Source organism: Mycolicibacterium pulveris, from assembly GCF_010725725.1.
GTDB classification, from domain to species: Bacteria; Actinomycetota; Actinomycetes; order Mycobacteriales; family Mycobacteriaceae; genus Mycobacterium; species Mycobacterium pulveris.
In genome coordinates, this window is record NZ_AP022599.1 from 3742478 (window position 1) to 3857820 (window position 115343).

General features: G+C 67.3%; 98 protein-coding genes, 1 tRNA gene, 3 rRNA genes and 3 pseudogenes (1 of these 105 cut by a window edge). 68 read left to right on the top strand and 37 right to left on the bottom strand.

Annotated elements, in window-relative coordinates:
- Positions 1-743, top strand: the 3' portion of a protein-coding gene (locus G6N28_RS18160; RefSeq protein WP_179962109.1) for an NAD(P)-dependent malic enzyme. The gene continues 442 nt to the left of window position 1, outside the view; 743 of the gene's 1185 nt are visible here — the last part of the coding sequence; its start codon lies off the left edge, out of view; it ends in the stop codon at positions 741-743.
- A gap of 2 nt (positions 744-745) precedes the next feature.
- Positions 746-1591, top strand: coding sequence for a glycine betaine ABC transporter substrate-binding protein (locus G6N28_RS18165; RefSeq protein WP_179962110.1), 846 nt, complete (start codon positions 746-748; stop codon positions 1589-1591).
- Between the two features lie 73 nt (positions 1592-1664).
- On the opposite strand, the gene G6N28_RS18170 is transcribed toward G6N28_RS18165, so the two are convergent.
- Positions 1665-2495, bottom strand: coding sequence for an SDR family NAD(P)-dependent oxidoreductase (locus G6N28_RS18170; protein ID WP_163902662.1), 831 nt, complete (start codon positions 2493-2495; stop codon positions 1665-1667).
- Positions 2496-2663: 168 nt separating this feature from the next.
- Between G6N28_RS18170 and G6N28_RS18175 the strand changes: the two genes are divergently transcribed.
- Complete coding sequence (locus G6N28_RS18175; protein WP_235674621.1) at positions 2664-3662, top strand: type IV toxin-antitoxin system AbiEi family antitoxin domain-containing protein; 999 nt, start codon at positions 2664-2666, stop codon at positions 3660-3662.
- A gap of 38 nt (positions 3663-3700) precedes the next feature.
- Here the strand turns inward: G6N28_RS18175 and G6N28_RS18180 are convergent, their stop codons facing one another.
- Positions 3701-7411 (bottom strand): multifunctional oxoglutarate decarboxylase/oxoglutarate dehydrogenase thiamine pyrophosphate-binding subunit/dihydrolipoyllysine-residue succinyltransferase subunit, encoded by a 3711-nt coding sequence (locus G6N28_RS18180; RefSeq protein WP_235674778.1) that lies wholly within the window; start codon positions 7409-7411, stop codon positions 3701-3703.
- A gap of 215 nt (positions 7412-7626) precedes the next feature.
- Positions 7627-8376, bottom strand: a complete 750-nt coding sequence (locus tag G6N28_RS18185; RefSeq protein WP_163902666.1) for a hypothetical protein — start codon at positions 8374-8376, stop codon at positions 7627-7629.
- Positions 8377-8548: 172 nt separating this feature from the next.
- Between G6N28_RS18185 and G6N28_RS18190 the strand changes: the two genes are divergently transcribed.
- Both G6N28_RS18190 and G6N28_RS18195 read left to right on the top strand, forming a co-directional pair.
- Entirely contained in the window at positions 8549-9856 is a 1308-nt protein-coding gene (locus G6N28_RS18190; protein WP_163902668.1) for a multidrug effflux MFS transporter, read from the top strand.
- Between the two features lie 87 nt (positions 9857-9943).
- Positions 9944-12022, top strand: coding sequence for an MFS transporter (locus G6N28_RS18195; protein WP_179962111.1), 2079 nt, complete (start codon positions 9944-9946; stop codon positions 12020-12022).
- A 90-nt stretch (positions 12023-12112) separates the two neighbouring features.
- Here G6N28_RS18195 and G6N28_RS18200 read toward each other — a convergent pair whose 3' ends face one another.
- Together G6N28_RS18200 and G6N28_RS18205 are read right to left on the bottom strand one after the other, a co-directional pair.
- Positions 12113-13462, bottom strand: coding sequence for an FAD-binding oxidoreductase (locus G6N28_RS18200; RefSeq protein ID WP_163902670.1), 1350 nt, complete (start codon positions 13460-13462; stop codon positions 12113-12115).
- The gene (locus G6N28_RS18205; protein WP_163902672.1) at positions 13459-16881 is read right to left on the bottom strand and encodes a TM0106 family RecB-like putative nuclease; all 3423 of its coding nucleotides are present in this window, start codon (positions 16879-16881) and stop codon (positions 13459-13461) included. The genes G6N28_RS18200 and G6N28_RS18205 overlap by 4 nt, the downstream gene beginning before the upstream one ends.
- Positions 16882-17431: 550 nt before the next feature.
- Between G6N28_RS18205 and G6N28_RS18210 the strand changes: the two genes are divergently transcribed.
- Entirely contained in the window at positions 17432-18343 is a 912-nt protein-coding gene (locus G6N28_RS18210; RefSeq protein WP_163902674.1) for a hypothetical protein, read from the top strand.
- A gap of 90 nt (positions 18344-18433) precedes the next feature.
- On the opposite strand, the gene G6N28_RS18215 is transcribed toward G6N28_RS18210, so the two are convergent.
- On the bottom strand, positions 18434-18991 hold the full coding sequence (locus G6N28_RS18215; RefSeq protein WP_163902676.1) for an LppP/LprE family lipoprotein: 558 nt from the start codon (positions 18989-18991) through the stop codon (positions 18434-18436).
- A 114-nt stretch (positions 18992-19105) separates the two neighbouring features.
- Here G6N28_RS18215 and G6N28_RS18220 point away from each other — a divergent pair, with 114 nt between their 5' ends.
- From G6N28_RS18220 to G6N28_RS18230, 3 genes are read left to right on the top strand one after another with little or no spacing between them, the layout of a single operon-like run.
- Positions 19106-20809: a DEAD/DEAH box helicase gene (locus G6N28_RS18220; RefSeq protein ID WP_163902679.1), complete on the top strand. Its 1704-nt coding sequence runs from the start codon at positions 19106-19108 to the stop codon at positions 20807-20809.
- Entirely contained in the window at positions 20806-21948 is a 1143-nt protein-coding gene (locus G6N28_RS18225; protein ID WP_163902681.1) for an acyltransferase family protein, read from the top strand. Before G6N28_RS18220 ends, G6N28_RS18225 begins: the two co-directional genes overlap by 4 nt.
- 56 nt (positions 21949-22004) lie before the next feature.
- Positions 22005-22721, top strand: coding sequence for a siderophore-interacting protein (locus tag G6N28_RS18230; RefSeq protein ID WP_163902684.1), 717 nt, complete (start codon positions 22005-22007; stop codon positions 22719-22721).
- A 4-nt stretch (positions 22722-22725) separates the two neighbouring features.
- Here the strand turns inward: G6N28_RS18230 and G6N28_RS18235 are convergent, their stop codons facing one another.
- The 3 genes from G6N28_RS18235 to G6N28_RS18245 all read right to left on the bottom strand — a co-directional run bounded on the left by G6N28_RS18235 (position 22726) and on the right by G6N28_RS18245 (position 25934).
- A complete protein-coding gene (locus G6N28_RS18235; RefSeq protein ID WP_163902686.1) occupies positions 22726-23307 on the bottom strand; it encodes a TetR/AcrR family transcriptional regulator in 582 nt (193 codons plus the stop codon).
- On the bottom strand, positions 23307-24548 hold the full coding sequence (locus tag G6N28_RS18240; RefSeq protein ID WP_163902688.1) for a cytochrome P450: 1242 nt from the start codon (positions 24546-24548) through the stop codon (positions 23307-23309). Before G6N28_RS18240 ends, G6N28_RS18235 begins: the two co-directional genes overlap by 1 nt.
- Positions 24549-24614: 66 nt before the next feature.
- On the bottom strand, positions 24615-25934 hold the full coding sequence (locus tag G6N28_RS18245) for an FAD-binding oxidoreductase (protein WP_163906384.1): 1320 nt from the start codon (positions 25932-25934) through the stop codon (positions 24615-24617).
- 120 nt (positions 25935-26054) lie between these two features.
- Between G6N28_RS18245 and G6N28_RS18250 the strand changes: the two are divergent.
- A pseudogene (locus G6N28_RS18250) lies at positions 26055-27178 on the top strand (AAA family ATPase).
- On the opposite strand, the gene G6N28_RS18255 reads toward G6N28_RS18250, so the two are convergent.
- Positions 27172-28425 (bottom strand): multidrug efflux MFS transporter Tap, encoded by a 1254-nt coding sequence (locus tag G6N28_RS18255; protein WP_163902690.1) that lies wholly within the window; start codon positions 28423-28425, stop codon positions 27172-27174. The pseudogene G6N28_RS18250 and the gene G6N28_RS18255 sit on opposite strands and share 7 nt — an antisense overlap.
- A 63-nt stretch (positions 28426-28488) precedes the next feature.
- Here G6N28_RS18255 and G6N28_RS18260 point away from each other — a divergent pair, with 63 nt between their 5' ends.
- Complete coding sequence (locus tag G6N28_RS18260) at positions 28489-29313, top strand: uracil-DNA glycosylase (protein ID WP_163902692.1); 825 nt, start codon at positions 28489-28491, stop codon at positions 29311-29313.
- Between the two features lie 168 nt (positions 29314-29481).
- Positions 29482-30519, top strand: coding sequence for an LLM class flavin-dependent oxidoreductase (locus tag G6N28_RS18265; protein WP_163902694.1), 1038 nt, complete (start codon positions 29482-29484; stop codon positions 30517-30519).
- A gap of 76 nt (positions 30520-30595) precedes the next feature.
- Here the strand turns inward: G6N28_RS18265 and G6N28_RS18270 are convergent.
- Together G6N28_RS18270 and G6N28_RS18275 are read right to left on the bottom strand one after the other, a co-directional pair.
- A pseudogene (locus G6N28_RS18270) lies at positions 30596-31047 on the bottom strand (nitroreductase family deazaflavin-dependent oxidoreductase).
- Positions 31048-31051: 4 nt separating this feature from the next.
- The gene (locus G6N28_RS18275) at positions 31052-31489 is read right to left on the bottom strand and encodes an HIT family protein (RefSeq protein WP_163902696.1); all 438 of its coding nucleotides are present in this window, start codon (positions 31487-31489) and stop codon (positions 31052-31054) included.
- Between the two features lie 66 nt (positions 31490-31555).
- Between G6N28_RS18275 and G6N28_RS18280 the strand changes: the two genes are divergently transcribed.
- On the top strand, positions 31556-32932 hold the full coding sequence (locus tag G6N28_RS18280) for an amidase (protein ID WP_163902698.1): 1377 nt from the start codon (positions 31556-31558) through the stop codon (positions 32930-32932).
- Positions 32933-33008: 76 nt separating this feature from the next.
- On the opposite strand, the gene G6N28_RS18285 is transcribed toward G6N28_RS18280, so the two are convergent.
- A complete protein-coding gene (locus G6N28_RS18285; protein ID WP_163902700.1) occupies positions 33009-33503 on the bottom strand; it encodes a DNA-deoxyinosine glycosylase in 495 nt (164 codons plus the stop codon).
- A gap of 40 nt (positions 33504-33543) precedes the next feature.
- Between G6N28_RS18285 and G6N28_RS18290 the strand changes: the two genes are divergently transcribed.
- Positions 33544-34659 carry an adenylate/guanylate cyclase domain-containing protein gene (locus tag G6N28_RS18290; protein WP_235674622.1) on the top strand — a complete coding sequence of 372 codons (1116 nt, stop codon included), beginning with the start codon at positions 33544-33546 and terminating at the stop codon, positions 34657-34659.
- Positions 34660-34690: 31 nt separating this feature from the next.
- Positions 34691-35095: a hypothetical protein gene (locus G6N28_RS18295; RefSeq protein WP_163902704.1), complete on the top strand. Its 405-nt coding sequence runs from the start codon at positions 34691-34693 to the stop codon at positions 35093-35095.
- 4 nt (positions 35096-35099) lie between these two features.
- Here G6N28_RS18295 and G6N28_RS18300 read toward each other — a convergent pair whose 3' ends face one another.
- On the bottom strand, positions 35100-37310 hold the full coding sequence (locus tag G6N28_RS18300; RefSeq protein WP_163902706.1) for a heavy metal translocating P-type ATPase: 2211 nt from the start codon (positions 37308-37310) through the stop codon (positions 35100-35102).
- Position 37311: 1 nt separating this feature from the next.
- A complete protein-coding gene (locus G6N28_RS18305; RefSeq protein ID WP_163902708.1) occupies positions 37312-37518 on the bottom strand; it encodes a heavy-metal-associated domain-containing protein in 207 nt (68 codons plus the stop codon).
- An 86-nt stretch (positions 37519-37604) separates the two neighbouring features.
- Here G6N28_RS18305 and dtd point away from each other — a divergent pair, with 86 nt between their 5' ends.
- A complete protein-coding gene (gene dtd, locus G6N28_RS18310; RefSeq protein ID WP_163902710.1) occupies positions 37605-38039 on the top strand; it encodes a D-aminoacyl-tRNA deacylase in 435 nt (144 codons plus the stop codon).
- Here dtd and G6N28_RS18315 read toward each other — a convergent pair whose 3' ends face one another.
- Complete coding sequence (locus tag G6N28_RS18315) at positions 38040-38903, bottom strand: AIM24 family protein (RefSeq protein WP_163902712.1); 864 nt, start codon at positions 38901-38903, stop codon at positions 38040-38042. It abuts the gene before it with no gap.
- Between the two features lie 48 nt (positions 38904-38951).
- On the opposite strand from G6N28_RS18315, the gene G6N28_RS18320 reads away from it, so the two are divergent.
- The gene (locus tag G6N28_RS18320) at positions 38952-39155 is read left to right on the top strand and encodes a hypothetical protein (RefSeq protein WP_163902714.1); all 204 of its coding nucleotides are present in this window, start codon (positions 38952-38954) and stop codon (positions 39153-39155) included.
- A 126-nt stretch (positions 39156-39281) separates the two neighbouring features.
- On the top strand, positions 39282-39851 hold the full coding sequence (locus G6N28_RS18325; RefSeq protein WP_163902716.1) for an ATP-binding transcription factor AbmR: 570 nt from the start codon (positions 39282-39284) through the stop codon (positions 39849-39851).
- Here the strand turns inward: G6N28_RS18325 and G6N28_RS18330 are convergent.
- From G6N28_RS18330 to G6N28_RS18340, 3 genes are all read right to left on the bottom strand, one after another.
- Positions 39848-42010, bottom strand: a complete 2163-nt coding sequence (locus G6N28_RS18330) for a molybdopterin-containing oxidoreductase family protein (RefSeq protein WP_163902718.1) — start codon at positions 42008-42010, stop codon at positions 39848-39850. The genes G6N28_RS18325 and G6N28_RS18330 overlap by 4 nt on opposite strands.
- Positions 42011-42109: 99 nt before the next feature.
- Positions 42110-44056, bottom strand: coding sequence for an ABC transporter ATP-binding protein (locus tag G6N28_RS18335; protein WP_163902720.1), 1947 nt, complete (start codon positions 44054-44056; stop codon positions 42110-42112).
- Complete coding sequence (locus G6N28_RS18340) at positions 44053-45804, bottom strand: ABC transporter ATP-binding protein (RefSeq protein WP_163906386.1); 1752 nt, start codon at positions 45802-45804, stop codon at positions 44053-44055. The genes G6N28_RS18335 and G6N28_RS18340 overlap by 4 nt, the downstream gene beginning before the upstream one ends.
- Positions 45805-45919: 115 nt before the next feature.
- Between G6N28_RS18340 and G6N28_RS18345 the strand changes: the two genes are divergently transcribed.
- Positions 45920-46486 (top strand): DUF3558 domain-containing protein, encoded by a 567-nt coding sequence (locus tag G6N28_RS18345; protein WP_163902722.1) that lies wholly within the window; start codon positions 45920-45922, stop codon positions 46484-46486.
- Positions 46483-47040, top strand: a complete 558-nt coding sequence (locus G6N28_RS18350) for a DUF3558 domain-containing protein (protein WP_163902724.1) — start codon at positions 46483-46485, stop codon at positions 47038-47040. Before G6N28_RS18345 ends, G6N28_RS18350 begins: the two co-directional genes overlap by 4 nt.
- A gap of 53 nt (positions 47041-47093) precedes the next feature.
- On the opposite strand, the gene G6N28_RS18355 is transcribed toward G6N28_RS18350, so the two are convergent.
- The gene (locus tag G6N28_RS18355; protein WP_163902727.1) at positions 47094-47612 is read right to left on the bottom strand and encodes a SixA phosphatase family protein; all 519 of its coding nucleotides are present in this window, start codon (positions 47610-47612) and stop codon (positions 47094-47096) included.
- 112 nt (positions 47613-47724) lie between these two features.
- On the opposite strand from G6N28_RS18355, the gene G6N28_RS18360 reads away from it, so the two are divergent.
- From G6N28_RS18360 to G6N28_RS18370, 3 genes are read left to right on the top strand one after another with little or no spacing between them, the layout of a single operon-like run.
- Complete coding sequence (locus tag G6N28_RS18360) at positions 47725-48873, top strand: metallophosphoesterase family protein (RefSeq protein ID WP_163902729.1); 1149 nt, start codon at positions 47725-47727, stop codon at positions 48871-48873.
- Positions 48870-51509: an AAA family ATPase gene (locus tag G6N28_RS18365; protein WP_163902731.1), complete on the top strand. Its 2640-nt coding sequence runs from the start codon at positions 48870-48872 to the stop codon at positions 51507-51509. The genes G6N28_RS18360 and G6N28_RS18365 overlap by 4 nt, the downstream gene beginning before the upstream one ends.
- Positions 51510-51568: 59 nt before the next feature.
- Positions 51569-52822, top strand: coding sequence for an alpha/beta hydrolase (locus G6N28_RS18370; RefSeq protein WP_163902733.1), 1254 nt, complete (start codon positions 51569-51571; stop codon positions 52820-52822).
- Here G6N28_RS18370 and G6N28_RS18375 read toward each other — a convergent pair.
- Genes G6N28_RS18375 through G6N28_RS18390 form a run of 4 tightly spaced genes read right to left on the bottom strand, consistent with a single transcriptional unit; the run spans position 52812 to position 58220 of the window.
- Positions 52812-54479, bottom strand: coding sequence for an oligopeptide ABC transporter substrate-binding protein OppA (locus G6N28_RS18375; protein ID WP_163902735.1), 1668 nt, complete (start codon positions 54477-54479; stop codon positions 52812-52814). The genes G6N28_RS18370 and G6N28_RS18375 overlap by 11 nt on opposite strands.
- An 11-nt stretch (positions 54480-54490) precedes the next feature.
- Positions 54491-56326, bottom strand: a complete 1836-nt coding sequence (locus tag G6N28_RS18380; RefSeq protein WP_163902737.1) for an oligopeptide ABC transporter ATP-binding protein OppD — start codon at positions 56324-56326, stop codon at positions 54491-54493.
- Complete coding sequence (locus tag G6N28_RS18385; protein ID WP_163902739.1) at positions 56323-57246, bottom strand: oligopeptide ABC transporter permease OppC; 924 nt, start codon at positions 57244-57246, stop codon at positions 56323-56325. The genes G6N28_RS18380 and G6N28_RS18385 overlap by 4 nt, the downstream gene beginning before the upstream one ends.
- The gene (locus G6N28_RS18390; protein WP_163902741.1) at positions 57243-58220 is read right to left on the bottom strand and encodes an oligopeptide ABC transporter permease OppB; all 978 of its coding nucleotides are present in this window, start codon (positions 58218-58220) and stop codon (positions 57243-57245) included. Before G6N28_RS18390 ends, G6N28_RS18385 begins: the two co-directional genes overlap by 4 nt.
- A gap of 158 nt (positions 58221-58378) precedes the next feature.
- Here G6N28_RS18390 and G6N28_RS18395 point away from each other — a divergent pair, with 158 nt between their 5' ends.
- From G6N28_RS18395 to G6N28_RS18420, 6 genes are all read left to right on the top strand, one after another.
- A complete protein-coding gene (locus G6N28_RS18395) occupies positions 58379-58636 on the top strand; it encodes a hypothetical protein (RefSeq protein WP_163902743.1) in 258 nt (85 codons plus the stop codon).
- Positions 58637-58769: 133 nt separating this feature from the next.
- The gene (locus tag G6N28_RS18400; RefSeq protein ID WP_163906388.1) at positions 58770-59474 is read left to right on the top strand and encodes a response regulator transcription factor; all 705 of its coding nucleotides are present in this window, start codon (positions 58770-58772) and stop codon (positions 59472-59474) included.
- Positions 59452-61035 carry a sensor histidine kinase gene (locus tag G6N28_RS18405; RefSeq protein ID WP_163902745.1) on the top strand — a complete coding sequence of 528 codons (1584 nt, stop codon included), beginning with the start codon at positions 59452-59454 and terminating at the stop codon, positions 61033-61035. The genes G6N28_RS18400 and G6N28_RS18405 overlap by 23 nt, the downstream gene beginning before the upstream one ends.
- A 165-nt stretch (positions 61036-61200) precedes the next feature.
- A complete protein-coding gene (locus G6N28_RS18410; protein ID WP_163902747.1) occupies positions 61201-62454 on the top strand; it encodes a bifunctional glycosyltransferase family 2/GtrA family protein in 1254 nt (417 codons plus the stop codon).
- A 16-nt stretch (positions 62455-62470) separates the two neighbouring features.
- Positions 62471-64345: a glycosyltransferase family 39 protein gene (locus G6N28_RS18415; RefSeq protein ID WP_163902749.1), complete on the top strand. Its 1875-nt coding sequence runs from the start codon at positions 62471-62473 to the stop codon at positions 64343-64345.
- A gap of 63 nt (positions 64346-64408) precedes the next feature.
- Positions 64409-64900 carry a beta-class carbonic anhydrase gene (locus G6N28_RS18420; RefSeq protein WP_163902752.1) on the top strand — a complete coding sequence of 164 codons (492 nt, stop codon included), beginning with the start codon at positions 64409-64411 and terminating at the stop codon, positions 64898-64900.
- Here G6N28_RS18420 and G6N28_RS18425 read toward each other — a convergent pair.
- Entirely contained in the window at positions 64897-65286 is a 390-nt protein-coding gene (locus G6N28_RS18425; protein WP_179962215.1) for a PaaI family thioesterase, read from the bottom strand. The genes G6N28_RS18420 and G6N28_RS18425 overlap by 4 nt on opposite strands.
- A 182-nt stretch (positions 65287-65468) precedes the next feature.
- On the opposite strand from G6N28_RS18425, the gene cysD reads away from it, so the two are divergent.
- From cysD to G6N28_RS18445, 4 genes are all read left to right on the top strand, one after another.
- Positions 65469-66392 (top strand): sulfate adenylyltransferase subunit CysD, encoded by a 924-nt coding sequence (gene cysD, locus G6N28_RS18430; RefSeq protein WP_163902757.1) that lies wholly within the window; start codon positions 65469-65471, stop codon positions 66390-66392.
- Complete coding sequence (gene cysN / locus G6N28_RS18435) at positions 66392-68284, top strand: sulfate adenylyltransferase subunit CysN (RefSeq protein ID WP_163902759.1); 1893 nt, start codon at positions 66392-66394, stop codon at positions 68282-68284. The genes cysD and cysN overlap by 1 nt, the downstream gene beginning before the upstream one ends.
- Positions 68281-69009, top strand: coding sequence for a 3'(2'),5'-bisphosphate nucleotidase CysQ (locus tag G6N28_RS18440; protein ID WP_163902761.1), 729 nt, complete (start codon positions 68281-68283; stop codon positions 69007-69009). The genes cysN and G6N28_RS18440 overlap by 4 nt, the downstream gene beginning before the upstream one ends.
- A 116-nt stretch (positions 69010-69125) precedes the next feature.
- Complete coding sequence (locus G6N28_RS18445; RefSeq protein WP_163902763.1) at positions 69126-69602, top strand: Rrf2 family transcriptional regulator; 477 nt, start codon at positions 69126-69128, stop codon at positions 69600-69602.
- Here the strand turns inward: G6N28_RS18445 and G6N28_RS18450 are convergent.
- Positions 69599-70234 (bottom strand): TetR/AcrR family transcriptional regulator C-terminal domain-containing protein, encoded by a 636-nt coding sequence (locus G6N28_RS18450; protein ID WP_163902765.1) that lies wholly within the window; start codon positions 70232-70234, stop codon positions 69599-69601. The two genes, G6N28_RS18445 and G6N28_RS18450, sit on opposite strands and share 4 nt — an antisense overlap.
- A gap of 73 nt (positions 70235-70307) precedes the next feature.
- On the opposite strand from G6N28_RS18450, the gene G6N28_RS18455 reads away from it, so the two are divergent.
- Both G6N28_RS18455 and G6N28_RS18460 read left to right on the top strand, forming a co-directional pair.
- Complete coding sequence (locus G6N28_RS18455) at positions 70308-71219, top strand: alpha/beta hydrolase (protein ID WP_179962112.1); 912 nt, start codon at positions 70308-70310, stop codon at positions 71217-71219.
- Entirely contained in the window at positions 71206-71865 is a 660-nt protein-coding gene (locus G6N28_RS18460) for a maleylpyruvate isomerase family mycothiol-dependent enzyme (protein WP_163902767.1), read from the top strand. The genes G6N28_RS18455 and G6N28_RS18460 overlap by 14 nt, the downstream gene beginning before the upstream one ends.
- Here G6N28_RS18460 and G6N28_RS18465 read toward each other — a convergent pair.
- A complete protein-coding gene (locus tag G6N28_RS18465) occupies positions 71834-72226 on the bottom strand; it encodes a VOC family protein (protein ID WP_163902769.1) in 393 nt (130 codons plus the stop codon). The two genes, G6N28_RS18460 and G6N28_RS18465, sit on opposite strands and share 32 nt — an antisense overlap.
- 69 nt (positions 72227-72295) lie before the next feature.
- On the opposite strand from G6N28_RS18465, the gene G6N28_RS18470 reads away from it, so the two are divergent.
- Positions 72296-72826 carry a GNAT family N-acetyltransferase gene (locus G6N28_RS18470; RefSeq protein WP_163902771.1) on the top strand — a complete coding sequence of 177 codons (531 nt, stop codon included), beginning with the start codon at positions 72296-72298 and terminating at the stop codon, positions 72824-72826.
- Between the two features lie 10 nt (positions 72827-72836).
- On the opposite strand, the gene G6N28_RS18475 is transcribed toward G6N28_RS18470, so the two are convergent.
- From G6N28_RS18475 to G6N28_RS18490, 4 genes are all read right to left on the bottom strand, one after another.
- A complete protein-coding gene (locus G6N28_RS18475; RefSeq protein WP_163902773.1) occupies positions 72837-73736 on the bottom strand; it encodes a DUF4097 family beta strand repeat-containing protein in 900 nt (299 codons plus the stop codon).
- Positions 73737-73756: 20 nt separating this feature from the next.
- A complete protein-coding gene (locus tag G6N28_RS18480; protein WP_163902775.1) occupies positions 73757-74401 on the bottom strand; it encodes a response regulator transcription factor in 645 nt (214 codons plus the stop codon).
- The gene (locus G6N28_RS18485; RefSeq protein WP_163902777.1) at positions 74389-75699 is read right to left on the bottom strand and encodes a sensor histidine kinase; all 1311 of its coding nucleotides are present in this window, start codon (positions 75697-75699) and stop codon (positions 74389-74391) included. The genes G6N28_RS18480 and G6N28_RS18485 overlap by 13 nt, the downstream gene beginning before the upstream one ends.
- Positions 75700-75825: 126 nt before the next feature.
- On the bottom strand, positions 75826-76239 hold the full coding sequence (locus G6N28_RS18490) for a VOC family protein (protein ID WP_163902779.1): 414 nt from the start codon (positions 76237-76239) through the stop codon (positions 75826-75828).
- 89 nt (positions 76240-76328) lie between these two features.
- Between G6N28_RS18490 and G6N28_RS18495 the strand changes: the two genes are divergently transcribed.
- Entirely contained in the window at positions 76329-77210 is an 882-nt protein-coding gene (locus G6N28_RS18495; RefSeq protein ID WP_163906392.1) for an LLM class flavin-dependent oxidoreductase, read from the top strand.
- 15 nt (positions 77211-77225) lie between these two features.
- On the opposite strand, the gene G6N28_RS18500 is transcribed toward G6N28_RS18495, so the two are convergent.
- Both G6N28_RS18500 and G6N28_RS18505 read right to left on the bottom strand, forming a co-directional pair.
- Positions 77226-78032 carry a hypothetical protein gene (locus tag G6N28_RS18500; protein ID WP_163902781.1) on the bottom strand — a complete coding sequence of 269 codons (807 nt, stop codon included), beginning with the start codon at positions 78030-78032 and terminating at the stop codon, positions 77226-77228.
- On the bottom strand, positions 78029-78673 hold the full coding sequence (locus tag G6N28_RS18505; RefSeq protein WP_163902783.1) for a hypothetical protein: 645 nt from the start codon (positions 78671-78673) through the stop codon (positions 78029-78031). Before G6N28_RS18505 ends, G6N28_RS18500 begins: the two co-directional genes overlap by 4 nt.
- 764 nt (positions 78674-79437) lie before the next feature.
- On the opposite strand from G6N28_RS18505, the gene G6N28_RS18510 reads away from it, so the two are divergent.
- The 3 genes from G6N28_RS18510 (at position 79438) to G6N28_RS18520 (ending at position 81146) form a co-directional block, all read left to right on the top strand.
- Positions 79438-79707: a hypothetical protein gene (locus G6N28_RS18510; RefSeq protein ID WP_163902785.1), complete on the top strand. Its 270-nt coding sequence runs from the start codon at positions 79438-79440 to the stop codon at positions 79705-79707.
- Positions 79708-79770: 63 nt separating this feature from the next.
- A complete protein-coding gene (locus G6N28_RS18515; RefSeq protein ID WP_163902788.1) occupies positions 79771-80694 on the top strand; it encodes an SDR family NAD(P)-dependent oxidoreductase in 924 nt (307 codons plus the stop codon).
- An 89-nt stretch (positions 80695-80783) separates the two neighbouring features.
- On the top strand, positions 80784-81146 hold the full coding sequence (locus G6N28_RS18520) for a hypothetical protein (RefSeq protein ID WP_163902791.1): 363 nt from the start codon (positions 80784-80786) through the stop codon (positions 81144-81146).
- Between the two features lie 136 nt (positions 81147-81282).
- Here the strand turns inward: G6N28_RS18520 and G6N28_RS18525 are convergent, their stop codons facing one another.
- Positions 81283-81960 (bottom strand): TMEM175 family protein, encoded by a 678-nt coding sequence (locus G6N28_RS18525; RefSeq protein WP_163902793.1) that lies wholly within the window; start codon positions 81958-81960, stop codon positions 81283-81285.
- A 266-nt stretch (positions 81961-82226) separates the two neighbouring features.
- Positions 82227-82299, bottom strand: a tRNA-Arg gene (locus tag G6N28_RS18530).
- Positions 82300-82402: 103 nt separating this feature from the next.
- Here G6N28_RS18530 and argS point away from each other — a divergent pair.
- The 6 genes from argS to rho all read left to right on the top strand — a co-directional run bounded on the left by argS (position 82403) and on the right by rho (position 91007).
- On the top strand, positions 82403-84055 hold the full coding sequence (argS, locus tag G6N28_RS18535; RefSeq protein WP_163902795.1) for an arginine--tRNA ligase: 1653 nt from the start codon (positions 82403-82405) through the stop codon (positions 84053-84055).
- Complete coding sequence (lysA, locus tag G6N28_RS18540) at positions 84052-85470, top strand: diaminopimelate decarboxylase (protein ID WP_163902797.1); 1419 nt, start codon at positions 84052-84054, stop codon at positions 85468-85470. Before argS ends, lysA begins: the two co-directional genes overlap by 4 nt.
- A gap of 3 nt (positions 85471-85473) precedes the next feature.
- Positions 85474-86802 (top strand): homoserine dehydrogenase, encoded by a 1329-nt coding sequence (locus tag G6N28_RS18545; RefSeq protein ID WP_163902799.1) that lies wholly within the window; start codon positions 85474-85476, stop codon positions 86800-86802.
- Positions 86795-87880, top strand: a complete 1086-nt coding sequence (thrC, locus tag G6N28_RS18550; protein WP_163902801.1) for a threonine synthase — start codon at positions 86795-86797, stop codon at positions 87878-87880. Before G6N28_RS18545 ends, thrC begins: the two co-directional genes overlap by 8 nt.
- 14 nt (positions 87881-87894) lie before the next feature.
- Positions 87895-88839 (top strand): homoserine kinase, encoded by a 945-nt coding sequence (thrB, locus tag G6N28_RS18555; RefSeq protein ID WP_163902803.1) that lies wholly within the window; start codon positions 87895-87897, stop codon positions 88837-88839.
- A 275-nt stretch (positions 88840-89114) separates the two neighbouring features.
- Entirely contained in the window at positions 89115-91007 is a 1893-nt protein-coding gene (gene rho, locus G6N28_RS18560; RefSeq protein WP_163902805.1) for a transcription termination factor Rho, read from the top strand.
- A 52-nt stretch (positions 91008-91059) separates the two neighbouring features.
- On the opposite strand, the gene G6N28_RS18565 is transcribed toward rho, so the two are convergent.
- Entirely contained in the window at positions 91060-91713 is a 654-nt protein-coding gene (locus G6N28_RS18565; RefSeq protein ID WP_163902807.1) for a TetR/AcrR family transcriptional regulator, read from the bottom strand.
- Between the two features lie 50 nt (positions 91714-91763).
- Here G6N28_RS18565 and fadD1 point away from each other — a divergent pair, with 50 nt between their 5' ends.
- The 16 genes from fadD1 (at position 91764) to G6N28_RS18645 (ending at position 106319) form a co-directional block, all read left to right on the top strand.
- On the top strand, positions 91764-93356 hold the full coding sequence (gene fadD1 / locus G6N28_RS18570; protein ID WP_163902809.1) for a fatty-acid--CoA ligase FadD1: 1593 nt from the start codon (positions 91764-91766) through the stop codon (positions 93354-93356).
- 136 nt (positions 93357-93492) lie between these two features.
- Positions 93493-93759, top strand: coding sequence for a 50S ribosomal protein L31 (gene rpmE, locus G6N28_RS18575; RefSeq protein ID WP_163902811.1), 267 nt, complete (start codon positions 93493-93495; stop codon positions 93757-93759).
- Positions 93760-93837: 78 nt separating this feature from the next.
- Positions 93838-94914, top strand: coding sequence for a peptide chain release factor 1 (gene prfA, locus G6N28_RS18580; RefSeq protein ID WP_163902813.1), 1077 nt, complete (start codon positions 93838-93840; stop codon positions 94912-94914).
- The gene (prmC, locus tag G6N28_RS18585; protein WP_163902815.1) at positions 94911-95834 is read left to right on the top strand and encodes a peptide chain release factor N(5)-glutamine methyltransferase; all 924 of its coding nucleotides are present in this window, start codon (positions 94911-94913) and stop codon (positions 95832-95834) included. Before prfA ends, prmC begins: the two co-directional genes overlap by 4 nt.
- Positions 95818-96471 carry an L-threonylcarbamoyladenylate synthase gene (locus tag G6N28_RS18590; protein ID WP_163902817.1) on the top strand — a complete coding sequence of 218 codons (654 nt, stop codon included), beginning with the start codon at positions 95818-95820 and terminating at the stop codon, positions 96469-96471. Before prmC ends, G6N28_RS18590 begins: the two co-directional genes overlap by 17 nt.
- A 29-nt stretch (positions 96472-96500) precedes the next feature.
- Positions 96501-97691: a glycosyltransferase family 4 protein gene (locus G6N28_RS18595; protein WP_163902820.1), complete on the top strand. Its 1191-nt coding sequence runs from the start codon at positions 96501-96503 to the stop codon at positions 97689-97691.
- A gap of 244 nt (positions 97692-97935) precedes the next feature.
- A complete protein-coding gene (locus G6N28_RS18600; RefSeq protein WP_163902822.1) occupies positions 97936-98385 on the top strand; it encodes an ATP synthase subunit I in 450 nt (149 codons plus the stop codon).
- A complete protein-coding gene (gene atpB, locus G6N28_RS18605) occupies positions 98382-99137 on the top strand; it encodes a F0F1 ATP synthase subunit A (protein ID WP_163902824.1) in 756 nt (251 codons plus the stop codon). The genes G6N28_RS18600 and atpB overlap by 4 nt, the downstream gene beginning before the upstream one ends.
- Positions 99138-99196: 59 nt before the next feature.
- The gene (locus G6N28_RS18610; protein WP_046752794.1) at positions 99197-99442 is read left to right on the top strand and encodes a F0F1 ATP synthase subunit C; all 246 of its coding nucleotides are present in this window, start codon (positions 99197-99199) and stop codon (positions 99440-99442) included.
- Positions 99443-99450: 8 nt separating this feature from the next.
- Positions 99451-99966, top strand: coding sequence for a F0F1 ATP synthase subunit B (locus G6N28_RS18615; protein WP_163902826.1), 516 nt, complete (start codon positions 99451-99453; stop codon positions 99964-99966).
- 4 nt (positions 99967-99970) lie between these two features.
- Positions 99971-101302, top strand: a complete 1332-nt coding sequence (locus tag G6N28_RS18620) for a F0F1 ATP synthase subunit B/delta (protein ID WP_163902828.1) — start codon at positions 99971-99973, stop codon at positions 101300-101302.
- Positions 101303-101346: 44 nt separating this feature from the next.
- On the top strand, positions 101347-102996 hold the full coding sequence (atpA, locus tag G6N28_RS18625) for a F0F1 ATP synthase subunit alpha (RefSeq protein WP_163902830.1): 1650 nt from the start codon (positions 101347-101349) through the stop codon (positions 102994-102996).
- Positions 102997-103018: 22 nt separating this feature from the next.
- Positions 103019-103942 (top strand): F0F1 ATP synthase subunit gamma, encoded by a 924-nt coding sequence (locus tag G6N28_RS18630; protein WP_163902832.1) that lies wholly within the window; start codon positions 103019-103021, stop codon positions 103940-103942.
- A 24-nt stretch (positions 103943-103966) separates the two neighbouring features.
- Positions 103967-105493, top strand: coding sequence for a F0F1 ATP synthase subunit beta (gene atpD, locus G6N28_RS18635; RefSeq protein WP_163902834.1), 1527 nt, complete (start codon positions 103967-103969; stop codon positions 105491-105493).
- A gap of 2 nt (positions 105494-105495) precedes the next feature.
- Positions 105496-105861, top strand: coding sequence for a F0F1 ATP synthase subunit epsilon (locus tag G6N28_RS18640; RefSeq protein ID WP_163902836.1), 366 nt, complete (start codon positions 105496-105498; stop codon positions 105859-105861).
- A gap of 11 nt (positions 105862-105872) precedes the next feature.
- Positions 105873-106319 carry a DUF2550 domain-containing protein gene (locus G6N28_RS18645; protein ID WP_163902839.1) on the top strand — a complete coding sequence of 149 codons (447 nt, stop codon included), beginning with the start codon at positions 105873-105875 and terminating at the stop codon, positions 106317-106319.
- On the opposite strand, the gene G6N28_RS18650 is transcribed toward G6N28_RS18645, so the two are convergent.
- Positions 106316-106894: a cob(I)yrinic acid a,c-diamide adenosyltransferase gene (locus G6N28_RS18650; protein ID WP_163902841.1), complete on the bottom strand. Its 579-nt coding sequence runs from the start codon at positions 106892-106894 to the stop codon at positions 106316-106318. The genes G6N28_RS18645 and G6N28_RS18650 overlap by 4 nt on opposite strands.
- 70 nt (positions 106895-106964) lie before the next feature.
- Between G6N28_RS18650 and murA the strand changes: the two genes are divergently transcribed.
- From murA to G6N28_RS27180, 6 genes and pseudogenes are all read left to right on the top strand, one after another.
- Positions 106965-108218, top strand: a complete 1254-nt coding sequence (gene murA / locus G6N28_RS18655; protein WP_163902843.1) for a UDP-N-acetylglucosamine 1-carboxyvinyltransferase — start codon at positions 106965-106967, stop codon at positions 108216-108218.
- Positions 108219-108512: 294 nt separating this feature from the next.
- Positions 108513-110038 (top strand): 16S ribosomal RNA (locus tag G6N28_RS18660).
- 398 nt (positions 110039-110436) lie between these two features.
- A 23S ribosomal RNA gene (locus G6N28_RS18665) occupies positions 110437-113558 on the top strand.
- A 100-nt stretch (positions 113559-113658) separates the two neighbouring features.
- Positions 113659-113773, top strand: a 5S ribosomal RNA gene (gene rrf, locus G6N28_RS18670).
- The 16S, 23S and 5S rRNA genes sit together here, the layout of an rRNA operon.
- Before the next feature lie 167 nt (positions 113774-113940).
- Positions 113941-114555: pseudogene (locus G6N28_RS27455) on the top strand (carboxylesterase family protein); the annotation flags it as partial.
- 208 nt (positions 114556-114763) lie between these two features.
- On the top strand, positions 114764-115291 hold the full coding sequence (locus G6N28_RS27180) for an alpha/beta hydrolase family protein (protein WP_235674626.1): 528 nt from the start codon (positions 114764-114766) through the stop codon (positions 115289-115291).
- Positions 115292-115343 lie beyond the last annotated feature (52 nt).

The window sequence follows — 115343 nt, forward strand, 5'->3', positions numbered from 1 at the left end:
TCTCCGCACCCCGCTGCTTTGAGATCGAGCGCCGGCTCGTCGAGGCGCTGGACTGCCCGGTCATGCACGACGATCAGCACGGCACCGCGATCGTGGTGCTGGCGGCGCTGATCGGCGCGGCGGCCGTCGTCGGGCGCGACCCGGCCTCGCTGCGCGTCGTCGTCTCCGGTGCGGGCGCGGCGGGTGTGGCGTGCGCAAAGATCCTGCTGGCCAAGGGGATCAGCGATATCACGGTGCTGGACTCGCAGGGCATCGTGCACAAGGACCGGCAGAACCTCAACGCCTACAAGACCGAGATGGCCGAGCAGACCAACCCCCGCGGGCTGACCGGCGGGATAGCCGAGGCGCTGAACGGTGCCGACGTGTTCCTCGGGCTGTCCGCCGGCGTGGTGCCACCCGAACTGGTGGAGACCATGGCCTCGGACTCCATCGTGTTCGCGCTGTCCAATCCCGACCCGGAGATCCACCCCGAGGACGCGAGGAAGCACGCCGCCGTGGTGGCCACCGGGCGCAGCGACTACCCGAACCAGATCAACAACGTGCTGGCATTCCCCGGAGTCTTCCGTGGGGCGCTGGACGCCGGCGCGCGGCGCATCACCGAAGAGATGAAGGTGGCGGCCGCCGACGCGATCTTCTCGGTGGTCGCCGACGACCTGTCGCCCGACTGCATCGTGCCGAGCGTGCTGGACCCGCGCGTCGGTCCCGCTGTGGCACAAGCGGTTGCCGCGGCCGCCGGCACCTGACGATGGCCATCCGGTGGCTGGCGTCGGCGCTCGTCGCGCTGCTCGTCGCGGCCACCGCCGGATGCGGCGACGACGCGGGTCCCCCGTCCATCGCCGTCGGCTCCACACCGGATCCCGACACGACGGCGATCGCGCACCTGTACGCGGCGGCGCTGAGGTACTACGGCAGCCCGGCGCACGTGAAACTCGACGCCGACCCGCTGGCCAAGCTGGATTCCGGCGAGGTCCGCGTCGTCCCGGGTTTCACCGGACGGCTGCTGCACCGGTTCATGCCCGACGCGACGGCGCGGTCGGCGGCACAGGTGTACCGGGACCTGCTGTCCGCCTTGCCCGAAGGCCTCGCCGCCGGTGACTACACGACCTCGGCCGAGGACAAACCCGCGCTCCTGGTCACCGAGGAGACAGCCGAAAAATGGGGTGGCCGTGACGTCACGGCGGCGGTGCACAACTGCGAGGAGCTGCGGACCGGTCACGTCGCCGACGAACCCGGGCCGGAAGCGCTGGGCGTGTGCGAGCTGGGCCGGTCACGTGAATTTCCCGACAGCGCAACGATGTTCGCAGCGGTGCTGGCGGGCGAGATCGACGCGGCGTGGACGACGACGGCGGCGACCGGGATCCCGCCGGAGTTGTTGACGTTGTCGGACAAGACGTCGCTGATCCGCGCGGAGAACGTGGTGCCGCTGTATCGCCGCAACGAGCTAAACGAACGACAGGTGCTCGCGCTCAACGAGGTCGCCGGCGTGCTGGACACCGCGACGCTGGCGCAGATGCGCGCCGACGTCGCCGACGGACAAGATCCGACCCACGTCGCCGACGCGTTCCTGGCCGAACACCCCCTCGGCGACTGACCCCCTTTACGGCGAGCGTGCGTGTCTGCGGGCGACACGCCGCCAAAATGCGCGAGTTCACGCACGCTCGCGGTCAGTGGGCGTTGGGGATCAGCCGCGTCACCACGGTGTTGAAGAGCCGCTGATAGCCCGCGCCGGTGAGCCGCACGATCGCGTCGAGCACCTTGGCGTCCGGGCCCACCAGGACGCGCGGCTTGTTCTTGCGCACGGCGGCGAGGATTTCGCGCGCCGCCTTCTCGGGGGTCGTGATCGTCAGCTTCTTGTCGAAAGTCTGCGTCAGGCCTTCCTTGTCGACGCCTTCCGCGGCGGTCGAGTTGCGCATGATCGCGGTCTTGATGCCGCCGGGATGCACGGTGGTCACCTTCACGGGATGTCCGTTGGCGATCATCTCCTGGCGCAGCGCCTCGGTGAATCCGCGCACGGCGAACTTCGCGGAGTTGTACGCGGCCTGTCCCGGCACCGAGAAGATGCCGAACAGGCTGGAGACGTTGACGATATGCCCGTCGCCGGAGGCGATCAGATGGGGCAGAAACGCCTTGGTGCCGTTGACCACACCCCAGAAGTCGACATCCATGACGCGCTCGAGGTCCTTGTACGGCGTCACCTCGACATCGCCGACGTAGGCGATCCCGGCGTTGTTGTAGATCTGGTTGACCGTGCCGAAGTGCGCCACCACCGAGTCGGCGTACAACTCGAAGGCCTCGCGTTCGGTGACGTCCAGGCGGTCGGCCTTCACCGGCGCGCCGATCGCCTTGATTCGCTGCTCGGTGGCTGCCAAACCGTCGGTGTCGACGTCGCTGATCGCGAGCTTGGCGCCCGACCGGGCCAGTTCGACCGCCAGCGCCTGCCCGATGCCTGATCCGGCGCCGGTCACCACCGCGATCTTTCCGGCGAAGCCCTCCATAACCGCACTCCCTCGTATCGATTGCTGCGGTCGAGGTTAGTCGGTACTCGCGGTAGCGGATACTGGACCCCCTGTGCGGGGCGCGATCAACTACCGGGTTGATACCACCCACCAGGTGCACGCGAGCAACCCGTTAAGCAGTTATCCACAGCGTCGGGTCGCGGCAGGTTGGCCGTCGGCTTCTTCCCGGTCACGCTTACCGGTGTGACGCGTTGGCGCCTCGGACATGTCGATCGCCTGATGTCGGCGCAGGACGGAATCATTTCGCGTCGCCAAGTTCTGGACGCCGGCGGGACCGATTCCGACATCGCCAGGATGCTGCGCCGTCGCGATTTGACCGATGTCCATCGTGGCGTCTACGTCAGCCACAGCGGCGGACTCACCCTGGCGCAGCGACAATGGGCCGCGGTGCTGGCCTTCTGGCCGGCCGCGTTGGCTCATGCCTCGGCCCTGCCCGATCCGTCGCCGACGGTGGTCCATGTCGCCGTGGCCGCGGGGCGCAATCTGCGGCCGCTGCCCCGCATCGTGCTGCACAGGACGCCCGAGTTCGAGCGACGCGCCGAACTTGACCGCAGCCCGCCGACAATCCGGCTGGAGCACGCGCTGATTGACGTGGTCGGCGGCGAACTTCACAACAACGACATGGCGGCTGCGTTCGCCGTACTGGCTCGGTTGTGTGCCAGCCGGCGCACCACGCCGCAGCAAATACTGCGGGTACTGGCGACCCGCCAGCGTGTGTGCGGTCGGCGCACGTTGGAGGCAATGCTCGCCGATCTTCGTGACGGCGCATGTTCGGTGCTGGAGCGCGGCTACCTTCATCGGGTCGAGCGTGCGCACGGGCTGCCCAGGGGCGAGCGTCAAGCTCGGAGTACCGCGACTGGTCGGCTCACCTATCAGGATGTGCATTACCGGGGGCAAAGGGTTGTGGTCGAACTCGACGGCCGCGCGTTTCACGATGCGCCGCGAGACCGCGATCGCGATGCCCTGCGTGATCTCGCGGAGTTGAGCCGGTCAGACCTGGTCACCACGCGGGTGACCTATGGGCTTGTCTTTGGCGATGCATGCCGCACCGCTGTCCTGCTCGGCGACCTACTCCGCCGCCGGGGCTGGACCGGTCGGATGAGACTCTGCCCCACGTGCGATCCCGCGTATGCGCTAACGGGTTGATCCCACGCACCAGATGCACGCAATCAACCCGTTAACCCCTAGGGTTCGAAGGCTTCGTCGATGATTTCCTGCTGTTCGACCGCGTGCACCTTCGACGAGCCCGACGACGGCGCCGACATCGCCCGCCGCGAGATGCGCTTGATGCCGCCGAGCTTGTCCGGCAACACCTCGGGCAACGTCAGCCCGAACGTCGGCCACGCCCCCTGGTTCGCCGGCTCCTCCTGCACCCAGAAGTATTCCTCGACATTCGGGTACCGGTCGAGGGTCTCGGCGAGCCGCCTGCGCGGCAGCGGAGCGAGCTGCTCGATCCGCACCAGCGCGACATCGTCGCGCTCGTCCTTCTTCTTGCGGGCGGCCAGCTCGTAGTAGAGCTTGCCGCAGCACAACAACATCCGGCGCACCTTGCCGCGGTCTCCGTCGCCCTCGGCGAACGTGGGCTCCTCGATCACCGAACGGAACTTGGCCTCGGTGAACTCCTTGAGATCGCTGACGGCGGCCTTGTTGCGCAGCATCGACTTCGGCGTGAACACGATCAGCGGGCGGTGGATGCCGTCCAGGCCGTGCCTGCGCAGCAGATGGAAGTAGTTCGCCGGGGTCGACGGCACCGAGATCGTCATCGAGCCCTCGGCCCACAGCTGCAGGAACCGCTCGATGCGGCCCGACGTGTGGTCGGGTCCCTGACCCTCGTGCCCGTGCGGCAGCAGCAGCACCACGTCGGAGCGCTGCCCCCACTTGGCCTCACCGGAGCTGATGAACTCGTCGATGATCGACTGCGCGCCGTTGACGAAGTCGCCGAACTGGGCCTCCCACAACACCAGCGCGTCCGGATTGCCCACCGAGTACCCGTATTCGAAGCCCACCGCCGCGAACTCCGACAGCGCCGAGTCATACACCATGAACCGGCCGCCGGTCGGGTTGCCGTCGGCGTCGACGGTCAGCAGTTGCAGCGGGGTGAACTCCTCACCGGTCTTGCGGTCGATGATCACCGAGTGCCGCTGGCTGAACGTGCCGCGGCGGGTGTCCTGCCCGGACAACCGGATCAGCTTGCCTTCGGCCAGGAACGAACCGAACGCCAACAGTTCGGCGAACGCCCAGTCGACCTTGCCCTCGTAGGCCATCTCGCGCCGCTTCTCGAGCACCGGCTTGACGCGCGGATGCACCGTGAAGCCTTCCGGCAGCGCGAGGTGCGCGTCGCCGATGCGGGCCAACAGCGATTTGTCCACGCCGGTGTGCGTCCCGGCGGGCACCATCTGGTCGGCCTCCACCGAGGCGCTGGGCGCGATCGGATGTTTCTCGAGCTCGCGCACCTCGTTGAACACGCGCTCCAGCTGGCCCTGGTAGTCGCGCAGCGCGTCCTCGGCTTCTTTCAGCGAGATGTCGCCGCGGCCAATCAGCGCTTCGGTGTAGGTCTTGCGCACCCCGCGCTTACGGTCGATCGCGTCGTACATCGCCGGCTGCGTCATCGACGGGTCGTCGCCCTCGTTGTGGCCGCGCCTGCGGTAGCAGATCATGTCGATGACGACGTCCTTCTTGAACTTCTGCCGGAAGTCCACCGCCAGGCGCGCCACCCACACCGCGGCCTCGGGGTCGTCACCGTTGACATGGAAGATCGGTGCGCCGATCATCTTCGCGACGTCGGTGCAGTACTCCGACGACTTGGCGTCGGAAGGCGATGTGGTGAAACCGATCTGGTTGTTGACGATGATGTGGATCGTGCCGCCGGTGCGGTAGCCGCGCAGCAGCGCGAGGTTCAGCGTCTCGGCGACCACGCCCTGGCCCGCGAACGCGGCGTCGCCGTGCAGCATCAGCGGGACGACGGTGAAGCCGTCCTCGCCGTCACCCTTGTCGATCAGGTCCTGTTTGGCCCGCACCAGACCCTCCAGCACCGGGTCGACGGCTTCCAGGTGCGACGGGTTGGCGACCAGCGACACCTCGATGTCGTTGTCCCCGAACATCTGAATGAAGGTGCCACTGGCGCCCAGGTGGTACTTGACGTCACCGGAACCGTGCGCCTGCGACGGGTTCAGGTTGCCCTCGAACTCGCTGAAGATCTGCGAGTACGGCTTGCCGACGATGTTGGCCAGCACGTTGAGCCGGCCGCGGTGCGGCATGCCGATGACGACCTCGTCGAGCCCGTGCTCGGCGCACTGGTCGATGACGGCATCCATGGTCGGGATGACGGTCTCCGCGCCTTCCAGGGAAAACCGCTTCTGCCCAACGTATTTCGTCTGCAAGAACGTTTCGAACGCCTCGGCCGCGTTGAGCCGGCTCAGGATGTACTTCTGCTGCGCGACTGTCGGCTTGTCGTGCCTGCCCTCGATGCGCTCCTGCAGCCACTGCTGCTGTTCGGGTTCGAGGATGTGGGTGTACTCCACGCCGATGTGGCGGCAGTACGCGTCGCGAAGCACCGCGAGCACGTCGCGCAGCTTCTTGTGTTCCGCGCCGGCGAAGCCGTTGACCTTGAACTCGCGGTCGAGGTCCCACAGCGTCAGGCCGTGGGTCAGCACGTCGAGGTCGGGGTGGCTGCGGAAGCGGTTCTTGTCCAGCCGCAGCGGGTCGATGTCGGCCATCAGGTGGCCGCGGTTGCGGTAGGCCGCGATCAGCTCGATGACGCGGGCGTTCTTGTCCTCGATCGAGTCGGGGTTGTCGGTGCGCCAGCGCACCGGCTCGTAGGGGATGCCCAGCTCGCGGAAGATCTCGTCGAAGAAGTCGTCGGACAGCAGCAGCTCGTGCATGGTGCGCAGGAAGTCGCCGGACTCCGCGCCCTGGATGATGCGATGGTCATAGGTCGAGCTGAGCGTGACCAGTTTGCCGACGCCCAACTCGGCGATGCGTTCCTCGCTGGCGCCCTGGAACTCCGCGGGATACTCCATCGCGCCGACGCCGATGATCGCGCCCTGCCCGCGCATCAGCCGCGGCACCGAGTGCACGGTGCCGATGGTGCCCGGGTTGGTCAACGAAATCGTCACGCCGGAAAAGTCTTCGGCGGTCAGCTTGCCGTCGCGGGCCCGACGCACGATGTCCTCGTACGCGGCGATGAACTGGCCGAACCGCATCGTCTCGGCCTTCTTGATCCCCGCCACCACCAACTGCCGGTTACCGTCCCTGCCCTGCAGGTCGATCGCCAGCCCCAGGTTCGTGTGCGCGGGCGTGACCGCATTGGGTTTCCCGTCGACCTCGGCGAAGTGTCGGTTCATGTTCGGGAACTTGTTGACCGCCTGCACCAGTGCGTAACCGATCAGGTGGGTGAACGAGATCTTGCCGCCGCGAGTGCGCTTGAGGTGGTTGTTGATGACGATGCGGTTGTCGATCATCAGCTTGGCGGGAATGGCCCGCACACTGGTGGCCGTCGGCACCTCCAACGAGGCCGCCATGTTCTTGACCACCGCCGCGGCTGCGCCCCGCAGCACCTGGGTCTCTTGCTCGTCGGACGGCGCTGCGGCGGCCTTCGCCTTGGGTTCGGCCTTGGGCTTGGTCGACGCGGGCTCGCCGTCCTTGGCCTCAGATGCTTTGGGCGCAGACTTTTTCGCCGCGGGCGCCGTGGGCTCAGAGGGCTCGGACGGTTGCGCCGCCGGGGACTTTGGGGCGGGTGCGGGAGCGGGTTCAGGGGGCGAAACGGGTGCGGTGGCGCGCTGGCCGTTGGCCTCGGAAACCTGGCTGTCGGTGGTTGGCTCGGGGGAGTAGTCGACCAGGAATTCGTGCCAACTGGGATCTACCGACGAGGGATCCTCGCGGAATTTGCGATACATCTCCTCGACCAACCACTCGTTCTGTCCGAATGGTGAAGGTGAGCTCACGGTAGCTACTCGCCTCGATTCTCGCGTCACGCAAGCGCGCTGACACGCTCGCCAGGTTCTCTGCGGTTACCCGCCTTTCCGCCGCCCTAAAGGCTAGCGCCGAAGCAACAGCCAAGCCACGACAACGGCGTTATGACCATCGTGCTCCACGCAACTCGTTCCCACCGCTAGTTTCGCGGCGCCGGCAGCACATGCAGCGTGGACGGCCAGCGCGATGGGGGAGCGCCGAACGCTTTTTGCGCGTTGGCGACGATGCGCTTGCCCATCATCCGGTTGCCGACACCGCCGACGACGGCGCCGATGCCCACCGGCAGCACCTTGCCGAAGGCCATCGCGCCGCGCTTGAGCGTGTAGCGCTTCACGAAGTAGCGCACCAACCGGGAGTTCAACTGGGAGACCGCGGGCAACGGCAGCGTCGCCGCGCCGTCGGCGACCCACGCGCCGCTGGTGCGGCCCGTCCCGATCAGATCGGCGAGCGCCGCCTTGCCGTCGTCGCCGACCAGGACGCCGAGCACCATGGCCCGGCGGCGTTCGCGGTGCTCGGCCGGAATGCCGTGCACCTCCGCGACGGCAAGCACGTAGAGCGCCGTCGCCTCCAGGAACACGACGGTCTCACCGGCGACCGCCGACAGCGCGGTCAACGTGCCGATGCCGGGCACCGCGGCCGCGGAGCCGACGGCCGCACCGCTGGCCACCACCGCGGCCAGATACTGCGTCTCAAGCTTTTTGATGATCTCGGCCGGCGTCGCATCCAGGTTGCGGTCGCGGACACGGTCGACGTAGGCCTTGACCGCAGGCGCCTGCACGCGCGAACCACGTTCGATGATCCCGGACAGCACCTTGGCGGCGGCGCCGGGTTCCTCGGGGCTGCCGTTGGCATCGGGCAGCTGTTTCTTGGCCCTTGACCGGGCACTCATGGGCGGCCTCCCTGTCCGAACGGCTCATTTCAGGCTATCCGTTTGTTCCGTTTGTCCCAACGAACCCCAACGAACCCAAACGAACAAAGCCGCGTCCGGGTGCCCGCCGTGATTGCACTCACTGTGTGCCCGATCGGGAAGAAAATAATGAGAAGCGACGCTAACCATTTTCATGGCAACATCTCCGGCTGTGGACCTGACGCGAGCGGACTCCCGGACTGCGGGCGTCGAGCTGCCGAGTCGCCTCCGGATGATCCTCGTGCTGGGCGTCATGGTGGCGCTCGGCCCGCTCACCATCGACATGTACCTGCCGGCGCTGCCCGACATCGGCGAGCAGCTCGGGGTGTCGTCGTCGGTCGCGCAGCTCACCCTTACCGGAACGCTGGCCGGGCTGGCGCTGGGCCAGCTGGTCGTGGGTCCGCTGTCGGACTCGCTGGGCCGGCGCCGCCCGCTGATGGCCGGCATCGCGTTGCACATGGTGGCGTCGCTGCTGTGCCTGCTCGCCCCCAACATCACGGTCTTGGGGCTGGCCCGCGGGCTGCAGGGGATGGGCGCCGCGGCGGCCGCGGTGGTGGCCGTGGCGGTGGTCGGGGACCTGTTCACCGAGTCGGCGGCGGCCACCGTGATGTCGCGGTTGATCCTGGTGCTCGGTGTCGCTCCCGTGCTGGCTCCGTCGTTGGGCGCCGCGGTGCTGTTGAAGGCCTCGTGGCACTGGGTGTTCGCCGCGCTGGTGGTGATGGCGGGCGCACTGCTTGTGGTCGCGGCGTTCGCGCTGCCCGAGACGTTGCCCGTCGCGCATCGTCGGCCGCTGAACGTGCACGGCATCGCCGTCACCTACCGCCAGTTGCTGCGTGACATGCGCTTCATGGGCCTGGTGTTGGTCGCCGCGATGAGCATGTCGGGCCTGTTCGCCTATATCGCGGGCGCGTCGTTCGTGCTGCAGGGTCGCTACGGCCTCGATCAGCAGGTGTTCGCGCTGGTGTTCGCCGCGGGCGCCATCGCGCTGGTCGGCGCGACGCAGTTCAACGTCGTGCTGCTGCGCCGGTTCGCTCCACGCACCATCATGCTGTGGGCGCTGGTGGCCGCCGCGGCGGCCGGTGTGGTGTTCATCGGGTTGGCGGTCGCCGACGCCGGCGGGTTGTTCGGGTTCCTGGTTCCGGTGTGGGCGATCCTGGCCGCCATGGGGCTGGTGCTGCCGAATGCGCCCGCGGTCGCGTTGTCGCGGCATCCGGAAGCCTCAGGCACCGCGGCGGCGCTGCTGGGCGCGGCGCAGTTCGGGACTGGTGCGGCGGTCGCGCCGTTGGTCGGCATCCTCGGCAACAACGAGATCGCCCTGTCGGTCGTCATGACGGTGGGTATGGTGGTCGCGTTGTTCGCGCTGGCTCCGGCGCTGCGCGGCGGATCTCACCACGCAGCCGAAGGGTCGGCGATCGAACGTGCGGACGGCGTCATCGGCGACGCCGTGCCGGAACTCGCCTGACCCTGTTGAGCGTGGACCCCGACTTGTCGGGGCCACCCAAGCTCCGTAGCGTCGGCTGAACCGTCATCAGACCCAAGTCGACTTGAGATGTCCTCACATTTGACCCCTCGCCCGACCGGGCGCGCCTCGCGGCTCGGACTCAGCGCCCCGCTGGAACCCGCCGACTCCGGAAACGCCTGGAGTGCGCTGGCGGCGATGATGGTCGGCTTCTTCATGATCTTGGTCGACGCGACCATCGTGGCGGTCGCCAATCCGTCCCTGATGGATCAGCTGGGGGCCAGCTACGACGCCGTCATCTGGGTGACCAGCGCCTACCTGCTGGCGTACGCGGTGCCGCTGTTGGTGGCCGGGCGGCTCGGCGACCGGTTCGGCCCGAAGAACACCTATCTGATCGGGTTGACGGTGTTCACCGCCGCATCGCTGTGGTGCGGCCTGTCCGACACCATCGGCATGCTCATCGGCGCCCGGGTGCTGCAGGGGGTGGGCGCATCGTTGTTGACGCCGCAGACGCTGTCGACGATCACGCGCATCTTCCCGGCGGATCGTCGCGGCGTCGCGATGGGTGTGTGGGGCGCGACCGCGGGCGTCGCGACGTTGGTCGGCCCGCTGGCCGGTGGCTTCCTGGTGGACGGCCTTGGCTGGCAATGGATTTTCTTCGTCAACGTGCCCGTCGGTGTGCTCGGCGTGGCGCTGGCCGCCCGGCTGGTACCCGAAATGCCCACGCGGAAGCAACCCTTCGACCTGCCCGGCGTGCTGCTGTCCGGCATCGGCATGTTCATGATCGTTTATGCGCTGCAGGAAGGGCAGTCGAGCGGGTGGGCGCCGTGGGTGTGGGGGACCATCGCCGGCGGCATCGGCTTGATGGCCGCGTTCTTGATCTGGCAGTCGGTCAACCCCAACGAACCGCTGATCCCGCTGGAGATCTTCCGCGACCGCGACTTCTACCTGTCCAACCTCGGCGTCGCCACGATCGGGTTTGTGGTGACCGGCATGATGGTGCCGATCATGTTCTACGCCCAAGCGGTGTGCGGGCTTTCGCCGACCCGCTCGGGGCTGCTGATGGCGCCGATGGCGATCGTCAGCGGTGTGCTGGCGCCGTTTGTCGGCAAGATCGTCGACCGTTCGCATCCGCGGCCGGTGGTGGGATTCGGCTTTTCGGTGCTGGCCAGTTCGATGACGTGGCTGTCGATCGAGATGACACCGACGACGCCGATCTGGCGGATCGCGGTGCCGTTGACGGTGACCGGCGTCGGGATGGCGTTCATCTGGTCACCGCTGGCCGCGACCGCCACCCGCAACCTGGCGATCGACCGCGCCGGTGCGGGCTCAGGTGTCTACAACGCCACGCGCCAGGTCGGGTCGGTGTTGGGCAGCGCCGGGATAGCGGCGTTCATGACGTGGCGGATCGGTGCGGTGATGCCGCCGGCGGCCGACGAGGCCACCCGGACGTCGGGCGGTGTCATGCAACTGCCGGGCTTCCTTCATGCGCCGTTCGCCGCGGCGATGTCGCAGGCCATGTTGTTGCCCGCGTTCGTCGCGTTGATCGGGGTGGTGTTGGCGCTGTTCCTGGTCGGCTTCGAACGCGACCCGCGCGAGCCCGACGATCCCGATCGCAACGCCGCTCTGGCCGTCGACTACGGCGGGGACGAGACGTTCGTCGACGACGACGATGACTATCTCGAGTACACGGTGTCGTGGGACGAGCCCGACCCGGGCCCGGCGCCGCCCGGCGACACCGACCCACCGACCGATCCCATCCCGACGCGAGGCACGTCGTCGCATTGGCAGCACGAACAGCCGGGTGAAACCGAGGAGGACGAGCCCTGGCGCACCATCCTCGACCAGCTGCTCGAAGACGCCCCTGCGATACCGTCGACATCGGATAAGCCGGAGCCGATCGGCTTCGCGCACAATGGGTTTCACGTCGATGGCGAGCAGCGGTTCCGGCCGACGGGGCGCAGGCCGCTCGCCGAGCCGCGGTCACCCTTCGCCGAGGCCTACGACCTGCCGACCGAGCATCATTACCGGCCGGCCCGCCATCACCGCTCGGACGAGGCGCACGAGTCGCGGCAGTTCTGGTTTCAGGCGCACGGTCGACACGCCCGCGACGACGACCCCGACGACCGGCCGCGCCACGGCAGGCACTCGCTGCCGTGGAGCGACTGAGCTTGGCGATACGCACCGATCGTGCGGTGTCATACGCGACACGCCGCGACGGGCGGATGAACCTGCACAGTCGCGGTGGACCCCGACGCGTTACCCGCCGAACAGCACCGCGGGGTTGAGGAATCCGGTCGGGTCGAACGCGGACTTGACCGTCCGCATGGCCGCGATGTCGGCGTCGGTGCGCGACATGGCAAGGTAATCGCGCTTGCGGGTGCCCACCCCGTGCTCGGAGCTGACGTTGCCGCCCAGCCGCGCGATCAACTCCATCATCGGCGCGTACAGCCCGCGCTCGGCGTCGGGCCCGCACCGCAACACGTTCAGGTGCAGGTTGCCTTCGCCGATATGGCCGAACAACACGGGAATGGCCTCTGGCGCGTGCTCGGCAACCAGCCGCGTCGCGTCCCGGGCGAACTTCGAGATACCCGAAAGCGGCAGGGAAACATCGAACTTGAGCGGAGGACCATACACGCCGAGCACCTCGGCGACCGCTTCGCGCACCTGCCACAACCGCTGCTGTGCGGACATGTCGACGCCGACCGCCGGTTCGCCGGACAGCCGGGCGCCGTCAAGCGCGTCGGCCAGCCGCTCGGTCTGGTCGGTGTCGCCGGCCAGTTCGATCAGCAGCTGCCACGCGCCGTCGACGGGTGCGGGCACACCGACGTGCTCGGCGGTCAGCGCGCTCGCGCGCGCGTCGATCAACTCCAGCGCCGCGATGCCGTCCAGATCGCGGAAGAAGCGGCCGGTTTCGATGAGCGCGTCCAGCTCGGCGAACCCGCAGATCGCGGTCACCCGATGCGGCGGCGCGGGATGCAGCCGCAGATCCAGCCCGGTGATCACGCCAAGCGTGCCCTCGGCGCCGACGAACAGCGACGCGAGGTCGTATCCGGTGTTGTCCATGCGCACCCGGCTGTGCCGGTGCAGCACCGTGCCGTCGGGCAGCGCCACGTCCAACCCGATGACCTGTTCACCCATGTTGCCGTAGCGCACGGTGCGCAGCCCGCCGGCGTTCGTCGACGCCATGCCGCCGACGGTCGCGGTGTCCCTGGCGGCCAGGTCGACGCCGAACACCAGGCCCGCCGCGGCCGCTGCGCGCTGCACCTCGGCGAGCGTCACCCCGGCCCCGACGGTGATCCGCCGCTCGACGACGTCGACTTCGCCGATGTCACGCAGCCGTTCGGTCGACAGCAGCACGTCGTCGTTCTCGGGCACCGTGCCGGCCACCAGCGACGTCCGGCCGCCCTGCACCGTGACACAGACGCCTGCGTCGCGGCAGGTTCGTAGCACCGCGGCGACTTCGTCGGCGCTGCCCGGCCGCACCAGCGCGACCGCGTCGCCCCGGTAGCGCCCGGTGTGGTCGACGCTGCGCCCGGCCAACACGTCGGGGTCGGTGCTGACGTGGGCGGTCCCGACGATCCCGGAGAGCTGCTCGGACAAACTCACCGATCGGGTGTATCACACGGCGCCAGCGACAGGAACGCGCCCAACTCCACCAGCCGGTCCGGCGTCGTCGGCAGGTAGTCGGTCAGCAGCGGCGAGCGCACGATCACACAAAGGTACTGGGCCCGGCTCACCGCGACGTTGAGGCGATTTCGGTTGAGCAGAAACGCGATTCCCCGCGGCGCGTCGTCGGCCGAGGACGCGGCCATCGATACGAACACCATCGGAGCCTGGCGTCCCTGGAACTTGTCGACGGTGCCGACCTCGATATCGGGGTAACCCGCGGCGTCGAGTCGGCGGCGCAGCGTCACCACCTGCGCGTTGTACGGCGTGACGACGAGCACGTGGCGCTGGGCCAGCGGTTCCGGGGGGCGGTCCCTGTCGGTCCACGGAGTGCCCAGCAAGCGGCCGATCTCGGCGACGATCGCGTCGGCCTCTTCGGGGCTCTCGGTCGAGTTGCCGTCGTGGTCGACGGTGAGCACCCGCAGCCCTGGGGCGTGCCCGTCGAGCACACGCGCCGTGGTGACCTCGTCGAACGACTGCAACCTGTTGTCATAGGACAACCGCGACACCGCCGAGCACACCGCCGGGTGCATCCGGAAGGAGCGGTCCAAGAAGTAGCCGAGTTCGCTTGGCAGCGTGTGCCTTCCGTCGACCAGCCAGCCCAGCGCGGACCGGTCGACGGGTTCGGGGTGGGTACCCTGGCTGACCTGCGGGAGCTGCTGCGGATCACCGAGCAGCATCAGGTTGCTCGCCGCCGGTGCGACGGCGATGGTGTTGGCCAGGCTGTACTGGCCGGCCTCCTCGATCACGAGCAGGTGCAGCGACCGACGCGGAATCTTGGTGGCGTTCGCGAAGTCCCAGCCGGTGCCGCCGACGACGCAGCCGACGCCGCGGGTGGTGTGCTCGTCGATGAACGTGGCGAACTCGGGGTTGGTCAGCTCGGTCCAGCCGCAGTTGACGGTGTTGAGCTTCTTGGCGACGTGTGCGCCGTCGACACCCGCCTCCAGCACGTCGGCGAAAAGGTTCTCCACCACCGCGTGTGACTGGGCCACCACGCCGATGCGCCAGCCGTGGGCATTGACGAGTCGTTCGATCACCCGCGCCGACGTGTACGTCTTGCCGGTGCCGGGCGGCCCGTGCACGGCGAGGTAGGAGGCGTCCAGGTCGAGCAGCGCCGCGGTGATGTCGTCTGCGATCGCGCCGCCGTGCGGCAGCGGGTTGCCGCTGCGGGTGCGTGGGGTGCGCCGCAGCAGGATGTCGGTGAGGGCGTCGCGCGGCAGCATCGGCAGCCCGGCGGCCACCGCGGCCGCGGTTTCCTCGATCGACTCCTCCAGCGGTTTGGTGTTGATCGGCGGACCCGGAGTCAGCGCGAACGGCAGCCGATCGAACACATCGCCGTTCTTCGGCTGCTTCTCGACGACGACGACTTCGGTCGGCACCTCCGGGTCGTTGCATCCGGTAATCGTGACGGCGCCGAACCCACGGCGGTCCGGATCGTCGGTGAGCCCCTCGGGGGCGGGCGGGTCGTAGAGCGCGTACATGTCGCGAGCCAGTTCGCCGTTGGCGAGCTCGCCGTAAAGCCGTAGATGCCGCTGTGGTTTGCGCGCTTTCGGCGGCCGATGCCAGTCGTGTTCGATCTCCACCCGGTCGGCGATGAACACGTCGCCGTCGTCGGCCCACTCGTCGACGGGATTGTTGACCCGGTCGAAGTGGCTCCACCAGAACGGCTTGTGCTCGCGGCGGTGATATCCGCGGGCGGCGGCGAACATCGCGACCGCGGCCTGCTCCGGCGTGCGCCCTTCGACACCGTCGCCGGCGAACTTGAGCAGTCGGCGTTCGAGGTCGTCGCCGATCTCGATGGCCGTTTCGTCGTCGCGCACCGGCTGCGGTCCGCGCACGGGCACCCCGGTCTCGATGGCGCGGGCCATCAGCCACTCGCGCAACCGGCGCGTCGAGCGGCAGTCGTAGAGGTTGTAATCCTCGATCTGCTTGAGCACGGCGGCGGCTTCGGCGGTGTGTCCCTCGTCGCGCAGCGCGCAGTAGCGCGCGTACTGGGTGATGGAGTCCGCGGCCGTGGTCACCTCGCCGCTGCGTAGCTCCTTGCCCATGTACAGCGGCTCCAGCGACTTGATGCTGTAGTTTTCCGTTCCGACGCGAATGCTCTTGCGCACCAACGGATACAGGTCGACAAGCACACCGTTGCGCAGCAGTTCGTCGACATCGTTCTCGCCCACGCCGTAGCGCCCGGCCAGACGCAGCAGGGTGCTCTTCTCGTAGGCCGCGTAGTGGTAGATGTGCATGCCGGGGTAGCGCCGCAGCCGCTTGCGCACCATGGCAAGGAAGTCGATCAGCGCCTGGCGCTCGCTGGTCCGGTCGTGCGCCCAGAACGGGGTGAATTCGCCCCCGACGGTCAACACACCCCACAGGTACTCCAGGCCCCACTCGCGGCCGTCGGCGGTCCACAGCGGGTCGCCTTCGAAGTCGAAGAACAAATCGCCCTTGTTCTCGTCCGGCAGCACCATCAGCGGTTGCGGGTCCACCACCTCGTAGGCGGGTTTGCCGTCGACCATCGGCATCAGCTGCAGCCGGGCCTGGTCCCGCAGCGCGGTCAGCGCCCGCGACGACAGCTCGGGCACCGGCCCCTCGTGCCGCGCGAGCTCGGTGACGGTCGTGATGCCCGCGTCGAGGAGCCGGGCGCGCTGACTGATCCGCATACCCGCGACGAGCAGCAGGTCGTCGTGCGCCCGCACCTGAAGCTCGCACTCGGGGCAGCGGAAACACGCCCGCACGGTCTCGTCGTCCCAGGCGACGGGCTCGCCGCCGACGAGGTGCTCGTCGAGCAGGCGCTGCAGAGCGGCGCGCCTGCTTTCGTACACCGGAAGCAGTTCGTCGACGCGGTACTCGACAATGGCGCCGTCGCCGAGCATCAACTCAACGACCGGTGCCACCGGGACACCGGCGCGGGCCAACGTGTCGGCGTAGGCGGCGAGTTGCAATAGCGCCTCGACCTTGACCGAACGGGCCAGCTTGGTGTCGCGCAGCCGGTATGCGTCGCCCTCGAGGATGAGGAAGTCGGCGAACCCGGCGAACCGGCCGTCGAACATCGCGGCCTGGTAGATGACCGGTGCGCGGCGCTGCACGGCGCGCATGGTGGCCTCTGCGGCCGCGGTCAGTCCCGCCGCGGTGTAGCTGGGTCTGTCGATGATCGCGACGTCGGCGTGGCCCCGCAGCTCGTCGAGATGGCGTTGCTCGTGCTGGTCGCCGAGCTCGGCGGTGCGGGCCAATAGTTCGTCTTCGACCGCCACGGCAGGACCGCGGCCCAGCTTTTCGTCGAACGCGCGCAGCAGCGCGTACTCGCAGCGCGCGGCCGCCGCGAGGTCCGAGGCGCTGTAGATGACGCGGTCGTCGGTGACGAACACGCTGCCACTGTAAGCGAGCCGCCCGACACCACCTCCTGGCGCGAACGTGGGTTACCCGCACGCCTTGAGCGCGTTGGGCGTGTCGCGAGCCCACACTCGTCGATCCCCAACGCCGACAGCACCTCCTGGCGCGAACGTGGGTTACCCGCACGCCTTGAGCGCGTTGGGTGTGTCGCGAGCCCACACTCGTCGATCCCCAACGCCGCATCCACCTGCTGGCGCGAACGTGGGTTACCCGCACGCCTTGAGCGCGTTGGGTGTGTCGCGAGCCCACACTCGTCGATCCCCAACGCCGCATCCATCTCCTGGCGCGAACGTGGGTTACCCGCACGCCTTGAGCGCGTTGGGCGTGTCGCGAGCCCACATTCGTCGATCCCCAACGCCGCATCCATCTCCTGGCGCGAACGTGGGTTACCCGCACGCCTTGAGCGCCATGGGCGTGTCGCGAGCCCACACTCGTCGATCCCCAACGCCGCATCCATCCACAGCCGTGGCCGTCGTCGCCGGCGCACCGGCCGATCGTGTGAGACCCGCCGCCGACGGTGACCCCATGAACACGGAATCGATGCCGTTCATCGGCACGGAAGCGGTGGCGGCCGGAACTGCGACCAGGCGGACCTTGGTCAGCCGCCATCAGATGATCTATCGCAACGTCTACTTGCCGAAGGCGGTCGAGCTGACGCCCGAGCGGCGCGCGGTCGCCGCGTGGCTGTGGTCCAACCGCAACGCCACCCTCGCCGGGATGTCCGCTTCAGCGCTCTACGGATCGCGCTGGATCGACGAAAAGCTGCCGGCGGAGTTGATCCGTCGTGAGGCCTGCCCGGTCGAGGGGATTCTGATCCACCGCAACAAGTTGCGCGACGACGAGTTCGTCATCGTGGGACGAATGCCGGTGACGACACCGGCGCGGACGGCATTCGACCTCGGGCGCAGACCTGGACTCGAGAGCGCGACCATCCGAATCGACGCGCTGGCCAACGCCACCGGTCTCAAGGCCGTCGACGTCGAGCGCCTGGCCGATATCCGTCGTGGGGCCCGCGGCATCGTGCAGTTGCGGCGCGTGTTGGAGTTGATGGACAGCGGTTCTGAGTCACCGCAGGAAACGCGGACCCGCCTGCTGCTGACCGCTGCCGGGTTTCCGCGACCGCAGACGCAGATGGCCGTCATCGATGAGTCCGGTTCGTTCGTTGCCCGCGTCGACATGGGGTGGGAGGAATTTCAGGTCGGCGCCGAATACGACGGAGCCCAACACTGGGACGACCCCGAGCAACACGCGTACGACATCGATCGCCTGGCTAACCTTGCCGCCGAGGGCTGGCTCATCATCCGCGTGAGCCGAGATCTGCTGCGGTATCGACCGCATGTCTTTCTCGCCCGCGTGCGCGACGCGATGAAGGCGCGGGGCTGGCCGGATGCGGACCGGATCCGGCTCGACGCACGCATCTCCTGGCTAGACCGTTAGGCGGGCGAGTGTGGGCTCGCGACACGCCCAACGCGCTCAAGGCGTGCGGGTAACCCACGTTCGTCGATCTCGGCGGGTGAAGAAGCCCGATCAGCCCGGGGTGTTGCCGATCAGCTCCACGCCGTTGCCGTTCCACCGGAACTTCACCACGCTGTCCAAGCCGGGCACGCCGTTGGAGTAGCGCAGCGCGACGGTGTCACCGGTGCTGGCGGTCGCATCGATGCCGTTGAACCCGTAGGTGTCGGGCACCCCGTCGGGAATGAACTTGCCGTGGTGAAACATCACCGCGCGGGTGTTGGGGTTCTCGGCGTTGGTGTTGGCCTTCACGATCACCACCGACAGCGGCGCGCATTCGTTGTAGTTGCCCGCCAGCGGCTCGGGGCTCCACGCCTGGTTGCTGCGCGGATCGCGAGGCAGCTCCGAGACCGCCCTGGCGATCTCGGGCGCGGCGAGGTTGACCTCGCAGGGGTCCGCGGCCGCCGTCGTGCTCGGTGCCACCGGGGGCAGCGACGACGGCGCCGCCGCTGCCGAGGGAGGCGACGCCGTCGGGCCCGGCGTCTTGGAGACGGTGGAGTCGCCCGACCCACAGCCGGCAAGGACAGCTGCCGCTACCGCGAGGAGACTGCAGAACCGAACCGTGCACTTCACCTAACCCACCCTCGCAAATCGCGGCGGGCAGATCGCGGCGACACACCGCTGCCGGACGTGACCGCTGCGACGCGGACCGAGTGACCTGCGTACGGGCATTAGAATCGCTAGACGATGACGTCCTTCGAGTCGGACCCAGACCAGGCCCCTCCGACTTCCGATCCAACATTTTCTGACCTGCAGATTCACCCACTGGTGCTGCAGGCTGTCGCCGACGTCGGATACGAGACGCCGTCGGCCGTGCAGGCCGCCACCATCCCGGCGATGATGGCGGGCTCCGACGTGGTCGGGCTGGCCCAGACCGGCACCGGCAAGACGGCCGCGTTCGCGATCCCGATCCTGTCGAAGATCGACCCCGACAGCCGCGCCACCCAGGCGCTGGTGCTGGCTCCGACCCGCGAATTGGCGCTGCAGGTGGCCGAGGCGTTCGGCCGCTACGGCGCGCACCTACCCCAGGTCAACGTGCTGCCCATCTACGGTGGCTCCTCCTACGGTCCGCAGTTGGCCGGGCTCAAGCGCGGCGCGCAGATCGTCGTCGGCACCCCTGGCCGGGTGATCGATCACCTGGAGAAGGGTCGCCTCGACCTCTCGACGCTGGACTACCTGGTGCTCGACGAGGCCGACGAAATGCTGCAGATGGGCTTCGCCGAGGACGTCGAGCGCATCCTCGCCGACACCCCGGAGTACAAGCAGGTGGCGCTGTTCTCGGCGACGATGCCACCCGCGATCCGCAAGATCACCACGAAGTACCTGCACGACCCGGTCGAGGTCACGGTCAAGGCGAAAACAGCCACCGCGGAAAACATTTTGCAGCGCTACATCCAGGTCGCCGGGCACCGCAAGATGGATGCGCTCACGCGGGTGCTCGAGGTGGAACAGGGCGACGCGATGATCGTGTTCGTCCGCACCAAGCAGGCCACCGAGGAGGTGGCCGAAAGGCTCAGGGCGCGAGGATTTTCCGCGGCCGCCATCAACGGCGACATCCCGCAGGCGCAGCGTGAGCGAACGATCGCCGCGCTGAAGGACGGCAGCATCGACATCCTCGTCGCCACCGATGTGGCCGCGCGCGGGCTCGACGTCGACCGGATCTCACACGTCCTGAACTACGACATCCCGCACGACACCGAGTCATACGTGCACCGCATCGGGCGCACTGGGCGGGCGGGCCGGTCGGGCACAGCGCTGTTGTTCGTCACGCCCCGAGAACGCCACCTGCTCAAGGCCATCGAGAAGGCCACTCGCTCCAAGCTCGTCGAAATCGACCTCCCGACGGTCGAGGACGTCAACGCGCAGCGGGTCGCCAAGTTCCGCGATTCGATCACCGACGCGCTCAATGCCCCCGGAGTCGACCTGTTCCGCAGCATGATCGAGGACTACGAACGTGAGAACAACGTTCCGATGGTCGACATCGCCGCTGCCCTCGCGGCGCAGTCGCGCGACGGCGAGCAGTTCCTGATGTCGGAACCGCCGCCGGAGAAGCGCCGACGCGACGACCGTCCGGAACGCCCCGACCGCGGCCCGAAGCGCCCCCGCCGGTCCGGGCAGGACTTCGCGACGTATCGCATCGCGGTGGGTAAGCGGCACAAGGTGAGCCCGGGTGCGATCGTCGGCGCCATCGCCAACGAGGGCGGTCTGCACCGCAGCGATTTCGGGCACATCTCGATCCGGCTCGATCATTCGCTGGTGGAGCTGCCTGCCAAGCTGCCCCGGGAAACGGTGAAAGCCTTGGAGCGCACCCGCATTCAAGGCATACTGATCAACCTGCAACCCGACCGTCCGCCACGCAAGGGCGGCAAACCCAACCGCAAATCGAAATGACACTGTCCCGCGGTCTGGACGCGCAAGGCGGCCTGGAGTCCGTCAGCAGGCCGGAACGGGTCGCCTCGCTCACCGGCATCCGGGCCGTCGCTGCGCTGTTGGTGATGCTCACCCACGCTGCCTACACGACGGGCAAATATCCGCAGGGTTACGTCGGCCTGGTGTATTCGCGCATGGAGATCGGCGTGCCGATCTTCTTCGTGCTCAGCGGATTCCTGTTGTTCGGGCCGTGGGTGAAGGCCGCCGCGTCGGACCGGCCGGGGCCGTCGGTCCGACGCTACGCCTGGCGCCGGGTTCGCCGCATCATGCCCGCCTACATCGTCACGGTGCTGGCGGCCTACCTCGTCTATCACTTCCGCACCGCCGGGCCCAATCCCGGTCATACCTGGGAAGGGCTGTTTCGTAACCTGACGCTCACCCAGATCTACACCGACAATTATCTGTATTCGTTTCTGCACCAAGGTCTTACGCAGATGTGGAGCTTGGCCGTCGAGGTGGCGTTCTACGCTGTGCTTCCGCTGCTGGCCGTCCTGCTGCTGGCAGTGTTGTGCCGACGTCGATGGCGGCCCGGGCTGCTGTTGACCGGCCTGGGCGGGCTGGCGTTGATCTCGCCGGCATGGCTGGTGCTGGTGCACACCACCCACTTCCTGCCCGACGGAGCCAAGCTGTGGTTGCCGACGTATCTGGCGTGGTTCGTCGGCGGCATGGTCTTGGCGGCGTTGCAGCCGCTCGCTGTGCGGGCGTACGCGTTGGCGTGTATTCCGCTGGCCGTGATCTGCTACCTCATCGCGTCGACGCCGATCGCCGGGGAGCCCACCACCTCACCGACCGAGTTACGTGAGGCGCTGGCCAAGACGGCGTTCTATGCGGTGATCGCCACGCTGGTGGTGGCGCCGCTGGCGTTGGGGGACCGCGGACTGTATTCGAGGCTGCTTGCCAGCCGGCCGATGGTGTTCCTCGGCGAGATCTCCTACGAGATCTTCCTCATCCACCTGATCACCATGGAGCTGGTGATGGTGGAGATCGTGCGCTACCCGATCTACACCGGCTCCGTTTTCTGGCTGTTCGTGATCACGTTCGTGGTCACGGTGCCGCTGGCCTGGCTGTTGCATCGGTTCACTCGCGTACGAGACGGGTAGCCTAGTTCTTAGGTTAAGCTGCCCTAAGAAATCGATCCATTGAGGGGCTGTTGCATATGTCCGACAAGAAGCCGACGCGCGGGTTCCAGGGCGCGGTTCTCAAGCTGCTGCGTGCGGGCGATTACCAACTGACCGTCCTCGGCCGGCGCGAGGTCACCCAGCACTACCTGCGGCTGAGCTTCTCCGCCGGCGGCATGCTCGCCGACCGGCCGCTGCATCCGACGATGTGGATCCGGATGTGGTTCGCCGACGGCGAGAAGCAGCACCAGCGCGGTTTCACGCTGGTCAACCCCAATCCGGAAGCCGATACCGTCGACATCGAGTTCGCGCTGCACGACGGCATCGCCTCGCAGTGGGCGCAGAACGCGCAGCCCGGCGACACCATCGAGGTCACGGTCCTCGGCAGCAACTTCACGCTGCCCGAGCCCCAACCGGCGGGCTATGTCATCGTCGGGGACACGGCGTCGTTGCCGGCGATCAACTCGCTGCTCCAGGCGATCGGCGACACCCCGGCGCGGGTGTACCTCGAGGCCAGCCACGACGACGACAAGCAGTTGCCCGTGGCGCGCAGCGCCGATGTGGTGTGGGTGGACCGCAAGAACGCCGGCGAAGCGTTGGTGCAGGCCGTCAGCTCAGCGGCGTTCGACGCCTCCGATCACTTCGGTTGGGTGGCCTGCGACAACCGCACCACCCGCGCGGTCGCCAAGGTGTTCCGCGAGGACTACAAGATCCCCAAGAAGTCCATCAAGGCGCAGGCGTACTGGGTGGCCTGACGCGCTACTGGGTGGCCGAAGAGCTCGGCACCATGATCGGCATGACGAACTCTTCGAGCATCGAGCGCTCGTCGGCCTCGTCGTGACCCGGGAACACCAGCAGTGACGTCATCACCCGCACCAGCCAGCGCGCGCGGTGCGCCACCACGTCGGGCTCGTCGGGCGCCAGCGAGATGACGAACGCCTCGGTCAGCGCCCTGATGACCTCTGACTGCTCGGCCATGTCGGCGCCGATCGGCCGCTGTGTCTTGGCGAACCACGATGCCAGCGCGGGACTTTCACGCACATTGCGCAGTGACGCCATCATGCCTTCGATGAGGCGTTCGCGCGGGTCTGCCACCGAGGCGACCTGATCGGTCATCTCGCGGTAGAGCCGGTAGGCCTCCCGGTGTACATACGCGGTGTAGAGCGCGTCGCGGCTGTCGAAGTACCGATACAGCGTCGCGCGCGAACACCCTGCCGCCGAGGCGATTTCATGCATCCCCACGGCGGCGGCCTCTTTCTGCGCGAACAGCTCGCCCGCCGCGTCCAGGATCCGGTCCGCCGCGACCTCCGTGCGTCGCGCAGCCAGCCAATCACCCGCCATCAGCGGGTCACCTTGAACGGGACGGACAGCGGCCGTCGCACGTAACTTCCTCCGGCCCAAACGATTCCGTCTTCGTCGACCTCGAACTCGGGGATCCGGGCCAGCAGCTCGGTGAGCGCGACGCGCGACTGCATCCGGGCCGCGGCGGCGCCCAGGCAGTGGTGCGCGCCGTGGCTGAAGGTCAGGATGCTGCTCGGCCTGCGGGTGACGTCGAGCTCGGCGGCGTCGTCGCCGTACTGCCGTTCGTCGCGGTTGGCCGACGCGTACAAGAACATCACCCGCCGGCCTTCGGGAACTGTGGTGTCGCGGATCGTGACGTCGCGGGTGACTGTGCGGCCCAGCATCTGCACCGGGGAGGTCAGCCGCAGGAACTCGTCGATGGAAACCGGTATCAGTTCGGGGTTTTCGACCAGCAGCCGGCGTTGGTCGGGGCGCTGATGCAGCAGCTGGACCGAGCCGCCGAGCATGCCGGTGGTGGTGTCGTTGCCCCCGGTGACCATCGTGAACGTGAACGCCAGGATCGACAGCACGCCGGAGATGTCACCGTCGGCGCCGACTCCCGCGGAGACCAGGTGTGAGACGGTGTCGTCTTCGGGTTCGACGCGGCGGCGTTCGATCAGCGCGGTGAAGTACGCCATCATCTCGCCGAGCGCGTCCCCGGCGGTGCCCAACGCCCCCGCGACCCCGCCGCTGGCGGTGCTCGCGGCCACGATGGCGTCGGTCCAGCCGTCGAACTTGTTGCGGTCTGCCTCGGGCACCCCGAGGTAGTGCGCGACGACCATCGACGGCAGCGGTTTGAACAGCTCGGCGACGATGTCCCCGCCGCCGTTTCGCCGAATGCGTTCGATTCGTTCGACGACGAACTCGCGCACCTTGGGCTCGACCGCCTCGACTTGGCGCGGCGTGAATCCGCGCGCCACCAGCTTGCGGAACTCGGTGTGCTCGGGCGGGTCCTGCATCACCATCGGCGGATTGTCGGCCAGCCCGATGAGCTCGAGCTCGCCGTAGTTGACCGTCAGCCCCTGCGCGGACGAGAACGTCTCGTGGTCGCGCGCGGCCGCCCAGATGTCGGCGTGCCGGGACAGCACGTAGTAATCGTGATTGGGTCTGCCCTCGGGGACGACGTGGTGCACGGGATCGTGGTCCCGCAACGCCTTGTACTCCTCCCACGGAGACGCCCAGGTGTCGGCATCCCGAAGTTGAAAGCGGACCGGCGAATTGTGAGACAGAGTCGCTGTCATGTCTCATTCGTATGACATGACCCAGGACTGTGTCAATAGGCGCCCGCGATTTCGTCGGCGCCGCGATCAGATGGCCGCGCCGGGGTTGAGGATGTTGTCGGGGTCCAGCGCCGCCTTGATGCGACGGTTGAGTTCCATCGCCTCCGGTCCCAGCTGACCAGCCAGCCACGGTCGTTTGAGCCGCCCGACCCCGTGTTCGCCGGTGATCGTGCCACCCAGGCCCACGGCGAGGTCCATGATCTCGCCGAACGCGCGGTGGGCGCGCTCGGTCATCGCGGCGTCGGCGGGGTCGTACACGATCAACGGATGGGTGTTGCCGTCGCCGGCGTGCGCGATCACCGAGATCATCAAGTCGTGGTCGGCGGCGATCTTGGCCACCCCGCTCACCAGGTCGGCCAGCGCCGGCAGCGGCACGCCGACGTCCTCGAGCAGCAGCGATCCCTTGGCCTCCACCGCGGGGATGGCGAACCGGCGTGCGGCGACGAACGCCTCGCCTTCCTCGGGGTCCGACGTCGAAAACACTTCTCTGGCGCCGTGATCGGTGAAAGCCTGCGCCATGAACTCCGCGTCGGCGGCTCCCGACGGTCCGCGGTCGTCGCTGGCGGCCACCATCATCGCTGCGGCGCTGCGATCCAGGCCCATTCGGAGCTTGTCCTCGACGGCGTTGATGGCCGCCGAGTCCATGAACTCCAGCATCGACGGCCGGATCCTGCCCGTGATCGTGACGACAGCGTTGGCGGCGGCTTCCACCGAGTCGAAGGTCGCCACCACCGTGCACGCGCTGTGCTGCGCGGGCAACAGCTTGAGCGTGACCTCGGTGACGACGCCGAGCGTGCCCTCGCTGCCGACGAACAGTTTGGTCAGCGGCAGCCCGGCGACGTCCTTGAGCCGCGGCCCGCCCAGCCGCACCGCGGTTCCGTCGGCCAGCACCACCTGCAAGCCGAGCACGTAGTCGGTGGTGACGCCGTACTTCACGCAGCACAGTCCGCCGGCGTTGGTCGCGACGTTGCCGCCGATGCTGCAGATCTCGAACGACGACGGATCCGGCGGATACCACAACCCGTGCTCGGCGACCGCCTTCTTCACCTCGGCGTTGAGCAGGCCCGGCTGGACGACGGCGGTGCGGGTGACGGGGTCGACGGTGATATCGCGCATCTTCTCGGTGGTCAGCACGATCGCCCCGTCCAGGGCGGTGGCGCCGCCGGAGAGCCCGGTGCCCATGCCGCGCGGCACGACGGCGATCTTGTGCTTGGTGGCCCAGCGCAGGGTCGCCTGCACGTCTTCGGTGTTGCGCGGACGCACCACCGCCAGCGGCGTACCCGCGCTCGGATCAAACGCGCGGTCATGGCGATACGACGCCAGGATGTCGGGATCGGTGACGACCATGCCTTCCGAGCCCTCGGGGATTTGGGCGATCAACTCGTCCAGGGCTGACTCCACGCCACAATCCTACGAGAGCTGGTGAAATCCGAACGCCGCCAACTGACCAGCGGTTATAGTCGCGCCGTGATCAGCGGGACACCGCTGGCGGGGCGCGACGGCGAACTGACCGCGATTCGCCACGCGCTCGGCGGGGGTGGCAACACAGCCGGCGTCGTGATCGTCGGATCCGCAGGCGTGGGTAAGACCCGGTTGGCCCGCGAGGTGCTGGCCCGCGCAGAGCGCGCCGGTGAGCGCACCAACTGGATCGTCGGGACGGAGTCGGCCCGCGCGTTGCCGCTGGGCGCGTTCACCGCGTTGCTCGGTGACGCGATGGCCGATCCCATGGCCAACGTACGCCGGGTGATCAATTCCTTTGTCGCCCAACAACAGCGAGGTCGGGTGCTGATCGGTGTCGACGATGCTCACCTGCTCGACGGGCTGTCCGCGCACGTCGTGCACCAGCTCGCGCAGAGCCGCGGTGCCCGTCTTGTGGTGACCGTGCGTTCCGGCGCCGACGAACCGGACGCCGTCACCGCGTTGTGGAAGGACGGGCTGCTGGCCCGTCTGGACCTGGAACCGTTGTCGGCCGAAGCCATCGCGGCTGTCGGCGCCGCGGCGCGGCAGGCCCGCGAGCGCCGACAGCCCACCTATGAACTGGCCTGCCTGCAGGCAGCCGCCCAGTGGGGCGACACCTCATGGGTGGCACGGGCCCGCGAGTTGGCCGACGAGTTGGGGCTGCCGCTGGCCAACGCCGTTGCGCGGCACACGGAATCGTTGGCCGCCGACGACGGGGAAGGGCTGCTGGCCGCGTCCAACGAGTACCTTGCGGTCGGTGACCGCGCCACCGCCGCCGACGTGGCCGCCCAGGCCGCGGTCGCCTTCACACGGGTCAACAACGCAAGCGTGGACTCTATGCAGCGGCGGTGGCCAAGGAACTCAGCGATGCCTGCGGTGGTCTGTGCACCCCGGCGCTGCGGGCTCCCGCGGGCCAGCCGCTGACCGGGCGGCAGCGCGAGGTCGTCGAGTTGGTGGTGGCCGGCCTGTCCAATCGCGAGATCGCCGAGCGGCTGGTGATGTCGGTGCGCGGCGTCGAGGGTCACGTGTACCGCGCATGTCAGCGGGTAAGCGTCAGCACGCGCGAGGAACTGGCCGCGATCGCCAGAAAAGGCCCCGCCACCGGGCTCGAGAGCGCTCGCGCCGGCTATTGATCGACCTGCTCGGCGGCCACCACCTCCGGTGCTCGGTCCAACTCGCGCAGCGTCGGTAGGAAGATCGCGACGATGCCGAGCAGGATGATCGGCAGCGCCAACGCCAGAAACGTGGTCTGCAGGCCGGCGGCATCGGTCAGCGGGCCCGCGACGATCAACCCGAGCGGTCCCGCGGCGTAGGCGAGCGACCCCATCACCCCCACCACCCGGCCGCGCAGATGCTGCGGCGCCCGGGTCTGCATGACGTAGTTGTAGATCGGTTGGATTGGGCCGTAGACGAATCCGGCGATCGCCGACAGCAACAGGATCACCGGCAGCGGCGGCAGGAACGCGATGAACGTCATAGCGAGCCCGAGCGTCAGCACCGCGGTGAGCATGGTGACCCGCCGGCTCATGAACTTCGACGTCACCGCGTAGCAGAGCGCGCCCGCGAGGCCTCCGATGCTCAGTGCCATCAGCACCCATCCGAGTTGAGCCGGCTCATCGCGGTCGGTGAAGTACTTCGGAAACAGCACGCTTTCCATCGGCATGTACAGCCCGACCACCGCCAGATCGATCAGCGCCAGCGTCCGCAGCACCCGCAGGTCCCACACGAACCGCAACCCCTCCATGACCCCGTCCCAGACGCCGGTGGGTAGCGCGTCGCGGTCCGGCTTGCCCGCACCCTCCAGCCGAAGGGCCGCGATCGCGACGATCGACACCACAAACACTGCGGCGGTCACCCACATCGTGTTGACCCCGCCGAGGGTGGCGATCAGCAGCCCGCCGATCCCGGGCCCCACGATGTAGGCGAGGTTGAACACCGCTTCATAGGCGCTGTTGGCCCGGTCCAGTGTCCAGCCGGCGCGTGCGGCGGCTTCGGGCAGCATCGTCTCGCGGGCCGTCATGCCCGACGGGTCGAAAAACGCGCCCAGCGCCGCCAGACCGGCCAGCACCGCGACGTTGAGCACCTCGACGCCCAACGCCAACGCCAGCACGGGCACCGCCGCCACCGAAAGCGCCGAGAGCGCGTCGGAGATCATCGACACCCGGCGGCGACCCAGGTAGTCGACCGCGGCCCCGGCGATGATCGTCGCCACCAGCAGAGGAAGCGAGCCAGCGATGGCCACCACCGACGCGTCCACCGCGGAACCGTTGCGCTGCAGCACAAGCCAGGGGAACGCGACCAGCGAGATGCCGTTGCCCGCTCCGGCCGTCAACGCGGAGAACAGAATCAGAACGATCGGTCCGCGCTTGCTGTTCATCACGGGTATCTAACAACGGCCGGGGCCGGTCGGCACCCGATTTTGCCCGCCAGGCACAGTGGCGTTGTGAAGCTGGCCCATCCACGTACTGGAAAGCTGTTCGATTCTCCTGTGCCGCCGGGTTCCGGCTGGCCCGGTGAGCTGGCCACGCCGGACACCGCGGTGGCGACGACGGCCGCGCAGGTGGCCGCGATGGCCGCCGCCGCGCAGACCATCGACGAGTTGGACGCCGTGATCTCGATGTGCCGGGCCTGCCCGCGGCTGGTGCAGTGGCGCGAAGAGGTGGCCGTGGCGAAGCGGAAATCCTTCGCGGGCGAGCCGTATTGGGGCCGCCCCATACCGGGTTGGGGTGCGAAGCGACCGCGGGTGATGATCGTCGGGTTGGCACCCGCCGCCCACGGCGCCAACCGCACCGGCCGGGTGTTCACCGGTGACCGCTCCGGTGATTTCCTGTTCGCCGCCATGCACCGCACCGGACTGGCCAATCAAGCCGTCTGTGTGGATGCCGCTGACGGGTTGCGGCTCAACGGAACTCGGGTCGCCGCCGCTGTGCGTTGCGCGCCCCCGGGCAATGCGCCGACGCCTGCCGAGCGGGCCACCTGTGCGCCGTGGCTCGATGCGGAATGGCGGCTGACGTCGCCGACTGTGCGGGTGATCGTCGCGCTGGGTGGGTTCGCCTGGCGAGCGGCGTTGCAGATGGTGCGAAACGGCGGTGGCACCGTGGACAAGCCCGCACCCCAATTCGGTCACGGCGCGACGGCGAAGCTCGGCGACCTTACGCTGATCGGCTGCTACCACCCCAGCCAGCAGAACACCTTCACCGGCAAGCTCACCCCGCAGATGCTCGACGACGTGTTCCGGCGGGCCGGCGCGCTAGCATCCGTCGAATAGTCGCGAACTGCGCCTCGGCCAGCGCGCCCAACTCGGCCGGCGGGATCTCCTCGTAGTGGGCGACGGTCCACTCGTCGAACACCTGCAGCGCCTCGGGCAGGTCGTCGCGTGCTGCACGCTCGGTTGAGTCGGGGGAACGGTTTCGGGCGCGCCGGCGTTGTGCCTGTAATGCGGCTCTCTGTTCTTGACCTCGTACCGGTACGCACCGACCAGACGACCTCCGATGCGCTGGCGGCGTCGACCCAGCTCGCCCAGACCGCCGACCGGCTCGGCTACACCCGCTACTGGGTCGCCGAGCACCACAACATGCCGTCGGTCGCGGCGACCAGCCCGCCGGTGCTGATCGCGCATCTGGCCGCCCACACCACGCACATCCGGGTGGGCTCCGGCGGGGTGATGCTGCCCAACCACGCGCCGCTGGCAGTCGCCGAGCAGTTCGCGCTGCTGGAGGCCGCGCATCCCGGCCGCATCGACCTGGGCATCGGCCGCGCGCCCGGCTCGGACCCGGTGACCTCGTGGGCGCTGCGGAACGCCGCCGGCCGCGACGACCGCGACATCGAGGCGTTTCCCGACTACCTCGACGACGTCGTCGCGCTGATGGGGGAGCGCGGGGTGCGGGTGCCGATCCCCAACGAGCGCTACATCCTCAAGGCCACCCCGGCCGCGGTGTCGGTGCCCAAACTGTGGCTGTTGGGGTCGTCGATGTACTCGGCGCACCTGGCCGCGGCCAAGGGCCTGCCGTATGTGTTCGCCCACCACTTCTCCGGCAAGGGCACCGCCGAGGCGCTGGAGGCGTACCGGACGAAGTTCCGCCCGAGCGATCAGGCGTCAGAACCGTTGACGTTCTTGACCGTCAACGCGGTGGTGGCCGAAACTTCTGAGGAGGCAAAGGCGTTGGCGCTGCCGAACCTGCACATGATGGCCCGGCTGCGCACAGGTCAACCGCTTGGCCCGCTCGAACTGGTCGAGGAGGCGCAAGCGCAGACGTTGTCGCCGCATGCGCAGCGGATCTCCGAGGAGGCCCTGCGGCGCGCCGTGGTGGGCACCCCGACGGAGGCAGCCGATCAGATTCGTGCGCTGGCAGCCCAGTTCGACGTCGACGAGGTGATGGTCAACCCGGTCGCGTCGGCGCGCCGCGGCACCGATCCGGGCACCGCACCGGCGCGCGACACGACGTTGGAACTGCTGGCCAAAGAGCTGTTCTGACACCGCGAGCAGACGTGTGGACCCCCTGAAAGCACACCTTTTGGGGGTTTACGCGTCTGCTCGCGCCTGAGAATGCCTAATCGCGAGGCGTCAGAACGACGACGGGAATCGGCCGTGTCGTGCGCTTGTGATAGTTCTCGTAACGGTTGGCGTTGTTGTCGTTGACGATTCGCCACAGCCGCGGATAGTCGGGGTCGTCGGGCAGCACCGGCCGCGCGGTCACCGCGAACCGCTTGGGCCCCACGTTGATCTCGACGTTCGGGTTGGCCTTCAAGTTGTGGTACCACCCGGGGGCTTTCGGTCGCCGCCCTTGGACGCGACGATCAGATAGTTGTCGCCGTCTCTGGCATAGGTCAGCGAATTCGTGCGCTGTATTCCGGTCTTGGCGCCCACGGTGTGGAGCAACAGGTTGGGCGGGGTGCCGGGCAGGATGCGGTGCCCGACCCGGCCGTTGGTCCCCTGGTAGATCTTGTCGTGCAGCCGCAGCAGCGGCACTCCGAGGTAGCGCTCCCACAACGGCATGCTCATGTGCTCAGTCTTGCGCAGTGGAGTCCAGTTGCGCCAGCGCCTCCCGCAGCAGCCGCCCAGTCTCCTCGCGGTCGGAATCGTGGCGCAGCAGCATGCCCTTGGCGAAGGACAGCTTGTCACCGGAGCGTCGCGGCACCACATGTAGGTGAATGTGGAACACGGTCTGGAACGCGGCCTTTCCGTCATTGATCACGACGTTGTTGCCGTCGGCGTGCAGCCCGGAGTTTCGGGCTGCCAGCGCGATACGCTGCCCGATCTTCACCATCCCGGCGACGGTCTCCGGTGGGGTGTCGGTCAGATCGACCGTGTGCCGCTTCGGAATGACCAGCGTGTGACCGCGGGTGAACGGCCGAATATCCAGCAGGGCGAGGTAGTCGTCGTCCTCGTAGATCCGGATGGCCGGGGCCTCCCCGGCCATGATCGCGCAGAACACACAAGACATGCCGCCACGTTAGCCGGTTTCCCCGACGGCACCCGACACGGCTGCTGAGCGGCTACGCTGCCGCGGATGGAGACCCGTGAGCTTGCTTTTGCAGGTGCCGCCGAACAGGCCAGGCGACTGGCGGCGGGCACGATCACCGCTCCGGAGCTGCTGGAACTGTACCTGGACCGCATCGCGCGGATCGACCCCGAGCTGAGGGCGTACCGCATCGTGCTCACCGACTCGGCGCGCCAGGACGCCGGCCTCGCGCAGGACCGGCTGAACGCGGGGGAGCGCCGTCCGCTGCTCGGCGTACCGATCGCCATCAAGGACGACGTGGACGTCGCGGGGGCCACCACGACCTACGGCAGCGCGGCCCACGGCCCGGCGTGTACGCAGGACGCCGAGGTGGTGCGGAGGTTACGCGACGCGGGCGCGGTGATCATCGGCAAGACCGCGGTGCCCGAGATGACGATCTGGCCGTTCACCGAGACGGTCACCTACGGCGCGACCCGCAACCCGTGGAACACCGACCACACGCCGGGGGGAAGCAGCGGGGGCAGCGGCGCGGCGGTGGCCGCGGGCCTGACGGCGATGGCGCTGGGCTCCGACGGCATGGGGTCGATCCGCATTCCGGCGACGTGGTGCGGGTTGTTCGGCATCAAACCGCAGCGGGACCGGGTGCCGCTGGCGCCGCACGACGACGCGTGGAACGGGCTGACGGTCAACGGCCCGATCACCAGAACCGTCGAGGACGCGGCGCTGTTCCTGGACGTGACCGCGGGTGAGTCGGCATTTGTCACCGCCGCCGCCACAGCACCCGGGCGGCTACGAATCGCGTTGAGCACCAAGGTGCCACCGCCGTTGGTGGCACGGGTCGGCAAACCGCAGCGGGCCGCCGTCGACGAGGCCGGTGCGCTGTTGCGTGAGTTGGGCCACGACGTGATCGTGCGCGATCCGGACTATCCGCGCACCGCAATCGCGCACACATTGTCCCGCTACTTCCGGGGCGTGTACGACGAGGTGCAGACGCTACGTCACCCCGAGCGGCTCGAAGCGCGCACGCGCAGTTTCGCCAGGATCGGCGGCCTGATCTCCGAACAGCGGATGAAGCGCATTCGGGCCGCGGAAAGCGAACTCTCCGAACAGATTCAGACGATCTTCGACGACGTCGACGTGGTCATCACCCCCGGCACCGCGACCGGACCGTCCCGCATCGGCGCATATCACCGCAGGGGCGCGATTTCGACCTTGGCTCTGGTGGCGGCGCGGGTGCCGTTTCAGGCGATGTTCAACGTCACCGGGCAGCCCGCGGCCGTCGTACCGTGGGGAGCGGACACCAACGGGGTGCCGACCTCGATCCAGCTGGTCGGCCGGCCGTCCGACGAGGCCACGCTGCTGTCGCTGGCCGGGCAGATCGAGAAGGCCCGGGCGTGGGCGCACCGTCGCCCGCCGGTGTCCTGACCGCTTTCTCCGTGAGCGTGCGTGTCTGCAGCCGACACGCCGACAAAATTCGCGAGTTCGCGCACGCTCGCTGCCGCTACTGACGCATGCCCTCGCGCCAGGCCGCCAACTTGTCCGCGTAGCGCATCGTCTGCGCCGGGCTGGTCGACGGCAGCCGGCGGTACCGCACCGTCGACGCGGCACCGACGAGCCGGTGGTAGTTCTTCTCCGCCGCCGCGCCGTTGAACAACACCCGCCCGATGCCGGGCTGCTCGTCGAACAGTTGCTGAAAGCCGTTGGGCACCATGCTGTCCGGCTGTACCGCTGAATCGAGGCTGCCGACCCGCCGACAGGACCGCAGTACGTCCCACACCGCGAAGCCGTGCGCGGTCAGCGCGGCGACCCGGTCAGGGTAGGGGTCGTCGGCGCCGAAACCGAGGACCTCGCCGGTGATCCGCCAGAACGCGTTGCGCGGATTCCCGTAGTACTGCTGCGCCGCCAGCGACATCACGCTGGGCATGTTGCCGAGGATCAGCGTGTGGGCGCCCTCGCCGATGATCGGCGGCAGCCCGTGCAGAAGCGGCGTGGTCACCACGCGAATATGGCACGCCGTCGCGGTATACGTTGGGCCGGTGGCCGAAGATATCGACATCGAGGCGACCGGGCTGCTCGATGACCTCGAGGGGCCCGCCCGCGCCGAACGTGCGGAGTTGATCCAGTGGCTGCTCGACCAGGGTTTCACGGTCGACCAGATCCGCGGCGAGGTGTCGCCGATGCTGTTGCCCGCAGGGCGGCTCATCGGCAATGACGGTGTACATGTGTCCGCGCGCCAGATCTGCGAGGAAACCGGCATCGATCTGGACCTGCTCGACGCCCTGCAGTCCGCGCTCGGCCTGCCGAGGGCCGAGGATCCCGACGCCGCCGTCCATCTGCGCGCCGACAGCGAAGCCGCCGTGCGCGCGAAGGTCTTCCTCGACATGGGCTTGACGCGCGAGCAGGTGGTCACCGTGGCCCGAGTGCTCGGCCACGGCCTGGCGCAGACCGCCGAGGCCATGCGTGAAGTCGTGCTGGAGGCGGTGATCACGCCCGGCGCCACCGAACTACAACTGGCGCAGGCATATGAACGCCTGGTGCGAGAGGTCTCGCCGCTGCTCGGTCCGCTGTGCGAGGACATGCTGCACATCCAGCTGCGGCACACGCTGGAAACCGAGGCCGTCAGCACCGCTGAGCGTGCCGCGGGCACGCTGCCGGGGGCCCGCACCGTCGCGGTCATGTTCGCCGACCTCGTCGGCTTCACCCGGCTCGGCGAAGCGGTGCCGCCCGAGGAACTGGAGACCCTCGCCAGCCGGCTGGCCAACCTGACACGGGACGCCGTCACCCCGCCGGTCCGGTTCATCAAGACGATCGGCGACGCCGTCATGCTGGTCAGCACCGATCCGGTGGCGTTGCTCGACACGGCGCTGGAACTGCTTGCGGCAGCGGAGAAGTACGACGACTTTCCGCCGCTGCGCATCGGGCTGGCACACGGCTCCGCAGTGAGTAGGGCGGGGGACTGGTTCGGCAGCCCGGTCAACGTGGCCAGCCGGGTGACCAGCGTCGCGCGGCCGGATTCGGTACTGGTGGCCGAAACTGCCAGGCGGGCGGTGGGTTCAGCCGACGGATTCGCGTGGTCGTTCGCGGGTGCGCGCCGGCTCAAAGGGGTGAAGGGCGACGTCAAGCTGTTCCGGGCGCGACGATCGAGCGGCTGACACCGCAATCTGGCTGGTCTACGATCCAGGCATGCTCCGAGCGGTCATTGCTCTTTGGGTGTCGACCGTCGCGCTGGCCGGAATGGCGAGCGTGGCCACCGCGCATGCTCAGCCGCCACCGCAGCCGGGCCCGTGCTCGTTCACGCTGTCCCCGCCTCAGGTCGTGCAGGTGTCTGGGGTGGACATGGTCACCGCGACCGTGGTGCCCGCGGGTTGTCTGGGCATGTTCGAACCGAAGTTCGGTGTGGCGTGCCTGCACGTCGAAGGCGGGCCGGGGAAATGCGCGCAGTCCAGGGGCCACGAGACCGCGCAGGTGTTCGAGCCGTATCAGCCCGGCACCACATATGTCTCGTCGGGGCGGGGCTGCGGTGCGATGTTCGATTTCACCACCGACCCGAACTGCCAGCTGCTGGGGCCGGTCACCGCGAGCCTGTGACGCGCTACCGAGACGGGCTGAAGTGACGCAGCCGCAGGCTGTTGCTGACCACGAAGACTGAGCTGAAAGCCATTGCCGCGCCCGCGATCATCGGGTTGAGCAAGCCCGCCGCGGCCAGCGGCAGCGCCGCGACGTTGTAGGCGAACGCCCAGAACAGGTTGGTTTTGATCGTCGCCAACGTCTTGCGGGACAGCCGAATCGCGTCAGGAACGGCACGCAGGTCGTCGCGTACCAGCGTCAGATCGCTGGCTTCGATCGCGACGTCTGTGCCGCTGCCCATCGCCAGGCCCAGATCGGCCTGCGCCAGCGCCGCGGCGTCGTTGACGCCGTCGCCGACCATCGCCACGACCTTGCCCTCGGACTGCAGTCGCTTGACCGCCTCGACCTTCTCCTCCGGCAGCACCTCGGAGATGACGTCGTCGATGCCGACCTGCCGTGCCACCGTCCTGGCCGCCGCCCGGTTGTCACCGGTCACCATGATCGGGGTCAGTCCCAGCGCGCGCAGTTGCGCGACGGCGTCGGCCGACGTGGGCTTGATCGCGTCGGCCACCACCAGCACGCCGCGCGCGGTTCCGTCCCAGGCGACGACGACGGCGGTGCGGCCCTCGGCTTCTGCCTGCCGCATGGCCAGTGCAAGGGGTTCGGGTAGCGGGTCGGGCACCGTCATCAACCGCTGCCTGCCGACCACCACGGCGTGCCCGTCGACCGTTCCCTGAACGCCGAGACCGCGCAAATTGGTGAAGTTCTCGGCGTCGGGCAGCTCACCGACCTTGTCGCGGGCGGCGACGGTGATCGCCTTCGCGATCGGATGCTCGGAGCTGTTCTCCAGCGCGCCGGCCATCCGCAGCACTTGATCGGGCTCCTCACCGTCGGTGGTGATCACGTCGAGCAGCGTCATCGTCCCGGTGGTGACCGTGCCAGTCTTGTCCAAGACCACGGTGTCGACGCGACGTGTCGACTCCAACACCTCCGGGCCCCTGATCAGGATGCCCAGCTGCGCACCTCGACCGGTTCCGACCATCAGCGCCGTCGGCGTCGCCAGGCCTAGCGCACATGGACACGCGATGATCAGCACCGCCACCGCCGCGGTGAACGCGGTGGCCGTCGATTCGCCTGTGGTGAGCCAGAATCCGAGCGTCGCGAGGGCCAGGGCGATGACGATCGGCACGAACACACCCGAAATCCGGTCGGCCAGCCGCTGAGCCTGCGCCTTCTTGCTCTGCGCCTCCTCGACGAGTCGGGCGATCTGCGCCAGCGCGGTGTCGGAGCCGATCCGGTTGGCGCGCACCACGAGCCGGCCGTCGACGTTGATCGTGGCGCCGACCACCTGATCGCCGGGGGCGACGTCCACCGGCACGGACTCGCCGGTCAGCATCGACGCGTCCACCGCCGAGTGGCCGTCGACGACAACGCCGTCCGTGGCGATCTTCTCGCCAGGGCGAACCACGAACTGGTCGTCGACGGCCAATTGGTCGAGTGGAATACGTTGTTCGGCACCGTTTCTGAGCACGACGACGTCCTTGGCGCCCAACTCCAGCAGTGCACGCAGCGCGGCGCCTGCCCGACGTTTGGCGCGGGCTTCGAAGTAGCGTCCGGCCAGCACGAACGTCGTCACCCCCGCGGCCACCTCGAGATAGATGTTGCCGGAGCCGTCGGTGCGGCTGAGCGTCAGCTCGAACGGATGCGTCATCCCCGTGATACCCGCGGTGCCCCAGAACAGTGCGTAGAGCGACCACCCGAACGCCGCGAGCGTGCCCATCGAGATCAGGGTGTCCATCGTCGCCGTGCGGTGTCGGAGGTTGGCCCACGCGGCTTGATGGAACGGCCATCCCGCCCAGACCACTACCGGCGCGGCCAACGTCAACGACAACCATTGCCAGTTCGGAAACTGCAGGGCTGGCACCATCGCCATCGCGATCACCGGAACCGTGAGTGCCAGCGAGATCAGCAGTCGGCGCCGCAGCGACGCCGCGGGGTCGTCGTCCGCGGGTTCGGCAGTGGTGCCGCCGGCGGGCAGATGCGCCTGGTACCCCGCTTTTTCGACCGTGCCGACCAAGTCCTCCGGGGTAACGCCGTCGCCGAAGGTCACCCGCGCCTTCTCGGTCGCGAAGTTGACGGTCGCGGTCACGCCGTCAATCTTGTTGAGCTTTCTTTCGATCCGGTTCGCGCACGACGCACACGTCATGCCCTCGATCGACAGCTCGATGGTCGACATGTCAGCTGGCCAGCTGGTAGCCGGCTTCTTCCACCGCGGTCTGGATCACGGCGGGGTCCACCGGGTGCTCGCTGTCGATGGTCACCGCACCGCTGGAGACGTCGACCTGGACGGCCCGGACACCCGGGATCTCGCCGATCTCCTCACGTACCGACGCAGCGCAGTGGGCGCAGGTCATTCCCGTGACGGTGATTGTCGTCGTGGTCATGCCAACCAGCGTACTAATACCCCCATGGGGTATGCAAACCGGGTCGGAAGCCCGGCACTCCGGCGTCCGTGGCAGCATCTGCGGTCATGCGTGTCCTCGTGCAACGTGTGCTCTCGGCCGCGGTGAGGGTCGACGGCGAGGTGGTCGGGGCCGTCATGCGACCCGATGGCCAGAGCCTGCTCGCCCTCGTCGGGGTGACCCACGACGACGACGAGGCCAAGGCGCAGCGCCTCGCCGAAAAGCTTTGGCAACTACGCATTCTCGACGATGAGAAATCGGCGTCCGATGTCGGGGCGCCGATCCTGGTCGTCAGCCAGTTCACTCTCTACGCCAACACCGCCAAAGGGCGTCGGCCCGCGTGGAACGCCGCAGCACCCCGCCCCGTCGCCGAGCCGCTGGTGGATGCGTTCGCCGACGCCTTGCGGAAGCTGGGCGCCGAGGTGGCGACCGGGGTGTTCGGCGCGCACATGCACGTCGAACTCGTCAACGATGGTCCGGTCACCCTGCTGTTGGAGCTGTGATTACGGGGTTGAGGTGACCGCGGAGCCCTCGGAGGGCTGCACGATCACGAAACCCGGCCCGTAGAACGACACCTGAACGGCCTCACCGGAGCCGCGGCCGATCAGCGCCCCCGCCTTGAAGCTCATCTTCAGCTGCGTCTGCAGGTTTGCCGACCACGCCACCACCGCGTTGGTGTCGGCGAACGTGGGCGCCTCGGCGGCGTTGAGCACCACCGGCGGGCCGTCGGTCGTCAGCGCCACCCACCCGGTACCGCGCAGCGTGGTGTTGAACAGCCCGCCCGTGGCGATGCTGCCGCCTTTGACCCGTTCGATGTTCCAGTCCAGGCTCGACGAGAACGCCAGCACGTTCTTGCCGCTGATCGACAGGCCGGCGTTGGTGAGGTTGAGCAGGTGCACGTCGGCGGCCCGGTCGGCGAGGAAGACGTCGCCCTGGCCTCCGCAGCGCATCAGCGGCAGACCCTCGCCCGTCAGCGCCTTCTTGAGAAACTTCGATGCCCCGCCGCCTTCGAACGCGAACTCCACATTGCCCTGGTACGCGACCATGGAGCCCTGTCTGGCCAGGAACGGCTCGCCGAGGCGTACCCGCAGCATCTTGGTGTTCTGGTTCGCGATCGCCTTGGCCTCTTTCTCGCTGAACCGACCGTCGACCAGCTCGCCTGTGATGCCCTCGAACCCGTCGCCGACCGCAGCGGCGGCGGGCGCGGGTTGCGGCGGTGGTTGGCTCGGCGGCGCGCCGCCCAACGGCGCCCGGCCGACCTGACCCTGATGCGACACCTGGTCGGTCCAGCGCTGGCCGTCCCACCAGCGGTATTCGAAACGGCCTTCGGGATCGGGTCGCCAGCTTCCCGGGTTTGGTCCTGTCATGGCAACAAACTAGGGCAACCACCCGGCGCGCACTGGCATCCTGGGCACATGGCGAAGGAAATCGACCGGACACGCGCGCGGGGTGCCCTGGCGGTGATCAAGCAGCACCCGCTGATGGTGCTGTTCGCGGTGTCACCGGTGCTCATCGCGCTGGGCCTGGTGTGGTGGCTGGTCAGCCCGGGCCTGGCGATCCTGTTGTTGGTCGCGGCGGTGGTCGGGGGCGGCGCCGTCGTGCTGCGCAAACGCAACTAGGTCTGGGCGCCGAGCGTGAAGCGGGGGCGGTTCATCTGCCCGCCGAACGACCATCACTGCTACCTCGGCGTTAAGCCGACGGCTGAAGCCGTTCCATCAGCGGTGTAACGGTGTAATCATGTAATCATGAGGCACCATCTCCACGGCCGTCGACGCCCCGGCGGCTGGCAACAGACACAGCAGCCCGACGCGAGCGACGCCGCCGACTGGTTCGCCGGTCGCCTACCCGAGGCCTGGTTCGACGGCGACCCGACCGTCATCGTCGACCGTGAAGAAATCACCGTCATCGGTCGGCTGCCCGCACCGGAGGGCTCCGACACCCCGGAGAGCCAGGCCCACGCCTCCGGCCGGGTCGCGCGGTTCCGGGAGGAAACGCGAGCGGAGCGCATGCGCATCGCCGACGAGGCCGAGGCGCGCTACGGGCGCAAGGTGGCCTGGGGAGTCGACGTCGGCTCCGACGGCAACACCGAGCGGATCATGTTCACCCACCTCGCCGTGCCGGTGATGACCCGGCTGCGGCAGCCGGAACGCCAGGTGCTCGACACGCTGGTCGACGCGGGGGTGGCGCGGTCTCGATCGGATGCGCTGGCGTGGTCGGTCCGGCTCGTCGGCGAGCACACCGAGGAATGGTTGAGCAAGCTGCGCGAGGCCTTGCGCAACGTCGATGACCTACGCGCCGAAGGCCCGCAACTCTAAACCCGTTCGATTCCCACGTAGGACGAACTCAACGGCGCGGTCTGCGACAGCGGGTCGACCGAGCCGCCTTCGATGAGCAGGTTGCGGTTCACCCCGTAGGACACCGGTTCGGCACCGCCGCGCGGATCGAAAACGCGTGAGCCCCAACCATGGTCGACGATCACCACCCCTTGCCGCGGGGCGTCGTCCACCACCGCCTTGAGTTCGATCGCGCCGACCGGCGAGAACACCCGCACCAGATCACCCTCGCTGACGCCCAGATCCGCGGCGTCCTTGGGATGGATGACAACGTCGTTGCCCTTACCTCCCGGATGTAGGCCGGGCAGATCGTTGAGCCACGAGTTCATCGAATGCCTGCGCCGCCGGTTGGCCAGCTGGAACGGATAGCCCAGGGGGGCCGCCGGGTGCGGTTGGGTCAGCAATTCTCGGGCCCGCTCGACGAATTCCGGTGGTGCGGCATGGACCTTCTTGTCGTCGGTGCGCAGCGCATTCCTGAAGTGGCCGAACTCCCTTGGGCCCAACACCATCCCATGCGGATGCGAGATGACGTCGCGCCATTTGATCCTGCGGCCGTTGAACTTGCGTCCCGTCGCCACCACCAGCCGGTCGATCCAGTGCGGGCCGAACTCCAGCGTCGGCCTCCGGGTGATCCGGGCCAGCCTGCGGGTGGCCTTGATGAACCCGTTGAGTCCCTTGGCGCGAAACAGCGGTGTGTTCATGGCGATCGCGAGATCGGTGAAGATCCGCCACTCCTCGCGCGCCCCCGGCGGAGGTTCCACGGCCCTGGCGCCGTACTGCAGGTAAGGCTCGTCGTGCATGTTGCTGGTGAACGCCAACAGGTCGTCGCGCTCGAGCCAGTGCACGGCGGGCAGCAACCAGTGCGCATGCCGATGGCTCTCACGCTGAACGAAATCGATGGCCACCAACAAGTCCAGCTGCGCCAGCGCGTTGTCCAACCGTGTCCCGTCCGGCCCGGACACCACCGGGTTGCCGCAATTGATCACCAGCGCGCGAATCTGACCGCGACCGGGAGTCGTTATCTCGTCGGGCAATTCGGACAACGCGTGGGCACCGGCGACCATCTCGCGTCCGAGCAGCCGGCTGCGGTGCGGCTTGGCCTTCACCATGCCGGCCATCCGGATGGCGTCGACGTAGCCCGGCTCGTACCTGCGGCCGCCGGGCCGGTCCATCCGCCCGGTGATCACGTTGAGCACGTGGCCGAGCCACTCGGCGACGGTGCCGGTGAGGTGCATCGACACCCCGGTGCGGGTCACCACCATCGCCCGCTTGGCGGCGGCGAACTCCCGGGCCACCTGCTCGATCAGCTTCCGGGGGAGATCGCAGCGCGCGGCGAGGTCGCCGAGATCCGCGTCGGCGACCAGCGCACGCAAATCCTCTACCCCCGTGGCGAGTTCGGCGCAGTCCTGGTGATGCTCGAGCCCCTCGTCGAGGATGACCTTGACCATCGCCAGCAGCAGCGCCCAGTCCTGGCCGGGCCGCACCGCCAGATGCAGGTCGGCTTTCTCGGCGCTCTCGGTGCGCAACGGGTCGACGATCACGATCTTGGCGCCCTGCCGCTGCCGCGCCAACGCGCGCCGCCATCCGCCGGGCACGGTCTCCAGCCAGTTCCACGCACTCACCGCCGGGTTGGTGCCGACCAGCAGGAAGTAGTCGCAGTTGTCGATATCGGACACCGGTGCCATCAACAGCGACCCGTACATCGCCGAGGCCACCACGTGCATGGCGTTCTGGTCGATCGAGCCAACGAAGTAGCGGCTGTGCGTGCCGATCGCATCCAGCCAACCGTTCATGAAGATGACGTTGGACGACGAGAATCCCGCCGGGTTGCCGTAGTAGATGCCGACGGCGTCGGGGCCGCCGGCCTCGATGAGCGCGGTCATCCTGTCGGCGATGTCGCTGATCGCCTCGTCCCAGGTGGCCTCGACGTATCTGTCGCCGACGCGGCGCATCGGGTGCAGGATGCGCCGCGGATGTTCGACGAGTTCGTTCGCGGTGCGGCCCTTGGCACAGAAGTCCTGCCACGAATGCGGGTTCTGTTTGTCCGGGGCGATCTTGGTGACCCGGTTGCCGTCCACCGTCACTTCCAGGCCACACGCGGCCAGGCAGTAGCGGCAGAAGGTGTACACCGTTTCGCTCATGCTGATATCCTGCCGGACTTCTCCCGCGAGCAGACGTGAAAACCCCTAAAATCGGCTGTTTTTGGGGGTTTTCACGCCTGCTCGCGCACCTCCCGCGCGCTAGACCTGCGTCATCGCCCAATAAGCGCCACGCTTAGCCAGCAGCTCGGTATGGCTGCCGCGCTCGACGATCCGGCCCGCTTCCATCACCACGATCTGGTCGGCGTCACGGATCGTCGAGAGCCGGTGGGCGATAATGAAACTCGTTCGGTCACGACGCAACTCGGCCATCGCCTGCTGAATCAACAGCTCGGTGCGGGTGTCCACGGAACTGGTCGCCTCGTCGAGCACGAGCAGTCGCGGTTGCGCCAGCACCGCCCTGGCGATGGTGATGAGCTGCTTCTCGCCCGCGCTGAGGTTGCCGCCGTCGTCGCTGACCCGGGTCTGATACCCCGCGGGCAGCGTATGCACGAACCTGTCGACATAGGCGGCTTTGGCGGCCGCGATCACCTCGTCCTCGCCGGCGTCGGGCCGACCGTAGGCGATGTTTTCGTAGATGGTGCCGTTGAACAGCCAGGTGTCCTGCAGCACCATGCCGATCCGGGACCGCAGCGCGGCCCTGCTCACCGTCGCGATGTCCACTCCGTCGACGAGGATGCGCCCGGAATCGACCTCGTAGAACCGCATCAACAGGTTCACCAGCGTCGTCTTGCCGGCGCCGGTCGGCCCGACGATCGCCACCGTGCTGCCCGGTTCGGCCACCAGCGAGACGTCCTCGATCACCGGGACGCCGGGACGGTAGCTGAAGCTGACGTGTTCGAACTCCACCCGGCCCGTCACGCCGCGCGAACGTTCCTTACCGCTCGAGATTTCCGCGAAATCTCGAGCGGTAAGGAACGTTCGGCCCTCGCCGTCCGTGGGCTCCTCCTCGGCGTCCAACAGGTCAAAAACCCGCTCCGCGCTGGCGATACCGGACTGCAGCGTGTTGTACATCCCCGCCACCTGGGTCAACGGCTGATTGAACTGGCGCACGTACTGGATGAACGCCTGGATGCTGCCCAGCGTGATCTGGCCGGTCGCCACTTGCAGACCGCCCACCACCGCGACCGCGACATAGCTGAGGTTGCCGATGAACGTGGTCGCCGGAGAGACCAGCCCCGAGAAGAACTGTGCGCCGATGCTGGCGTGGTACACGTCGTCGTTGAGCTCACCGAACTGTTCGGTGGCCTTGGCGCGGTGGCCGAAGGTCTTGACGATGGTGAAGCCGCTGTAGGTCTCTTCGATGTGGGCGTTCAGCCGGCCGGTGTTGGCCCACTGCGCGACGAACATCCGCTGGGATCGCCGCGCGATCGCCTTGGTGGCCCACAGCGACAACGGCACCGTGACGACGGTGAGCAACGTCAACAGTGGGGAGATGGTCAGCATCATGGCCAGCACCGCCAGCACGGTCAGCACTGAGGTCATGAGTTGGCTGATGGTCATCGACAGCGAGGTCTGGATGTTGTCGACGTCGTTGGTGACCCGACTGAGCACTTCGCCGCGTTGACGGGAGTCAAAGTAGGACAACGGCATCCGGTGCAGCTTGTTCTCGACGTCGGAACGCAGCGTCACCATCGTCCGCTGTACGGCGACGTTGAGCAGCCGGAACTGCAACCAAACCAAGAAGGCGGCAAGCAGGTACAGGCCGAGAGCCAACAGCAGGGTGCGGCCCACGGCGCCGAAGTCGACGCCGCGGCCAGGCACCACGTCCATGCCCGACAGCAGGTCGGCGAACGTGTTGTCGCCGCGGGCGCGGGCGGCGTCGATGGCCTGCTGCTTGGTCAGGCCCGCGGGCAGTTGACGTCCGATCACCCCGTTGAACAACAAGTCGGTGGCGTGCCCGAGGATCCGCGGCCCGATCACGCTGATCGCGATGCCGCCCACGCCCAGCAGGATCACCGAAACAGCCAGTGCGCGTTGCGGGGTCAGCCGCTTGACCAACCGCACGGCCGAACCCGTGAAGTCGCGGGACCGCTCGGTCGGGGCCTGCACCACACCCCGGATCGGTCGCGCCATCGGCCCGCTCATCGCGAACCCCCGACGCCGGCGCCCAGCGATTGGGAGTCGGCGAACTCCGCGTATTCGGCGCACTGCGCCAACAGCGCCTCGTGGGTGCCCAGACCGACGACGCGGCCGTCGTCGACGACGACGATCTGATCCGCCTGTGCGATGGTCGAGATCCGCTGCGACACAAGGAGCACCGTCGCATCGACCGCCACCTCACGCAGCGCGCTCCGCACCCGCAGGTCGGTGTGCACGTCGAGTGCCGAGAACGCGTCGTCGAACAGGTAGATCGCGGGTCGACGGATGACCGCACGGGCGATGGCCAAGCGTTGCCGCTGACCACCGGAGAAGTTGATGCCACCCTGGGCGACCCGCATCGCCAACCCGTCGGGATGGGCACGCACGAAGTCGTCGGCGGCCGCCACCCGCAGCGCCTCCCACATCTCGTCCTCGGTGGCAGTATGCCCAGGGCGCGCGCCCAACTGCAGGTTGTCGGCCACCGTTCCGGAGAACAGGTAGCCACGTTGGGGCACAAGACCGATCGTCGACCACAGCTGCTCGGGGTCGTAGTCGCGGACGTCGACACCGTCGACACGCACCGAACCCGCCGTCACGTCGTACAGCCGGCAGATCAACGCCAGCAGCGTCGACTTGCCCGACCCCGTCGATCCGACCACGGCCGTCGTCGTTCCTGGTCGCGCCGTCAACGAAACATCCTGCAGCACCGGGCGTTCCGCCCCGGGATACTGGAAAGTCGCGGCCCGCAGCTCGATCTCCCCGTCGATCGTCGTCCGTCGCACCGGATGTGTCGGGCTGGTGATCTGCGGCTGGGTGGACAACACCTCGCCGATCCGCTCGGCGCACACCGAGGCGCGCGGAATGATGACGAGGATGAACGTCGCCAACAGCACCGCCATGAGGATCTGCATGAAGTAGGACAGGAACGCGATCAGAGCGCCGACCTGCATCTGCCCCGCGTCGATGCGCAGACCACCGAACCAGATCAACGCCACGCTGGAGACGTTGATCACCAGCGTCGTCACCGGCAGCATCAGCGCCTGCCAGCGGCCCGCGTCCAAGGCGGTGTCGGCCAGCGCGTGGTTGGCCTCGGCGAAGCGGTTGCGCTCGAAGCCTTCCCGCGCGAACGCGCGGATCACCCGGATACCGGCGAGCTGGTCACGCATCACCCGGTTGATGCCGTCGATCTGCCGCTGGATGCGCCGGAAGATCGGCAGCAGACGCGACACGATCCAGTAGTTGGCCAGGGCCAAGACCGGCACCGCGACCGCCAGCAGCCACGACAGCCCGACGTCCATGTGCATCGCCATGACGATGCCGCCGACCGACATGATCGGCGCGGTGATCAGCATCGTGCAGGTCAGTTGCACAAGCACCTGGATCTGCTGGACGTCGTTGGTGGTGCGGGTCAACAGCGACGCCGCGCCGAAGCGCGCGGTCTCCTCGGCCGAGAAGCCGGTCACGTGGTGAAACATCGCCGAGCGCAGGTCGCGGCCGAACCCCATGCCCGCCCGCGAGCCGAAGAACACCGCGCCCACCGCGCAGAGCACCTGCAGGGCGGTGACGGCCAGCATCACCCCGCCCAGTTCGACGATGGTGCCCAGATCGCCCTTGGCCACCCCGTCGTCGATGATGGCCGCGTTGACGGTGGGCAGGTACAGCGAGGCCAGCGTGCTGATCAGCTGGAGCAGCGCGACGACAGCCAGCAGCCCGCGGTAGGGCCGCGCATACTGCCGCAGCAGCGCCCACAACATCCCGCTACTCTCGCACACCGGCCACCGCCGGCGTCCGTTGCGAAACACCTGGAAACCCGATAACGGCGCAGGTCAATGGGGACGTCGGTGGTTGACCTCATGAGCTGCCGCTACAGTGCATGACGTGACCCCCACCACGCGCGCAACTTTCCTGCGGCTTGCGGTGGCGGCTGCGGTCCTCAGCCCGCTGGTTGCCGCATGCTCGGATTCGGAGCCGACCAACCCCGAGGTGCCACAGACCACGGCGCCGACGCAGAACGTCTCACACGGGCCCTTCTTCCCGCAGTGCGGCGGCGTCAGCGACGAGGAGATCACCGCGCAGACCCGCGTGCCCGGCCTGGTCAACACCGCCAAGACGTCGGTGGGCTGCCAGTGGTTGGCCGGCGGCAGCATCCTCGGGCCGCACTTCTCGTTCACCTGGTTTCGCGGCAGCCCGATCGGCCGCGAGCGCAAGACCGAGGAACTCACGCGAGCAAGCGTGGAGGACATCAACATCGAGGGTTACGACGGGTTCATCGCGGTGGGCGAGGACCCGATACTGGGCAACAACCTCTGCGAGATCGGCATCCAGTTCGATGACGACTTCATCGAGTGGTCGGTCAGCTACGTGCAGAAGCCGTTTCCCGATCCGTGCGATGTCGCCAAGGAACTGACCCGCCAATCGATTGTGAACTCCGAATGACACGCAGCCCATTCCGTCGCGCCGCGGCCGCCGCAATCGTGGCGCTGGCCGGGTTCTCGTTGCTGACCGGGTGCACACAGACTGTCGAGGGCACCGCCGCCAAGTCCGGTTCGGGCGACGTGCCCAGGAACGACGATTCCGAGCGGCAGTACCCCAACCTGCTCAAGGAGTGCGACGTGCTGACCGAGGACATCCTCGCGGAGACCGTCGGCGCCGATCCGCTCGACATCCAGAGCACCTTCGTCGGCGCGGTGTGCCGCTGGCAGGCCGCCAACCCGTCCGGGCTGGTCGACATCACCCGGTTCTGGTTCGAGCAGGGCAACCTGGACAACGAACGTCAGACGGCGCAACGGCTCGGCTACCAGATCGAGGACCGGCGGGTGGCCGGCATCCAGTCGATCGTGATGCGCCCGGATGATCCCAACGGCGCGTGCGGGGTGGCCAGCGACGCGGCGGGCGTGGTCGGGTGGTGGGTCAACCCGCAGTCACCGGGCATCAACGCCTGCGAGATGGCGCTGAAGCTGATGGAGCTGACGCTGGCGACCCGCGCCTGATCGGCGATCTGTGTGCGTTTGTTGCGGTGAGCGCGCCGAACGCACACAAGCCGCTAGCGCGGGACGTGGAAGGTCACCAGCGTCGCGCCACCGAGCGCCAAGTCGGGCCACGGCCGACGCGTGTTCAGCACCGCGATCGCCGACGTCGGGAACTTGATGGAGATCTGCTCGGCCGCATCGCTGTTGCCGCTGTCGTCGTCGGCCAAGCCCAGCGCGACAGAGGAGATCGCAGGCTCGTGCCCGACCACCAGCAGGGTGCGCACCTCTGAGGGGAAGCGCGACGACGTCCGGTTGATCTCGTCGAGCACGGTGCCGGGCGTCGCTTCGTAGAGCCGGTCGACGTACTCGACGGGCGCCTCGATGCCGGTGCGCTGCAGCGTCTGGCGGGTGCGGACGGCCGTCGAACACAGCACCGCGTCCACCGCGGGTGCGTGTGCGCGCAACCAGTCGCCGGCCAGCGCCGCCTCCCGCACTCCCCGCGGTGCCAGCGGCCGCTGGTGGTCGGCGACCCCCGGCGGGTAGTCCGACTTGCCGTGGCGAAGCAAGAGCAGCGTGCGGGAGGAGTCGCTCACGGTGTCACCGTAGGGCACCCGGCGTCATGGCGCGCCGCGCCTCACCGAACTTGTCGGCGCCCGGTCATACACTCGCGATGCCCGGGAAAGGAACGAGCAGAAGGGGGCCGGGATGCGTTTCCTGCACACCGCCGACTGGCAGCTCGGCATGACCCGCTACTTCCTCAACGGCGAGGCACAGCCCCGGTATTCGGCCGCCCGCCGTGACGCGGTGGCCGGTCTCAAACAGGTGGCTGCCGACAGCGACGCGGAATTCGTGGTGGTCGCCGGGGATGTGTTCGAGCACAACCAACTCGCGCCTCGGGATGTCAGCCAGTCGCTGGAAGCCATGCGCGCCATCGGTATTCCGGTGTACCTGCTGCCGGGCAACCACGACCCACTGGACGCGTCGTCGGTGTACACCAGCGCCCTGTTCACCGCCGAACGCCCGGACAATGTCACGGTTCTGGACCGCGCGGGTGTGCACGACATAAGGCCCGGCCTGCAGCTGGTGGCGGCGCCCTGGACCTCCAAAGCGCCGCTGGCCGATCCCGTCGCCGACGTGCTCGCAGACCTGCCCGCCGACGGGGCGACCAGAATCGTCGTCGGGCACGGTGGAGTGGACATCTTCGTGCCCGACAAGGACCGCCCGTCCCTGATCCGGCTGGCCGCGTTGGAGCAGGCCGTCAACCGTGGGGCCGTGCACTATGTGGCGTTGGGCGACAAGCACTCTCGCATGCAGGTCGGTTCCACCGGCCGGATCTGGTACTCGGGGTCACCGGAGGTCACCAACTACGACGACATCGAACCCGATCCCGGGCATGTGCTGGTGGTCGAGGTCGACGAGGACGACCCGGCGCGTCCGGTCCGCGTCGAACCGCACAAGGTGGGCCGCTGGCGGTTCGTGACGTTGCGCCGTTCGGTGGACAGCAACCGCGACGTCGCCGACCTCGACATCAACCTCGACCTGATGCCGGACAAGGACCGCACCGTGGTGCGGCTCGTGTTGACCGGATCGCTGACGGTCACCGACAAGGCCGCTCTCGACGCCTGCCTGGACAAGTACGCCCGGCTGTTCGCGGCGTTGCGGGTGGACGAAAAGCAGTCCGACATCGCGGTGGTGCCCGCCGACGGGGAGTTCGACGACCTCGGCATCGGCGGGTTCGCGGCGTCCGCGGTCGACGAGTTGGTCACCGCGGCGCGCGCCGACGGCGACGACGCCGATGACGCGCGCGCGGCGTTGGCGCTGCTGCTGCGTCTGGCCGACAGGGGGGTGGCATGAAACTGCACCGGCTGGTGCTGACGAACTACCGCGGGATCACCCACCGCGAGATCGAGTTTCCCGACCGCGGCGTCGTGGTGGTCAGCGGCGCCAACGAGATCGGCAAGTCCTCGATGATCGAGGCGTTGGACCTGCTGCTGGAGGCCAAGGACCGGTCGGGCAAGAAGGAGGTCAAGCAGGTCAAGCCGACGCACGCCGACGTCGGCGCCGAGATCACCGCCGAAATCTCCACCGGCCCATATCGTTTCGAGTACCGCAAACGGTTCCACAAACGCTGCGAGACCGCGCTGACGATTCTGGCTCCGCACCGCGAACAACTCACCGGCGATGAAGCGCACGAGAGGGTGCGGGCCATCTTGGAGGAGACCGTCGACACCGGGCTGTGGCAGGCGCACCGTGTGCTGCAGTCGACGTCGACGGCGGCCGTGGATCTCTCGGGCTGCGACGCGCTGTCGCGGGCGCTGGACGTGGCCGCCGGTGAGGCGCAATCCGACGCCGCGCAGGCCCAGACGGGCACCGATGCGCTGCTGATCGACCGGATCGAGGCGGAGTACCTGCGCTATTTCACCCGCACCGGCAGGCCCACCGGCGAGTGGGCGGCGGCGACCAGCCGGCTGCGCGCCGCCGAGGAGGCGCTGGCGCGGTCGGCGGCCGCGGTCGCGGAGGTCGACGACGCGGTGCGCCGCCATGCGGAGCTGACCGACAACCTCGGGCAGGTCGCGGCGACACGCGCCGAGGCCTCGAAGCGGCTCGCGGCGGCGCAGGAGGCCGCGGAAACCGTCGCGGAGCTCACGCGCCAACTCAAGGAAGCCGAGCTGGTCGCCGCGGCCGCCGAGGCCGGGCACCAGGCCGCGGTCGCCGCGGTCACGGAACGACGACGGCTGCGCGCCGACATCGACGAGCGGGCCGCCGCGATCGCCGAACTGCAGGCCTCGGTCACCGAGGCCGCCGACGAGCACGACACCGCAGCGGAGGTGGCGCAAGCCGCGCAGCGGGCTGCCGAAGAGGCCAGGACCGCGCTGGAGACCAGCCGGGAACGCGTCGAGGGCGCCAGGCAGATCGCGCAACGGCTGGCCGATCGCGACGAGGCGGATCGGCTCGCGGCCCGGTTGGCCAAGATCGACGCGGCCCACCGCGACCTCGGGCGGGTGTACACCGAACTCGCAGAGATCTCACTGACCGACGAGCACATGCGGGCGATCGAGGCCGCCGAGGGCGCGGTGGAACGGGCGGCGGCGCAGGCCGAGCTGATGTCGGCGCGGGTGGAGCTCACGGCGGTCGGCGATATCGAGGTGCGTGTCGACGGTGAAGCGGTCGGGTTGCGGGCCGGTGAGACGTGGTCGTCGTCGTTCGGTGCGCGGACTGACATCGAGCTGCCGGGGGTCATCACCGCGCGGGTGGTGCCCGGTGCGACAGCCGCCGAGACACGCGCGAAACTTGGTGCCGCCCAGCAAGTCCTGGCTGACGCGTTGGGTAAGGCCGGTGCCGCCGACGTCGCCGCGGCGCGGCTGCTGGATCAGCGGCGTCGAGAGCTGGCCGCCGAACGGGACCGGTTGCGCGCCACCGCGGAGGCGCTGACCGGTGAGGACACCGTCGACGAGTTGAGAGCGCGGCTCGCCGAACTCGGTGAGCCCTTCGACCTCGGCGCGAACGGTCCCCGCGACGCCGCGCAGGCCCGCGCCGAACTCGACGCCGCATCGGTCGCATATCAACAGGCCGTCGCGCAGTGCGAAACACACCGCAAGGTCGCCGAGGAAGCGGCCAAACGGCTGGGACAGCGGGCGCTGCGGGCCACGGCATTGCGTGAGAAGCTCACCACCGTCGAGGCCGAAATCACCTCGGCGCGAGCGCGATTGGCCGACCAGCGGGCGGCCGCCTCCGACGACGAGCTGACAATCAACGCCGAGACACACGGCGAAAAGGCGCGCAGGGCGGCCGCTCTGGTGACGGAGCTGGGCGAGGAGCTTGCACGCACCGCGCCCGACGTCGTCGCGGCGACCCTGCGCGACGCCGCACGGCAGGCCGACGAGTTGGCGACGCGCCACGACGAGATGGCCGACGCGCTGCGGGAGGTGTCCACCCAGCTGAAGGTGTACGGCACTCAGGGGCGCAAGGGACAACTCGACGAGGCCGAAACCGAACGCGAGCATGCCCAGGCGGAGTACGCGCGGGTGCGCCGCCGGGCGCGCGCCGCGGAACTGCTGCGTTCGGTGATCACCCGGCACCGCGACGCCACGCGGCTTCGCTACGTCGAACCGTTTCGCACCGAGGTGGAACGGTTGGGCCGCATCGTCTTCGGCGACACCTTCGAGGTCGAGATCGACAGCGCGCTGCGCATCTGCAGCCGCACACTGTCGGGCCGCACCGTGCCGTACGAGTCGTTGTCCGGCGGCGCAAAGGAGCAGTTGGGCATCGTCGCGCGGCTGGCCAGCGCGGCGTTGGTGGCCAAGGAGGACACCGTTCCGGTGGTGATCGACGACGCGTTGGGCTTCACCGACGCCGACCGGCTCGCCAAGATGGGCGCGGTGTTCAACGCGGTCGGCGGCGACGGCCAGGTGATCGTGCTGACGTGTGATGCGCAGCGGTATGCCGGCATCGCCGGCGCCGAGCACATCGAGTTGGCGGCTACGGCCTAGCGCGTCACATCGACGCCGGGCAACGACGCGGTGACTCGCGGCGGGGCACAATGAAGGCAATGGCCATGAACGCGAAGCGTCGCCGCGCCCACGACAAGCTCGCAGCGCTGCCCGGCGTGCGTGCCGTCCGCCGGCCGGTGACTTCCGGGGGCGACGACAGCTTCGACCTCTACTACGTGCGCGCCGGGCGCAAGTCGAGGCATCCGCTGCTGCTCATCCCCGGTGGTCCCGGCGCCGCCTCGGTGGCGCTGTACCGGGGGTTTCGGCGCCGCGCCGCGACGGCCGGGCTGGACGTGATCATGGTCGAGCACCGGGGCGTCGGGATGTCTCGGTACGACGACTCCGGTGTGGACCTTCCGCCCGAGGCGGTCACCATCGAGCAGGTCGTCGACGACATCGCGGCCGTGCTCGACGACGCCGGCGTCGACAAGGCCGTCGTCTACGGCACCTCCTATGGAAGCTACCTGGCCGGCGGCTTCGGTGTGCGCCATCCCGGCCGGGTGCACGGGATGGTGCTGGATTCGCCGGTGCTGTCCGCCGCCGACATCCACGCCGTGCGGGACGCGACCCGACGGCTGCTGTGGGACGGCGCCGACCCGGAGACCGCCGAGCTGGCGCCCAAGGTGCGACGGCTGGTCGACGACGGCGTCCTGACGCCGGCTGCCACGAACCTCGCCACCGCGGTCTACGGGTTCGCCGGTCCCGACCTGCTGAACCGTCAGCTGGACCTGCTGCTCGCCGGTCGGCACCTCCTGTGGTCTGCCATGGACCGGGTCAGCCGATTCGTGTTCGACCGCAAAGCGCCGTATCGCAACGAACCAGATCTGGTGGGCCGCATCGCTTACCGCGAGCTCAACTACGGCGCCGCCCCGGACGGACGGCCCCTGGATCCAGCGGTCGCCTACCGCGAAAGTTCCTCGAATGCAACTGACTTCGTCGCCGAACCCTACGATCTGGCCAACGGAATGCCGAACTTTCGCTGGCCCACCGTGGTGGTCTCCGGCGGGCGCGACCTGATCACCCCACCGGAGGTCGCCCGCCGGGTCGCCATGCTGATCCCGGATGCGGTACTGGTCACCTTGGCGACGGCCGGGCATAGCATCGTCGATCTTCGGGAGCGCGCGGCGCTCGACATCGTCGCCGCGCTCTATGCGGGCAAGGCCGGAGGACTGCCCGCCCGCTCGGCGGCGTTGGACTCCCGACCTGCCGGGCTGGGGATCCGCGCCCTGCGGTGGGGTGTCGCGGCGGCGACGACCCTGGAAGCGGCGCTGCCCCTCGGGGTCTCGCGAACCGCGCAGCACGTTACTTCATGAAGCCGATCATGGTGTAGTCGGCGTCAGCCAGACCGAATGCCCCGAAGTTCGCCAAACTGCTTCGCACAGCGATGTTTCCGGTCGACTGCGTCAACGGCAGGCTGAACACCTCTTCGAAGAGCATCTTGTCCAGCTCGTTGGCCAGCGTGCGCGCCTTGTCTGGATTCAGCTCCGAGACGGTCTCTTCGATCTTGGCGTCGATCTCGGGGCTGCTGATCCGGCCGAAGTTGCTTTCGGCATTCGTGCGGTAGATCTGGGTCAGGCTCGCCAACGGGAACGCGTCGCCGCTCCACGCGAACTGGGCGATGTCGAAGTTGCCGACCGTGACGAAGTCGGTGAAGAAGCCGGCGGCCGGCCTGACGTCGAGTTCCAGTTTCACCCCGATCTGGGCCAGGTTGTTCTGGGCGATCTGCCCGTACTGCCGGGTGCTGAGCGAATCGAAGAGCACATCGCGGATCACCAACTGGCGGCCGTCCTTCTCGCGGAACTGCCCGTTGAGCCGCCAACCCAGGGCATCGAGTTCCTGCCTGGCCTGGTCGGGGTTGAACGCGACCGCACCGCTGTTGTCCTGATATCCCTCCTGACCCGCGACGAAGATGTGGTTGTTCAGCGGCACCGGGTTGTCGGCCAACCCGCGCATGGTCACCGCGGCGATCGTGTTGCGGTCGATGCCTTTGGCGATGGCCCGGCGCAGCGCAGGGTCCTCCAGAATCTTGCCCGGGGCCCCGTTGAACGTGAAGTGGTACCAGGCCAGGCCGGGTGCGCGTCGAATGCTGACATCGGCTGTGCGCCGGGCGATCTCCATCTCGTCGAGCGTGGCCAGGCCGGTGGCGTCGATGGTGTTGTTCTGCAAGGCCGGAATGCGCGCGGCATCGTCGAGCACGAGGAAGGTGATGCGGTCCAGCGGCGGCGGCTCACCCCACCATTTCGGATTGCGTGTCAACGTGATTCGCTTCGCGCCGCGGTCGAGTTCGGAGATCATGAACGGTCCTGCCGACGGGCCCGGGCGCTCGAGCTGACCTTGGTTGAACGCTTCCGGGGTAGCCGTCGTACTCTTGGGCGACAGCACGGTGGACCCCGCGAACATGCCCTTCCAGTCGGCCCACGGCTCGGCGAAGGTGATCACCGCCTGTCGGTCGTCGACGCCGCGTTCCACCGAGGCGACGCGGTCACTGCCGTTGGTGGCGGCGATGGCGTACTGGTTGTTCTTGCCGCTGGTGGCCTCGATCTGGGCTTTGAGGTCTTCCCAGGTGATCGGTGTGCCGTCGCTCCACACCGCCTCGGGGTTGATCGTGTAGGTGACGACCTGGGGGTCGGTGCTCGTCAACTCGACGCTGGTGAAGTAGTCGGTGTTCACGCTCGCGGATCCGTCGGCGGCGATCTGAAACGCGCGCGGCATCGTCGGGCGCATCAGCGAGGCGACGTCGCCGGTGTTGCCGTCGATGTGCAACGGGTTGAAGTTCGGCGGGAAGTCGTTCAACGCCAGCCGCAGGTTGCCGCCTTCGCGCAGGTTCTCCCGCGGTTGCGGGTTGATGTCGTTGGTGGCGCCGACTTCTGCTGCCCCGCCGGCCGACGGGGCTTCGTCGTTGCCGCCGGAACAGCCAGACAGCACCAGCACGGTTGCCAGGGTCGCGGCAGCGAAGCGTCCGATCTTCATGCCGATCGACTCTAGCCGCGATTGACCTCCGGCTGCGGAACCGCGGCCAGCAACCTGCGGGTGTAGTCGTGGCGGGGGTTGTCGAAGACCTGATCGCCGTCGCCCTGCTCGACGATGCTGCCCTTGTACATCACCGCGACCCGGTGGGCGAGATGTCGGACCACCGACAGGTCGTGCGACACGAACAGGTACGACAGCCCGAAGCGGTCCTGCAGGTCCAGCAGCAGGTTGATGATGCCGGCCTGGATCGACACGTCCAGCGCCGACACGGGTTCGTCCAGCGCGAGGATCTTGGGCTGCAGGGCCAGCGCCCTAGCGATGCCGATGCGCTGCTTCTGCCCGCCGGAGAACTCCGCCGGATACCGGGCGGCGTCCTGGGCCCGCAACCCGACGATGTCGAGCAGTTCGCGGACCCGATCCTCGGTCCGTGCCTTGTCGAAGCCGTTGGCGCGCAGCGGCTCTGCCAGCACGTCGAACACCGGTAGCCGCGGATCCAGGGACGCGACCGGATCCTGGAACACCACCTGAAGATCGCCACGCAAGGCCCGGCGGGCCCGGCGGTCCAACGAGGCCACGTCGGCTCCCAGCACCTCGATCGAACCCGATGGCGGCGGAGCCAGTTCCAGGATTTCGTGCAGGGTGGTCGACTTGCCCGAGCCGGATTCGCCGACGATGCCCAGCGTGCGTCCGCGTTGCAGCTCGAAGCTGACGCCGTCGACCGCGCGCACCTCGCCGACCTGCCTGCGGAACACCACGCCCTTGGTCAGCTTGTAGGTCTTGACCAGGTTCTGCACCCGCAGCACCACGGGCAGGTCGTCGGCGGGCTGGGCGGGGGGCGGCTCGGTGGAAACGCCGTAGAGTTCGGCGGCACTGCGGCCGACGACGTGCTCGGTGCGGATGCACGCCGCCGAATGAGAGGGCCCCACCTCGGCCAGTTCCGGCTCGGCGGCACTGCACTCGGCGATGGCCAGCGGGCAACGCGGGGTGAACGGGCAGCCGGGCGGCAGCGCGACCAGCGACGGCGGCGCACCCGGTATCGGCACCAGCCGCGCCCCCTGTGCGGCGTCCAGGCGCGGCACCGAGCCCAGCAGACCGACGGTGTAGGGCATGCGACGGTCGTGGTACAGCCGTTCGACGGAGGCCACCTCGACGGCTCTGCCCGCATACATCACCAGCGCGCGGTCGGCGAACTCGGCCACCACCCCGAGGTCGTGGGTGATGATCAGCACGCCTGCGCCGGTGACGTCCCGCGCGGTCCTGAGCACCTCGAGGATCTGCTGCTGCACCGTGACGTCCAGCGCGGTGGTGGGTTCGTCGCAGATCAGCAGGTCGGGATCGTTGGCGATCGCGATCGCGATGACCACCCGCTGGCGCTCGCCGCCGGAGAGCTCATGGGGAAACGAACGCGACCGCTGTTCGGGCTGGGCGATCCCGACCAGCTCGAGCAACTCCACCGCGCGGGCGTGGGCGGCGCGGCGGGTGGTGCCGCGCTGGTGGACGGTGATCGCCTCGGCGATCTGGTCGCCGACGGTGTAGACCGGTGTCAGTGCCGACATCGGATCCTGAAACACCGTGCCGATGGTCTTGCCGCGGATCGCCGACATCCGCGCGTCGGAGAGGCCGATCAGCTCGTCGTCGTGAAGGCGGATCGAGCCGGACACCTCGGCGTACTCGGGCAGCAGTCCGACGACCGCCATCGCGGTGGCCGACTTGCCCGCACCCGACTCGCCGACTAGAGCCACGACTTCACCCGGGTCGACGTGAAAGTTCATGCCGCGTACCGCGTTCACCGACGCCGCATCGGTGGGAAACGCGACGGTGAGGTCGCGAACCTGCAGCAGGCTCATTTCCGTCTGCCCCTCCGCAGGGGCTGGGCACTGGGATCCAGCGCGTCGCGCAGCCCGTCGCCGACGATGTTGGCGCACAAGATGATCAGCACCAAAACACCTGCGGGAAACAGGAACAGCCACGGAAAGGTGGTCGCGGACTTGGTGCCGTCGGCGATCAGCGTGCCCAGCGACACGTCGGGCGGCTGAATGCCGAAACCCAGGAAGCTCAGCCCGGTTTCGGCCAGCACCGCCACTCCCACGTTCAACGCGGTGTCGATGATGATGATCGATGCGACGTTCGGCAGGATGTGGCGAAGGATGATGCGCCGGTTCCGCACACCCATATACCGCGCCGCAGCGACGAATTCGCGGTCACGCAGGCTCATCGTCAAACCCCGCACGATGCGCGAGCTGATCATCCAGCTGAACACCGCCAGCAGCACGATCATCCAGACGATGTCGCCCCTGGTGCGTTGTACGACGATCGTGATCAGCAGGAAGCTCGGCACCACCAGCATCAAGTCGACGAGCCACATCAGGCCGCGGTCACGCCAGCCGCCGAAGTAGCCGCTGATCGTGCCCACGGTCGCGGCGATCACCGTGGAGATGAACGCCACGCAGACACCGATGAGCATGGACTTCTGCATGCCGCGAAGCGTCTGCGCGAGCAGGTCTTGGCCCAGGGCGTTGGTGCCGAACCAGTGCTCGGTGCTCGGTGGCTGCCGCAGCGCGAAGTAGTCCAGGTCGTGGTAGGTGTACGGCAGCAGCGGCGGCAGCGCGTAACAGCCGACGAACAGCAGCACGAGCAGCACCAGCGACGCCACGGCGGCCTTGTTGCGCAGGAAGCGGCGCCAGACCAGCACCCGGCGCGACGCGAACCGGTGGGCACCCACGCCCGACTTGGCCGCGGTCGACGACTCGGCGACGGATTCTGTCATCTCACCCGCACCCTCGGATCGAGGGCGGCCAGGATGACGTCGGACAGCACCCCGGCCACCAGAACGATGATCCCGGCGAACACCGTGATCGCGACGGTGATGTTGGTGTCCTGGGTGTTGACGCCGTGCACGAACCATTCACCGATGCCGTGCCAGCCGAAGATCATCTCGACGAACACCGCCCCGGTGAACAGCCCGGCGACGCTGTAGGCGAACAGGGTGGCCATCGGGATCAGCGCGGTGCGCAGCCCGTGCTTGAACAGCGCGCGCTGCCGGGTCAGGCCCTTGGCGCGTGCGGTGCGGATGAAATCCTGACCCAGCACGTCGAGCATGGCGTTGCGTTGGTAGCGGCTGTAGCCGGCGATTGCGGTGAGCGCCAACGTGACCGAGGGCAGCACCAGATGCTGCAACCGGTCCAGAATCTGGTTCCAGGTGCCGACGACCGGGTTGGGCGACGTCTCGCCGATGTACTCGAACAGCTGAAATCCCAGCAGGCTGTTGATCCGCTCCGCCGAGAGCATCAACAGCGGCGCCAACACGAACGTCGGCGTGCTGATCAACAGAAACGACAGCAGCGTGATCACCCGGTCGCTCATCCGGTACTGTCTGATCGCGCTCCAGGCGCCCGCGACGACGCCGATCGCCGCACCGAAGACCGAACCGATGACCACCAGCCGCAGGCTGACTCCGATCCGCCGCCACAGTTCCTCCGTCACCGGTTGTCCGCCGATGGTGGTGCCGAAATCCCCCCGGATCGCCCCGGACGCCCAGTGCACATAACGCACGGGGATGGGCTTGTCCAGGTTCAGCTCCAGCCGCTTGTTCTCGATCACGGCCTGCGGCGGCCGTGGGTTGCGTTGCAGCAGGTTCTCCAGCGGGTTGAAGGCGACGGAGGCCAGGCCGAACGTCAGGAACGACGCCAGGACCAGCAGCACGGCGTAGTTGAGCAGCCGGCGGGCCAGATACCGCGTCATGCGGTCGGTCCGTCGGTCCGCGTCATGACGCACAGGTTAGGAGATGGGCGAGGCACTGGCGGCGCGACGCGACGTGTGATGGCGACAGTTGCCGAATCGTCGGGCGTTTGACCTGCACCGGCTGCGGTTACCCGTAGCGGGAAGAGCGGAGGTGGAAGGTGAATTTCAGACAGATCAAGACGGCATCCGCGGCCGTCGGAGCGGCAGCGTTGCTGAGCATGGCCGTGCTGGTGGTGGCCGACGAGCAGACCAGTGCCGCAGAGCCGTTACCACTTCAGCCGCCGACCACCACCCCGGAGATCACCACGGGCGAGACGAGCACGGAGACGCGGCCGCCGCAGGCGCCGGAGACCTCGGTTGCCACCCCGGAGATCACCACGCCGCCGTCCTCGATCGGGCAGGAGCCGGCGGAGTAACGGCGCGCCGCGCCCGAGATTCACAGCCGACGCACAGGAAACGCTCAGCAGTAGCCCATGCGCGCGGCGAAGAATGCCAGCCGTGCCCACTGTGGACAGCTCGGTCAACGCGCAGGAATCCGCGCGCGTGGTGATGCGCCGCGCCGACGGGAAGCCCATTCACGTGCTGGTGGTCGACGACGAGCCGGTGCTGGCCGAATTGATGTCGATGGCCCTGCGCTACGAGGGCTGGGAGATCGCGACCGCCGGTGACGGTGCCAGCGCGATCGCCTCCGCGCGTCAGACGCCGCCCGACGTGGTGGTCCTCGACGTGATGCTGCCCGACATGAGCGGTCTCGACGTCCTGCAGAAGCTGCGTGCACAAAACCCCCGGCTGCCGCTGCTGTTGCTGACCGCGAAGGACTCGGTCGAAGACCGCATCGCCGGACTGACCGCCGGCGGTGACGACTACGTGACCAAGCCGTTCAGCGTCGAAGAGGTGGTGCTGCGGCTGCGGGCGCTGCTGCGTCGCACCGGGGTGGCCAGTGAAACCGGCGGCGCCAAGCTCGTCGTCGGCGATCTGGTGCTCGACGAAGACAGCCATGAGGTGACCCGCGGCGGCGAACTGATCTCGTTGACCGCCACGGAGTTCGAGCTGCTGCGCTTTCTGATGCGCAACGCCAAACGGGTGCTGTCCAAAGCGCAGATCCTCGACCGTGTGTGGAGCTATGACTTCGGCGGACGGTCCAACATCGTCGAACTGTACATCTCGTATCTGCGCAAGAAGATCGACAGCGGGCGGGACCCGATGATCCACACCGTGCGCGGTGCCGGGTATGTCCTCAAACCCGCGCGGTGACCGGCGGTTGATGCGGCTTCGTTCGCCGCGGACGTGGTCGCTGAGGTCCCGGCTGCTGGCCGCCCAGATTACGCTGCTGGCATTGGTGTGTGCGGGTATCGGGGTGGGTACAGTCGTTGCGCTGCAGCACTTTCTGACCAACCAGCTCGACGACCGGCTGACGGAGACGGTCAACCGTTCGGTCGGGCTGTTCGATCTCGGCCCACCGCCGATGCCGCCGCGGGGTTACGAGCACCAACCCGGCGTCGGCCACCGCCCCATGCTGCCACCGGGATTCGAACCCCGCCCCCCGCGCCGCGTGATCATCCGCGATGACCCTGGCCCAGGGCCGGCGTTCCTCAATGCGCCGGGCCAGGCGGCCCGCACGGTGGGCGCGGTGGTGTCACACGGCGGCACGGTCGACGCGGGGGTGATCACCGCCGACGGCACCCGCGCCGAAGTCAGCACGGCCGCAACCGAGCAACTGTCGGGCGTCGAGCCGACCGGCACGCCTGTCACCGTCTATCTCGACGGACTCGACAAGTACCGGGTGATCGCGCTGCCCGCACTCCGGACACCGGGCGACGTGATCGTGGCCGGACTGCCCGCCTCCGACGTCGACGACACGCTGCTCACCGTCGCGGTCATCTTCGGTGTGGTGGGTGCGACGGCGCTGATTGCGGCGACGACAGCGGGGATCATCATCATCCGTCGTCAACTCGCTCCGCTGACAAGGGTTTCCGAGGCTGCCCGACAGGTCGCCGACCTCGAATTGGAGCGCGGCGAGGTGCGATTGCCGACCCCGATCGTCAAGGTCGACCCGGACAGCGCCCACACCGAGGTGGGACAGCTGGGCGAGGCTCTGAACCGGATGCTCGACCGGATCGCGTCCGCGTTATCTGCGCGGCATGCCAGCGAGACTCGGGTGCGCCAGTTCGTCGCCGACGCCAGTCACGAGCTTCGCACCCCACTGGCCGCCATCCGCGGCTACACCGAGCTGGCGCAACGTAAACGGGGTGACGTGCCCGACGACGTGGCGCACGCGATGAGCCGGGTGGAGTCCGAGGCGGACCGGATGACACATCTGGTCGAGGACATGCTGCTGCTGGCCCGGCTCGACACCGGCCGGCCGCTGGAGCGCGAGCAGGTGGACCTGTCACGGCTGATCCTCGACACCGTGAGCGACGCCCACATCGCCGGTCCTGACCACCACTGGTCGCTGGACCTGCCTGAGGAGCCGGTGATGGTCGTCGGCGACGAGGCACGGCTGCATCAGGTCCTCGGCAATCTGCTCGCCAACGCACGCATCCACACCCCACCGGGCACGAGGGTGACGACGTCGCTGACCGTTGGTGACGCGGTGGTGCTGACGGTCGCCGACGACGGCCCCGGCATCCCCGCGTGGTTGCAGCCGGAGATCTTCGAGCGGTTCGCCCGCGGGGATTCGTCGCGGTCGCGTCGCGGCGGCAGCACGGGCCTCGGTCTGGCGATCGTCGCCGCCGTCGTGCGCGCCCACGGCGGAACCATTGAGGTCGACGGTGTCCCCGGCGGCACCCGATTCATGGTCACCCTCCCGCGATGACCCTCACCATCATCGGCGAGCAGGCACAGACATGTCCAAAAACCGGTCGAACGTGGGCATTTCGCGTCTGCTCGCGATGGGGAAGTGGGCGGCCGCCGGCCGATTCATAGCTCGCACACAGGTTGGACCCATGGTGGACACAAGCGGCCCGTCGACGATGGGGACATGACCGAACTCGTCCTCGAACGGGAGAAATGCGGGCGGATGCACTTCCAATCCCGGCCCAACGCGGCGGTGGCGGCCCGCGCGGCCGGCGTACCCGTGCTCGACGTGGTGATCCCGGTGTACAACGAGCAGGCCGATCTGGCCGCCTCGGTGCGCCGGTTACATCGCCATTTGCAGGAGGATTTCCCGTTCCAGGCGCGCATCACGATCGCCGACAACGCCAGCGACGACGACTCCCCGCGGGTGTGCGCTGAGCTGGCGGCCGAGCTCAGCGCCGTGCGGGTGGTGCGGCTCGAGCAGAAGGGCCGCGGCCGCGCGCTTCACACGGTGTGGTCGACGTCGGACGCGCAGGTGCTCGCCTACATGGATGTCGACCTGTCGACCGATCTGAACGCGCTCGCGCCGTTGGTGGCGCCGCTGATTTCCGGCCACTCCGACCTCGCGATCGGCACCCGGCTGGGACGCGGCGCCCGGGTCGTGCGCGGCGCCAAGCGGGAGATCATCTCGCGCTGCTACAACCTGCTCCTGAAATCAACTCTGGCGGCCGGGTTCTCGGATGCGCAGTGCGGGTTCAAGGCGATCCGCGCCGATGTCGCGCGGCGACTGTTGCCGCACGTGACCGACACCGGCTGGTTCTTCGACACCGAACTGCTGGTGCTCGCCGAACGCAGTGGGCTACGTATCCACGAGGTGCCGGTCGACTGGGTGGACGATCCGGACAGTCGCGTCGACATCCTGGCCACTGCGGCCGCCGACCTCCGCGGGATCGGCCGGCTGCTGGGCGGGTTCGCCAATGGCTCGATCCCGGTGCATACCATCGCCGCCCAGCTCGGCGCGGTCGGCGAGCCTCCGCGCTCATTGTTCCGCCAGGTCGTGCGATTCGGGTCCGTCGGCGTCGTCTCCACCGCGGCCTACGTCGTACTGTTCCTGCTCCTGCAGGGCTGGTGCGGTGCCCAGCTGGCCAACCTGATCGCGCTGCTTGTCACCGCGATCGGCAACACCGCCGCCAACCGGCGGTTCACCTTCGGGATCGGCGGCCTGCGACGGATGACTCGCCACCAGGTCGAAGGCCTGATCGTGTTCGCAATCGCCCTCGCCATCAGCAGCTCCTCGCTCGCAGTTCTGCACGGTGTCGTCCCCGAACCGCATGATCTGATCGAGCTGGCCGTGCTCGTTTCAGCCAACCTGGTGGCGACGCTGGTCCGGTTCGTACTGTTGCGCGGCTGGGTGTTCCATCCGCACCGGACCCGTTGACGAAAAGGGACGTTCGATGACACTGACCGCCGGCGCGCGGGCCGCCGTCTGCGACACGCGAACTGAACCCGCCCGTTGGGTACGCCCGGCAGTGGCCGTCCTGCTCGCGGCGACCGCGGTGCTGTACCTGTGGGGTCTCGGCTTGTCCGGCTGGGCCAACGACTACTACGCCGCCGCTGCCCAGGCCGGTACCCAGGACTGGAAGGCCTGGCTGTTCGGCTCACTGGACGCTGGAAACGCGATCACCGTCGACAAACCGCCAGCTGCCCTGTGGCTGATGGCGTTGTCCGGCAGGCTGTTCGGGTTCAGCGCGTTCACGATGCTGCTGCCGCAGGCGCTGATGGGTGTCGGGTCCGTCGCGGTGCTGTACGGTGCGGTCCGCCGGGTCAGCGGTCCGGCCGCGGGCCTCATCGCCGGTACCGTGCTGGCCCTCACGCCCGTAGCGGCGCTGATGTTCCGCTTCAACAACCCCGACGCGCTGCTGACGCTGCTGATGGTGGTGGCGGCGTACTGCGTCGTGCGAGCTACGGAGACCGCGAGCACCCGCTGGATGGCGCTGGCGGGCTGCGCACTCGGGTTCGCGTTCCTGACGAAGATGCTGCAGGCGTTCCTGGTGGTGCCCGGCCTCGGGCTGGCGTTCCTGGTCGCCGCGCCTGTCGGGGTGTGGCAGCGCCTCGGCAAGCTGACGGTCGGCGCGGTCGCCATGGTTGTGTCGGCCGGGTGGTACGTCCTGCTGGTCGAGCTGTGGCCGGCCGGCTCCCGGCCGTACATCGGCGGCTCCACCGACAACAGCCTGCTACAACTTGCACTGGGCTACAACGGGATCGAACGCCTCGCCGGGGGCGGGGGACCGGGGCGCGGCGGGCCGCCGCCCGGTGGGCCCGGCGACAGGCACAACCTGTTCTTCGGCGGCGAGCCCGGCATCGGCCGGATGTTCGGCGAGTCCATGGGCACACAGGTGTCGTGGCTTCTGCCCGCCGCGCTGATCGGGTTGGCGGCCGGACTGTGGTTCACCCGCCGCGCCCCCCGCACATCGCTCGTGCGCGCCGCACTGCTGATGTGGGGCGGCTGGCTGGTCGTCACCGCCGCGGTGTTCAGCTTCATGGACGGCATCATCCACCCCTACTACACCGTTGCGCTGGTGCCGGCGATCGCCGCACTCGTCGGTATCTCGGTGCGCGAATTATGGCGGCGCAGAGAGGTTCTGGCGCCGCGTGCAGTCCTCGCCGCGATGTCGGCGGCGACGGGTATGTGGGCGGTGATCCTGCTGGCCCGCACCCCCGACTGGTGGCCTGCGTTGCGTTGGGTCGTCTTGGTGGGATCGATAGCGGTGGCGTCGATCCTGGTGTTCGGGGCATGTCGGCTCCGGCGTGTCGGTGTCGTCGTGATCTGTGCTGCAATGCTTTTCGGGCTGCTGGCAACGGCGGCGTACACAGTGGAGACGACGGCCGCAACCCACGGTGGCCCGCTGGCCGTCGCCGGCCCCCGCTCCGCGGACGGCTTCGGTGGCCCCCCACCGCAGGGCCCACCCGGCCCGCCCTCCGGTCAACGCGACAACCCCGCCCTGGAACGCCTTGTGGCGGACACCGACACCCGATGGGCGGCCGCAACGGTCGGCTCGATGGAGGCCAGCGGCCTCGAACTCAGCACCCGAGCCTCGGTGATGGCAATCGGCGGCTTCTCCGGGCAGGACAACTCGCCCACCTTGGAGCAGTTTCAGGCCTACGTCGCTGACGGCCAGGTGCGCTACTTCATCGCTGGTGGCCACGGCGGCCCACCGGGGCGGGGCTCGAGCACCGCCGAGGAGATCACGGCGTGGGTGCAGCAGAACTTCACCCCGATTGATGTCGGCGGGACCACTGTTTACGACCTCGCCCGACCACCTGCGTGAAAATCTGCTCGCCCTGATTCTGTTGCGATACAAACGGCGGCCCGGTTGGCTATGGTCAACACCATGTCCGTAACCGACGAGTATCTGAAGAACAACGAGAAGTACGCGAGCACATTTCGCGGCCCGTTGCCTATGCCGCCCAGCAAGCACGTGGCGATCGTTGCCTGTATGGATGCTCGCCTGGACATCTACGGGATGCTCGGTATCAGCGACGGGGAGGCCCACGTCATTCGCAATGCGGGCGGAGTGATCACCGCCGACGAGATCCGCTCCCTTGCGATCAGCCAGCGCCTGCTCGGTACCAAGGAGATCATGCTGATCCACCACACCGATTGCGGGATGCGGACGTTCAAAGACGAAGAGTTCCAGAAGGCGATCTACGAAGAGACCGGCATCAAGCCGGACTGGGTGCCTGAGGCGTTCTCCGACCCCGCAGAGGATGTCCGGCAGTCCATCCGCCGGATCGAGACCAGCCCGTTTGTCACCAAGCACGAGTCGCTGCGCGGCTTCGTGTTCGACAACGACACCGGCAAGCTCACCGAGGTCACCCGCTAGCCGATCTTGTACGTCGCGATCGCCTTCGCGACGGCGGCACCCTCGGGTCTGACGACGTCGACGTCGCAGTTGACCAACGTCCGGCCGCGGCGCAGCACACGTCCGATGGCGACCAGATCGGTGGCGCGTGCCGGTGCCAGAAAGTGCACCGACATCGATGTCGTCACCCCACGCAGTGAGTCGGGCATGTCGGCCTGCGCCCACGCGGCCGCCATCACCGCGACGTCGGCCAGCGCCGCGACCGCGCCGCCGTGCACCATGTCGCCGATCGTGACGTTGGCCGGGTCCCACGGTAGACGCAGTCGGACCTGCTCGGCGTCGAGCACCTCGACCGCGATGCCAAGTTTGGCGACGAACGGGGACTGGGGGAGGAACTGCGCCATCACGTCGGCGCCGGTGCGGGGCGGGGTAGCGGTGGACATGGTTCAAGTGTCCGCAGCGGATCAATTACGTCGCGGGTAAGCGGCGGGCCGGTCAACCGCGACATTGACATGGCAACCACCACGCTGGTTTCATAGTCGGGTATAGCAATTAATTTGGTCAAATCTACCAACTTAATGAGGAAAAGATGACTGTCGTCGAGCACGTCAGCACGAGCCGATACGAGCTCAGCCACCTGAGGGCCCTGGAAGCCGAGGCCATCCACATCTTCCGGGAGGTGGCCGCGGAGTTCGAACGGCCGGTGCTGCTGTTCTCCGGTGGCAAGGACTCAATCGTGATGCTGCACCTGGCGCTGAAGGCGTTCAGTCCCGGCCGGCTGCCGTTTCCGGTCATGCACGTGGACACCGGCCACAACTTCGACGAGGTGCTGCAGACCCGCGACGAACTCGTCGCCGAACACGGGGTGCGGCTGGTCGTCGCCAAGGTGCAGGACGACATCGACGCCGGCCGCGTGGCCGAGTCCTTCCCGTCGCGCAACCCCATCCAGACCGTCACGCTGCTGCGCGCGATCCGGGAGAACAAGTTCGACGCCGCGTTCGGCGGCGCCCGCCGCGACGAGGAGAAGGCGCGCGCCAAGGAGCGGGTGTTCAGCTTCCGCGACGAGTTCGGTCAGTGGGATCCCAAGGCGCAGCGGCCCGAACTGTGGAACCTCTACAACGGCCGTCACCACAAGGGCGAGCACATCCGGGTGTTCCCGCTGTCGAACTGGACCGAGTTCGACATCTGGTCCTACATCGGCGCGGAGAACATCAAGTTGCCGTCGATCTATTACGCGCACCGCCGCAAGGTGTTCAAGCGCGACGGGATGCTGCTGGCGGTGCACAGATACATGCAACCCCGGGACGGCGAGGAGGTCGTCGAGAAGACCGTGCGGTTCCGCACCGTCGGCGACGTCACCTGCACCGGTTGCGTGGAATCCGTTGCGGCGACGGTGTCGGAGGTGATCGCGGAGACGGCGGTGTCCCGGCTCACCGAGCGCGGCGCGACGCGCGCGGACGACCGCATCTCCGAAGCCGGCATGGAGGACCGCAAGCGAGAGGGCTACTTCTGATGACGAGCACCGACGCGCGGATCGCCGAGGCCACCGTTGCGCTACCGTCTGCCACCCTGCTGCGGATCGCCACGGCCGGATCCGTCGACGACGGCAAGTCCACGTTGATCGGGCGGCTGCTGTTCGACTCCAAGGCCGTCATGGAAGACCAATTGGCCTCCGTCGAACGGACTTCCAAGGAACGCGGACACGACTACACCGACCTCGCGCTGGTCACCGACGGCCTGCGCGCCGAGCGGGAGCAGGGCATCACGATCGACGTCGCGTACCGCTACTTCGCGACACCCAAGCGCAAGTTCATCATCGCCGACACCCCGGGCCACATCCAGTACACCCGCAACATGGTCACCGGGACGTCGACGGCGCAGCTGGCGATCGTGTTGGTCGACGCCCGCCACGGCCTGCTCGAGCAGTCCCGTCGCCACGCGTTCCTGGCGTCGCTGCTGGGTATCCGCCACATCGTGCTGGCGGTGAACAAGATGGACCTGATCGGTTGGGACAGAGAGAAATTCGACAAGATCCGGGAGGATTTTCACGAGTTCGCCGCCCGGTTGGACGTCCAGGACGTGACGACGATCCCGCTGTCGGCGTTGCACGGCGACAATGTCGTCACCAAGTCCGCGAACTCGCCGTGGTACGAGGGCCCGTCGCTGTTGACGCACCTGGAAGAGGTGTACATCGCCGGTGACCGCAACCTCGTCGACGTGCGCTTCCCGGTGCAGTATGTGATCCGTCCGCACACCCTCGAGCATCAGGACCACCGCAGCTACGCGGGCACCGTGGCCAGCGGGGTGATGAAGGTGGGCGACGAGGTGGTGGTGCTGCCGTCGGGTAAGTCGTCGCGCATCGCGGCGATCGAGGGTCCCGGCGGGCCGATCGAGGAAGCGTTTCCGCCGATGGCCGTTTCGGTCAGCCTCGCCGACGACCTCGACATCTCGCGCGGTGATCTGATTGCCCGGCCGAACAACCAGCCGAGGGTGGCACAGGAATTCGACGCCACCGTGTGCTGGATGGCCGACCAGTCGTCGCTGGAGCCGGGCCGCGACTACGTGATCAAGCACACCACCCGCACCACGCGGGTCAAGGTGACCGCGCTGGACTATCGCCTCGATGTCAACACGCTGCATCGGGACAAGTCCGCGACCGCGCTGAAACTCAATGAGCTGGGCCGCATCTCACTGCGCAGCCATGTGCCGCTGCTGCTCGACGAATACAGCCGCAATGCGACCACCGGATCGTTCATCCTGATCGACCCGGTCACCAACGGCACCGTCGCGGCGGGCATGGTGCTGCCGCACGTCGGAACGCGCAGCTCCAGCCCCAACACGGTGCGCCACGAATCGCTGTGCACCGCGTCCGACCGCCTCACCACGGGGCGCACCGTGTGGTTCACCGGGTTGTCGGGTTCGGGGAAGTCGTCGATCGCCATGCGTGTCGAGCAGAAGCTGCTCGAGAAGGGCATCCCGGCATACGTTCTCGACGGCGACAACCTGCGTCACGGCCTCAACGCCGATCTCGGGTTCTCGATGGCCGACCGCGCCGAGAACCAGCGCAGGCTGGCCCACGTCGCGGCGATCCTCGCCGAGTCCGGGCAGGTGGTGCTGGTGCCGGCGATCAGCCCGCTGGAGGAGCACCGTGCGCTGGCCCGGCGGGTGACCAACGAGGCGGGGCTGGAGTTCTTCGAGGTGTTCTGCGACACCCCGCTCGAGGACTGCGAGCGGCGCGACCCGAAGGGCCTGTACGCCAAGGCCCGCGCCGGAGAGATCACGCACTTCACCGGAATCGACAGCCCGTACCAGCGCCCGAAGAACCCCGACCTGCGGCTCACCCCCGACCAGAGCGTCGACGAGCACGCGGACATGGTGATCGAGCTCCTGGAAGGCAGGCGATGAGCGACCACGAGGTCGCCGCGCGGTTGGCGACCGAGGCGGGCAAGCTGCTGCTGGAGGTCCGCGTCGAGCTCGCCGAGGCCAGCCAGGCCGAACGTAAGGACGCCGGCGACAAGCGTTCCCACGACTTCCTGATGGCGGCGCTGGCCGCCGAACGGCCCGGCGACGCGGTGCTGTCCGAGGAGGGCGCCGACGACGCGGTCCGGTTGAGCGCGGAGCGGGTGTGGATTGTCGACCCCCTCGACGGCACCCGCGAGTTCTCCGAACCGGGCCGCGACGACTGGGCGGTACATGTGGCGCTGTGGCAAGCCGGCACGGTGGCCGCGGGTGCGGTTGCCCTTCCGGCACAAGGTATTACGCTCGCCACGCCGACCGTCAGCGCCCCGCCGGGCGCGCCGGCCACGCCGAGGATCGTGGTGTCGCGCACCCGGCCTCCGGCGATCGCGTTGGCCGTGCGTGACGCGCTCGACGGTGAACTGGTCGAGATGGGTTCGGCGGGGGCCAAAGTCGCCTCGGTGGTGCAGGGGCTCTCCGACGTGTATGTGCACGCCGGGGGGCAGTACGAGTGGGATTCGGCCGCGCCGGTCGCGGTGGCCCGGGCCGCGGGGCTGCACACGTCGCGCATCGACGGCTCGCCGCTTCTCTACAACCAGGCCGACCCGCGACTGCCCGATCTGGTGGTGTGCCGGCCCGAGCTGGCCGACGCGGTCCTCGCCGTCACCGCCTAGCTCCCTTCCGCCGAAATGTCGCTTTGGGCGGAAAAGTGCGAGTAAATCCGCCCAAAACGTCGATCTCGGCGGTCGGGGTGCCGAATTTCGGCGGCCTGCCCGACTAACCTGACCTGATGCGGATGTCGGCCAAGGCGGAGTACGCCGTGCGCGCGATGGTCCAGCTGGCGACCGCCGAGGACGGCGCGGTGGTCAAGACCGAGGACCTGGCGAAGGCGCAGGGCATCCCCGCGCAGTTTCTCGTCGACATCCTCTCCGCGCTGCGCACCGACCGGCTCGTGCGCAGCCACCGCGGCCGCGAAGGTGGATACGCGCTGGCCCGGCCGGCCGACGACATCAGCATCGCCGACGTGCTGCGGTGCATCGACGGGCCGCTGGCCAGCGTCCGCGACATCGGCCTCGGCGACCTGCCGTACTCCGGGCCGACCGCAAAGTTGACCGACGTGTGGCGCGCGCTGCGGGCCAGCATGCGATGGGTGCTCGAGGAGACCAGCCTCGCCGACGTCGCCGCGGGCAAGCTGCCCGATCACGTGAGCAGGCTCGCCGACGACTACCGCCGCCAGGAGGCCAGCCGCGGGCACTCGCTGGACTAACGCCGACGCTTGTGCCGTTTGGCGATTCCGTCGAGCAACATTCGCAGCCCCCGATCGAAGTCGTCGTCGATCGTCGTGCGCATCGCCACCTGCGACAGCTCCGCGATATGCGGATACTCCGCACCGGCGACCGCGCCGATGCGGGCCGCGGCCTCCGATGCGTCACCACCGCGCGTGAGCGGTCCGGTGAGTTCGGCTTGTACGGCGCCGACGACGAAGGCGAGCACCGCGTGAAACGCGGCCAGCCGGTCGGAGTCCTTGAGGCCGCCACGCTTCAGCGCGCCGATCAGTGCGTCGGCCACCGCGAAACCCGTGGCCGACAACGTACGTCGCGTCAGCACCAACGGAATCGCGGCCGGATGGGCGCGGATACCGCGCCACATCGCCTCAGCAAGCGCGTGCACATCCTCGAGCCAGTCGGCGGTGGGCTCGGGTACCGCCATCTCGGCGACGACGGCGGCGACGACGAGCTCCTCCAGCTCCGCCTTGTCGCGGACGTAGTTGTAGACCGTCATCGGACCGGTGCCGAGCACGGCGGCCAGTGCGCGCATGCTCAACGCGCTCACCCCGGCGTCGTCGACGATGCTCAGCGCCGCGGCCGCGATCTCGTCGGTCGTGAAACGTGCCCTCATCGCCACCCCTTGACAAGTACGACGTACGTAAAGCAGTGTAGCGATACGTACACCGTACTTAAAGGAGGCCGCTGTGCCGACGACGACGGGAACCATCAGGACCGAACGCGCTGACTTCCGTTCTCGCGGTGTTCGATGTGCCGCGTGGCTGACGCTGCCGGAGAGTGCCGGACCGCATCCCGGGGTGGTGCTGGTCCACGGACTCGGCGCCACCCACGACATGATGCTCGCGCAATACGAACAGCACTTCGCGAAGGCCGGTATCGCAACACTGGCCTTCGACTACCGCAATACCGGTGAATCTGAAGGTGAACCACGCCAACATATTTCGCTGAAGCATCAGCGACACGACGTCGCAGCGGCGCTGGTCCGGCTGAAACGGTGTCTGCATGTCGACGCCGCCCGGGTCGGGTTGTGGGGCACCAGCCTCGGCGGGATGAACGTGGTCCGGGTGGCTGCTGGCCGCGACGACGTGGCCGCCGCCGTGGTGCAGTGCCCGATAGTGCACGGACCGAGTGCCGCGCGCCGGCTCGGCCTAGCGGCCTCGCTACGGCTGACGCCGGCGATCATCGAGGACGTCTTGCGCGCAGTGACGCGGCGCGGACGACGCCATGTGCCGATCGTCGCCCCACCGGCAAGCCTGGCGATGGTCAGCGTTGCCGGAGCGCAGGCCGGGTGGAACTCCACGGTTCCTCCGGGGGGCCGGTTCGACAACCGGATCGTCGCGCTCGACGCCGTGGCGATGGTCGCGTCATCGGCGCTCCGGCACGCCCGCAACGTCAGCGCCCCGTTGTTGGTGTGCGTGTGTGATCGCGAAACCCTGATGGATCCGAGATATGCCGTGCTCGTCGCCCAGCGTGCTCCGCGTGGGCAGGCGCGCCACTTCGACTCCGACCACTTCGCGATCTACCATCCGCCGCTGGTGGGCCGCGTGCTGGCGGTACAAACCGCGTTCCTGCAGGAGCACCTCGATGTCCGCACGTGAACGGTTGCGCCGCAACGACGAACGGTTCGTTTCGGTGGCCGCGAGCCTCTCCGAAGCCGACTGGTCCCGGTCCAGCCTGTGCGACGCATGGTCCAACCACGACGTACTGGCCCATCTGGTGATCGGTTACCGCGCGGGGACGCGCATCGTGACGGTCGCGATGGTGCGCCACGGCGGTTCGTTCGACCGCGCCAATGCCCACCTGGCGAGGTCGCTGGCCGCGACCAGCAGCCCCGCCGCACTGCTCGACGAGTTCGCCCGACTGACGGTCCGCCCCCGTGGGCTGGGGCGGGTGTTTCCGCCGCGGCTCCTGCTGGGCGATCACGTCACCCACGAACTGGACATCCTGTTCGCGATCGGCCGCACGCCTGCGATTCCGCCCGACGTGCTGGTCGCGGTGCTCAACACCCAGGTGACCGTGCCGAATCCGTTTGTGCCTGCCTACCGCAACAGCAGGGGTTTGCGTCTACGCGCCGTCGACGTCGATTGGGCTCATGGCGGACAGGGGCCGACCGTGCGGGGCCGAGCCGCCGATCTGGTGTCGGTGCTCGGCAACCGCCCGCACATGCTGTCGTCGCTGCGCGGCGACGGCGTCGACGTGCTGGCGTCGCGGATCAGCCCGCGCCCGAACCGTACGGCCGGGTGAGGATCTCCAGGTAGTGGCCGGAGGGGTCGAGGAAGTACACACCGCGACCGCCGTCGTTGCGATTGATTTCCCCGGGCCGGGTTTGGCGAGGATCGGCCCAGTGCTCCATCCCGCGCTCCTGGATACGCCCGTAGATCTCGGTGAACTCGTCTTCGGAGACCAGAAACGCGTAGTGCTGGGGGCAAATCTCTTGTCCGTCGGGCATATCGGCGTAGTCGAGGCTGACGCCGTGGTTGAGCGTGACCGCCATGAAATGACCGAACGGTTGCGGATCGGGCAGGCCGAACAACTCGGTGAGAAAGGTCGCCGACTCCGTCTTGTCCTTGGCGGCGACGATGGTGTGGTTGAACGTGATAGCCATACGGATCCAGTCAACCACCGCGGCACGCGCCGCGCCACAGCGTGCGCGCCACGGTGCAAAATTGAGCGTATGGCGGATCCGGAGGTGTTGAGCGGACCGCGGGTCAGGCTGCGCCCGCCGACGATCGAGGACGCCGCACCGCTGTTCGAACGCATCGCCTCCGACCCGGAAGTGCCTCGCTACATGGCGTGGCGTCCGCACCGCGACGTCGCCGAGACCAAGCGGGTGATCACCGGGGTGTTCAACGCCGGCGGCGAAACCACGTGGCTCATCGACCTGCACGACGGCGGCGGCCCGATCGGTGCGTGCGGCTGGCACCGGCCGCAGCCGCACATCATCGAGTTCGGGTACTACCTGGGCCGTGCCTGGTGGGGACAGGGCTTCATGTCCGAGGCGGTGGCGCTGCTTATCGACGCGGCCCACCGCGACCCCGCCGCCTACCGCATGTCGGCGCACTGTCACGTCGACAACGTGGCGTCGGCACGGCTGCTGCACCGCAGCGGGCTCACCTTGGAAGGTCGGCTGGCTCGATATGCCCTGTTGCCCAACCTCAGCGACGAGCCCCAGGACTGCCTGTTGTTCGCCAAGGCGCTGCGGTGACGTCGGGTGGCTAACCTAAATCGTCGATGACGACGTCGCCGGTATCGGAGCGGGCGGTGATCACTGCGGTAGCCGCCGCACGCTCGGAGGTTCTCGGCACCCGTACCACGGGCCCTCCTCGGTCGCGCCCGGTGCTCGCGTCGACCAGGTACCGCCCATGCCCGGGCAACGCGACGAGGACGTCACCCTCTTGGCTGCTGACGTCGACGGTGCGCGGAGCGGCATCGGCGAAGTCGACCTTGATGTCGCCGGTAACCGTTGTGGCGGTGAATGATTCGGATACGCTGATCGGGTCGCGGGCCACCACCTCGCCGTCGACGGTGTGGATTTCGACACGCCGGGCGGCGCCGTTGAGGACGACGGCACCCCGTTCGGTGCGTGCGTTGAACTGATCGAGGTCGGCTTGGGCAAATACCACACCGGTCTCCTGCTGCGTGCTGATCGTGAGCCTGCGGGCCAATTCGGGCGGCAACACGACGGTGATCTCCCCGGCCCGGCTCCACTGCAGAAACTCCGACGGCTCACCGTTGATGGTGACCCGTGCCTGCGCGTCATCGGCGTCGACCGACAACGGGTTCGCACCGGCCGAGATCGAGTTGACCATGCGCAGGTTGGTACGCGGCTCACGGGCTTCGCGATCGGTGGTGATGCGAATGGCGATCGGCACCGACCCCGTGTCGATCTCCAGCGACCGCATCCCCGCAGGCAGCGGCTTGGAATCGGTGACGATCCGGAAATTGCTGATGCCCCAAGCCAACACGCCCAGCACCACGAGTGTTCCGGCCACCAGCAACACCGCGGCGATCACCACCGCGGCACGCACCGCGGTGCGGCCGCCCCCGGGCAGCGACGGCGGCGGATCGGCATGGGGAACCGGCGGCGCTGGTGGCGGGGGAGCAATGGTGGTCATATGAAAATCCTTCCAACGTCTCAGGATTCGAGATAACGCAGCACGGCCAGCACACGGCGGTTCTCGGTTTCGTCGGGAACCAGGTCCAACTTGGTGAAGATCGACGCGATGTGCTTTTCGGCCGACCCGATCGAGATGTGCAGCGCGGCGGCGATCGCCGAGTTCGTCTTGCCCTCCGCCATCAACTGCAGTACCTCATGCTCGCGAGGAGTGAGTTGGTCCAGCGCGCTGCGTCGATGTGAGCGCACCAGAATCTGCGACACCACCTCGGGGTCAAGGACGGTGCCGCCCGCACCGACCACTTCGACGGCATCGAGGAAGGCGGGCACATCCGCAACCCGGTCCTTGAGCAGGTAACCAAATCCCTTTGTGTCCGAAGCGATCAGGTCCGCCGCGTAGCGTTCTTCGACATAGTGCGAGAGCACCAGCACCGCCGACTCGGGGTTCTGGCTGCGCAGCAGCGCCGCGGCGCGGATCCCTTCATCGGTGAACGTGGGGGGCATGCGGACGTCGACGATGGCCAGATCCGGCCGCTGCTCGTTCACCAGCCGTAGCAGGTTGTTGGCGTCGGGCACCCCGGCGACGACCTCGTGACCGGAGTCGGTGAGGATGCGTTCGATCCCGGCCCTGAGCAGCGCGGAATCCTCCGCGATCACGATGCGCATGGCAACACCGCTGTCACGATCGTGGGTCCTCCGGCGGGGCTGGACACGGTGAACGTGCCGCGCGCCGCCCGCACGCGCTCCTCCAATCCGCGCAGCCCGGTCGCGTCGTCGTCGCCGGTGATCCGCGCACCGCCGCGGCCGTCGTCGAACACCGACACCGACAGCTGGTTCGACGACTCGTCGAACCGCACGGTGACGATGGCCTGGGTGGCGTGCGCGTGCTTGGCAACATTGGTGAGCGCTTCGGCGACAACGAAATACGCGCAGGCTTCGGCCTCCTCAGGCAACCGGCGCGGCAGGTCGACGTTGAGTGCGGTCGGCACCGGGGAGCGCTGCACCACCGAGGACAGCGCCGCGTCAAGCCCGCGGTCGGACAGGATCGTCGGCGCGATACCCCGCACCACGTTGCGCAGTTCCACCAACGCGTTCTTGGCGTCGTCATGCGCCTCGGCGATCAGCGTCTTGGCCGCGGGCAGGTCGGTGTCCAGCTTGGTCTGGGCCAGCCCGATCGTCATCGCCAGCGACACCAGCCGGGGTTGCACGCTGTCGTGCAGGTCGCGCTCGATGCGGTGACGTTCGGTCTGCGCCGACGACACCGCGCCCTGCCTGGCGTCGGCCAAGGCGCTGACCTGGTGTTGCAGCGTTGCCGTGGACGACGGGGACAGAAGCCACCGGTCGATCGAGGCGTCCAGCGCCGGTGCGAACACCAGGATCGCCGCCGCCGCTACCGCTGCGATCACGGCCAGCACCCACGCCAACGGCACCGACAGGAACGGTATCCCTGCGTCGTCGTCGCTCTGCCCGATGGCGATCGCGCCTGCCGGGCCCACGAACGCGAACAGCAGCAGCGCGAACGCAATGCCGGTCGCCAGCATGTCGTAGATCATCCGCAGGTAGTGGTGGGCGGCGGCTTTCCACAGCCGGGCGCCGCTGATGTCCAGCCACAGCTGGTGCAGCCAGCGCTGAATGCCCTCATGGGGCGACATCCGTCGCGGCGGCACCCCGATCCGCATGCCGAACACCGCCTCGCTGCGGATGCGTTCGACCCACTCGACGCCGCGCATCAAGTACACGAAAACCACGACGGCGATGGCGAATCCGATGCCGCTGGGGATGGACGTGATGCCGAGGATCAGAACCCCCAACGGGATCCAGAACCAGACCAGGGCAAGGGCGGCGCCGGTGATCATCGAGGCTGTCGGGACGGCGCCGATGTGGCGTGTGGGCGCGGCGGGCGCGCTCACGCGGGTGCCGAGGGGCGCGGTGGCCTCGGAGCTCGTGTCGGTGACTGCGACCATACACCCAACCTATGGAATGCGGACGGCAGGCAACACAGCGATTTCCGTAGAACCAGCTGGGGGATAACCCCACCCCTGCGATTTCGGTGCGCCAATGCGCCCTCAGGGTCGATGAGCGCGCCGAAGTCACTTCGGGGCGGTGAGCTCCAGCGCGATGTTGTCCGGATCGCGAAACTCCAGGATGTACATCGGCCCGATGTCCTTGATCGGTTCGCGGATCACACCCAGCGCGTCGAGATGGTCTGCCGCGGCGTCCAATTCGGCCTTGCTGTCCAGCCGGAACGCCAGGTGATCCAGACCGGTGCGGTTCTCGTCGAAGCGGTCCGACCCGACCGGGCGCAGCCCTACGAGCATGCCCCCGAGGTCGTAGATCACGCCGCCGAACAGGAAGCTGAGCGCCTCGCGGGTGGCTTCGTCGGCCTTCTCGGGAAGCTCGAACAGCACACCCCAGCCGAACACACTTTCGTAGAACTGCCGGGACCGCTCGATGTCGGTGACGGTGAGCCGAACGTGCGCGACGGACCGAGTGTTGATCGCCATAGCCGCCATGCTGCCAGCGGACACGATTTGTCGAGGTCAATCCCGGCCCTCGGGTCGTTCGTGCCAGAATCGCCGTCGTGCAGATCGGGATGACCATGCCGGTGATGGAAGCCGACCTCGACGCCGGCACGCTCAAGGCGTGGGCACGGGCCATCGACGACGGACCGTTCTCGTCGCTGTGTTGGGGTGAACGCATCGCGTTCGACAACCCCGAGAGCCTGACGTTGCTGGGTGCGCTGGCGGCGTGGACCGCGCGGGTGCGGCTGGTGACGACGGTGGTGGTGCCGCAGCTACACGACCCGGTCATGCTCGCCAAGCAGCTGGCGACCGGGGACCTGCTGTGCGACGGCCGGTTGACCGTCGGTATCGGCGTCGGCGGCCGCCACGAGGACTACCACGCCGTCGGGGCGGACCCGGCGACCCAAACCATGCGGGAAATGGCCGACCGTGTCGCAGTGATGAAACGTGTCTGGGCCGGCGAGAAGGTGACCGACTCCGTCGTCGCGGTCGGACCACCGCCGGTGCAGTCCGGGGGGCCGCGACTTCTGGTCGGCACCATCGGACCGAAGACCGTGCGCAGCGCCGCCCGGTGGGCCGATGGGATGGCCGGCACCACCCTGGACCTCGACGTGGGCAAGCAGAACGAACTGTTCGACGTCGCCCGCCAGGCATGGGCACAAGCCGGAAAGCCCGACCCGCACCTGGCCACGTCGTTCTGGTTCGCCATCGGCGACGGCGAGGGCCCGCGGGCCCAAGTGCACCGACACCTGCGCCGGTACATGAACTGGATCCCGGCCGAGTACGTCGATGCGATGGCGCCCAGCACCGGCTGGGCCGGCACCGACGACGAGCTCGCCGCGGTGCTGCGCAGGTTCCGCGACATCGGGACCGATGAAATCCACTTGATCCCAACGAGTTCCAATCTCGACCAGCTACGCCGGGTCGCTGACGTGGTCAAGGACTTCGCGTAGACCGACGGTCAAGCGCTAGTCAGTGCTCGCGCCACCGGAGCCGTCATCGGAGCCTTGGCCCGCATCGGTGCCCGCGTCCGCGTCGCTGTCGTCGTCGCTGACATCATTTTCGGGCTCGCCGGTGGACTCGTCCGTCCCTTCGGTGTCGGTGGCGTCGGTGAAGCCCTCGTCGCCGGCGAGGTCGACGGCGGCGTCGTCCTCGGCACCGGAGTCCAGGTCGCTCGAGGTGTCGTCGGCGCTGTCGTCGCCGGCGCCCGCAGCGTCGTCCTCGGCACCCCCGCCGAGGCCGTCACTGTCGCCTGCCCCGCCCGAATGCGCTTCGGCAGAAGCGTTGTCGATGCTCACTGCGAACGTCTGCGCTCCGAACTCGGGAAGGTCCTCCGGTCCGTGATCCGCCGTGCGGAACGCGGAATCGGCGGCGACCGTGGCAGCGGGGGTGATTCCGTCGATGATCGACACCACAGCGTCGGCGATGGCGGTGCTGAAGAAGACCCCGGCCTCGGCGGCGGCGGTGACGAGCCCGTCCAGCAACTCGGCGCCCGCCGCGGTGAGACCGGTGATCGCGTCCGCGCCGAAGGCCACGGCCGCTGCCGCTTGTGCCAACCCGAAGTTGCCGAGCCCCGCGGTCTGCGCGGTGGCGAACACCACCAACTCGGCCAGCGAGTCGACGACGAACGCGCCGAGTTCCACGCCCGCGGCGGTGAGGCCCGCAACGGTGGCCGCACCCGCAGCGAGGAGACCGACGAACGCGTCGACGCCGGACTCCAATCCGGCCGCCGCACCGGCGATACCGAAATCCACCAGGCCCTTCCCTTGGGTCACCAGGAACTCTCCAGGGGCGCCGCAAAGGGCGCGGGGAAAACCGAATTCAAGGCGAACACAACGAGTTCGGCGGCGTTGTTGTTGAAGAAGCTACCGGCATCGGCCGCCGCGGTGACCAAATCGATGAAGGCATCCGCGCCCGCGGCGACCAGTTCGACCAGTGCGGCGCCGGCTCCCGCGAGCGCGACCGCTGCCTGCGCGACGGCGAAGTTCACCAGGCCGGCGGCCTGGGTGACACCGAAGATGACGAGCTCGGCCAGCTGCGTGCTGAAGTAGGCGCCGGCGTCTGCGGCTGCTGCCACCAGCTCGGCGACGTTGGCCGGCCCGGCTGCGACGAGGGTCGCGAACTGTGCGGCACCGAAGGTGAAGCCCTCCGCGACGGAGATCAGACCGAAGTTGATCAACTCCGAGGTCTGTGTGATCAGGAACGTCAACGCCGATGCGGCACCGGCGGGATCAACCAGTGTCGGGACGGGGCCGATATCGGCGAGGGCAGCCAACAACGCGCTGTCGGCTGAAAGGGAAGGCACAGACGGGCTGGCGATGTCGGGCCCAGGGGCCGCGATCGGGCCGGCGATCAAGGCAGTGGCGCCGACGATGGCGACCCCGGTGGTTACAAGTGGGCGAGCTGCGAGTTCCATGGGATCTTCCTAGGTGGTGTGGGCCGATAGCGAATTTTGGTATGAGCTCAGTAGCCCGCACACAGCAAATCCAAACAAAAAATTGACGCGGAGTTTTGCGTGCAGGATTGAGGGTCCCGATCCTGAAGGTCCAAAACCCGCTTTCACGCATCAAGATTGGTTGTATCCAAACGATCTTTAACGGCCGGAAGAGATCGAGTGTGACGACGCTCGAGTAGATATCCGATGATCAATTGTTTGCCGGATTAAACGAAACAAATGAAAAAACCAGCCGATACTAACGAAGGCGTAAATCCTTGCTTTTGCGGGTACAGCTGGTGAATAAACAGTGCGTTCAGGGTGGATCGCGCTGCGGACCGTCCGGTGTCGACCGTGGGGCGACCGTCAGACGGCGGTGATTGGGCGGCAGGGACTGACGGTCAATAGTAAGGCTAAAGTCTGGATGGAGGTCACGGATCAAGATCGCACGGATTGTCTTTCGGCACGCTAATCTATCGACCGAACACCGGGGGAAAGAAGCCTCCACCTCGTGGCCCCGATACCTGTTTGGTCAACGGCCAGGCGAACTCTATTCCGGAACCCCTGAGCAATTAAAAGGGGGAAGCCGAAAACGGTGTCCGGGCGAACCGGGCGCAGCCGCTAGGCCCGCGCGGGCGGTCGATAACGGGGCGCGCCCGTGGAACGATAGACGTACTGGGGGCGTTATGTGGTCTTGCCGGGTTGAGCCCAAGGCCGGCAGGGTGACCAGCCGATTGGAGTTCCCGATGAGCAGGAAAAACCTGAAAACCCTCAAAACTGTTGCCGCCGGGGCCGCACTCGCGGGTGCGCTGGGTCTCGCATCCGTCGGCCTCGGCACCGGTCAAGCCCAAGCCCATGAGGACTGGTGGTGGCACCCGCATCCGCCGGGGCCCGGCCACGTCATTCCGCCGCCGGGGCACATCTCACACCTGCCGTTCGTGCCGCCACCCGGGCAGATCGCGAAATTGCCGTTCGTCCCGCCGCCGGGTCACTGGGACAAACCCTGGAAGTGGTGACGTAGTTTCCGACCCGATGGCCGCCTCGCATCAGCGGGGCGGCCAGCTGGATACGCTGCCAGCGTGTCTACCAAATGGTCGCCGACGCGGCTCGGCGATTTGAACGGCAAACGCATCATCGTCACCGGCGCCACCAACGGCGTGGGTCTCGCGACGGCGACGGCGCTCGCCCGCGCGGGAGCGCACGTGATCCTGGCGGTCCGAAATGTCGAGCTCGGTGCGCAGCGCGCGGCCGAGATGGGCGGAGACACGTCCGTCGTCAAACTCGACCTGGCCGATCAGTCCTCCGTGCGGGCTTTTCCTGACTTGTTCGACGGTGACGTCGACATCCTGATCAACAACGCCGGCATGGTCGCTCAGCGGCGAAGCGACACGGTGGACGGCTTCGAGATCACCTTGGGCACAAACTTTCTCGGTCCGTTCGCCCTGACCAATCTGATATTTGAACGAGTCCGGTCAAAGATCATCACCGTCGGCTCCGACGCGCACAAGGTGGCCAGTATCGCGATCGACGATCCGCACCTGCGCACCCGCAGGTGGTCTGCATTTCCGGCCTACGCGCGCTCGAAGCTTGCGGTGATGCTGTGGGGACTGGAACTCGACCGGCGGTTGCGTGAGGCAACTTCGCCGGTCTCCTGCTATCTGACGCACCCGGGCTGGGTGGCCTCGAACCTGTCCAACGTGTCGGACAAGCGGCTGATGGCGACGGCTCACACGGTGGTCAGGTCGGTGGCCCGGCTCCTCGCGAACGATCTCGACGCCGGCGCCGCACCGACGCTGTACTGCATCACCGAGCCGATCCCCCCTGGCAGCTATGTCGGTATCGACAGCAGACTCGGTTTGAAGGGTGGCCCGACGCTGAGCGGCCGGTCGGCAGCCGCCTGTGACTACGAAACCGCTCGGCGGCTATGGGAATTCGCCGAGAGCGAAACGGGCACCACCCTGCCCCAGTCCACCGCCGCGCTTCCCGGCGGACCAGACCTGTGAGGCGGCGCGTCGCTTGTTTCGCCCGGCAGCCAGTGGGCGGTCGGCGTCGTTTACCCTGGCGTCGATAGCAACGAGCAAAGGAGACGGGGATGGCGTGGTTTCTGGCGTTGCAGGGCTCGGCCCACCAGACTCATCAGTCGGCGGCGTATGAACTCCAAGACTCAGTGGATATCGACAAGCTCGCGGAGGAGCTGACCAGCGCGGCGACGCTCGACCGGGTCGTTCCCGTTGCGGCGATGCTGCCGCAGTCCAAGGGGCGCCGTCAGAAGGTGACGCTGTATGTCCGGCCGGCGGCCTGGGGGCTGTGGACCTTCTACCAGATGTCCGAGGAAGATCAGCGCCAGCTCATCAAGGAAAACCCCTTGCTGAACGCGCTTGCCCAGGGCGTCGCGCAACGAACGCACCAAAACCCCGGCCAGAATCCGCTTTTCGGTCAGCAGTTCGGCGGATAACACGAGCGCGTCGGGCGCCGACGTTGCAGCCGGGGGTCACGCCTTGTCCGGTCCGTCGAAGACGGCCAGTTCGTGATCCCCCAGGTTTCACCTGGCCGACTCCAGCGTCAGCTCGTAAATGCGTTCGCGACGCTGATCATCCTCGGTCGTGCCGGCGACGTACCAGACCCCATGAGCGGGATCTCCGGCGCCAAATCGCGTGCACCGGAAGGATGATGTACACCGCGATCGCGAGGTAGCCGAGCACGGCCACCAGGGGCACAAACAACCCGACCACCATCATCACGACGTAGCCGGTCAGGCTCGGCACGAACTGTCTGCTCAGTGTCGTCACTTCGGCATCGGTCGCATCGGCACGAATCAGGCGCTCGCGGACGGCGTAGCGCCACAAGGCACCCAGCAGAAAAGACGTCAGCAGCAAGTTCATCCCGTAGACGGTCGTTGCGACCCGCTCGGCGTTGTGGACGTTGATGTGCTCAGCTACAAGTCGAGTCGGAAAAGGCAAGAACGACACCACCATCAGCAACAGCAGATTCAGTCGGATCAGAATCGCCGTGGCACTGTCGAGGTACTCCGTTATGACCGTGTGTTTGATCCATACCGCCCCGATGGTCGAGAAGCTGATCAGGTATGCCACATACGACGGCCACTGGTGAGTCAACGCCGTGAGCAGATCGTCCTCAGCGCCTGCCTCGACGCCGATCTCGAGAACAAGCAGCGTGATGGCGATCGCGAACACCCCGTCGCTGAACGCCTCCATTCGGGCGGTCCGCAAGCTCGGTCGTCGGCCTGCCTCGGGCTCCTTGTCAGCCATGATCAAATCTGCCCTCCCCCAAGAACGACGCTGGGAGTTCGATCATTGGGACGCTTGGATGTGAGCGTAATTTGTCGCCGCGCATTCTTCGGGCGGAACGTCGTCCAGCCAGCTGTGCAATCGTCAACTGTGAACCCGGTCGAGCCATTCGTTCGCCGAGTGTTCGACCTCGTCGATGGTCCAACAACGCGGTTCCCAGGAATGGTCTGCGGCGGCCACCGCCGACGCGGATGGCTAAAGACCAGGTCAACGAGCGTTTCCGGTAGTGCCCCCGGCAGGATTCGAACCTGCGGCCTTCTGCTCCGGAGGCAGACGCTCTATCCCCTGAGCTACGGGGGCGCGTATGACATGCTGCGCCAAATGGGCCAGCACAGCGTAACGCATCGCGGGCACCGGGAACGGATTCGGGGGCTGACCACCCAAGACCATAGGATGGACCACCGTGACCCCCGCTGACCTCGCCGAGCTGCTCAAGACCACCACCGCCGCGGTGCTGGCCGAGCGTGGCCTGGACACCTCAGCCGTGCCGGCCACCGTCACCGTCGAGCGTCCGCGCAACCCCGAGCACGGCGACTACGCCACCAACCTCGCCCTGCAGCTCGGTAAGAAGGTCGGCGTCAACCCGCGTGAGCTGGCCGGATGGCTGGCCGGAGCGCTCGCCGCCCACGACGGCATCGCCGCCGCCGACGTCGCCGGGCCCGGGTTCGTCAACCTGCGCCTGGAAGCGTCCGCGCAGAACACCATCGTCAGCAACGTGCTGACCGCCGGCGCGCGCTACGGGCACTCCGACGCCCTCGCCGGCCAGCGGATCAACCTCGAGTTCGTCTCGGCCAACCCCACCGGACCGATCCACATCGGCGGGACCCGCTGGGCCGCCGTCGGTGACGCGCTGGGCCGGCTGCTGTCCACCCAGGGCGCCGATGTCACCCGGGAGTACTACTTCAACGACCACGGCGCCCAGATCGACCGGTTCACCAACTCGTTGATCGCCGCCGCCAAGGGGGAACCCACCCCCGACGACGGGTACGCCGGCGACTACATCAAGGACATCGCCGCGCAGGTGCTCGCCAAGGAGCCCGACGCGCTGCGCCTGCCCGACGACCAGATGCGCGAGACGTTCCGCGCCATCGGCGTCGACCTGATGTTCAACCACATCAAGCAGTCGCTGCACGAGTTCGGCACCGACTTCGACGTCTACACCCACGAAGACTCGATGCACACCTCCGGGCGGGTCGAGCAGGCCATTGCCCGCCTCCGCGAGGCCGGCAGCATCTACGAGAAGGACGGCGCGGTCTGGCTGCGCACCACCGACTACGGCGACGACAAGGACCGTGTCGTCATCAAGAGCGATGGCGCCCCGGCCTACATCGCCGCCGACATCGCCTACTACCTCGACAAGCGCGAACGCGGTTTTGACCTGTGCATCTACATGCTCGGCGCCGACCATCACGGCTACATCGCCCGGCTCAAGGCCGTCGCCGCGGCGCTCGGTGAGGACCCCGCCACCGTCGAGGTGCTCATCGGCCAGATGGTCAACCTGGTCCGCGACGGGCAGCCGGTGCGGATGAGTAAGCGGGCGGGCACGGTGATCACCCTCGATGACCTGGTCGAAGCCATCGGCGTCGACGCCGCCCGGTACTCGCTGATCCGGTCGTCGGTCGACAGCCCGATCGACATCGACCTCGAGCTGTGGTCCTCGGCGTCGAACGAAAACCCGGTCTACTACGTGCAATACGCCCACGCGCGGTTGTGCGCCCTGGCCCGCAACGCCGCCGAGCTCGGCGTGTCCGCCGACACCTCGCACCTGGAGCTGCTGACCCACGACAAGGAAGGCACACTGATCCGCAACATCGGTGAGTTCCCGCGCGTGCTGAAAACCGCTGCGACCCTGCGTGAACCGCACCGGGTGTCGCGTTATCTCGAGGACCTGGCAGGCGACTATCACCGGTTCTACGACTCCTGCCGGGTCCTGCCGCAAGGCGACGAAGCGCCGAACGAGCTGCACAGTGCCCGGCTGGCGCTGTGCCAGGCCACCCGGCAGGTCATCGCCAACGGCCTAGGCATCCTCGGCGTCACCGCACCGGAGCGCATGTGATCGCCCATCCCGCCGGACCCCGCCACGCCGAAGAGGTGCACCACGGCGGCGCTCCGCCGCGTCCGCAGTCCCCGGATGAAATGCTGATGCTCGCTCCGAATGTATGGCCGCGCAACGCTGTTCGCGGCGAGGACGGCGTGGTGTCCATCGCCGGGGTACCGGTCACCGACGTCGCCGCGGAGTTCGGGACGCCGGTCTTTGTGATCGACGAGGACGACTTCCGTTCCCGTTGCCGCGAGATCGCGGCGGCCTTCGGCGGGGGAGAGAACGTACGCTACGCCGCCAAGGCGTTCCTGTGCACCGAGATCGCCCGCTGGGTCGACGAGGAAGGACTCGCGCTCGACGTGGCCAGCGGCGGCGAGCTCGCCGTCGCCCTGCACGCCCGCTTCCCGGCCGAGCGAATCGCGTTGCACGGCAACAACAAATCCATCGACGAACTGACCGCCGCCGTGAAGGCCGGAGTGGGACACGTCGTCGTGGACTCGATGATCGAGATCGACCGCCTCGACGAGATCGCCGGCGCCGCGGGCGTCGTGCAGGACGTCCTGGTGCGTGTCACCGTCGGCGTCGAAGCCCACACTCACGAATTCATCTCCACCGCACACGAAGACCAGAAGTTCGGCCTGTCGCTGGCCACCGGCGCCGCGATGGACGCGGTGCGACGGGTCTTCGCCACCGACCATCTGCGGCTGGTCGGCCTGCACAGCCACATCGGTTCGCAGATCTTCGACGTCGCGGGCTTCGAATTGGCCGCGCACCGGGTCATCGGGCTGCTGCGCGACGTGGTCGCCGAGTTCGGCGTCGACAAGACGTCACAGATGTCGACCGTCGACCTCGGTGGGGGACTGGGCATCTCGTATCTGCCACAGGACGACCCGCCGCCGGTGGCCGAACTCGCCGCCAAGCTGAGCGCCATCGTCCGCGACGAGTCGGCGGCGGTCGGGCTGCCCACGCCGCGGCTGGTCGTCGAACCGGGTCGCGCCATCGCCGGTCCCGGCACCATCACGCTGTATCGGGTCGGGACGGTCAAAGACGTCGCGGTCTCCTCCGACAGATACCGTCGCTATGTCAGCGTCGACGGCGGGATGAGCGACAACATCCGCACGTCGCTCTACGGCGCGGAATACGACGCCCGGCTCGTGTCCCGGGCCAGCAACACCGCGGCGAGGCTCGGTCGGATTGTCGGAAAGCACTGCGAGAGCGGCGATATCGTGGTACGCGATACCTGGGTGCCCGACGACATCGAACCGGGCGACCTACTGGGGGTGGCGGCCACCGGCGCATATTGCTATTCGATGTCGAGCCGGTACAACCTGATCGGTCGCCCCGCCGTGGTGGCCGTGCGCGTCGGGCAAGCCCGCCTGATCCTGCGCCGGGAGACGGTCGACGACCTACTGAGTCTGGAAGTGAGGTAAGCGATGACCAGCCACGAAAGGCCCATCGGGGTAGCGGTCCTCGGACTCGGCAACGTCGGAAGCCAAGTCGTGCGCATCATTCAGGACAGCGCCGACGATCTCGCCGCCCGCATCGGTGCTCCGCTGGTGCTGCGAGGCGTCGGGGTCCGACGCGTGGCCGATGACCGCGGCGTGCCCGTCGACATGCTCACCGACAACATCGAAGAGCTCGTCTCCCGCGACGACGTCGACATCGTCGTCGAGCTGATGGGGCCGGTCGAACCCGCCCGCAAGGCCATCCTGTCGGCGCTGGAACAACGGAAGTCGGTGGTCACCGCCAACAAGGCACTGATGGCCGTGTCGACCGGTGAACTCGCCCAAGCCGCCGAACACGCCCATGTGGACCTGTATTTCGAAGCGTCGGTGGCCGGCGCGATCCCCGTCATCCGTCCGCTGACCCAATCGCTGGCCGGGGACACCGTGCTGCGGGTGGCAGGCATCGTCAACGGCACCACCAACTACATCCTGTCCGAGATGGACAGCACGGGCGCCGATTACGAGAGCGCCTTGGCCGATGCCAGTGCCCTGGGCTACGCCGAAGCCGATCCGACCGCCGACGTGGAGGGCTATGACGCCGCCGCCAAGGCCGCGATCCTGGCCTCGATCGCCTTTCACACCCGCGTCACCGCCGACGACGTCTACCGCGAAGGCATCACCAAAGTCACCCCCGCCGACTTCGCGTCGGCGCGTGCGCTCGGCTGCACCATCAAACTGCTCGCGATCTGTGAGCGGTTGACCTCAGATGAAGGCCAACAACGAATTTCGGCCCGGGTCTATCCCGCGCTGGTGCCGTTGGATCATCCGCTGGCCACCGTCAACGGCGCGTTCAACGCGGTGTTCGTGGAGGCGGAGGCCGCCGGCCAGCTGATGTTCTATGGGCAGGGCGCGGGCGGGGCTCCCACCGCGTCGGCGGTGATGGGCGATGTCGTGATGGCCGCGCGCAACCGCGTCCAGGGCGGCCGCGGCCCCCGTGAATCCAGATACGCCAAGCTGCCGATCTCGCCGATCGGGTTTATCCCGACGCGCTACTACGTCAACATGAACGTCACCGATCAGCCGGGTGTATTGTCCGCTGTCGCAGCTGAATTCGCCAAGCGGGAGGTCAGCATCGCCGTGGTCCGCCAGGAGGAGATGGTCGACGACGACGGTCAACGCTGCGGCGCCCGCATCGTCGTCGTCACCCACCAGGCCACCGATGCAGCACTGTCGGAGACCGTCGCCGCGCTCGCCGACCTCGACGTGGTGCAGAGGATCAACAGCGTGCTGCGCATGGAAGGGGCCACGAATGAGTAGCGCACCGCCCACGGCCGTGCACCGGCCCTGGCCCGGGTTGATCGCCGCCTACCGCGACCGTCTCCCGGTGCAGGACGACTGGACCCCGATCACGCTGCGGGAGGGCGGCACCCCGCTGCTGCCTGCCCCCCGGCTCTCCGAATACACCGGCTGCACTGTGCATCTGAAGGTCGAGGGGCTCAACCCGACCGGCTCGTTCAAGGACCGCGGCATGACCATGGCCGTCACCGAGGCGGTGGCCCGCGGACAGCAGGCCGTGCTGTGCGCCTCCACCGGCAACACGTCGGCGTCGGCCGCCGCCTATGCCGCGCGAGCCGGTATCACCTGCGCGGTCCTGGTTCCGCAGGGCAAGATCGCCATGGGCAAGCTGGCGCAGGCCGTCATACACGGCGCCAAGATCATCCAGGTCGACGGCAACTTCGACGACTGCCTGGAACTCGCGCGCAAGCTCACCGCGGACTTCCCGACCGTCTCGCTGGTCAACTCCGTGAACCCGTTCCGCATCGAGGGCCAGAAGACCGCGGCGTTCGAGATCGCCGACGCGCTGGGGACCGCGCCGGACGTGCACGCGCTGCCCGTCGGCAATGCCGGCAACATCACCGCGTACTGGAAGGGCTACACCGAATACCACCGCGACGGCTTGTCCGACCGGCTGCCCCGGATGCTGGGCACCCAGGCCGCGGGAGCCGCACCGCTGGTGCACGGTGCCCCGGTGAGCGACCCGGAGACCATCGCCACCGCGATCCGGATCGGCTCGCCGGCGTCGTGGGACACCGCCGTGGCGGCCCAACAACAGTCCGGGGGCCGCTTCCTGGCCGCCACCGACGAAGAGATCCTGGCCGCCTACCACCTGGTGGCGCGCACCGAGGGGGTCTTCGTCGAGCCGGCGTCCGCGGCCAGCATCGCCGGACTGCTCAAGTCCGTCGAAGACGGCTGGGTCGCCAAGGGTTCCACGGTGGTGTGCACCGTCACCGGTAACGGGCTCAAGGACCCCGACACCGCGTTGAAAGGAATGCCGACCGTCACGCCCGTTCCCGTCGATCCGATCGCCGTGGTCGAGAAGCTCGGCCTGGCTTAGCAGGTGACCCCCCAGTGACGACGACGCTGCCGGCCGGGCTGACGGCGACCGCCGTGGTCGCTGCGTCCAGCGCCAACCTCGGACCCGGTTTCGACAGCCTCGGTGTCGCGCTGGGCCTCTACGACGAGATCGTCGTGGAGACAGTGGCATCCGGGCTGAGCGTCAGCGTCGAGGGCGAAGGGTCTGGCCAGGTGCCCCTGGACGCATCGCATCTGGTGGTGCGCGCGGTCGAGCGCGGATTGCAGGCGGCCGGGGCCGCCGTCCCGGGCATGATTGTGCGGTGCCGCAACGACATTCCGCACTCCCGCGGGCTGGGCTCGTCTGCCGCTGCGGTGGTCGGTGGGCTGGCCGCGGTCAACGGCCTTGTCAGCCAAGCAGGTTCGACGCCGCTGACCGAAGACCAACTGATCCAGTTGTCCTCGGAGTTCGAGGGTCATCCCGACAACGCGTCGGCTGCCGTGCTCGGCGGCGGGGTGGTCTCCTGGACCGAGGCTGACCGGCCGCGGCCGCGATACGCTGCCGTTCCGCTGCGCTTGCACCGCGATATCCATCTGTTCACCGCGATTCCCCAGCAGCGTTCGTCGACCGCCGAAACCCGGGTGCTGCTTCCCGAGCAGGTCAACCACACCGACGCGCGGTTCAACGTCAGCCGCGCCGCGCTTCTGGTGGTCGCGCTCACCCAGCGGCCCGACCTGCTGATGACGGCCACCGAGGACGTCCTGCACCAACCGCAGCGCGCCGAGGCCATGCCGGGGTCCGCGGAATACCTACAGGTACTGCGGCGTTGTGGCATTGCAGCGGTGCTTTCCGGGGCCGGGCCATCGATTCTGGCGTTGTGTACACAACCAGAGTTGCCGGCAGAAGCCCTCGAATTCGGTGCCGCGTCCGGGTTCACCGTCAGTGAGATGGCTGTTGGTGACGGTGTCCGCTGGACGTCGGGCGTGGCCGTTCGGAGCTAGTTTGCAACACGGTTCGCACGCGTGTTTCTTGCTTCCGGCTTCGATGCGCGTTATTCTCGCTTTTGTCCAGCAATCGCAGCGTCTCTGCCTGCGCCGACACTAGGACACCACTCATTTTCCCCGTGACTTACCCATGGGCTGACGGTTCGTCGGATATCGGCGAATCCCGGCAATCACCGTTGCACACGCAATGGTGGGGCCCACGCGTTGAGCGGATCAGCTGAACGCAACGAATCCCCGCATGACTCGAACAGCGAGGGAGAGAAAGGACATCCGTGACTGATACGGACCTCATCACGGCTGATGGCAGCAGCGACGACTCCGCGCTGTCGAACACCGTGAAATCAGAAAACCCCGCGGCAGGAGATGCGCCCACCAGCGCGTCCGCCGGGGAGGCTGCGCCAGCCGCCGATGTTGCATCTGGCAACCGGAGCGGCTCGCTTTCCAGCATGGTGCTGCCGGAGTTGCGCGCGTTGGCCAAGGAGATCGGCATCGACGGCGCGTCGGGAATGCGCAAGAGCGAACTCGTCGCCGCGATACGTGATCGCCGTGGCCAGGCCAACGGCCGGGTCGGCGGCGATGCCGCGCCCGCCGGAGGCGACGCGCCGGCCACCGCCGAGGCGCCCGCGAGCCAGAAGACAGCCGAGAAGGCCGACTCGAGCGCCGACGACGGTGGCGACGACCAGTCGACGCGTCAGCGCCGTGACCGCCGCGGCGCCAGCCGCGGTGCGGGAGCGCCGGCCGGACCCGAGCAGAGCGGTCAGGACACCAAGTCCGACACCAAGCAGGACACCAAGTCCGACACCAAGCAGGACACCAAGTCCGACAACAAGTCCGATCAGGACAGCAAGTCCGACACCAAGTCCGATGGCGATCAGCAGGGCGGCCAGCAGAACCGCGGCGGCTCGAACGACGACGACGGCGAGAGCCGTGGCGGCCGACGGGGCCGCCGGTTCCGTGACCGTCGGCGCCGGGAGCGCGGCGGGGGCGACGGCGACACCGAGCTGCGCGAGGACGACGTCGTACAGCCCGTCGCGGGCATCCTCGATGTGCTCGACAACTACGCGTTCGTCCGGACCTCCGGCTACCTCGCCGGCCCCAACGACGTGTACGTCTCGATGAACATGGTGCGCAAGAACGGCCTGCGCCGCGGCGACGCGGTCACCGGTGCCGTTCGGGTACCCAAGGAAGGCGAAGGCGGCGGGCAGAATCCGCGGCAGAAGTTCAACCCGCTGGTGCGACTCGACACGGTCAACGGCAAGCCCGTCGAGGAGGCCAAGAAGCGACCCGAGTTCAACAAGCTCACACCCCTGTACCCGAACCAACGGCTGCGGTTGGAGACCACACCCGACCGGCTGACCACGCGCGTCATCGACCTGATCATGCCGATCGGCAAGGGGCAGCGCGCACTGATCGTGTCGCCGCCGAAGGCCGGTAAGACCACGATCCTGCAGGACATCGCCAACGCGATCACGACCAACAACCCGGAATGCCACCTGATGGTGGTGCTCGTCGACGAGCGTCCGGAAGAGGTCACCGACATGCAGCGCTCGGTCAAGGGTGAGGTCATCGCCTCGACCTTCGACCGCCCGCCGTCAGACCACACCCAGGCCGCCGAGCTGGCCATCGAGCGGGCCAAGCGCCTGGTCGAGCAGGGCAAGGACGTCGTCGTCCTGCTCGACTCGATCACCCGGCTGGGCCGCGCGTACAACAACGCGTCACCGGCATCCGGGCGCATCCTGTCCGGCGGTGTGGACTCGACCGCGCTGTATCCGCCGAAGCGGTTCCTCGGCGCCGCGCGGAACATCGAAGAGGGTGGCTCGCTGACGATCATCGCCACCGCGATGGTGGAGACCGGTTCCACCGGCGACACGGTGATCTTCGAGGAGTTCAAGGGCACCGGCAACGCCGAGCTCAAGCTCGACCGCAAGATCGCCGAACGCCGCGTGTTCCCGGCAGTCGATGTCAACCCGTCCGGCACCCGCAAGGACGAGCTGCTGCTCTCGCCGGATGAGTTCGCGATCGTGCACAAGCTGCGCCGCGTGCTGTCCGGTCTTGACCCGCATCAGGCCATCGACCTGCTGATGAGCCAGCTGCGCAAGACCAAGAACAACTACGAGTTCCTGGTCCAGGTCTCCAAGACCGCCCCCGGCGTCGACAACGAATAACGGGCGACTTCGGCGTCGTTCGTCACGGTCAGGGTGACGAACCGCGCCGAAGTCACACCGCGGCGGGGTCGGCCCGCAACCCGGGCATGACGTAGCGGCGCACGTGCGTCAACACCGCGTCGTCGTCACCGGGATCGAGTGTCTCGCCAGGCACGGTGGCAAGCGAAATCAGCACCCGCGCAACCCATTCCGATGCCTCAGCGACGTCGACGTCGGCGTGGATCTCGCCGTTGTCGCGCGCAGCGATCAAATAGCGCGACCAGAAGTCGGCCAGGTCGGGCACCAATCCCTGCACGCCGGCGCCGGCGCAGGCGGCGAACTCGTCGGGTTCGTCGATCCGCAGCTTCATCAACAGCGCCCCGGGGTCGTCGTAGGCGCTGCGGCCGTGCCGGATGCCCGCGACGATCTGGCGGTCCAGTCCCTCGACCCGCTCGAGCATGGCGTGCGCCTCGGACCAGAAGGCGTCGTTGAGCCGCACGATCGCGGCGCCCAACAGCGTGACTTTGTCGGGGAAGTGCCGGTATAACCAACCCCGTGATATCCCGGCGACCTCGGCCACCTCGGAGACGGTCGTCGCCCGAATACCCTTGGCGCGCAGACAGACTTCCGCGGCGTCGATCAACCGATCGCGGACGTTCTTGGTCGCGGTGCTGCTCGTCACCGGTCGCCCTTCTGTCGTTTCCGCCGTGCTGCGCATTGACGACATTCTGACATGGTAGACACAATTGGAAATCTGTTCACTGTCGAGAGGTGACCATGGCGGACACACTCCAGCAGCTCCTTCGTGAGCGCGCCGAGCAGGACACCGTCGCGGTGAAGCACGGCGACCGCACGTGGACATGGCGCGAGCACGTGGCCGACGCCGGCGCGCAGGCCGCCGCACTGATCGGCGCGGCGGATCCGAACCGTCCGCTGCACGTCGGTGTGCTGCTCGGCAACACCCCGGAGATGCTGACCGCACTGGCCGCCGCGGCGCTGGGCGGTTATGTGCTGTGCGGTATCAACACCACCCGTCGCGGTGAGGCGCTCGCCCGCGACATCGCCAAGGTCGAATGCCAGTTCCTCATCACCGATGCCGAGCACCGGCATCTGCTCGACGGCCTTGACCTGCCGGGCGTCACCGTGTTCGACACCACCGACCCCCGGTGGGCGCAACTGCAAACGGGCGCGCCGCCGCTGAGCCCCACGCGCGAGGCCGCCCCCGACGACACGTTCATGATGATCTTCACCTCCGGCACCAGCGGAAACCCCAAGGCCGTCCAGGTGGCCAACGCCATGGTGCTGTTCGCGGGCACCGCGCTGGTCGACAAGTTCGGCCTCACCTCCGAAGACACCTGTTACCTGTCGATGCCGCTGTTTCATTCGAACGCCGTCGTCGGCGGCTGGGCGCCCGCGCTGGTGGCCGGCGCCTCGATGGTGCCCGCGAAATTCTCGGCGTCGCGTTTCCTGTCCGACATCCGTCGGCACGGCGCCACCTACATGAACTACGTCGGCAAACCGCTGGCTTACGTGCTGGCGACCCCGGAGCGGCCCGACGACAGCGACAACCCGTTGCGCGTGGCGTTCGGAAACGAAGCCACCGACCGCGACATCGAGGAGTTCGGGCGCCGGTTCGGCGTCACCGTCGACGACGGATTCGGGTCCACCGAGAACGCCGTGATCATCACCCGAACCCCCGACACCCCGAAAGGCTCCGTCGGCAAAGGGTTTCCGGGTGTGGCGATCTACAACAGCGAAACCGTGACCGAGTGCCCCCCGGCGGTGTTCGACGCCAACGGGGCGTTGCTCAACGCCGAGGAAGCCATCGGCGAGTTGGTCAACACTTCGGGCACCGGGTTCTTCTCGGGTTACTACAACGATGAGGAGGCCAACGCCGAACGCATCCGCCACGGCATGTACTGGTCGGGGGATTTGGCCTACCGCGACGCCGACGGTTTCATCTACCTCGCTGGGCGTACCGCCGACTGGATGCGCGTGGACGGCGAGAACATGACGACCGCGCCGATCGAGCGCATCCTGCTGCGGCTGGCGCCGATCAACCGCGTCGCGGTCTATCCGGTGCCCGACGAACTGGTCGGCGATCAGGTGATGGCGGCCATCGTGCTGCAGGACGACGCCGACCTCACCCCACAGCAGTTCGAGGAGTTTCTGGCCGCCCAGAGCGACCTCTCGCCGAAGGCGTGGCCGCGTTACGTCTGGATCGCCGACGATCTGCCGAGCACGGCGACCAACAAGATCCTCAAGCGCGACTTGATCGCGCGCGGCACCGACCCCGACGGGCGGACGTTGTGGCGGCGCGACGGCGGCAGGTTCCATCTATACCCTGACCAGCGTCGGCAGCCGGAATAACGTCGGCCGGGCGGGCGTTTAGGCTGCAGGCGGCCAAACTGGCATAATGGACCGTCGACCCTCGGTTCCGGTTCACGCCTCACCTTCATCGAATTTCTTGAAGGGGCGACCCGGGCCCACGATCGAAGAGGAAGCCATGAAGACGGGTATTCACCCTGACTACGTCGAGACCACGGTGCATTGCGGCTGTGGCAACACATTCACCACGCGCAGCACCAAGAAGAGCGGGCAGATCCACGTCGAGGTCTGCTCGCAGTGTCATCCGTTCTACACCGGTAAGCAGAAGATCCTCGACAGCGGCGGCCGCGTCGCCCGCTTCGAGAAGCGCTACGGCAAGCGCAAGGCGGGCGAGAACAACGCCGGTGAGAACAAGGCCGGTGACAACAACTCAGCCGACAAATAGCTGCCTTTCCGGCGCCCGTTCTTGCCGCCCAGGCGGCCAGGCCGGGCGCCGGTTCGCGTGTGAGGGAAGGACGTCGACGTGACGGACAACGGGACGGCGATCGACGCCGTGCTGGCCGAGCACGCCGACCTCGAACGCCAGCTGTCCGACCCCAACCTGCACGCCGACGCGGCCCAGGCACGCAAGGTGGGCCGACGGTTCGCCCAGGTGTCACCGATCGTGGCGACCTACCGCAAGCTGGAGGCGGCGCGCGGTGATCTGGAGGCGGCCCGCGAACTCGCCGCCGACGATCCGTCGTTCGCCGCGGAAGTCGAGGAGCTCACCGCCACGGTGGCCGAGCTCGACACCCACCTCACCGACCTGTTGGCGCCCCGCGACCCGCACGACCCCGACGACATCGTCATGGAGGTCAAATCCGGGGAGGGCGGCGAGGAGTCCGCGCTCTTCGCCGCGGATCTGGCCCGAATGTACATCCGGTACGCCGAGCGGCGCGGTTGGACGGTGACCGTGCTCGACGAAACCTTCTCCGATCTCGGCGGCTACAAGGACGTCACGCTGTCCATCCGGAGCAAGGGCGACTCCGCCGACGGGGTCTGGTCGCGGCTGAAGTTCGAAGGTGGCGTGCACCGCGTGCAGCGTGTACCCGTGACCGAGTCGCAGGGCCGGGTACACACGTCGGCGGCCGGCGTGCTGGTGTACCCCGAACCCGAGGAGATCGAAGAGGTCCAGATCGACGAGTCCGACCTCCGCATCGACGTCTACCGATCGTCGGGAAAGGGTGGCCAGGGCGTCAACACCACCGACTCCGCGGTGCGCATCACCCACCTGCCCACCGGCATCGTCGTCACCTGCCAGAACGAACGCTCACAGTTGCAGAACAAGGCGCGCGCGCTGCAGGTGCTCGCCGCGCGGCTCAAGGCCATGGCCGAAGAGCAGGCCCAGGCCGACGCGTCGGCCGACCGCGCCAGCCAGATCCGCACCGTCGACCGCAGCGAGCGCATCCGCACCTACAACTTCCCCGAGAACCGGATCGCCGATCACCGCATCAACTACAAGGCGCACAACCTCGATCAGGTACTCGACGGTGACCTCGACCCGCTGTTCGACGCGCTGGCCGCCGCCGACAAGCAAGCCAGGCTGCAGGCGACGACATGATGCTCCGCGAGGTGATCGACGCCGCTGAGGCGGCGCTCGCCGACGCGGGGGTCGCATCGCCGCGCGCCGATGCGGAACTGCTCGCCGCCCACGCCGCGGGCACCGACCGCGGACGGCTCGCGCTCACCCGGCCCGATCCCGCGTTCGTCGATCGCTACCGCGGGCTCGTCGCCCGACGGGCCAAACGAGTGCCGTTGCAGCACATCACCGGCAGCGCGGCGTTCGGACCGGTCACCGTCAGCGTCGGGCCCGGCGTGTTCATTCCCAGGCCGGAGACCGAGTCGCTGCTGGAATGGGCTGTGGCACAACCGTTGTTGCGCGAACGTTCCGTACCGCTCGAATTTCCGGGAGAAATTCGAGCGGTAAGGAACGTTCGGCCCCCGGTGATCGTCGATCTGTGCACCGGCTCCGGTGCCTTGGCGCTGGCGCTCGCGAAGGCCGTGCCCGGCGCGCGCGTCATCGCCGTGGATGACTCCGACGACGCGCTCGACTATGCCCGCCGCAACCTGGCAGGCACCGGTGTCGAACTGATTCGCGCCGACGTGACCCAGCCCGGTCTGCTGCCCGAATTCGACGGGCAAGTCGATCTCGTGGTTGCCAACCCCCCGTACATTCCTGAGGGAGCCGAACTGGAAGCCGAAGTGGCCGAACATGATCCAGCGCATGCGCTGTTCGGCGGACCCGACGGGATGGTGGTCATCAACGCCGTCATAGACCTCGCTGGACGGTGGCTGAGCGACGGCGGTCGGTGCGCGGTGGAACACGACGACACCACGTCGGCGCGCACCGTCGACGCGTTCAGCCGGACCGGTCAGTTCGACTCGGTCACCGCCCGTCACGACCTGGCCGGACGGCCCCGGTTCGTCACCGCGACCCGCAACCGCAGGCAGGAAGGGACCGGTCATGGCCGAGCTGTTTGACTGCACCGACCCTGACCAGCGCGCGGCCGGAATCGCCTCGGCCATAAGTGCTTTGAAGGGCGGTCAGCTTGTCGTGCTGCCCACCGACACGGTGTACGGCATCGGCGCGGACGCCTTCGACAACGACGCCGTCGCTGCCTTGCTGGCCGCCAAGGGCCGTGGTCGCGACATGCCGGTACCGGTGCTCGTCGGGTCTTGGCACACGATCGAGGGGCTGGTGTACAACGTTCCGGCGGCCGCGCGTGAACTCATCCGCGCGTTCTGGCCAGGGGCGCTGAGCCTCGTGGTGCGTCAAGCCCCGTCGCTGCAATGGGATCTCGGTGACGCACACGGCACCGTCATGCTGCGCATGCCGCTGCACCCGGTGGCCATCGAGTTGCTGCGCGAGGTCGGACCGATGGCGGTGTCGAGCGCGAACACCTCGGGTCGGCCGCCCGCCGTCACGGTCGCGGAGGCGCGCGACCAACTCGGCGAGCGGGTGCAGGTCTACCTCGACGCCGGGCCCTCCGCGCAGCAGTCCGCCTCGACCATCGTCGACCTCACCGGGGCGAGCCCGCGGGTGCTGCGCCAGGGCCCGATCACGGTGGAGGCCGTCGCCAAGGTTCTCGACACGGACCCCTCGGCGCTGACGGAATGAGCTGAGCCGACGTGGCATACGGTGCATCGATGGGCTACGCGACCGACACCGTGCTCGCGCTCAACGAGCGCGGCGCGGGGGTCCCGCTTCGCGAACTGGCCCTCGTCGGGCTGACCGCGGCGATCATCACCTACTTCGCGACCGGCTGGGTCCGGGTGCTGGCCCGGCGGTTCGGCGCCGTGGCCTACCCGCGTGAGCGCGACGTGCATCTGCAGCCGACCCCGCGAATGGGTGGGTTGGCAATGTATGTCGGGGTGGTGGCGGCCGTGTTGCTGGCATCGCAGCTGCCCGCGTTGACGCGGGGCTTCGTCTACTCGTCGGGGATGCCCGCGGTGGTGGTGGCAGGCGGGTTGATCATGGCCATCGGGCTGATCGACGACCGTTGGGGACTCGACGCGCTGACGAAGTTCGCCGGCCAGATCACCGCCGCCAGCGTGTTGGTCACCATGGGGGTCGCCTGGAGCGTGCTGTACATCCCGTTCGGTGGCGTCGGCACCATCGTGCTCGACCAGGTGTCGTCGATCCTGCTCACGCTCGCGCTGACCGTGGCGGTCGTCAACGCCATGAACTTCGTCGACGGGCTCGACGGGCTGGCCGCCGGCCTCGGGCTGATCACCGCGTCGGCGATCTGCATCTTCTCGATCGGGCTGCTGCGCGATCACGGCGGCGACGTGCTGTTCTATCCGCCCGCCGTCATTTCGGTGGTGCTCGCCGGCGCCTGCCTGGGCTTCCTGCCTCACAATTTCCACCCCGCCAAGATCTTCATGGGCGACTCCGGTTCGATGCTGATCGGTTTGATGCTCGCGGCGGCGTCGACCACGGCGGCAGGGCCCATCTCGCAGACCGCATACGGTGCGCGCGACGTGTTCGCGCTGCTGTCGCCGTTCTTGTTGGTCGTGGCGGTGATGTTCGTGCCCGCGTTGGACATGCTGCTGGCGATCGTGCGCCGCACCCGCGCCGGCCGCAGCCCGTTCAGCCCGGACAAGATGCACCTGCATCACCGGCTGCTTCAGATCGGCCACTCGCATCGGCGGGTCGTCCTGCTCATCTACCTCTGGGTCGGCATCGTCGCCCTGGGTGCGGCCAGCACGATCTTCTTCGATCCGCGCTACAGCGGGGTGGTCATGCTGGCGGCGATTCTGGTCGCGATCGTCGTCACGGTGATCCCCCTCCTGCGGCGCCGAAACGGCCAGTGGGCCGAGGTATACGACGGTAAGTAGTAGGCCCCGTTTTAGGCCTTCGACCATGTGTTAGGGTGAAAAATCAGAACCCGAAAAACCTCGCGGGTTGCCGGCCCCGGACCCCTCGGTTCACGGCCGAGCGGACCGGTACAACGACCGACAAAGGGAGCTGCCGCTTGGGTGAATCCAGTGCGCCGGACACGCTCCGATACGCTCATGGCGCCAAGCACTGGAACGTTGGATCATTCGGCAACTTCTGGGACCGCGGGATCGAGGTGACTTTGTGACGACGCCAGCGCACGACGCGCCGTTGGTACTGCCGTCGGTTGCGTTCCGGCCGTTGCGCCTGGCGGCAATCTGCGCGGTGCTCGCCGGACTCGGCACATTGGCGGCGGCGCTTCTCGGCCACCTGATGGTCGGGGTGTTCTTCGGGATCGGCCTCGCGCTCGGTCTGGTGAACGCCCTCCTGGTGCGGCGGTCGGCCACCAACATCACGTCGCAGCCCCATCCGCTGAAAAGCAAGATGGCGCTGAATTCCGCGACGCGCCTGATGATCTTGACCATCATCGGGCTCGCCATCGCGTTCATCTTCCGGCCCGCTGGTCTCGGCGTCGTCTTCGGCATGGCCCTGTTCCAGATGCTGCTCGTCTTCACAACCACGCTGCCCGTGGCGAAGAAACTGCGGGCGGGCGGCGCCGCTGACGGATTCGAAGGGGAACCCACACAGCAATGACCCAGAACATCCTGGCCGCCGACTCCGGAATCCACGTCGGCACGCACACCACCGCCAACTGGTTCGGGCTGACGGTCAACACCGACACGATGTTGTCCGCCACCATCGCCGCGGTGATCGTGCTGGCGCTCGCGTTCTATCTCCGCGCCAAGGTCACCTCCACCGGCGTCCCCACCGGTGTTCAGTTGTTCTGGGAAGGCATTACGATCCAGGCGCGCAACCAGATCGAGTCGGCGATCGGGATGCGTATCGCGCCGTTCGTGCTGCCGCTCGCGGTGACGCTGTTCGCCTACATCCTCATCGCCAACTGGCTGTCGGTGTTCCCGTGGCAGTACTCGGACGAGACCGGCATCCATGAGCTGCTCAAGCCGGCCGCCGCCGACATCAACTTCGTGCTGGCGCTGGGCCTGTTCGTGTTCATCTGCTACCACGCGGCCGGCTTCTGGCGCCGCGGCCTCATCGGCCACCCGCTGCGGCTGCTCAAGGGGCACGTGGCCTTCCTGGCGCCGATCAACCTCGTCGAAGAGATCGCCAAGCCGATCTCACTGTCCTTGCGACTTTTCGGCAACGTGTTCGCCGGCGGCATCATGGTCACGATCATCGCGTTGTTCCCGGCCTACATCATGTGGGCGCCCAACGCGCTGTGGAAGTCTTTCGAACTGTTCATCGGTGCCATCCAGGCGTTCATCTTCGCGCTGCTGACGATCCTGTACTTCGGTCAGTCCATGGAGCTCGAAGACGAACACCACTAACCCGTAAACGCTCGACAACCTGGTAGGACCGCTACCAGTTATCAAGGAGGATAAAAGGAATGGATCCCACTATCGCTGCTGGCGCACTCATTGGCGGCGGTCTTCTCTTGGGTGGCGGCGCTGTAGGTGCTGCCATCGGTGACGGTGTCGTCGGCAGTGCTTTGGTCAACGGCGTAGCGCGGCAGCCGGAGGCCCAGGGCAGGCTCTTCGTGCCGTTCTTCATCACCGTTGGTCTGGTGGAGGCCATGTACTTCATCAACCTGGCCTTCATGGCGCTGTTCGTCTTCGCCACCCCGGTCGGCTAGTCGACGCCATGGTGGACCTCAGCACTACCGTCTTGGCGGCAGAGGAAGGTAGCGGCAACTTCCTGCTGCCCAACGGCACCTTCTTCTTCGTGCTGATCCTCTTCCTGATCGTGCTCGGCGTGATCAGCAAATGGGTTGTGCCGCCGATCAGCAAGGTGCTGCACGAGCGCGAGGCGATGATCGCCAAGACGGTCGAAGACAACCGGCGCGCAGCACAACTACGCGCTGCTGCCGAAGCCGATTACCTCAAGGTGATGGGTGAGGCTCGCCGGGAAGCGACCGACATTCGCGAAGAGGCCCGTGCCGAGGGTCGCCAGATCGTCGAGGACGCGCGCGCCCGCGCCAACGCCGAGGTCTCGACGTTGCTCCAGCAGGCCAACACCGAACTGACCGAGCAGTCCCGCGCTTTGACCGCTGAGCTGCAGACGTCGGTGGAGACGTTGGCGGCAAGCCTGGCCAGCCGGGTGCTCGGGGTCGACGTGACCACGCGCACGGTGCCGGCCACGACGGGTCAAGGACGGTAACCCAGTGTCGACCTTCATCGGACAGCTGATCGGCTTCGCGATCATCGTCTTCGGCATCACGAAGTGGGTGGTGCCGCTGGTGCGCCGGATGATGCAGCAGCAGCAGGAGAACGTGCGCACCCAGCTCGCCGAGCACGCCGAGGCGGAGAAGAAAGTCGCGGAGGCCGATTCCGAGCACGCCAAGGCGTTGGAGGAAGCCAAGGCCGAAGCGGCCAAGGTGGTCGAGGAGGCGCGCCACGACGCCGAGAAGATCGCCGAGCAGCTGCGGAATCAAGCCGATCTTGAGCTTGAGCGCATCAAAACCCAAGGTGCACAACAAATTCAGTTGCTACGCCAGCAGCTGATTCGGGAGCTGCGCCAAAGCCTGGGTGCCGAATCCGTGCACCGCGCCGGAGATCTGGTGCGCGAGTTCGTCTCCGACTCGTCCGAGCAGTCCGCAACGGTCGACCGTTTCCTTTCCGAACTCGACGAAATGGCGCCGTCCAGCACGGTGTTCACCGATGCCGCCACGGCGAAACTGCGCGCGGCCAGCCGGGAGTCGATCACCAAGGTCGTCGATCGGTTCGATGAGACGGTTGCGGGCAGCGAGGCCGACACGCTGACCGGCTTGGCCGACGACCTGGTTTCGATCGTGAAACTGCTGCGTGCCGAAGCCGTGCTGGCCAGGCACCTGGCCGACCCGTCCGCAGACGCCGGCCCCAAGACCGCGCTGGCCGAACGGCTGCTGTCCGGCAAAGTGTCGGACTCGGCGCTGGACATCGTCAAAACCGCTGTCTCACAACGCTGGTCGACGACCTCGGATCTGGCCCACGGCTTGCAGCACATCGCCAGGCTGGCGTTGTTGGTCCGTGCCGAGCGCGAAGGCCAGATCGAGGACGTCGAAGACCAGCTCTTCCGATTCAGCCGCGTGCTGGACGCTGAACCGCGGTTGATCAGCTTGCTGAGCGACTTCACGACGCCGGCGGAGGGGCGCGTCAAGCTGCTGAACGACGTGCTGCGAGGTCGGGCGAGCAAGAACACCGCCGACCTGCTGCGCCAGACGGTCGAACTTGTGCACGGTGAGCGAGCCGATGAGGTGGTCCGCGATCTGGCGAACCTCGCGGTGTCCCGTCGCGGTGAGGTCGTCGCGCACGTCCGTGCCGCCGCGGAACTCTCCGATGCCCAGCGCAACCGGCTCACCGAGCTGCTCACCCGCATCTACGCCCATCCGGTGTCGCTTCAGCTCGATGTGGACCCGGCGCTGATCGGCGGGCTGACCATCGCCGTCGGTGACGAGGTGATCGACGGATCGCTGGCGTCGAAACTGGCCGCGGCCGAAAGCCACTTGCCCGACTGACCCGATAACACCCAAAGACCCAGGAAAAAGGAAGACGAAAAGCCATGGCAGAGTTGACGATCTCAGCGAATGAGATCCAAGGTGCGATCGAGGAGTACGTAGCCGGGTTCGAAGCCGAAACCGAGCGCGAGGAAATCGGCACCGTCATCGACGCGGGCGACGGTATCGCCCACGTCGAGGGCCTCCCGTCGGTGATGACCCAGGAGTTGCTGGAGTTCCCGGGTGGCGTGCTCGGCGTCGCGCTCAACCTCGACGAGCACAGCATCGGCGCGGTGATCCTCGGTGACTTCGAGAACATCGAGGAGGGCCAGCAGGTCAAGCGGACGGGTGACGTGCTCTCGGTGCCCGTCGGTGACGGCTTCCTCGGTCGCGTGGTCAACCCGCTGGGGCAGCCGATCGACGGTCGCGGCGACATCGACACGTCCGAGCGCCGGGCGCTCGAGCTGCAGGCGCCGTCGGTGGTGCAGCGTCAGGGTGTGAGCGAGCCGCTGCAGACGGGTATCAAGGCCATCGACTCGATGACCCCGATCGGCCGCGGGCAGCGACAGCTGATCATCGGCGACCGCAAGACCGGCAAGACGGCCGTCTGTGTCGACACCATCCTCAACCAGCGCCAGAACTGGGAGACGGGCGACCCCAATCAGCAGGTCCGCTGCGTGTACGTGGCGATCGGCCAGAAGGGCACCACCATCGCCAGCGTCCGCCGCACTCTCGAAGAGGGTGGCGCGATGGACTACACCACCATCGTCGCTGCGCCGGCGTCGGACTCGGCCGGCTTCAAATGGCTTGCGCCCTATACGGGTTCGGCCATTGCCCAGCACTGGATGTACGACGGCAAGCACGTGCTCATCGTCTTCGACGACCTGACCAAGCAGGCCGAGGCGTACCGCGCGATCTCGCTGCTGCTCCGTCGCCCGCCCGGCCGCGAGGCCTATCCCGGCGACGTGTTCTACCTGCACTCCCGGTTGCTGGAGCGCTGCGCCAAGCTCTCCGACGAACTGGGCGGAGGCTCACTCACCGGGCTGCCGATCATCGAGACCAAGGCCAACGACATCTCGGCCTACATCCCGACCAACGTCATCTCGATCACCGACGGGCAGTGCTTCCTGGAGACCGACCTGTTCAACCAGGGCGTGCGGCCGGCCATCAACGTCGGCGTGTCGGTGTCGCGCGTCGGTGGTGCCGCGCAGATCAAGGCGATGAAAGAGGTGGCGGGCTCGCTGCGACTGGATCTGTCGCAGTACCGCGAACTCGAGTCGTTCGCGGCGTTCGCGTCGGACCTCGACGAAACCTCGAAGGCTCAGCTGGACCGCGGTGCGCGGCTGGTCGAGCTGCTCAAGCAACCGCAGAACAGTCCGATGCCGGTCGAGGAGCAGGTGGTCGCCATCTTCCTGGGCACCAAGGGCCACCTGGACTCGGTGCCGGTGGAGGACGTCCAGCGGTTCGAGCAGGAGTTCCTCGAGCACGTCAAGGCCTCACACGAGGCGATCCTCAAGGACATTCGGGACACCACCAAGCTCTCCGATGAGACCGCCGAGAAGCTCGCCGACGTGGTCAACGAGTTCAAGAAGGGCTTCGCGACCACCGATGGCAGCTCCGTGGTGCCAGACGAACACGTCGAGGCCATGGCCGAAGAGGACATCGAAAAGGAATCGGTGAAGGTACGCAAGCCGGCACCGAAGAAGAAGTCGTAGGGCTGAAGGGTCCAGTAATCCAATGGCAGCAACACTGCGCGAACTGCGCGGCAGGATCCGCTCCGCGGGCTCGATCAAGAAGATCACCAAAGCCCAGGAGCTGATCGCCACCTCGCGGATCGCCAAGGCGCAGGCGCGAGTCGAAGCGGCTCGACCATACGACCGCGAGATCACCAACATGCTCACCGAACTGGCCAGCGCCAGCGCGCTGGACCATCCGTTGCTCGTCGCACGCGAAAACCCACGACGGGCAGGTGTGCTGGTGGTGTCCTCCGACCGTGGGCTGTGCGGCGCTTACAACGCGAACCTGCTACGCCGGTCCGAGGAGCTGTTCTCCCTGCTGCGCGAGGAGGGCAAAGAGCCGGTCCTCTACGTCGTGGGCCGAAAAGCGCTCGGCTACTACAGCTTCCGTAACTGGGATGTGACCGAGGCGTGGACGGGCTTTTCGGAACGTCCCGAGTACGAGAACGCGCAGGAGATCGCGTCGACACTGGTCGATGCGTTCATGGCCGGCGTTGACGACGAAGGCGACGATCCGGGAGCCGACAACGTCCTGGGCGTCGACGAACTGCACATCGTGTTCACCGAGTTCCGGTCGATGTTGTCGCAGACGGCGATCGCGCGGCGGATCGCCCCGATGGAGGTCGAGTACAGCGAAGAGGACACCGGTCTGCACACCCTGTTCTCGTTCGAGCCCGACGCGGAAACGCTGTTCGCCGCGCTGCTGCCGCGGTACATCTCCACCCGCATCTTCGCCGCGCTGCTCGAGGCGGCGGCGTCGGAGTCGGCGTCACGCAGGCGGGCCATGAAGTCGGCTACCGACAATGCCGACGAGCTCATCACGGATCTGACGTTGCAGGCCAACCGTGAACGCCAGGCGCAGATCACCCAGGAAATCAGCGAGATCGTCGGCGGCGCCAACGCGCTGGCCGACGCCCAGAGTTAGCACGCAGAGGAAGCGAAACCAGATATGACTGCTACCGCCGAACGCGAGACGAAGAAGTCCGGCGCCGACACCAACGGACGTGTGGTGCGAGTCACCGGCCCGGTCGTCGACGTCGAGTTCCCACGCGGCGCCGTTCCAGAACTGTTCAACGCCTTGCACGCCGAGATCGGCTACAAGGACCTGGCGAAGACACTGACGCTGGAGGTCGCCCAGCACCTCGGCGACAACCTGGTGCGCTGCATCTCGATGCAGCCCACCGACGGCCTGGTGCGCGGCGTCGAGGTCATCGACACCGGCGGGTCGATCTCGGTTCCTGTCGGTGACGGCGTCAAGGGCCATGTGTTCAACGCGCTCGGTGACTGCCTCGACGACCCCGGCTACGGCAAGGACTTCGAGAAGTGGTCCATCCACCGCAAGCCACCGGCCTTCAACGAGCTGGAACCCAAGACCGAGATGCTGGAGACCGGCCTGAAGGTCGTCGACCTGCTCACCCCCTACGTGCGCGGCGGCAAGATCGCCCTGTTCGGCGGTGCAGGCGTGGGCAAGACGGTGCTCATCCAGGAGATGATCAACCGCATCGCCCGAAACTTCGGCGGCACTTCGGTGTTCGCCGGGGTGGGCGAGCGCACTCGTGAGGGCAACGACCTCTGGGTCGAGCTCGCCGAGGCCGACGTGCTCAAGGACACCGCACTCGTGTTCGGCCAGATGGACGAACCGCCAGGCACCCGTATGCGGGTGGCGTTGTCGGCGCTGACCATGGCGGAGTTCTTCCGTGACGAGCAGGGCCAGGACGTGCTTCTGTTCATCGACAACATCTTCCGGTTCACCCAGGCCGGCTCCGAGGTGTCGACCCTGCTGGGCCGCATGCCTTCTGCGGTGGGTTACCAGCCGACGCTGGCCGACGAGATGGGTGAGCTGCAGGAGCGCATCACGTCGACCCGTGGCCGGTCCATCACCTCGATGCAGGCCGTGTACGTGCCCGCTGACGACTACACCGACCCGGCGCCTGCGACCACGTTCGCGCACCTGGACGCCACCACGGAGCTGAGCCGTGCGGTGTTCTCGAAGGGCATCTTCCCGGCGGTGGACCCGTTGGCGTCGTCGTCGACGATCCTGGACCCCAGCGTGGTCGGCGACGAACACTACCGGGTGGCGCAGGAAGTCATCCGAATCCTGCAGCGCTACAAGGACCTTCAGGACATCATCGCCATTCTCGGTGTCGATGAGCTGTCCGAGGAGGATAAGCAGCTGGTCAACCGGGCACGGCGGATCGAGCGCTTCCTGAGCCAGAACATGATGGCGGCCGAGCAGTTCACCGGCCAGCCGGGTTCGACGGTTCCGCTGAAGGAAACCATCGAAGCGTTCGACAGGCTGACCAAGGGCGACTTCGACCACCTGCCCGAGCAGGCGTTCTTCCTCATCGGCGGGCTCGACGATCTCGCCAAGAAGGCCGAAAGCCTTGGCGCCAAGCTGGAAGACACGAGCGGCGACGGCGCGCCGGTCGCCAGCGACAGCAGCGACAAGGGCGACAACGGCGACAAGGCGCAGTAGCCATGGCGGAGCTAGACGTCGACATCGTCGCCGTCGAACGTGAAATCTGGTCGGGCAAGGCCACGTTCGTGTTCACCCGCACCACCGCCGGTGAGATCGGCATCCTGCCCCGCCACATCCCGTTGGTCGCCCAGCTCGTCGACGACGCGGTCGTGCGGGTCGAGCGCGAAGGCGAAGACGACCTGCGCATCGCGGTCGACGGCGGCTTCATGTCGGTCACCGACGAGGGCGTGATCATTCTCGCCGAGTCCGCCGAGCTCGAGTCCGAGATCGACTCCGACGCCGCGCGTCAGGACGCCGACTCCGATGATCCAGCAACAGCCGCCAGGGGACGGGCCAGACTCCGTGCCCTGGGTCAGATCGACTAGCGGTCCCGCAGATGAGCGCGTCCATGTGGATCATGGTCGCGCTGGTCGGTGTTCTCTTCGCGGTCGTCGTCGCGCTGAGCTACCGGTTGTGGAAGCTGCGTCAGGTGGGTGGCACCGCGGCGATTCTGCGTGATGTGCCCGCCGTCGGCGGCCACGGCTGGCGCCATGGCGTGATGCGGTACCGCGGTGGGGAGGCCGGCTTCTATCGGTTGTCCAGCCTGCGGTGGTGGCCGGACCGGCGGTTGAGTCGCCGGGGGTTGGAGATCGTGTCGCGCCGCGCACCGCGCGGCGACGAATTCGACATCATGACGCACGAAATCGTGGTGCTGGAGGTCCGAGACGTCAGCCCGGAACGCCGGCGCGGCTATGAGATCGCGTTGGACCGTGGCGCGTTGACGGCGTTCCTGTCCTGGGTGGAGTCGCGGCCGTCACCGCGGGCGCGCCGCCGGGCCCGCTAATCCGTTGCGCCACCGCCGGGTTGCCACAACACGTCGCCGTCGGGGTTTGCCACCCGCGACAGGATGAACAACAGATCCGACAGCCGGTTGAGGTACTTCGCGGGTAGCACGCTGACCCCGTCGCCGTGAATCTCCACGGCCTTCCACGCGGACCGCTCGGCCCGACGCACCACAGTGCGAGCCACATGCAGGAGCGCCGACAGCGCCGTACCGCCTGGCAACACAAAGGAATTCAGTGCCGACAGCGGTTCGTTGAACTCATCGCACCAGGCTTCCAACCGGTCGATGTAGCTCTGCGGAACCCGCAGCGGTGGATATTTGGGGTTCTCCACCACCGGAGTCGACAGATCCGCGCCGGCATCGAAGAGGTCGTTCTGAATCTGCCTGAGCACGTTGAGAATCTGCTCATCGGGGTGACCCAACGCAATCGCCACGCCGATGGCGGCATTGGCTTCGTCGCAGTCGGCGTACGCCTCGAGGCGGGCGTCATTCTTTGACACCCTGCTGAAGTCGCTCAAGCCGGTGGTTCCGTCATCGCCCGTGCGCGTGTAGATGCGGGTCAGATGAACGCCCATGCCGAAACCGTACCCGAAGGACTCGGCATGGCGACTGACACCGTCTTGAGCGCTGTTTACACTGGCCCGCGTGAGTGAGCGTTTCGTGGTCACCGGCGGAAGCCGGCTGTCGGGCGAAGTTGCCGTCGGGGGCGCCAAGAACAGCGTTCTGAAGCTGATGGCGGCCTCGCTGCTGGCGGAGGGCACCACCACGATCACAAACTGCCCGGACATCCTCGACGTGCCGCTGATGGCAGAGGTGCTGCGGGGGCTGGGCGCCACCGTCGAACTGGACTCCGACGTCGTGCGGATCACGTCACCCGACGAGCCCAAATACGACGCCGACTTTGCTGCCGTGCGGCAGTTCCGCGCCTCCGTATGTGTCCTCGGGCCGTTGGTCGGGCGCTGCAAGCGGGCCCGGGTGGCGTTGCCCGGCGGCGACGCGATCGGGTCGCGGCCCCTGGACATGCACCAGGCCGGCCTGCGGCAACTGGGGGCCCGGTGCAACATCGAGCACGGCTGCGTGGTCGCCGAGGCCGACCACCTGCGCGGCGCGGAGATCCAGCTGGAGTTTCCGTCGGTCGGGGCCACCGAAAACATCCTGATGGCCGCCGTCGTGGCTGAGGGCGTGACGACGATCCACAACGCCGCACGCGAGCCCGACGTCGTCGACCTGTGCACCATGCTCAACCAGATGGGCGCCCAGATCTCGGGGGCGGGCACCCCGACGATGACGATCACCGGGGTGGACCGGCTGCATCCGACCGAACACCGGGTGATCGGTGACCGCATCGTCGCCGCGACGTGGGGGATCGCCGCGGCGATGACCCGGGGCGACATCTCAGTGGTCGGCGTCGACCCGCAGCATCTGCAGCTGGTCCTGCACAAGCTCCATGACGTCGGGGCGACCGTCACGCAGGACGACAACGGCTTCCGCGTGGTCCAGTACGAGCGGCCCAAGGCCGTCAACGTCGCCACGCTGCCGTTTCCGGGGTTCCCGACCGACCTGCAGCCGATGGCCATCGCGCTGGCGTCGATCGCCGACGGCACCTCGATGATCACCGAGAACGTGTTCGAGGCGCGGTTCCGGTTCGTCGAGGAGATGGTCCGGCTCGGCGCCGACGCCCGCACCGACGGGCATCACGCCGTGGTCCGGGGCATCCCGCAGCTCTCCAGCGCGCCCGTGTGGTCGTCGGATATCCGCGCCGGTGCCGGCCTGGTCCTGGCGGGCCTGGTGGCTGACGGCGACACCGAGGTCCACGACGTGTTCCACATCGACCGGGGCTATCCGCTGTTCGTGGAGAACCTCAAGAGCCTGGGCGCCGAGATCGAGCGCGTCGCCTGAGCGGGGCCCTGAGCAGCTCGGCAGGGACCGGGGAGGCGGCGTTGGACGCGGCCGGAAGACGGGGTAGTCTTTATTGAGAAGCCAACGGCCCCAGCCAGATCGGCTGGCGGACGTGGTTTGACGTCTCTGTCCACGTGGAGTACAGTGGCAGGGTTGCCTGCACAGCGGGTGTGTTGTTTGAGAACTCAATAGTGTGTTTGGTGGTTTTTGTTTGTTGTTGTTTTTTGCTGCACTCCTTTTTCCCGTTTAGGGGTGTGGTTTTTGTTTTGCCAGATGTTTTCTCTGGACGGTTTTTGTTTGGAGAGTTTGATCCTGGCTCAGGACGAACGCTGGCGGCGTGCTTAACACATGCAAGTCGAACGGAAAGGCTCCTTCGGGGGTACTCGAGTGGCGAACGGGTGAGTAACACGTGGGTGATCTGCCCTGCACTTTGGGATAAGCCTGGGAAACTGGGTCTAATACCGAATACACCCTGCTGGTCGCATGGCCTGGTGGGGGAAAGCTTTTGCGGTGTGGGATGGGCCCGCGGCCTATCAGCTTGTTGGTGGGGTGATGGCCTACCAAGGCGACGACGGGTAGCCGGCCTGAGAGGGTGTCCGGCCACACTGGGACTGAGATACGGCCCAGACTCCTACGGGAGGCAGCAGTGGGGAATATTGCACAATGGGCGCAAGCCTGATGCAGCGACGCCGCGTGGGGGATGACGGCCTTCGGGTTGTAAACCCCTTTCAGTATCGACGAAGCCGTAAGGTGACGGTAGGTACAGAAGAAGCACCGGCCAACTACGTGCCAGCAGCCGCGGTAATACGTAGGGTGCGAGCGTTGTCCGGAATTACTGGGCGTAAAGAGCTCGTAGGTGGTTTGTCGCGTTGTTCGTGAAAACTCACAGCTTAACTGTGGGCGTGCGGGCGATACGGGCAGACTGGAGTACTGCAGGGGAGACTGGAATTCCTGGTGTAGCGGTGGAATGCGCAGATATCAGGAGGAACACCGGTGGCGAAGGCGGGTCTCTGGGCAGTAACTGACGCTGAGGAGCGAAAGCGTGGGGAGCGAACAGGATTAGATACCCTGGTAGTCCACGCCGTAAACGGTGGGTACTAGGTGTGGGTTTCCTTCCTTGGGATCCGTGCCGTAGCTAACGCATTAAGTACCCCGCCTGGGGAGTACGGCCGCAAGGCTAAAACTCAAAGGAATTGACGGGGGCCCGCACAAGCGGCGGAGCATGTGGATTAATTCGATGCAACGCGAAGAACCTTACCTGGGTTTGACATGCACAGGACGCCGGCAGAGATGTCGGTTCCCTTGTGGCCTGTGTGCAGGTGGTGCATGGCTGTCGTCAGCTCGTGTCGTGAGATGTTGGGTTAAGTCCCGCAACGAGCGCAACCCTTGTCTCATGTTGCCAGCACGTGATGGTGGGGACTCGTGAGAGACTGCCGGGGTCAACTCGGAGGAAGGTGGGGATGACGTCAAGTCATCATGCCCCTTATGTCCAGGGCTTCACACATGCTACAATGGCCGGTACAAAGGGCTGCGATGCCGTGAGGTGGAGCGAATCCTTTCAAAGCCGGTCTCAGTTCGGATCGGGGTCTGCAACTCGACCCCGTGAAGTCGGAGTCGCTAGTAATCGCAGATCAGCAACGCTGCGGTGAATACGTTCCCGGGCCTTGTACACACCGCCCGTCACGTCATGAAAGTCGGTAACACCCGAAGCCGGTGGCCTAACCCCTTGTGGGAGGGAGCCGTCGAAGGTGGGATCGGCGATTGGGACGAAGTCGTAACAAGGTAGCCGTACCGGAAGGTGCGGCTGGATCACCTCCTTTCTAAGGAGCACCTGACAACATTTTCCCCCGCCGTCCACACCTGTGGGCATCAGTGCGGTAGGGATCGTCGCCCGGCGCCTGTAGTGGGTGCGGGTGGGTGCACAACAAACGTGCCGGTGGCGGGGATAGCGCCGGCGAAAAACTTGACCAGACACACTATTGGGCTTTGAGACAACAAGCCCGCGGTTGTACTTCCTGTGTGGGGGTGTGGCCGGCCTTTGATCCTCGTTGTGGGGGTTGGGGGTTCTTGTTGTTGCCCTGCTTTGGTGGTGGGGTGTGGTGTTTGATTTGTGGATAGTGGTTGCGAGCATCTGAACAAGACGCGTGCTCCTTTGGGGGTGGGTGTGTTGTTCGGGTAATGCAATTTGTTTCTTCCGAGAAATAGTTTTTGTGTTTGTGTGTAAGTGTTTAAGGGCGCATGGTGGATGCCTTGGCACTGGGAGCCGATGAAGGACGTGGGAGGCTGCGATAAGCCTCGGGGAGCTGTCAACCGAGCGTGGATCCGAGGATGTCCGAATGGGGAAACCCGGCACGAGTGATGTCGTGTCACCAGGCGGTGAATGTATAGCCGTCTGGGGGGAACGCGGGGAAGTGAAACATCTCAGTACCCGTAGGAAGAGAAAACAACCGTGATTCCGTTAGTAGTGGCGAGCGAACGCGGAGGATGGCTAAACCGTGTGTATGTGATACCCGGCGGGGGTTGTGCATGCGGTGTTGTGGGGTCTGTGTGTCTGTTTGCCGCCGTGAACAGCAGCAGTGATCAAGCAGTGTGTTAGGTGAAGTGGCCTGGGATGGTCTGCCGTAGAGGGTGAGAGCCCCGTAGTTGAAAACATGCTGCCTGCTGACGCAGGTTTTCCCCAGTAGCAGCGGGCCCGTGGAATCTGCTGTGAATCTGCCGGGACCACCCGGTAAGCCTGAATACTTCCTAGTGACCGATAGCGGATTAGTACCGTGAGGGAATGGTGAAAAGTACCCGGGAGGAGTGAAAGAGTACCTGAAACCGTGTGCCTACAATCCGTCAAAGCCCCCTTTTGTGGTGGGGTGATGGCGTGCCTTTTGAAGAATGAGCCTGCGAGTCACCGACATGTCGCGAGGTTAACCCGGGTGGGGTAGCCGCAGCGAAAGCGAGTCTGAATAGGGCGTATCCAAACAACAGTGTTTGGTGTAGTGGTGTGTTGTGGACCCGAAGCGGAGTGATCTACCCATGGCCAGGGTGAAGCGCGGGTAAGACCGCGTGGAGGCCCGAACCCACTTAGGTTGAAGACTGAGGGGATGAGCTGTGGGTAGGGGTGAAAGGCCAATCAAACTCCGTGATAGCTGGTTCTCCCCGAAATGCATTTAGGTGCAGCGTCACATGGTTCTTGTTGGAGGTAGAGCTACTGGATGGCCGATGGGCCCTACTAGGTTACTGACGTCAGCCAAACTCCGAATGCCGACAAGGTGTCAGTGTGGCAGTGAGACGGCGGGGGATAAGCTCCGTGCGTCGAGAGGGAAACAGCCCAGATCGCCGGCTAAGGCCCCTAAGCGTGTGCTAAGTGGAAAAGGATGTGCAGTCGCGAAGACAACCAGGAGGTTGGCTTAGAAGCAGCCACCCTTGAAAGAGTGCGTAATAGCTCACTGGTCAAGTGATTGTGCGCCGATAATGTAGCGGGGCTCAAGCACACCGCCGAAGCCGCGGCAGTCAGCGCAAGCTGGTTGGGTAGGGGAGCGTCCCTCATCCGGTGAAGCCACAGAGTGATCTGGTGGTGGAGGGTGGGGGAGTGAGAATGCAGGCATGAGTAGCGATAAGGCAAGTGAGAACCTTGCCCGCCGGAAGACCAAGGGTTCCTGGGCCAGGCCAGTCCGCCCAGGGTGAGTCGGGACCTAAGGCGAGGCCGACAGGCGTAGTCGATGGACAACGGGTTGATATTCCCGTACCCGTGTATGAGCGTCCCTGACGAATCCATACTGCTAACCACCCAAAACCCCGCTGACCTGATCCCTTCGGGGAAACGGCGGTGGGGGGCTGCGTGGAACCCGTGTGGGTAGTAGTCAAGCGATGGGGTGACGCAGGAAGGTAGCCGTACCAGTCAGTGGTAACACTGGGGCAAGCCCGTAGGACGAGTGATAGGCAAATCCGTCACCATATGTCTGAGAGGTGATGCATAGCCGAGTGAGGCGAATTCGGTGATCCTATGCTGTCGAGAAAAGCCTCTAGCGAGCGCATACACGGCCCGTACCCCAAACCAACACAGGTGGTCAGGTAGAGAATACCGAGGCGTACGAGTGAACTATGGTTAAGGAACTCGGCAAAATGCCCCCGTAACTTCGGGAGAAGGGGGAACCCCACACCGTGTAAGGCCCTTGCGGCCCAAGCGGGAGGGGGTGGCACAAACCAGTGAGAAGCGACTGTTTACTAAAAACACAGGTCCGTGCGAAGTCGCAAGACGAGGTATACGGACTGACGCCTGCCCGGTGCTGGAAGGTTAAGAGGACCCGTCAACCCCTCGGGGTGAAGCGGAGAATTTAAGCCCCAGTAAACGGCGGTGGTAACTATAACCATCCTAAGGTAGCGAAATTCCTTGTCGGGTAAGTTCCGACCTGCACGAATGGCGTAACGACTTCTCAGCTGTCTCAACCATAGACTCGGCGAAATTGCATTACGAGTAAAGATGCTCGTTACGCGCGGCAGGACGAAAAGACCCCGGGACCTTCACTACAACTTGGTATTGGTGCTCGATACGGTTTGTGTAGGATAGGTGGGAGACTGTGAAGCAGTCACGCCAGTGATTGTGGAGTCGTCGTTGAAATACCACTCTGATCGTATTGGGCCTCTAACCTCGAACCCTGAATCGGGTTCAGGGACAGTGCCTGGCGGGTAGTTTAACTGGGGCGGTTGCCTCCTAAAACGTAACGGAGGCGCCCAAAGGTTCCCTCAACCTGGACGGCAATCAGGTGTTGAGTGTAAGTGCACAAGGGAGCTTGACTGCGAGACGAACATGTCAAGCAGGGACGAAAGTCGGGACTAGTGATCCGGCACCCCCGAGTGGAAGGGGTGTCGCTCAACGGATAAAAGGTACCCCGGGGATAACAGGCTGATCTTCCCCAAGAGTCCATATCGACGGGATGGTTTGGCACCTCGATGTCGGCTCGTCGCATCCTGGGGCTGGAGCAGGTCCCAAGGGTTGGGCTGTTCGCCCATTAAAGCGGCACGCGAGCTGGGTTTAGAACGTCGTGAGACAGTTCGGTCTCTATCCGCCGCGCGCGTCAGAAGCTTGAGGAAACCTGTCCCTAGTACGAGAGGACCGGGACGGACGAACCTCTGGTACACCAGTTGTCCCACCAGGGGCACCGCCGGATAGCCACGTTCGGACAGGATAACCGCTGAAAGCATCTAAGCGGGAAACCTTCTCCAAGACCAGGCTTCTCACCCATTTAAGTGGGATAAGGCCCCCCGCAGAACACGGGATCAATAGACCAGACCTACACACCCAGCAATGGGCGCAGGGAACTGGCACTAACCGGCCGAAAACTTACCCACACTCGCAACCACACCAACCACGAACACCAAACACGTGTTCACACCCCACCACCAAAACACACCAACCCCCACACAGGGGACACCAAAAAGTGAATAGAGTTACGGCGGTCCATAGCGGCAGGGAAACGCCCGGACCCATCCCGAACCCGGAAGCTAAGCCTGCCAGCGCCAATGATACTGCCCCACACGGGCGGAAAAGTAGGACACCGCCGAACACAAATTAAGCCCTGTGCCCCCCAATTCTGTTGGGGGGCACAGGCATTTGTGTATCTCGACGGGGATGTCGACGGCGGTGAACGTGATGACTGGCAATGCGCGCCGCGCGTTGCCAGTCGGCGTCGCAGGGTCGAGAGCGCCGTCCGTGCACCCTACGCTGGCTGGCATGACCGGATCCGACGGCGATGGCGCCGCGGCCAGTCCTGCCGAGCGACGCTTCACACTGAAAGCCGGCGTCGTCGTCGGGCGCGTCCACGACGGCGTCGTGCGGGCCCTCGGCATTCCCTACGCACGGGCGACACGGTTTTCCCCGCCTGTCCCAGTCTCGCGATACGAAAGACCGGTCAACGCATTCACGCGGGCCCCGGCTGCGCCGCAACTGCCGCCAAAGCTGTTGTCGCGGTTGATAGGCGACGACAATCTAGATCCAGATGAGGACTGCCAACGCCTGTCTGTCACCGCGCCGATCGACGTCAGCGCCGACACTCGACTACCGGTGCTGGTCTGGATCCACGGCGGTGGTTATGTCGCGGGTGCCGGTGACCTCGCCCAGCACGACCCACGTCGATTGGTGGCCGAGCAACGCGTGATCGTCGTGGCGGTCACTTATCGACTCGGAATGCTCGGCTTCCTCGGCGATGGTGCTGATGTGCCGCCCAACCTCGGATTGCTCGACCTGCTGACCGCGCTGCGGTGGGTTCGCGACAACATCGACGCTTTTGGTGGTGACCCGGATGCGATCACGGTGTTCGGCCGGTCCTCGGGTGCGGACGCGATCGCGCACCTGATGATCAGCAACGGTGCAGAAGGTCTGTTCCAGCGGGCGATCCTGCAGAGCGCGCCGCTGGGCATCACCGCTGGCCGAGCGCCGATGACCGAGGCGATGTGCGCGGCCGTCGGCGACTTGTCGCGCACCGCCGGTCGAGACCATCCTCGCGCTACAGCCGGTCGCCGAGCGGGCCGCGCGGCGGTTTGGGGCGTCCGGGCGCATGCAGCCGTTCGGGGTGCAATACGGGTTTTCCCCCTTGCCGGAAGAGGCCGACCGGGACTCCGCATGGCAAGCGGCAGCACAGCGCGTCGATGTGATGATCGGATGCACTCGGGAAGAGACCGGGGTGATCGCGGCGCTCATCCCGCCGCTGGGCGCCGCGTTCCGTGCGCCCGTCCTGGGGCGCATCGCGCGGCCGCTGATCACCGCACCCACCACCCGGAGCATGTATGACAGCCCCGCCCGACAGTTCGTCGCCCGGCACCGAGCGGCCGGCGGCCGCGCTTACCGGTATCGCCTGACGTGGCGGCCGGACGACAATGCATGCGGGGCCGCGCATCTCACCGATCTGCCGCTTCTGCTCGGCACCCGTCAAGCATGGAAAGACGCCGCTATTCTGGGAGAAACGGAGTGGGCTGAGGTGGATCGCCGGGGTCGCGCCATCCGACGCATCTGGGCCGAGTTCGCCCGAACCGGCGCGTTGTCACACACCGAGGCCAACGACACGATCACCTTCCGGTTGGACTGACCCAGCGCACCGTCCGCTGAACAACCAGCCGCTGCGGGACCAGCAAGAGGTG

What these genes read in the sequence shown, in the direction of transcription:
- G6N28_RS18165 (WP_179962110.1), top strand. Translation starts at nt 746, where the DNA reads ATGGCCATCCGGTGGCTGGCGTCGGCGCTCGTCGCGCTGCTCGTCGCG.
- G6N28_RS18170 (WP_163902662.1), bottom strand. Translation starts at nt 2,495, where the DNA reads ATGGAGGGCTTCGCCGGAAAGATCGCGGTGGTGACCGGCGCCGGATCA.
- G6N28_RS18180 (WP_235674778.1), bottom strand. Translation starts at nt 7,411, where the DNA reads ATGTATCGCAAATTCCGCGAGGATCCCTCGTCGGTAGATCCCAGTTGG.
- G6N28_RS18185 (WP_163902666.1), bottom strand. Translation starts at nt 8,376, where the DNA reads ATGAGTGCCCGGTCAAGGGCCAAGAAACAGCTGCCCGATGCCAACGGC.
- G6N28_RS18190 (WP_163902668.1), top strand. Translation starts at nt 8,549, where the DNA reads ATGGCAACATCTCCGGCTGTGGACCTGACGCGAGCGGACTCCCGGACT.
- G6N28_RS18195 (WP_179962111.1), top strand. Translation starts at nt 9,944, where the DNA reads ATGTCCTCACATTTGACCCCTCGCCCGACCGGGCGCGCCTCGCGGCTC.
- G6N28_RS18210 (WP_163902674.1), top strand. Translation starts at nt 17,432, where the DNA reads ATGAACACGGAATCGATGCCGTTCATCGGCACGGAAGCGGTGGCGGCC.
- G6N28_RS18220 (WP_163902679.1), top strand. Translation starts at nt 19,106, where the DNA reads ATGACGTCCTTCGAGTCGGACCCAGACCAGGCCCCTCCGACTTCCGAT.
- G6N28_RS18225 (WP_163902681.1), top strand. Translation starts at nt 20,806, where the DNA reads ATGACACTGTCCCGCGGTCTGGACGCGCAAGGCGGCCTGGAGTCCGTC.
- G6N28_RS18230 (WP_163902684.1), top strand. Translation starts at nt 22,005, where the DNA reads ATGTCCGACAAGAAGCCGACGCGCGGGTTCCAGGGCGCGGTTCTCAAG.
- G6N28_RS18235 (WP_163902686.1), bottom strand. Translation starts at nt 23,307, where the DNA reads ATGGCGGGTGATTGGCTGGCTGCGCGACGCACGGAGGTCGCGGCGGAC.
- G6N28_RS18240 (WP_163902688.1), bottom strand. Translation starts at nt 24,548, where the DNA reads ATGACAGCGACTCTGTCTCACAATTCGCCGGTCCGCTTTCAACTTCGG.
- G6N28_RS18245 (WP_163906384.1), bottom strand. Translation starts at nt 25,934, where the DNA reads ATGGTCGTCACCGATCCCGACATCCTGGCGTCGTATCGCCATGACCGC.
- G6N28_RS18265 (WP_163902694.1), top strand. Translation starts at nt 29,482, where the DNA reads ATGCGGCTCTCTGTTCTTGACCTCGTACCGGTACGCACCGACCAGACG.
- G6N28_RS18275 (WP_163902696.1), bottom strand. Translation starts at nt 31,489, where the DNA reads ATGTCTTGTGTGTTCTGCGCGATCATGGCCGGGGAGGCCCCGGCCATC.
- G6N28_RS18280 (WP_163902698.1), top strand. Translation starts at nt 31,556, where the DNA reads ATGGAGACCCGTGAGCTTGCTTTTGCAGGTGCCGCCGAACAGGCCAGG.
- G6N28_RS18295 (WP_163902704.1), top strand. Translation starts at nt 34,691, where the DNA reads ATGCTCCGAGCGGTCATTGCTCTTTGGGTGTCGACCGTCGCGCTGGCC.
- G6N28_RS18300 (WP_163902706.1), bottom strand. Translation starts at nt 37,310, where the DNA reads ATGTCGACCATCGAGCTGTCGATCGAGGGCATGACGTGTGCGTCGTGC.
- G6N28_RS18305 (WP_163902708.1), bottom strand. Translation starts at nt 37,518, where the DNA reads ATGACCACGACGACAATCACCGTCACGGGAATGACCTGCGCCCACTGC.
- dtd (WP_163902710.1), top strand. Translation starts at nt 37,605, where the DNA reads ATGCGTGTCCTCGTGCAACGTGTGCTCTCGGCCGCGGTGAGGGTCGAC.
- G6N28_RS18315 (WP_163902712.1), bottom strand. Translation starts at nt 38,903, where the DNA reads ATGACAGGACCAAACCCGGGAAGCTGGCGACCCGATCCCGAAGGCCGT.
- G6N28_RS18320 (WP_163902714.1), top strand. Translation starts at nt 38,952, where the DNA reads ATGGCGAAGGAAATCGACCGGACACGCGCGCGGGGTGCCCTGGCGGTG.
- G6N28_RS18325 (WP_163902716.1), top strand. Translation starts at nt 39,282, where the DNA reads ATGAGGCACCATCTCCACGGCCGTCGACGCCCCGGCGGCTGGCAACAG.
- G6N28_RS18330 (WP_163902718.1), bottom strand. Translation starts at nt 42,010, where the DNA reads ATGAGCGAAACGGTGTACACCTTCTGCCGCTACTGCCTGGCCGCGTGT.
- G6N28_RS18335 (WP_163902720.1), bottom strand. Translation starts at nt 44,056, where the DNA reads ATGAGCGGGCCGATGGCGCGACCGATCCGGGGTGTGGTGCAGGCCCCG.
- G6N28_RS18340 (WP_163906386.1), bottom strand. Translation starts at nt 45,804, where the DNA reads ATGTTGTGGGCGCTGCTGCGGCAGTATGCGCGGCCCTACCGCGGGCTG.
- G6N28_RS18350 (WP_163902724.1), top strand. Translation starts at nt 46,483, where the DNA reads ATGACACGCAGCCCATTCCGTCGCGCCGCGGCCGCCGCAATCGTGGCG.
- G6N28_RS18360 (WP_163902729.1), top strand. Translation starts at nt 47,725, where the DNA reads ATGCGTTTCCTGCACACCGCCGACTGGCAGCTCGGCATGACCCGCTAC.
- G6N28_RS18365 (WP_163902731.1), top strand. Translation starts at nt 48,870, where the DNA reads ATGAAACTGCACCGGCTGGTGCTGACGAACTACCGCGGGATCACCCAC.
- G6N28_RS18370 (WP_163902733.1), top strand. Translation starts at nt 51,569, where the DNA reads ATGGCCATGAACGCGAAGCGTCGCCGCGCCCACGACAAGCTCGCAGCG.
- G6N28_RS18375 (WP_163902735.1), bottom strand. Translation starts at nt 54,479, where the DNA reads ATGAAGATCGGACGCTTCGCTGCCGCGACCCTGGCAACCGTGCTGGTG.
- G6N28_RS18380 (WP_163902737.1), bottom strand. Translation starts at nt 56,326, where the DNA reads ATGAGCCTGCTGCAGGTTCGCGACCTCACCGTCGCGTTTCCCACCGAT.
- G6N28_RS18385 (WP_163902739.1), bottom strand. Translation starts at nt 57,246, where the DNA reads ATGACAGAATCCGTCGCCGAGTCGTCGACCGCGGCCAAGTCGGGCGTG.
- G6N28_RS18390 (WP_163902741.1), bottom strand. Translation starts at nt 58,220, where the DNA reads ATGACGCGGTATCTGGCCCGCCGGCTGCTCAACTACGCCGTGCTGCTG.
- G6N28_RS18400 (WP_163906388.1), top strand. Translation starts at nt 58,770, where the DNA reads ATGCGCCGCGCCGACGGGAAGCCCATTCACGTGCTGGTGGTCGACGAC.
- G6N28_RS18405 (WP_163902745.1), top strand. Translation starts at nt 59,452, where the DNA reads ATGTCCTCAAACCCGCGCGGTGACCGGCGGTTGATGCGGCTTCGTTCG.
- G6N28_RS18410 (WP_163902747.1), top strand. Translation starts at nt 61,201, where the DNA reads ATGACCGAACTCGTCCTCGAACGGGAGAAATGCGGGCGGATGCACTTC.
- G6N28_RS18415 (WP_163902749.1), top strand. Translation starts at nt 62,471, where the DNA reads ATGACACTGACCGCCGGCGCGCGGGCCGCCGTCTGCGACACGCGAACT.
- G6N28_RS18420 (WP_163902752.1), top strand. Translation starts at nt 64,409, where the DNA reads ATGTCCGTAACCGACGAGTATCTGAAGAACAACGAGAAGTACGCGAGC.
- cysD (WP_163902757.1), top strand. Translation starts at nt 65,469, where the DNA reads ATGACTGTCGTCGAGCACGTCAGCACGAGCCGATACGAGCTCAGCCAC.
- cysN (WP_163902759.1), top strand. Translation starts at nt 66,392, where the DNA reads ATGACGAGCACCGACGCGCGGATCGCCGAGGCCACCGTTGCGCTACCG.
- G6N28_RS18440 (WP_163902761.1), top strand. Translation starts at nt 68,281, where the DNA reads ATGAGCGACCACGAGGTCGCCGCGCGGTTGGCGACCGAGGCGGGCAAG.
- G6N28_RS18445 (WP_163902763.1), top strand. Translation starts at nt 69,126, where the DNA reads ATGCGGATGTCGGCCAAGGCGGAGTACGCCGTGCGCGCGATGGTCCAG.
- G6N28_RS18450 (WP_163902765.1), bottom strand. Translation starts at nt 70,234, where the DNA reads ATGAGGGCACGTTTCACGACCGACGAGATCGCGGCCGCGGCGCTGAGC.
- G6N28_RS18460 (WP_163902767.1), top strand. Translation starts at nt 71,206, where the DNA reads ATGTCCGCACGTGAACGGTTGCGCCGCAACGACGAACGGTTCGTTTCG.
- G6N28_RS18465 (WP_163902769.1), bottom strand. Translation starts at nt 72,226, where the DNA reads ATGGCTATCACGTTCAACCACACCATCGTCGCCGCCAAGGACAAGACG.
- G6N28_RS18470 (WP_163902771.1), top strand. Translation starts at nt 72,296, where the DNA reads ATGGCGGATCCGGAGGTGTTGAGCGGACCGCGGGTCAGGCTGCGCCCG.
- G6N28_RS18475 (WP_163902773.1), bottom strand. Translation starts at nt 73,736, where the DNA reads ATGACCACCATTGCTCCCCCGCCACCAGCGCCGCCGGTTCCCCATGCC.
- G6N28_RS18480 (WP_163902775.1), bottom strand. Translation starts at nt 74,401, where the DNA reads ATGCGCATCGTGATCGCGGAGGATTCCGCGCTGCTCAGGGCCGGGATC.
- G6N28_RS18485 (WP_163902777.1), bottom strand. Translation starts at nt 75,699, where the DNA reads ATGGTCGCAGTCACCGACACGAGCTCCGAGGCCACCGCGCCCCTCGGC.
- G6N28_RS18490 (WP_163902779.1), bottom strand. Translation starts at nt 76,239, where the DNA reads ATGGCGATCAACACTCGGTCCGTCGCGCACGTTCGGCTCACCGTCACC.
- G6N28_RS18495 (WP_163906392.1), top strand. Translation starts at nt 76,329, where the DNA reads ATGACCATGCCGGTGATGGAAGCCGACCTCGACGCCGGCACGCTCAAG.
- G6N28_RS18505 (WP_163902783.1), bottom strand. Translation starts at nt 78,673, where the DNA reads ATGGAACTCGCAGCTCGCCCACTTGTAACCACCGGGGTCGCCATCGTC.
- G6N28_RS18510 (WP_163902785.1), top strand. Translation starts at nt 79,438, where the DNA reads ATGAGCAGGAAAAACCTGAAAACCCTCAAAACTGTTGCCGCCGGGGCC.
- G6N28_RS18520 (WP_163902791.1), top strand. Translation starts at nt 80,784, where the DNA reads ATGGCGTGGTTTCTGGCGTTGCAGGGCTCGGCCCACCAGACTCATCAG.
- G6N28_RS18525 (WP_163902793.1), bottom strand. Translation starts at nt 81,960, where the DNA reads ATGGCTGACAAGGAGCCCGAGGCAGGCCGACGACCGAGCTTGCGGACC.
- G6N28_RS18545 (WP_163902799.1), top strand. Translation starts at nt 85,474, where the DNA reads ATGACCAGCCACGAAAGGCCCATCGGGGTAGCGGTCCTCGGACTCGGC.
- thrC (WP_163902801.1), top strand. Translation starts at nt 86,795, where the DNA reads ATGAGTAGCGCACCGCCCACGGCCGTGCACCGGCCCTGGCCCGGGTTG.
- G6N28_RS18565 (WP_163902807.1), bottom strand. Translation starts at nt 91,713, where the DNA reads ATGTCGTCAATGCGCAGCACGGCGGAAACGACAGAAGGGCGACCGGTG.
- fadD1 (WP_163902809.1), top strand. Translation starts at nt 91,764, where the DNA reads ATGGCGGACACACTCCAGCAGCTCCTTCGTGAGCGCGCCGAGCAGGAC.
- rpmE (WP_163902811.1), top strand. Translation starts at nt 93,493, where the DNA reads ATGAAGACGGGTATTCACCCTGACTACGTCGAGACCACGGTGCATTGC.
- prmC (WP_163902815.1), top strand. Translation starts at nt 94,911, where the DNA reads ATGATGCTCCGCGAGGTGATCGACGCCGCTGAGGCGGCGCTCGCCGAC.
- G6N28_RS18590 (WP_163902817.1), top strand. Translation starts at nt 95,818, where the DNA reads ATGGCCGAGCTGTTTGACTGCACCGACCCTGACCAGCGCGCGGCCGGA.
- G6N28_RS18595 (WP_163902820.1), top strand. Translation starts at nt 96,501, where the DNA reads ATGGGCTACGCGACCGACACCGTGCTCGCGCTCAACGAGCGCGGCGCG.
- atpB (WP_163902824.1), top strand. Translation starts at nt 98,382, where the DNA reads ATGACCCAGAACATCCTGGCCGCCGACTCCGGAATCCACGTCGGCACG.
- G6N28_RS18610 (WP_046752794.1), top strand. Translation starts at nt 99,197, where the DNA reads ATGGATCCCACTATCGCTGCTGGCGCACTCATTGGCGGCGGTCTTCTC.
- G6N28_RS18615 (WP_163902826.1), top strand. Translation starts at nt 99,451, where the DNA reads ATGGTGGACCTCAGCACTACCGTCTTGGCGGCAGAGGAAGGTAGCGGC.
- atpA (WP_163902830.1), top strand. Translation starts at nt 101,347, where the DNA reads ATGGCAGAGTTGACGATCTCAGCGAATGAGATCCAAGGTGCGATCGAG.
- G6N28_RS18630 (WP_163902832.1), top strand. Translation starts at nt 103,019, where the DNA reads ATGGCAGCAACACTGCGCGAACTGCGCGGCAGGATCCGCTCCGCGGGC.
- atpD (WP_163902834.1), top strand. Translation starts at nt 103,967, where the DNA reads ATGACTGCTACCGCCGAACGCGAGACGAAGAAGTCCGGCGCCGACACC.
- G6N28_RS18640 (WP_163902836.1), top strand. Translation starts at nt 105,496, where the DNA reads ATGGCGGAGCTAGACGTCGACATCGTCGCCGTCGAACGTGAAATCTGG.
- G6N28_RS18645 (WP_163902839.1), top strand. Translation starts at nt 105,873, where the DNA reads ATGAGCGCGTCCATGTGGATCATGGTCGCGCTGGTCGGTGTTCTCTTC.
- G6N28_RS18650 (WP_163902841.1), bottom strand. Translation starts at nt 106,894, where the DNA reads ATGGGCGTTCATCTGACCCGCATCTACACGCGCACGGGCGATGACGGA.
- G6N28_RS27180 (WP_235674626.1), top strand. Translation starts at nt 114,764, where the DNA reads ATGCAGCCGTTCGGGGTGCAATACGGGTTTTCCCCCTTGCCGGAAGAG.